The sequence below is a fragment of the Flavobacterium sp. N502540 genome (assembly GCF_025947365.1).
Lineage (GTDB): Bacteria > Bacteroidota > Bacteroidia > Flavobacteriales > Flavobacteriaceae > Flavobacterium.
In genome coordinates, this window is record NZ_CP110012.1 from 2,998,513 (window position 1) to 3,113,855 (window position 115,343).

Here is a 115,343-nt window from a genome sequence, read left to right on the forward strand (position 1 = left end):
CAAGTGGTGCAAACCCCTGATGCTGTAGCAGTAGTTTTTGAACACAGATCTCTGACTTACAGAGAACTCCATGAGCTTTCCAGCCAGTTGGCACATTATTTATTGACTCATTATGAGATAAAAACAGGAGACCTTATTGCTGTAAAATTAGAGCGCAGCGAGTGGATTTACACCTCCCTTTTGGCCGTATTGAAAACCGGCGGTGTTTATGTTCCTATAGATCCGGGTTATCCGGAGCAAAGAATTGCTTATATCGAGCAAGACAGTAAATGTAAAGTTGTTATTGACGAGAAGTTATTGGCGAATTTCATCTCCCGTCAGGACAATTATCCAACCACATTACCTGTTATTTCTTTGACTCCGGAGAACCTCATGTATGTCATTTATACCTCAGGTTCCACAGGACAGCCCAAAGGCGTAATGATCGAGCACAAAAGTTTGGTGAATTATATCCTAAACCAAAAAGAAGAATTCGGGTTTGATGCGTCCGATCGTATCGTACAATTCTCCAACAACGCTTTTGATGCGTCAATGGAACAGATCTTTTTAGCTTTTTTTAGCGGAGCCACCCTGATAGGCGCTTCCAAAGAACGTATTATTGATCCGACCGACTTTATAAACCTATTGAAAGAACATAGTGTAACCCACCTGCATGCCACCCCGGGTTATTTGTCACATTTAGAGCATCTTTCTGCCTGCAAGACCCTAAAAAGAATCGTTGCAGCAGGAGAAGTATGTCCAAAAAATCTGGCCGAAAAAATGATCAAAATAGCCGACTTCTACAACAAGTACGGCCCAACAGAAGCCACCATTAGCGCTGCCATGGGAAGAGTAGAGCAGAGCGATCTGCAAAGAAATCTCATTCCAATTGGTAAACCCTTAAAAGACAGCCAGATCTATATCCTGTCCGATAACCTGGAATTGCAGCCCATTGGTGTATTTGGAGAACTCTGTATCTCAGGAAACAGCCTGTCCAGAGGATACCTGAACAACCCCGAACTCACCGAAGAAAAATTCATCGCCCATCCCTTCATTGCAGGAGCCAGACTCTATAAAACAGGCGATCTGGGCCGATGGCTGTCCGATGGCAGCATCGAACTCACAGGTAGAAAAGACCAGCAGGTAAAAGTAAGAGGCCACCGAATAGAACTTGGTGAAATCGAACATGCCTTATTAACACAAGACAGTATTAGTCAGTGTGTTGTAACCGTACAAAACATAGAGACAGAACCCGCAATAGTAGCCTATGTGGTAGGAGAAAAAGAGCTTGACAAACAAGAACTTCGTGCCCAATTGAGCCAATATTTACCCGATTATATGCTTCCGGGTTACTATGTACAATTAGACGCCATTGCATTAACCTCCCACGGTAAAGTGGATCTAAAAGCACTGCCTAAAGTGGATGTAAACGACAAGATTCAGCAAGAATATACCGCTCCGGAGACCGTTTTAGAGAAACAACTCGCTGCAATCTGGGAAGAAATATTGGGCATAAATACCATTGGAACCACAGACAATTTCTTCGAATTGGGCGGACACAGCCTGAAAGTAATTTTAGTAGCCAATAAAATCAACCGACAATTAGGCTATCAGATCAGCGTAAAAGACGTCTTTTTGAACCCAACCATCTCAGGAATCATCAGCAAACTTGAAGAAGGAACCTTCACGGCCATACCCAAAGCAGAGCAGCAGGAAAGCTACGTTTTAAGCTCCTCTCAGCACCGATTATGGATCCTGAGCCAGTTTGAAGGCGGGAGTCAGGCCTACAACATCCCCGGTTCGTTTGAAGTAGACGGGAATTTAAACACAGCTCAATTAGCAGAAGCTTTCAACCTTCTTATAGCCAGACATGAAACCCTAAGAACCTATTTCAAAAGAGACGATCAGGGAGAAGTGCGTCAATTTGTAATCGATGCCAAAGACATTGACTTCAAAGTAGATTATGAAGACTTCAGCACAATCGAAAATCAAGAAGAAGCCCTGGAACACAGCGTTGCCCAAAGTTATGGATGTCAATTTGATTTAGAGAAAGCCCCTTTGGTAAACCTGAAACTCATCAGACAATCAGAAAACAAACACCTGTTACTTTTCAACATGCACCATATTATCAGTGATGGCTGGTCCATGGGGATTTTAAGCCAGGAACTCATCACCATTTACGATCATCTCATACAAAACAAAAACATCAGTCTTCCGGAGCTAAGCATACAATATAAAGACTATGCCACCTGGATGAGAAGTGAAGAACAAATCACCAAACTAAAAAAATCAGAAGCATACTGGCTGGACACCTTTAGCGGTAATCTGCCCGTATTAGAACTTCCGACAGAGAAAATACGACCAAGAATAAAAACGTATGCAGGAGATTCCATCACCCATAACTTTACCAAAGATGCAAGTGCTACCCTGAAAACATTCTCAGAGCAACACAACAGCAGTCTTTTCATGACCCTGATGGCAGCAATCAACGGATTACTCTCGAGATACACCAACACCAGAGACCTTATTTTAGGGACACCAATTGCTGGAAGAGAACACAGTGATCTGGAAAATCAAATAGGACTTTATCTCAATACCCTGGCCATTCGAACCCGTTTTGAAGAAAACACCAGTTTTGAAGAACTATTAACCATACAAAAAGAAACCCTGCTCGATGCCTATTCCCATCAGGAATATCCGCTGGACAATCTGGTAGAACAACTAGGTTTAGGTAGAGATACAAGCCGATCAGCACTTTTTGATGTACTGGTAGTGTTGCAAAATCAACAGGATTTATTTGACTCAAATGCAGAACAAATAGAAAGTTTAACCTTAAAACCTTATAAAGCCAATCCGAGAAAAGTAAGTCAATTCGATTTAAGTTTCGTCTTCTCAGAACAACAAGGAGAGCTGAACCTTCACATCGAATACAATACTGATATTTATGAATCAGAATTTGTAGCGCGACTAGCAAATCATTTAGAAAACTTTTTAACCAAAGCCATCCAGAATCCGGAGCAAAAAGTAGCTACACTCAACTATCTGAGCGAAGCCGAGACCACACAATTGTTACAGGATTTTAACGACACAGCAGTAGCGTATCCTAAGGACAATACAATGGTTGACTTATTTGTCAATCAGGCGAAGAAAACCCCGGAACAGATCGCTTTAGTAACCGATACAAAAAGTTTTACCTATCAAGAACTCGATGAGATTTCTAACGAGCTTTCACACTACCTGTTAAGTAATTATAACTTAACTGTAGAAGATTTAGTAGGAGTAAAACTCGGTCGCAGCGAGTGGCTGCCTATTGCTTTATTGGCGGTTTTAAAATCAGGATGTGCTTACGTTCCGATCGATCCCAACTATCCGACACAGCGTATCGAATACATCGAGCAAGACAGTAAATGTAAAGTTACCATAGACGATAACTTTATAACAACTTTCAAACAAGCAGAATCCATATCAAAATCATTGCCGCAGATCACTTTCAGTTCGCAGCATCTGGGCTACATCATTTACACCTCAGGATCTACAGGAAAACCAAAAGGCGTTATGATCACCCATCAGAATGCTGTGGCCATGTTGTGCTGGTCGCAAAGAGAATTTAGCGATACCGATTTTGATATTTTATACGCGGTAACCTCACACTGTTTTGATCTGTCCGTTTACGAATTTTTCTATCCTTTAAGTATCGGAAAACAAATACGTTTACTAGCCAACGGATTATCGATAGGAGATTATATTCAGAACGACAAAAACGTACTGATCAATACCGTTCCATCGGTAATTCATACCCTGATTGAGAAAGGAACTACCTTTGAGAATGCTGTTGGAATCAACCTTGCCGGAGAAGCCTTTCCGGTAAGTATCGCCAACCATTTTACAGACTCCGGCATTGCCATTAGAAATCTGTACGGTCCTTCAGAAGACACCACTTACAGCAGTTATTACAGAGTAGAAGGAACTTATGAAAATTCCGTACCTATTGGAAAAGCACTGGACAACACTCAGTTTTATGTACTCTCAGAAGAATTAGCCTTGCAGCCTGTAGGTGTAATTGGAGAAATCTGTATCTCAGGTGATGGTTTGTCCAGAGGGTATTTGTACCAACCGGAACTCACAGCAGAAAAGTTTATTACTAACCCTTTTAGCAAGAACACAAAGCTCTACAAAACAGGCGATTTGGGCAAATGGTTACCCGACGGTACCATCGCTTACATTGGTAGAAAAGACAGTCAGGTTAAAATCAGAGGGCATCGTATCGAGCTCGGAGAAATCGAGCAGGTACTACAATCTCAGGAAGATATCGATCAGTGTGTGGTTATCACAGCAACTGTAAACGGAGATCCGGTCATTGTCAGTTATCTGGTGAGTACTGCAACCATAGACAAACAACAGCTTCGTCAATCACTATCGAGAGAATTACCAGAGTATATGCTGCCAAGTTATTATGTGTTCCTGGATAAATTTCCACTAACACCCAACGGCAAGATCGACAAAAAAGCATTGCCATCGGTAAGTACAGAGGATGTTATCCAGCAGGAATATGTGGCTCCAACCAACGAAATCGAAGAAAAACTGGTAGCCATATGGCAGGAAATTCTAAAACGAGAGAAAATAGGAATCACCAATAATTTCTTTGAATTAGGAGGAAACAGTTTAAAAGCTACTGTTTTAATCAACAGAATAAACCGGGCTTTTGATACGAGATTCTCTATTCAGGATTTATATGAAACTCAGGATGTTATTGGAATTTCTAAAAAGCTAAAATTTGTTCTTTTTCAAAATGAATTAGCCGTAGAAACAGCTGATGATTTGGATGAGATACTAATCTAAAATTGGACTGAGAGTTTCATTTTAATTTTGAACACCACTATCACTTACAGTTATGTTGCATTGTGAAATGTGAAATGTGAAATGTGAAATGTGAAATGAATCCGCTTACAGCATAAAATAAATAATTTGATACCACCACTTTACTAATACAATTGTGTCGCTCTTCTAAAAATTGCAGACGCACTCAAAGTTTACTTAAAAAAAATATCATGATAGAGAATTTAATAAATACACTAGAATCTTTAAATATAAGACTTCGGGTAGAAAATGGGGATTTGAAAATTAATGCTCCGAAAGGAACTTTAACACCCGAAATTATTGAAGACATTAAAGCGCATAAAAGTAGATTGCTTAGCCTGTTGTCATCGTCGGAATCAATTCCTAAAGCCGAGGCCAAAGATTTTTATACACTTACGTCTTCACAATATCGTTTGTGGACTTTGAGTCAGTTTGAGAGCGGTAATTCGGCCTATAACTTATTTGCTGCATTTGAATTTAAAGGAGTTTTAGAATTTGAGAAATTAGCCGAAGCCTTTCAAATTTTAGTGGAAAGACATGAGAGCTTGCGTACCGTTTTTAAAGAAGACGAACAGGGTGATTTGGGGCAGTATATTGTTCCGGCAGCCCAATACAGCGGGACTTTACAGTTTAGAGATTTAAGTAATGCCACAGCTGAAGTCCTGAGCAATCATGCTAATACACTTCAAAGACATGCTTTTGACTTAGAAAAAGGACCTCTTTTTATAGGAGAGATCGTAAAGACAACTGCAGATCATCATATTCTAATGCTTAACATGCATCATATTATTGGCGATGGCTGGTCAATGGGAGTATTGAGTAGAGAATTTATAACAATTTATAATGAATTGGTGATAGGAAATGAGATCGTATTACCGGACTTGCCTATTCAGTACAAAGATTATTCAGAATGGCAAAATAGTCCATCCAGACAAGCAGTGCTGGAAAAATCCAAAGCTTTATGGTTAGAGACATTCTCGGGAGATTTGCCGGTTTTAGAACTGCCTTCCAATAAAGTAAGACCTAAACTTAAGACCTATAACGGTTCAGGGATAAAACATTCTTTCTCAAAAAAGAGCAACACTGCCCTTAACACCTATGCACAGCAGAATGGGGTAACTCCTTTTATGGTTTTAATGGCCGGAATAAACGGATTACTTTCCAGATATACCAACAGCAGCGACCTTATTTTAGGGACTCCTGTGGCCGGAAGAGAACACAGTGATCTGGAAAATCAGGTTGGATTGTATTTAAACACACTGGCGATTCGAACCACATTTGAAAAAACAGTAAGTTTTCAGGACCTGCTTCAAACACAAAAAGAAACCTTATTAAAAGCCTATTCGCATCAGGACTATCCTTTAGACAGTTTGGTAGAAGCGCTTGATCTTAAAAGAGACACAAGCCGATCGGTTTTGTTTGATGTTTTAGTGGTTTTTCAAAATCAACAGGAATTATTAGCATCTGAAAGCCTAAGAATAAGCGGCGTAGAAATAACACCGTATAAAAATCTGAAAAAGTCATTTAGTAAATTTGATTTAACCTTTGCTTTTGCAGAATTTCAGGGAGAGCTGACTTTAGACATCGAATACAATACCGATATTTATGAATCAGAATTTGTAGCGCGTTTGGCTTCCCACTTAGAAACCTTTTTAACAGAAGCGATTCAAAATCCGGAGCAAAAAGTAGCTACACTCAACTATCTTAGCGAAGCCGAGACCACACAATTGTTACAGGATTTTAACGACACAGCAGTAGCGTATCCTAAGGATGATACCATGGTTGACTTATTTGTGGCCCAGGCGAAGAAAACCCCGGAACAGATTGCTTTAGTAACCGATACAAAAAGCTTTACCTACCAAGAACTCGATGAAATCTCTAATGAATTATCACACTACCTGTTAAGCAATTACAACTTAGCCGTAGAAGATTTGGTAGGCGTAAAACTCGGTCGTAGCGAGTGGCTGCCTATTGCCTTATTGGCGGTTTTAAAATCAGGATGTGCTTATGTTCCGATCGATCCCAACTATCCGGCGCAAAGAATTGAATACATCGAACAAGACAGTAAATGTAAAATCACCATAGACGACAGTTTTTTAGAAACCTTTAAAGAAGCAGAATCCATATCAAAATTCCTTCCAGAGGTATCTTTTAATTCGGATAATCTGGCTTACATCATCTACACCTCAGGATCCACAGGAAAACCAAAAGGAGTCATGATCACCCATCAGAATGCCGTGGCCATGTTATGCTGGTCGCAAAGAGAATTTAGCGATACTGATTTTGATATTTTATACGCCGTAACCTCACACTGTTTTGATCTGTCCGTTTACGAATTTTTCTATCCTTTAAGTATTGGAAAACAAATACGTTTACTGGCCAATGGATTATCGATAGGAGATTATATCCAGAGCGACAAAAACGTACTGATCAATACTGTTCCTTCCGTAATTCATACCCTGATCGAAAAAGGAACCACCTTTGAGAATGCCGTTGGAATCAACCTTGCAGGAGAGGCCTTTCCGGTGAGCATTGCCAACCATTTTACCAACTCTGGCATCGCCATTAGAAATCTGTATGGACCATCAGAAGACACCACTTACAGCAGTTACTACAGAGTAGAAGGAACTTATGAAAACGCAGTGCCTATTGGAAAAGCACTGGACAACACTCAGTTTTATGTACTCTCAGAAGAATTGGCCTTGCAGCCTGTAGGTGTAATTGGAGAAATTTGTATCTCAGGTGATGGTTTATCCAGAGGGTATTTGTACCAACCGGAACTAACCGCAGAAAAGTTTATTACTAACCCTTTTAACGAGAACACAAAGCTCTACAAAACAGGCGATCTGGGCAAATGGCTGCCTGACGGTACCATCGCTTACATAGGCCGAAAAGACAGTCAGGTTAAAATCAGAGGACATCGTATCGAGCTCGGAGAAATTGAGCAGGTACTACAATCTCAGGAAGATATTGATCAGTGTGTAGTAGTTACTGCAACTGTAAATGGAGATCCTGTCATTGTCAGTTATCTGGTGAGTATTGCAACTATTGACAAACAACAGCTTCGTCAATCACTATCGAGAGAATTACCGGAATATATGCTGCCAAGTTATTATGTGTTCCTGGATAAATTCCCTCTAACACCCAACGGTAAGATCGATAAAAAAGCATTGCCATCGGTAAGCACAGAGGATGTTATCCAACAGGAATATGTGGCTCCAACCAATGAAATTGAAGAAAAACTGGTAGCCATATGGCAAGACATTCTAAAACTGGAGAAAATTGGTATTACGGATAATTTCTTTGAATTAGGAGGAAACAGTTTAAAAGCTACTGTTTTAATCAACAGAATCAACAAGGCTTTTGATACGAGATTTTCTATTGAGGATTTGTATGAAACTCAGAATGTTATTGGAGTTTCGGAAAAACTGAAATTTATTGTGTTTCAGAATGAATTGGCCGGAGAGTCGGTTGATGATTTGGATGAAATTATGATATAAAGTTATCTCAATTCAGCCGATAGTATTTTTTGATGCTAACTAGTGAAATGAGAATATAATGATTCTGAAAAACAGAGATGCTTTTTAATTTATTTAAAAAATGATATCGTGATAAAAAATTTACTACATACGTTACAATCCTTGAATATCAGACTTCGGGTAGAAAATGGGGATTTGAAAATTAATGCTCCGAAGGGGACTTTAACTACCGAAATTATTGAAGAGATTAAAGCACATAAAAACGAACTGACCAAATTACTTTCCTCTTCAGAATCAATTCCCAAAGCGGCAATAAAAGAATCTTATGCGCTTACTTCGTCTCAGCACCGTTTGTGGACTTTAAGTCAGTTTGAGACGGGTAATTCAGCCTATAATCTATTTAATGCTTTTGAGTTTAAAGGAGTGTTGGAATTTGAAAAGTTAGCCGAAGCCTTTCAAATTTTAGTGAAGAGACATGAGAGCTTGCGTACCATTTTTAAAGAAGATGATCAGGGTAATTTGGGACAGTATATTGTTCCGGTGGCTCAATACAGTGGAGCTTTACAGTTTACAGATTTAAGTAATGCCACAGCTGAAGTCCTGAGCAATCATGCTAATACACTTCAAAGGCATGCTTTTGACTTAGAAAAAGGACCTCTTTTTATAGGAGAGATCGTAAAGACAACTGCAGATCATCATATTCTAATGCTCAATATGCATCACATTATTGGCGATGGCTGGTCGATGGGGATATTGAGTAAAGAATTTATAACGATTTATAATGAATTGGTTGTAGGGAATGAGATCCTATTATCGGACTTGCCTATTCAGTATAAAGATTATTCAGAATGGCAAAACAGTCCGTCCAGGCTAGCCATGTTGGAAAAATCTAAAGCGGTATGGCTAGAGACATTCTCGGGAGATTTGCCGGTTTTGGAACTGCCTTCCGATAAAACAAGACCGAAGCTTAAAACCTATAACGGTTCGGGACTGAAGCATTCTTTTTCAAAAGAAATTACCACTCAGTTTAACACTCATGCACAGCAAAAAGGGGTAACACTTTTTATGCTTTTAATGGCCGGTATAAACGGAGTACTGTCCAGATATACGAACAACAGAGACATCATTTTGGGAACACCGATAGCGGGAAGAAAACACAGTGATCTGGAAAATCAGGTTGGGTTGTATTTAAATACGCTGGCTATTCGAACCGCTTTTGAGGAAAAAACAAGTTTTGAAGAATTACTGAAGATACAAAAAGAAACCTTATTAAAAGCCTATTCTCATGAGGATTATCCTTTTGATAGTCTGGTAGAAGCGCTTGATCTTAAAAGAGATTTAAGCCGTTCGGTTTTGTTTGATGTTTTAGTGGTATTTCAAAATCAACGGGAAATATTAGCGTCTGAAAACCTAACCATAAACGGTGTTGAAATAACATCCTACAAGCAGTTGAAAAGACCCTTCAGTAAATTTGATTTAACCTTTGCTTTCGCAGAGTATCAAGGAGAACTAAGCTTACATATCGAATACAACACTGATATTTACGAACCGGAATTTGTAGCACGATTGGCGGCTCATTTAGATACTTTTTTAACGAAAGCCATCCAATATCCGGAGCAAAAAGTAGCTACACTCAACTACCTGAGCGAAGCCGAGACCACACAATTGTTACAGGATTTTAACGACACAGCAGTAGCGTATCCTAAGGACAATACAATGGTTGACTTATTTGTAGCCCAGGCGAAGAAAACCCCGGAACAGATCGCTTTAGTAACCGATACAAAAAGTTTTACCTACCAAGAACTCGATGAAATCTCTAATGAATTATCACACTACCTGTTAAGTAATTACAACTTAGCCGTAGAAGATTTAGTAGGAGTAAAACTCGGTCGCAGCGAGTGGCTGCCTATTGCTTTATTGGCGGTTTTAAAATCAGGATGTGCTTACGTTCCGATCGATCCCAACTATCCGACACAGCGTATCGAATACATCGAGCAAGACAGTAAATGTAAAGTTACCATAGACGATAACTTTATAACAACTTTCAAACAAGCAGAATCCATATCAAAATCATTGCCGCAGATCACTTTTAGTTCGCAGCATCTGGGCTACATCATTTACACCTCAGGATCCACAGGGAAACCAAAAGGTGTTATGATCACCCATCAGAACGCTGTGGCCATGTTATGCTGGTCACAAAGAGAATTTAGCGATACTAATTTTGATATTTTATACGCCGTAACCTCACACTGTTTTGATCTGTCCGTTTACGAATTTTTCTATCCTTTAAGTATCGGAAAACAAATACGTTTACTGGCCAATGGATTATCGATAGGAGATTATATTCAGAGCGACAAAAACGTACTGATCAATACCGTGCCTTCTGTAATTCATACCCTGATAGAGAAAGGAACCACCTTTGAGAATGCCGTTGGAATCAACCTTGCCGGAGAGGCATTCCCGGTGAGTATTGCCAACCATTTTACCAACTCCGGCATCGCTATTCGAAATCTGTACGGTCCTTCAGAAGACACCACTTACAGCAGTTATTACCGAGTAGAAGGAACTTATGAAAATTCCGTGCCTATTGGAAAAGCCTTAGACAATACCCAGTTTTATGTGCTCTCAGAAGAATTGGCCTTGCAGCCTGTAGGTGTAATTGGAGAAATCTGTATCTCAGGTGATGGCTTGTCCAGAGGGTATTTGTACCAACCGGAACTAACCGCCGAAAAGTTTATCGTCAATCCATACAAAGAAGACAGCAAACTCTACAAAACAGGCGATTTGGGCAAATGGTTACCTGATGGCACCATCGCTTACATTGGTAGAAAAGACAGTCAGGTTAAAATCAGAGGACATCGTATCGAGCTCGGAGAAATCGAGCAGGTACTACAATCTCAGGAAGATATCGATCAGTGTGTGGTCATCACAGCAACTGTAAACGGAGATCCGGTCATTGTCAGTTATCTGGTGAGTACCGCAACTATTGACAAACAACAGCTTCGTCAATCACTATCGAGAGAATTACCAGAGTATATGCTGCCAAGTTATTATGTGTTCCTGGATAAATTTCCACTAACACCCAACGGCAAGATCGACAAAAAAGCATTGCCATCGGTAAGTACAGAGGATGTTATCCAACAAGAATATGTGGCTCCAGCCAATGAAATAGAAGAAAAGCTCGTTGCCATCTGGGAGGAAGTTTTACAAAAAACGAAAATAGGAGTAAGTGATATCTTTTTTGCGCTTGGTGGACACAGTCTGAAAGCCACTCAGGTAATTTCTAAGATTCAGAAAGAATTTAATATTAAAATTGAACTTAAGGAATTGTACAAAGAGCCAACAATCACCAATTTGGCCGGTTACATAGAATCCATACAAATTTTAAACAAACAACAGTTGATTCCTTCTGTTGTTGGGGAAGAATTGGTTTTTTAGAGCTATAGTTCATCTAAAAAAAAAGAGTATAAAAAAACAGTTACAGGAGTATTCTTGTAACTGTTTTTTTGTTTTACAGATATTGTAATTTGCTGTATTTCAGTTGTTTTTTGACTGAAGTGATTTATTTGTTTTTTCTGTTTTGCGTCTAGTGTGTTGATTTACAGTTTGTAATGGTTTTTAAGGTGGTTAAATCAGTGATACTGGGGGTTCAAACGGTAAAAACTACCCTTTAGGTTAAAAGGGTACTGGTTGTTTCTGTTTAATTTTGAATAAAAAAATAATACTATGGATGATCGTTATTCAAAGAATAAACTTTATCTAAGCGATGAAGAGCAAGAGATTATAAAAGATTTTCCAATTTTGCTGGCAGGAAGCGGTATTGGAAGCGTAATTGCGGAATGTGCGCTGCGTTTTGGTTTTGAAAAAATCACTATTGTAGATGGGGATCAGGTAGAGCGGTCTAATTTGAGCAGACAGAACTATACAGAAGATGATATCGATTCTAACAAAGTAGATGCTTTGGCAAGACGATTGAAATCAATCAATAAAAATGCAGAAATCAATTGTATTGATTTTTTCCTGACTGTCGAAAACATAGGGGATCATATTAAAGGTCACAAAGCGGCAATTAATACGCTGGACTTTTCTTCTCCGGTACCGCTGATATTCGATACCGCTTGTCAAAAGTTAGACATTCCGGTGCTGCATCCTTATAATATTGGATGGGGAAGTCTGGTAACTGTTATTGCCAGAGATGGCCTTCTTTTAAATGCGCTGGCAAATGGAGAAGAAGAATTCAATGAATCGACTATGATGGATTACGCTTCAAGTTATTTGAGATTTTGGGGAAATCCGCAAAAATGGATGGACAGTATTATTGAAAAATACAAAATCGAAAAGGGCTGTCAGTCACCGCCACAAATGGCCATTGCATCTTGGTCGGTAGCAGCTCTGTGTACTCATTTGCTTTTTAATATTGCGACCGGTAAAAAGTTCAAAAAATTCCCTGAGTTTTATTTATCCGCAATCATAGATGAAGATTTATAGAATCCCTTTTTGGGCTTTTAGCAATGATAATTTACTGTGTAGGACATAGATTTTATGGAGTGTTAGATGTGAAATATAAAATGTGAAACGTCTTAATTTTATCCGGAGAATCTATGTTTCTATGTGTTTAAGACATAGCCACAATTATAAGGATTTCAAAAATTTGCACAATCTGCCAAATCTGAGTGAAAAATATTCAACACATAGAAACATAGATTTTAAGAGATGTGAAAAGAGTAAAGAGTGTCTCATAGAAACACATTCCTCTATTATAACGCTCTGCGTTTTATTAAAAGTGAAACGCCTTATTTTAGGCTGTAAAAGACCATGTTCCTATGTGTTTAAACCATAGCCACAGAAAAAATCCAACAGAAAAAATCTGCGTGAAAATATTCCACGCATTGAAACATAGTTTTTATAAGGGAGAAAAGAATATTAAATCAGTTTATTACTGGTGGCATAAGCAATGGCCTCAGCAATATTTCCCACCCCCAGTTTGGTGAACAATTTTCTCTTGTGAAACTTAATGGTATCCGCAGATACAAACATACTATCAGCCATGTTGGCAATGGTAAAACCCCTGATAGAATACTGCAAAACTTCCTTCTCACGGCTGGTTAGTTCTATCTTTTTCAGCACCTTCCAGAAACTCCCCTCAAGATCATAACTGTAGATCTTATTTTCTCCTTTTTTATAAATTTTAATATTCCCCGACTGCAATTCAGAAGAAAGCGAGATAATGCAAATCGATTTCCAGATTTTACCGTCATTGGTCAGGAAAACAGGAGTCAGTTTTTGATTCACCAAAAAAGTCTTTCCATTGGGATTTTTCAATCGGAAATCATAAGAGATGGTATGATTCAGGCGTTCTTCTACAGGAATGTTTTGATAAAAATCAAAACCTATAGTATTGATTTTTAGTAATAAATCCAGATCTTCTTTGACCACATACTTAAAATAAAAGGCATATCCGAGTTCCTGAACCTCTGCCGGAGTGTGATCACATAAGAATAATGGATTTTCGGACACATACTCAAACCCCTTTTTTTCGTAATCAATAATATAAATACTGCTGTAAGTTGTTCTGGCAAATGCTTTGACCAGTTCTAAATAATTTCCAAGTCTGCCTTTTTCATCTTCAGAGATCTTCTGAACGGTGTTGTTTGTGGAAAAAAAGTCGTTTTCAATTACCATATTTAAGATTTTTTTAACAGGATGTGAATATAGGAAAATTGGAGATATAATCTTAAAATTTTTAATACTTAACTTATAAAATTTTAATATAGAGTAGAGCAGATATATTTTTTTTAATGTCTTTTTTTTTCTTCTAAAGTTCATTTTTAAAAACTACACTTAAGGGTAGTTTTTAATTAAAATACTGTAAACTAGTATTTTGTGTAATATGAAGCGTAAATTGTGGTGATAGTTTTGGAGAAAACAAACACTATGAAACTCGCCAAAAACAACCACACCGAAATTAGTCAGAATGACATCTTCCGTATGTCAAAATTTGTAGTCACAGAAAACTTCAATCACCACTCTAATGAAGTTTTTCCGGGCCACTATCAAAAAGATATTGATGCCGTTTACAAAGAAGAAATGAACTTCCTTGAAAACTCCAAAATATTCGCATTCAAAAACGAATTGGGAGACTTTACCGGTACCATCAGAGTTCTAAAATGGGATTTTATTACTCCACTTCCTATTCAAAAAATGTTTGGGATCAACCCTTTTTTATGTGCAGAAGGAGATGCCATCAATGAAATCTGGCACATTGGACGTTTTGCCATTAAAAAAGGTGTTCGTGATGTTAACCTGCTAAAAAAACTATTGGTTTGTGCCATTGCACCGGTTTGCAAACACAAAGACAATATGGCCTTTGCCGAAATCGATGCCAAACTGCTTCGCGTACTAACCCTAATGGGCATCAAAGCAAAAATTGTGGGCAAATCAATCGAATACCTGGGATCAGAAACGATACCTGTATCGATGTCTTATAATGGTCTTATTACTTTTTACAACGAGAACAAACATTTAGTTACACCGGAAGATTTTGAGCTTTCTTCTGTAAAGGATAAACTACCCAATAAGGTAGTATTTAACGCTAACCAATTGAACTACACTTTGGTGTAGTAGCATTTGAAAACCTATATTGTAAATTTACTTCAGTAAAAATAAGTAGTTGGATTAGCAACTTTCAGATTTTTACAACACACTCAAAAGGAATCAAAATTTACCTTGAGAGTTCCAACAAAAACATCATTACCAAAATTACTTTAGAGTAAAAAAGGTAAAGCTATTAAACCAAAAAACGTATCTAAAAAAAATAACCATGTGACTGGTAATAGCGCAGCTATGTCCGGTGACGAAAAAAACCAAATAATATGGATCGAAAACAAGGTTGGCATGTCCTTTATGTAAAGTACAGACATGAGAGTAAAGTCTACAAAGAATTAATGGAAAAAAAATTAGAAGCTTTTTTGCCTATGGCCACCAGCATTAGACAATGGAGTGACCGAACCAAGAAAATTGAAATTCCGTTATTTCCCAGTTATGTTTTTGTAAACATTAAAAACAACAAAGACTTTCATGATGCTTTAAATGTAGAGAGCGGTTGTTCCTACTTGTCTTTCGGCAAAGAATACGGCAAAGTTTCCGAAGAAGAAATTGCTTATATCAAACTCTTTACCCAGGGAAAAGAGATCACCGATGTTCAAGTCGAATCGGCACTGCCAAAAATAGGCGATAAACTTAAAATCGAGCATGGTGAACTATCAGGTTTGGAATGTGAAGTTTTCAGAGTCGACAATCAGCACAGAATCAGCGTACGATTAAGTTCATTGCGTCAGAATATATCAGCCATAATACCTTTGTCGTATTTATCCAATCCGGAAGAAAACGTATTTGCAAAGGCATAGTTTTTAGATTTTCTTTTCAGTTAGATTATCGCCTCCTACATAATGGAGCGAATCATTAAAGTGATTTTTGTACTTGTTATAAAGTGTAAAAGATCTCTTATCTCAATCCTTTTTTACCACATCAAAATTTAGTTTTTACTACCTGGTAAATCATCACAACACATTGTCTTTTAGAACAATGTGTTTGGTGTTGTACATAGGTTATTTTAAATATATCAGTTACTAATTCAAAAATAAAGCATTTAGAAAACACTATTACGATGAAAGATATCAAATCAATAATTACCGGCTTATCCCATAAAGAAGTACAAATTTTTCTTGATGATTCAGAAGAAAATTTAAGAGTAACAGGAAATACAGCAGCTCTTACTGCGGAGGATAAAAATGATATTTCAACCAATAAAGATCGTCTTATCGCCTTACTTAAAAGCAGTAAAAACAATGCAAAATTTAATTTTGAGTCAATTTCTGCAGTTTCTGAATCTGAAAGTTACGAAGTATCGGCCGGACAGCGCCGTCTTTGGACTTTAAGCCAGTTTGAAGGAGGGTCTGAGGTGTACAATATGCCTATGCGTACCATTTTAAAAGGTAATTATGATATCGGATACTTTCAAAAAGCGATAATCGCTACTATAGAGCGTCACGAGATCTTACGTACTACTTTCAAAATGGATGAAAACGGTGATGTGAGACAGTACGTGCAGCCAACAACAGACGTAAACTTCGGGTTGTCTTATGTTGATTTCAGAAATGTTGCAGATAAAGATGCCAGTGTATCCGGTTATATCAAAGAAGATTCATTCGTTCCGTTTGATTTAGAAAAAGGGCCATTATTTCGTCTAAGTTTATTACAGACTGAAGAGGATACTTATGTTTTTTATTACAACATGCACCACATTATAGGTGATGGCTGGTCAATGAATGTATTATCAAAAGATGTATTTGCATTTTATGAGTCTTTTGTAAAAGGGAATGCTCCTGATCTTGCACCTCTTGCCATTCAATATAAAGATTATGCAAACTGGCAGGCAGTACAGATCAATTCAGCGGTTTCTACTAAGGATAAAGCTTATTGGATGGAAAGTCTTTCAGGAGAGTTACCAATCCTGGATCTTCCTTCAGAAAAACGACGTCCTTCTGTGAAAACACATAAAGGAAGAAGTTTAAGAGCTTATATTTCTAAGGAAACAACAGCGATGCTTCAGCATTTTACAAAAGAGAACAATGGCAGTACTTTTATTAGTTTACTAACCACGATCAATGTTCTGTTTCATAAATATACCTCAGATACAGATATTATTATAGGTAGCCCGGTAGCAGGACGTGACCATGCAGATTTAGCCAATCAGATTGGTTTTTATGTAAATACTCTTGCCTTGCGCAATACTGTAGGGGCCGAGGAGAATTTTACTTCAATTTACAAGCGAATTAAAGAGCAGACACTTGAGGCGTTTAACCATCAAATGTATCCTTTTGACAGTTTAGTAGAAAACTTAAACATCAAAAGAGATGCAGGAAGAAGCAGTGTGTTTGATGTTTTGTTAGTACTTCAGAATACAGCGGTAAATGAGGAGACGATTGAAATACCAACATCAAAAACCGATGCAATTCTTGATTTGGGAGAAACAGTTTCAAAGTTTGATGTAGAGCTTAATTTCACAGAAGCCGGAGAGCACCTGGTTTTAGATGTTGCTTATAATACCGAGGTGTACGAACATCAAATGATCGAAGGATTAATACGACACTATAAACAAATCCTGGAAGAAGTATTATTTCAACCGGAAACTCCTATTGGAAAACTAACTTACATCAGTCAGGAAGAAGAAAAAGAATTAGTACAGGATTTTAATGCTACGGCAACGAATTATCCGGTTGATATTACGCTTATAGACCTCATTGAAGAACAAGTTGTTAATAATCCGCAAGGAGTTGCTTTGGCTTTTGAAGGAGAAGAAATGACCTATGCAGCTTTAAATGAAAAAGCCAATCAGGTGGCTCATTATTTACGCAGTATCAATGTTACAACAGAATCTATAGTAGGATTGTGTATGGAGCGTTCTTTCGAAATGGTTATTGGAATGTTGGGTATTATGAAATCCGGAGGAGCTTATGCACCTATTGATCCTCATTACCCGATTGAAAGAATAGAGTACATTGTAAAAGACACTAAGGCAGAAGTTGTATTGGCAAATAACAACAGTATCAACAAAGTTAATTTTCTGGAAGGTACTACGATACTTAATCTTGATCAACAGGATTCCGTACTTGTCAATCAGTCCGGAACTAATCCTGCTGTAGTAATACCTGTTACAAATGCGGCTTATGTAATTTACACTTCAGGATCTACAGGAAATCCTAAAGGAGTTGTGAACGAACAAAAAGGTTTGGTGAACCGTCTGTTATGGGCGAAGGAGTACTATAATTTAACGGCTAACGATGTATTGATACAAAAAACTACTTTCTGTTTTGATGTATCGGTTTGGGAATTCTTTCTTCCATTATTGGCAGGGTGTAAATTAGTAATTCCAAAACCGGAAGGACATAAAGACAGCGATTATTTAAGAGAATTGATCTCAGCACACGGGGTAACAATGATTCACTTTGTACCTTCTATGTTAAGTGCATTTTTATTGGACATTGATGTTTCTAAATGCAGCAGTCTGAAAAATGTGGTATGTAGTGGGGAGGCTTTAAAAATAAGCCAGGTAGAAGATTTTCAAAAAGTATTGCCAAATGTTGTTTTGAGCAATTTATACGGACCTACAGAGGCTTCGATCGATGTGACAAGCTGGATTGTTCCTTTTAATGCGGTAGATTTAAAACGTGTTACGATAGGAGTTCCCGTGGCAAACACTCAGATTTATATTCTGGATAGCGAAATGAACATACAGCCTAAAGGTGTTACAGGAGAACTGTACATAGGTGGTGTTCAGGTAGCCAGAGAGTACATCAATCTTCCTGAACTTAATGCTTACCGATTTGTGCAAAATCCTTTTGGGGAAGGAAAATTATACAGAACGGGTGATAATGCAAAGTGGCTTCAGGATGGTACTATAGAATACTTGGGAAGAGAAGACAGCCAGGTAAAAATCAGAGGGTACAGAATTGAATTGGGAGAATTGGATACCGTTATCAACAGCTGTCCGTTTGTACATCAGGGAGTTGTTATCGCCAAAGAAGATGCTTACGGAGTAAATGAATTGGTAGCCTATGTAGTTTTTAAAGAAAATAAAACAAAAGAAGATCTTATTGCTTATCTAAAAGAACATATTCCGGGGTATATGATTCCGGGAATAATGGTACAACTGGATGAAATTCCATTGACATCAAATGGTAAAGTAAACAGAAAAGCATTACCGGATCCAACATTCAGCAGGGAATATGAATATGTAGCGCCAGGAACAAAAACAGAAGAGGAATTGGTTGCCATTTGGCAGAATCTGCTAAATGTAGAGCAAGTTGGTATTACCGATAATTTCTTTGAACTGGGAGGACATTCCTTATTAGCAGTACGTTTAATATCGGCAATAAAGAAAGTAATGAACGTTGGCGTTACCATTACAAACGTATTTGGTAATCCGACGATCTCAGATCTGGCTTCTTTTATAGAAAAACAAGATACTGCCTCAACATTTTCTTTGGTAAGTAAACAAGACTTACCCGCAGATATTCCATTGTCTTATGCTCAGGAACGTTTATGGTTTATAGATAAATTAAAAGGCAGTGAACATTATCATATGCCTACGGTATTAACACTAAAAGGAACTCTTAATACTGATTATCTTTCACAAGCTTTAAAAACAATTGTAGAACGTCATGAGGCACTCCGTACTATATTTATAGAAAAAGAAGGTGTTGCTTATCAGGTGGTACAATCCTCAGACCGTTGGGAGTTGAATGTTGTTTCGGGAGTCGCAGATTATAAAGAATTTACAGCCGAAGAGATAAACAATCCATTTGATTTATCTAAAGATTATATGTTACGTGCTACGATTATCAAGGTATCAGATGCAGAACATATTTTAGTATTGGTACGCCATCATATTGCAACAGACGGATGGTCTGAATCTATAATCGTTAAAGAATTCAAAGAATTATACGCTTCCTATGCAACAGGAAAAGAAGCTAATTTACCAGTGCTAAATTTTCAATATACGGATTATTCCGTTTGGCAGCGTACTGAGTTGTCTGAAGAGGTATTAGCAGAAAAATTAGAGTATTGGGAATCTAAATTAACAGGAGTAGCACCTTCTGCACTTCCAACAGATTATGCAAGACCAGCTGTTCAAAGCAGTCGCGGGAACCATATCAATTTAAAGTTAGACAGTGATCAAAGTGAGGCTTTACGAGCTTATGCGAAAGAGCAGGGTGTAACCTTATTCATGCTATTGTCGAGTGTTTACAAAGTATTATTATACCGTTACAGTGGTCAGTCTGATATTTGTATCGGAACCACCGTTGCCAATCGTCCGCAGCAGGAATTAGAATCGATGATTGGATTCTTTGTCAATGCTTTAGCCCTTCGTACTGATTTATCCGGTAATCCAACATTTAATGAAGTTCTGAAATCGGTAAAACAAACCACTTTAGAAGCGTACAATCATATCGCAGTTCCGTTTGAAAAAGTAGTCGATCGTGTAGAGAAAGCCAGAGACAAAAGCAGAAGTTCTTTATTCCAGGTATTGTTTGTTTTAAACAACAACCCTGAGGCAAAAGTTGCTGAATTTAGTGATATTACCATCGAACCAATGGCAATGAATTATAATATTGCCAAATACGATCTGACCATTTTTGCAGAAGACAGCACGGAAGGAATCTCTTTTTCATTCAACTATTGTACAGATCTTTTCAGTGCTGCAACTGTATCAGGTTTAAGATCACATTATGAGAATTTATTGACTGCTATCTTAGAAAACGGTACCTCATCAATAGGAAATCTGGCCATGCTTAGCGCCGAAGAAGAACAGGCACTTTTAGTAGAGTATAACACACCTGAGTATGCATTATCAGGAAAAGGAACTGTATTATCTCACTTTGAAGCGCAGGTAGCCCAAACTCCGGATGCAATTGCATTTGTTTATAATGATAGCCGTATGACGTACAAGGAGCTGGATGAAGCTGCTACCAAATTGGCGTATTACTATCAACAAACGTATGATTTAAAACAGGGTGATTTGATCGCCATGATGATGGATACTTCAAACTGGTCTTTACTGGCGATGGTATCTATTTTAAAATCAGGAGCAGGTTATGTTCCAATTGATCTTTCGTTACCAAAAGAGCGTCAGTTGTACATGGTACAGGAAGCTAATGTGAAGTGTTTGCTTATTGAATCTTCGAGCTTATTTGATGTAATTGATTTTTCAGTTCCAATATTCTCTATCGATATTCAGTATGCCGATATCCAGGCACTTCCGCAGGAGGTTACCTTCTCAACATTGGCAACAGAAGATACTACAGCTTATGTGGTGTACACTTCAGGAACCACAGGTCAGCCAAAAGGAGTTCAGGTAAGTCACAAGAATTTGGTAGATTATTACGAAGGTTTAGAAGCTAAGATTTCGATCAGTGCCAACAAAAGTTTCGGCTTAATGTCTTCACTTTCTGCCGATTTAGGAAATACTGTGTTGTATGGTTCTTTATTAAGCGGAGGATGTTTGCACTTATTCAATAAAGATACTTTAATGGATGGGGTTAAATTACAAGCGTATTTTAACGCCAACCCAATTGATTGTATCAAAATAGTACCAAGTCACTGGCAGGCGTTGAGCATAAATAACAAGTTATTATTGCCGGCACGTACTTTAATATTTGGAGGAGACGTACTTCAGGTGTCTTATGTAAAAGAGATCGCAGCACAAGATTCAAATGTGATGATTGTAAACCATTACGGCCCTACCGAGAGCACGATTGGAAAATTATTGCACCAGGTAGATCCTGCTTTTGATTACGTTACCATTCCGGTTGGTAAGTTATTCTCAGACAGTGAAGCTTATATTGTAAGCAGCGATATGTCGTTATGTCCAATTGGAGTCTCAGGAGAATTATTATTGGGAGGTAAAGGAATCTCGAAAGGTTATCTGAATCGTGAAGACTTAACTCAGGAGAAATTTATTGCCAACCCATTCGCAACAGCTAAGAGCACAGTTTTATACCGAACGGGAGACTTAGTTCGCAGAAATTCATTAGGCGAGATTGAATTTTTAGGCCGTGTAGACGATCAGGTGAAGATTCGTGGATATCGTGTAGAGTTAAAAGAAATCAGTCGTGTAATTCAGGGGTATTCCGGAATTGTACAGAATGAGGTTTTATTCAAAGAAGATGCTACAGGAGTTAAGCGTTTAGTAAGTTATTTGGTTGTTGAAGAAGGGTATGCAGAATCTGATTTGAAATCGTATCTTTCAGGAGTTGTTCCGGATTATATGGTTCCTCAGGTGTATGTTGTACTGGATCAGATGCCGCTTACTTCAAACGGAAAGATCGACAGAAAAGCATTGCCGGAGCCTACAGTTACAGAAGGACGTGTATATGTTGCAGCTGAAACTGAAACCGAAAAAGGTCTGGTTGCGATCTGGCAGGATTTATTGAATGTAGAACAGATAGGAGTTACGGATGATTTCTTTGAATTGGGAGGACATTCTTTGCTTGCCGTTCGTTTACTATCAGCGATTAAAACAACACTTAATGTTGCCATCAATATTACCGATATATTCGATCATACTAATATTGCTGCTTTGGCTTCTTTTATCGAAAGTCAGGACAATACGCTTGCACTTCCGTTGGTTGTCAAACAAGACTTGCCTGCAGACATTCCATTGTCTTATGCTCAGGAACGTTTATGGTTTATTGATAAATTAAAAGGAAGTGAGAATTATCACGTACCGGTATTATTAAACTTAAAAGGAGCTCTGAATACAGACTATCTATCACAAGCTTTAAAAACAATTGTAGAGCGTCATGAGGCATTGCGTACTATTTATTTAGAAAAAGAAGGAATAGCGTATCAAAAAGTTCAGCCTTCAGAGCATTGGAATCTTACTGTTCTTACTTCTGTAGCCGATCAGAAAGCTTTTATCAAAGACGAAATAAGCCGTTCTTTTGATCTGTCTAAAGATTATATGTTACGTGCTACAATTATCAGGGTATCAGAGGAAGAGCATATTTTATTATTGGTTCGTCATCATATCGCAACAGACGGATGGTCGACATCACTTATCGTTAATGAATTTAAAACATTATATGCTTCCTATGCAGAAGGAAAAGAGGCGGTATTACCAGCTCTTAGTTTCCAATACACCGACTATTCAGTCTGGCAGCGTTCTGAGGTTTCCGGAGATTATCTGGCGGAGAAATTAGAGTACTGGGAGTCTAAATTAACAGGAGTAGCACCTTCTGCACTTCCAACAGATTATGCAAGACCAGCTGTTCAAAGCAGTATAGGAGACTACATAAACTTTAAATTAGATCGCGATCGCAGTGAGGCTTTACGTGCTTATGCCAAAGAAGAGGGCGTAACTTTATTCATGTTATTGCTGAGTGTTTACAAAGTAGCGCTGTACCGTTACAGCGGTCAGTCTGATATCTGTGTTGGAACTACGGTAGCCAATCGTCCGCAGCAGGAATTAGAATCGATGATTGGATTTTTTGTCAACACTTTGGCACTACGTACTGATTTATCCGGTAATCCAACATTTAATGAAGTGCTGAAATCGGTAAAACAAACCACTTTAGAAGCGTACAATCATATCGCAGTTCCGTTTGAAAAAGTAGTCGATCGTGTAGAGAAAGCCAGAGACAAAAGCAGAAGTTCTTTATTCCAGGTATTGTTTGTTTTAAACAACAACCCAGAGGCTAAAATTGCTGAATTTAGTAATATAACGATTGAGTCTGTGCCAATGGATTACGACATTTCGAAGTTCGATCTGACCATTTTTGCAGAAGACAGTCCGGAAGGAATCTCTTTCTCATTCAACTATTGCAGCGCACTTTTCAATTCGTCTACGATTACAGGATTCCGATCTCATTACGAGAATTTGCTGGACACTATTTTAGCAGACGATACTTCATCAATAGGAAATCTGGCCATGCTTAGCGCCGAAGAAGAGCAGGCACTTTTAGTAGATTATAACACACCTGAGTATACATTATCAGGAAAAGGAACTGTATTATCTCACTTTGAAGCGCAGGTAGCCCAAACTCCGGATGCAATTGCATTTGTTTATAATGATAGCCGTATGACGTACAGGGAGCTGGATGAAGCTGCTACCAAATTGGCGTATTACTATCAACAAACGTATGATTTAAAACAGGGTGATTTGATTGCCATGATGATGGATACTTCAAACTGGTCTTTATTGGCTATGGTATCTATTTTAAAATCAGGAGCAGGTTATGTTCCGATTGATCTTTCATTACCAAAAGAGCGTCAGTTGTACATGGTACAGGAAGCCAATGTGAAGTGTTTGCTGATTGAATCTTCGAGCTTATTTGATGTAATTGATTTTTCAGTTCCAATATTTTCTATCGATATTCAGTATGCCGATATCCAGGCACTTCCGCAGGAGGTTACTTTCTCAACATTGGCAACAGAAGATACGACTGCTTATGTTGTGTACACATCAGGAACCACAGGTCAGCCAAAAGGAGTTCAGGTAAGTCACAAGAATTTGGTAGACTATTACGAAGGATTAGAAGCTAAGATTTCGATCAGTGCCAATAAAAGCTTCGGATTAATGTCTTCACTTTCTGCCGATTTAGGAAATACTGTATTGTACGGTTCTTTATTAAGCGGAGGATGTTTGCACTTATTCAATAAAGATACTTTAATGGATGGGGTTAAATTACAAGCGTATTTTAATGCTAACCCAATTGATTGTATCAAAATAGTACCAAGTCACTGGCAGGCTTTACGCATCGATACTGATTTGTTATTGCCGGCACGTACTTTAATATTTGGAGGAGACGTACTTCAGGTGTCTTATGTAAAAGAGATCGCAGCACAAGATTCAAATGTGATGATTGTAAACCATTACGGTCCTACCGAGAGTACGATTGGAAAATTGCTTCACAAAGTAGATCCTGCTTTTGATTATGTAACCATTCCGGTTGGGAAGTTATTCTCAGACAGTGAAGCTTATATCGTAAGCAGTGATATGTCGTTATGTCCAATTGGAGTTTCAGGAGAATTATTATTGGGAGGTAAAGGAATTTCGAAAGGTTATCTGAATCGTGAAGACTTAACTCAGGAGAAATTTATTGCCAACCCATTTGCAGCAGGTAAAAGCGCTGTTTTATACAGAACGGGAGACTTAGTTCGTAGAAATTCATTAGGCGAGATTGAATTTTTAGGCCGTGTAGACGATCAGGTGAAGATTCGTGGATACCGTGTAGAGTTAAAAGAAATCAGTCGTGTGATACAAGGGTATCCTGGTGTTGTACAGAATGAGGTTTCTTTTAGAGAAGACGCTACAGGAGTTAAGCGATTGGTAAGTTATCTGGTTGTTGAAGAAGGGTATGCAGAGGCTGATTTGAAATCGTATCTTTCAGGAGTTGTTCCGGATTATATGGTTCCTCAGGTCTATGTTGTACTGGATCAGATGCCGCTTACTTCAAACGGAAAAATCGACAGAAAAGCATTGCCGGAGCCTACAGCTGCAACGGGACGTACTTATGTCGCACCAACCACAAAAGCAGAAGAGGATTTGGTTACTATTTGGCAAAATCTGCTTAATGTTGACGAAATAGGAGTAACAGATAATTTCTTTGAACTCGGAGGTGATTCTATCATTGTCATTCAGGTAGTAAGCCGTGCCAAGAAAAAAGGCTATCAGGTTCAGGTTCAGGATTTATTTGACTATCAAACGATCGCAGAACTGGCGGTTGCTGCAGAACGAAATAGCAAGGAGTTTAGTACCGCCGAGCAGGGAATTTTAGAAGGAGAAGTACCTCTATCTCCAATTCAACAATGGTTTTTTGAAAGAAATGAAGCTGTATTGTCACATTTCAATCAGGCGGTTTTATTGAGCATCGATAAAAAGATCCCGAAAGAAAAACTCGAAAAAACAGTTGAATTAATAGCCAAACGCCATGATTCACTTCGATCAAAATACCAAAAAGAGACTGTTCAGGGACAGGAAGAATGGAAACAGTTTTACGGAGAATCGGTTAATTTCTATCGAACAGAAACGATCGATGACGAAAAGAATGTTGCAGAAGCGGTGACGGCAATTTGTACAAAATACCAACAATCATTGGATATTGAAAAAGGAGATTTAGCGCGTTTTGTTCTTATCGAAATGCCGGACGCTGTACCCTACAACCGATTTTTCATGGTATCGCATCACTTAGCGGTAGACGGAGTTTCCTGGAGGTTTATCATCGATGATCTGGAAACACTGCTGACAGAAGAAACAACAGACGAAAAGCTGTATCTGGAAAATAAAAACAATTCGTTCAGAGACTGGATCAATAAGTTGAAAAACTTTGCAGAGACCGAAGAAATAGAATCTCAGTTAGAGTACTGGCAGCAAATTAATAGCGACTATACGCCGCTTCCAACCGATTTTTCGGCCAATAAACCTACCAGACAAACGAAGAAAACTCAGATCGGAATTCTAAATCAGGAATATACCAAACACCTGTTGAAAGATGCCAATTCAGCTTATAATACAGAAATTAACGATTTGATGTTAAGCGCACTTCAAATGACTTTTGAAGATGTTCTGGGAACAAAACGACTGGCATTAGGATTTGAAGGCCACGGAAGAGAAAATGTACTGAAAGACATTGATGTTAGCGGTACTACAGGATGGTTTACCAATAAATATCCGGTGATCCTGTCAAAAGAAAATGCCGAAACGGAAGGCGATATTGTTAAATCGGTAAAAGAAGCATTGCGCAGGATTCCAACCAAAGGAATGGGGTACGGTTGTTTACGTTATTTGCACTCGTCTGAAGAAATACGCCATTCGTTAAAAGATTGCGGATGGGATGTTGTCTTTAATTATTTGGGACAGATCGATAATGTGCTGAATCAAAGTGCTGTATTTTCATCAGCTCCGGAATACGGAGGAGATCATATTAGTCCAACTTCTATACTCGAGGAAAAATTTATTGTAAAAGCAATTATTGTGGCCAATGAACTTAGAATTTCCTGGGATTACTCCGAAGCACAATACCAATCAGAAACCGTTCAAAATCTGGCAGATAAGTATATAGAATATTTAACCCAGCTTATCGAACACTGTATTAGTAAAGAAGACAGAGAACTAACCCCTTCTGATTTTGGATTAAGCGATTCATTAGATTTTAAAGAGTTTGATGCCTTGTTTGAATCTGAAGTTGCCGAAGAATCTCAGGATGAAAGTGTACTAAGATTCTAAACTCATAACGAACCCTAATAACTATCACTATTTAATACCATAACATATGAAATTACCTGTATCCTATCACCAGCAAAGGATGTGGTTCATCGACCATTTCGAAAGAGATTATCTCTACGAAGGAGGACCAGTTTACCATAATATACCATTGAGTTTTACAATAGAAAAAGAGGTAAGTACTGAAGAAATTTATCGTGCCTTTACACAATTGATCAACCGTCATGATGTTTTAAGAACCAAAATCGTAAGAGAAGGCGATCAGATTTTTCAAGTCATTACAACTCCTGAAGAAACCGAAATAAAAAAGCTGCTTAAAGAACAGCTTAATCTGAAAGAAAATCAGGAAGAATTACGCAAAATATCTTTTGATTTTGAAAATGGAGTATTGGTAAAAGCCTATTTCGAACGTTTGGAGGATCAGATCAGGATACTATTTGTACTTCATCATGTAGTGGCAGACCGTTTTAGTCTTAAGATTCTCAAAGAAGATTTTTTAAGTTTCGTTTCGCATCCCGACGATTCATTAGGATTTACCATGCAATACAAAGATTTTTCAGAATGGGAACAAGCTGTTGATCCTTACGAAACAGAGACGTTGGTTGCTTTTTGGAGAAAACAGTTAACCGATAATCAGGTGCTGTATCTTCCTACCGATTCAGAACGCGTACCGGTTCATATTTATCAAACTGCAACACGTGCTTTTTCTTTTAGTAAAGACAGTCTGCAATCCTTCGCAGCCGTTAATGGCACTAGTCCGCAAATGGTGACTTTGGCCGCCTATAAGATGGCTTTGGCTCAGTTTTCAGGGCTTTCGGATATCGTGATAGGTACCTTGATGAACATGCGCAACCATCTTACAGAATCAACCGTAGGACCCATAGAAAATCTGGTAGTGTTGCGATCTGTACTGGACAGAAATGGAACACTTGAAGATGCCTGTACAGTGGTTGCCAATACCTGGCAGACAGCATACAACAATAAAGAAATTCCATTTGACAAGCTGGTTGTAGAAATCAATCCCAAAAAGGATATGAGCAGGACAGCGCTGTTTGATGTTTTGTATTTGTACGACAGGTACGATGCCGTTACCGAAAAAGAAGGAGAACCGTCTGAGTATAAAAATCAGGGACTCGGAAAATACGACCTTAATCTTTTAGTACAGGAAAGAGAAAACAGTTTTGACTTTATACTCACTTACAATGACCTTTATTTTAAAGCTGAAACCATCACTTCCTTTTTAGAAAGTATCGAAAGTATCCTTACAACGGCTACGGAATACGAGGATACCTTAAGAGGAATTGCTGTATTCTGATTACCATTCGATAACGCACCGTATTATTTCATATTAACAGTAAAGAGTGACTACGCTACAAGAAAACATTTTTAAAATCATGGAAAAATTCATAAAAAAATTAAAAGACCTTGGATTTCAGCTTAAAATTAACGGGCAGGATTTAGTTTTATTAGGAAAAGAAGGAAAACTTACACCTTCTGATATTAAGATTATCACCGAACGTCAGGACATAACTTCGTTTATTAAAGAAAACAAAGCCGACCTTGTTGCTTATTTAAAGAAAGAAGATTTTAAACTGGACCGAAAAAACATTTCTTCTATGTACGGATTAAGCCCTGTTCAGGAAGGGATTTTATTTCACAGTACCTATTTGTACAGTACCGGAGCAAAAGAAAACACCACTTATCATACCCAGTTTGACGTTACTTTTTCGTCTAAACTGGATGTAGTTCGCTTTAAAAAAGCCTGGCAGCATGTCATTAACAATCATACCATCCTGAGAACCGGTTTTATTTATGATAAAGTAAATATTCCGATTCAGTTTGTAAACAAAGAAGTAGAAGTTCCGTTGCGATTGGTTGATTTAACGGGCAGTACCGATCAGGAAAAAGACATAACATTTAAAAAACTAAAAGACGAAGACCGATTTGAAGATTTTAGTTTTACAAATCCGCCTTTAATGCGTATCACGCTGGCTAAGTTTGGAGAGAGTACTTATAAAATGATCTGGACGAAACATCACGTATTATGGGACGGATGGTCCGGGCAAGTGATCATTCAGGAAGTGATACGTGCATACACCAACCTAATGCACGGTGTAGAACCTGAGGCACAGGAAGAAGACCGATACGAAGATTTTATCAATTATATTAAAGCGATAGACGCCTTTGAAGAAAAAGAATTCTGGCAGACTTATATGCAGGATTTTAACGAACCTTCATTACTGCCTTTCTGTAAAGCATTACACGAACGTAACAAAGGAAAAGGAAAATACGAGCGTATTACCATTGATTTTGATGCCGAATTAACGCAAAAAATAAATGATTTTTCTAAAGCACAGCATGTTACACCTAATACTTTAACACAGGCTGTCTGGGCCATTTTATTGTCAAAATACACTGGCTTTAAAGATATTGTGTACGGTGTTACCGTTTCCGGACGTCCGGCAGAACTCAATTACGACAGCAAAGTAGGATTGTATATCAATACCATTCCGTTAAGAGCAAAAATAGATCAGAATCAAACGATTACTGATTTCCTGGCCATGCTTCAGAAAACGTCTGTAACGGCAAGGAATTTTCAACATACCTCTCTTAATAAAATTCAGCAATGGAACGAAATAAAAGGAGATTGTTTTGATACTTTATTATCGTTTACCAACTATCCGTCGAAAAGCAATGACAGCAAGCAGAAACCGGTTTTAGAAATAGAGAGTGTAAATGTAAAAGAAAACAATAACTATTTGCTTTCGATTCAGCCTATGCTGAAAGACAGACTGGTGATCGATTTTACCTTCAACAGTTCGATAATGGAAGCTGCTTTTGTTCAGATGATTACCGAACATTTCAGAACAGCCTTGTGTCAAATGGCCGAAGAGCAGTTTACTACAATAGGAGATTTCAATATGCTGGGTGCAGCAGAAATCGAAGTGCTTACTAAAGCTTACAACGCCTCTGAAGTAAATTATCCGGCAGATCAGAATATGGTGGAGATTTTTGAAGAAAAAGCGGCAAAAACTCCGGATGCCGTTGCCTTGACTATAGAGGGTAAACACATGACCTATAAAGTATTGAACGAAAAAGCAAATCAGCTTTCCAGATACTTACAAGAGCAGGGTGTAGGTCCGGAAGTCATGGTAGGAATGTGTATCAACCGTTCTTTTGAGATGATCATCGGAATACTTGGAATCTTAAAAGCGGGCGGGGCGTATGTGCCTATTGATCCTGAATACCCGACGGAGCGTATCAGTTTTATACTAAATGACAGTAAGTCAAATATTGTATTGGTAAGCACAAAAAGCAGTGAAACCGTAAAACTGGATATCCCTGTTCAGCTGGTAAATTTAGATCACGCAGCTGCATTTCTTTCCGCTTATGAAACGACCAATTTAGAGTTGGATTTACCTTTAGACAACCTGGCTTATGTAATCTATACTTCAGGAACTACCGGAGTGCCTAAAGGGGTAATGATTGAACATGGCAACGTGGTGCGACTTTTCTTTACGGAAAAACCTTTGTTTGATTTTGATGAAAAAGACGTATGGTGCCTGTTCCATTCTTATAGTTTTGACTTTTCGGTTTGGGAAATATTTGGTGCCTTGTTATACGGAGGCAGACTGGTGATAGTTCCTGAACTGGTTGCAAAAGATACAGAAGCATTTGCAGATCTTTTAGCAGAGCAGGAAGTAACCGTATTGAATCAGACCCCTTCTGCATTCAATGCTTTACAGGAGCAGGTAATCGACAAAAAACATCCTTTGAAAGTACGCTACGTAATATTTGGAGGTGAGGCACTTACACCGGGAGTTCTTAAACCATGGGCGGCTCAATATCCGGATTGTGCTCTGATCAACATGTACGGTATTACCGAAACAACGGTTCACGTAACCTTTAAAGAGATCGGGATACGTGAAATTAATCTTAATGTAAGCGATATCGGAAGACCTATCCCAACAATGAGCTGCTATATTCTGGATGAAAATATGGAATTAGTACCCATGGGAGTTGCCGGAGAATTGTTTGTTTCAGGAGCCGGAGTTTCAAGAGGGTATTTAAATCGTCCTGAACTTTCAAAAGAACGATTCATGACCAATCCGTTCAATCCGGGAGAACGTCTCTATAAAACCGGAGACGTTGCCAAACGACTTTCAAGTGGAGATATAGAATATTTGGGAAGAAACGATAAACAAATCAAAATCAGAGGATTCAGAATTGAACTTGGCGAAGTAGAAGCAGCTTTAAACATCTGCCCGTATGCGAATCATGCCGCAGTTATTGTACATGAAGATCAGTTTTATTCGAAAGAATTAGTCGCTTATGTAGTACTTAAAGACCATTATACACTTGATGATTTTAAAGGATATCTTTTAGAAAGTCTTCCTAAATATATGGTGCCAACTTTGTGCATCCCTCTGGATGAAATGCCACTTACTTCTAATGGAAAAGTAAATAAAAAAGCTTTGCCAAAACTGGCATCACAAGGAACAGATGCAAGTGGTTATGTTGCTCCGCGCAATACTAATGAAGAGCAGTTGGTAACCATCTGGAAAGAAATTTTAGACAGAGAACGTATAGGAGTTACCGATAATTTCTTCGAGTTTGGAGGACACAGTTTAAAACTGACAAGACTTATTACCCGATACCATAAAGAGTACAGAATCAAGTTAGAACTTAGAGATTTATTTGTCAACAAAACAATCGAGGAACATTGTCCACTATTATTTGGTGCTTCAGCTGAAAGCAATGAAATCGAAAAAATTAGCCCTGTTGCGAAACAAGCGAATTATCCGCTTTCAAGCGGTCAGTATCGCATGTGGGTGTTGAGTCAGTCGGGAGAAAATAATACTTCCTATAATATGCCTGCGCAGCTTACTTTGGAAGGATATGATATTCCGCTTTTAAAGAAAGCCATTGATGCTGTTATCGAGCGTCACGAAACATTGCGTACCGTATTTAAAGAAGGAGAAAATACTGAGGTCAGACAATGGATCATTACTCCTTCAGAAATTGACTTTACCATTCAGGAACAGGATTTCAGAGGAGAGGCAAATATTGAAAATGCTGTAGCAGATTATATACTGCAGGATACTTTACAGCCTTTTAATCTTGCAGAAGGACCTTTGTTAAGAATTGCATTACTGCAGGTATCAGATCAGAAATATGTTTTTTATTATAACATGCATCACATTATCGGAGACGGAGTTTCCATAAACATCTTAAAGAGAGACGTACTGGCATTTTACAATGCATTCAAAAATAACACGGAGCCTTCGCTTCCGGTTCTGTCTATCCAGTACAAAGATTTTGCGGTATGGCAAAAGCAGCAATTGGAAAACAATGCTTTTGATCCCCACAAAAAATACTGGCTGCAAACGCTTTCCGGAGACAGAGGAGTATTAGATTTTCCTAGTCAGAAAGCAAGACCAAAAGTGATGACCAATAATGGACAAACGTTAAGAACATTTCTTTCTGATACCGTTACCAGAAAATTTGAAACTTACTGTAAAACAAAAGGAGGAACCTTATTTACAGGAGTAGTAGCGGTTTGGAACATATTGTTTTACAGATATACCAATCAGAAAGATATTAGCATAGGGTCACCGGTTATGGGCAGAGATCATGTAGATCTTGAAAATCAAATCGGACTTTACTTTAACAATATTGTGATCCGCAATCAAATCAATCCGGAGGACAATTTTGACCAGATATTTGATCAGGTAAAAGAAGCCATGTTTGAGAATATGAAACATCAAATGTATCCGTTCGATAACTTGCTGGACGATTTAACCATAAAAGGAGATACCAGCCGTAATCCTTTGTATGATATTATGATATCCTATCACAATACGGGAGCAGCAGAAAATAATAAAGATTTACTGCTTACACAGGAAGAGACGGATCAGATTGTGGTTCAGGATCAAAAAGGATCAAAACTGGACATGCTTATTAATGTTAAAGAAATAGGAAATCACCTGTACTATAACATTAATTACAACACCGATTTGTACAATCAAAGTTTTATCGAAATCCTGATGAACGACTTTAAGTATTTATTGTCACAGCTTTTAGAAAACAAAGCAGAAAGGATTGATGATATTGATTTCCAAAAAGAAACCAAGCAAATCCTAAGAAGCCTTAATGCCAATAAATTTAAGCTGGTAAAAAAGTAACCCCTTCAGATTATCATATCCGCAAGGATAAAAATTCTTTTTCAAATTAGAGTACAGAGCAGCAAATCAGGTTGGATCATTTTTGGTCGAACCTGATTTGTAAAGCTCTGAATCTTAATAACTAAATATTTTGATTACAAACACTACAGTCAAAAGCTGTATTCTAAAAAATAAGATTATGATCAATAGTATACAAAAATTAAAAGGGATTAAAGCACAAAAAGTAACCGATATTGCACAGGTTGACTATTCGGTATGGCCGGGTCATGCAGGATTTCCATTGGTGGTTAAACCATCGGCAGTCGGAATGCAGTTAAACGACTGGGTGGCTCAAAACAGAGCCGAATTTCAGGAGAAAGTAAATACTTACGGTGCCCTACTTTTTAGAGGATTTCACATTAACACCGTTGAAAAATTTGAGAACTTCAGCAAATTATATGCTGATACTCCTCTTGAATATAATTTAAGATCATCACCTCGCTATTCCGTTGGAAAGAACGTGTACCATACGACAACTTATCCTAAAGAATATTCGATCGAAATGCACAGCGAAAGCTCGTATGCTCCTGTTCATCCAAGTAATATTGTATTCTGTTGTATCGATCCAGCCGACAAACAAGGCGAAACTCCGATAGCCGATAACAAAAAAGTACTAGAGTATTTAAGTGAAAAAACAAGAACTAAGTTTTTGGAAAAAGGAGTGAAATATGTGAGAAACCTCAACGAAGCTTATGGTTTGTCCTGGAAAGAAGTTTTTCAGACCGAAGACCAAAAAGAAGTAGAGAAAACCTGCAACGAACAAGGCATTTCATTTGAATGGAAAAGCGATACCAACTTAGTTTTAACATGGACTAAAAAAGCAATTTGGGAACACCCGGCTACAGGAGATTCAGTTTGGTTCAATCACGCTTACTTTTTTAACAAATATGCATTGGAAGCCTCCTTTTTTGATCTGGTAAATTCAGAAGACCAGCTTCCAAATAATACCTTCTACGGAGACGGAACCGAAATCTCGAAAGAAGAAATCGAAGAAATCAGAGAAGCGTATCAAAAAGCTACCGTTTTATTTCCGTGGGAAAAAGGAGATGTACTGTTCTTAGACAACATGTTGATGTCACACGGAAGAAGCCCTTATGAAGGCAGCAGACAAATTATAGCCTCCTTATTTTAATTTCTAAACATACCTAATCCAAAAACAAAGTACTGTTCGCGTTCTGCCGGAACAGTTTGAATACCTAATTAATCAGATACTAAAATCATGGAAAAAGAAACAATAAATAACGTTGAAGGATATCAGCTTTCAATAAATCAAATGAACTTATGGAGTGTAGCTGAAAAAAACATACAAGACTATTTTAATCAGGTAGTTATTGATCTGAAAAGTGAGGTGACTCTAGAAAAGTTAAAACGCGGATTAGCACTCGTAATAAGTAAAAATGAAACCTTATTGTTTAAAATGAACGAGGCGCCAAATGTTGGTTTCCCGGTTCAGGCAGTATCTGAAATAAAACAAACAGAAATAGTAGAAAGAACGGTTCAGTCATTGGATCAGGTTACTATTACGACGACTGTTCAGGAAAGTTTAGGATACGGGTACGACCCTTTAAAAGATAGTGCGATACGTTTTTGTCTGCTGAAAGATTCACAAGGAAATCAGGTATTGGCAGTGCGTTTGTTTTCACTTTGGGCAGACAGTTACAGTACCGCCTTTTTATGCAGCGAACTATCCAAAGCCATCATCGACGAAACCTCGTATGAAAAAGAAGAGAGAGAAGTTGTAGAATATCAGGATTTTTCGGCCTGGCAGCAACAGTTGTTTAGTGATCCGGAAGAAGAAGGAGTTAATTTTTGGAAAAACTATCCGACAGATTTAACCAAAGACATTGTACCGTTTAAGAATCGCAATAATCAGACGTTCAGTCCTCAAAGAAAATCCATCTGCATTATTGACGGAGATGCTTATACCGAACTAAAAGCTAAAATGGCTCAGGAGGATAGTTCTGCCGAACATTTGTTATTATCTCAGTTCGCGGCTTATCTGTCAAAATTTGACGAGGACTCCTTTACAATCGGATATCTTCCGTTTAAAAGATATTATAACGAACTTGAAAATACATTTGGTTTAGTAGCAAAAACACTTCCGGTTGGCCTGAACGAATTTGCATCACTATCAGAAAAAGAAGCCATTGCATTTATCAAAAAATCAGTTGCAGAAATCGGAATGTGGTCTGATTATTTTTATGTAAACAGAATTCATGATAAGGAAGCCACTGCAGCCACAATCTTCAACTATGTGTTTGAGTATGCAGAGCTGAATGACAACTATTCTTCAGATATTTTAAAAATAAGAGACCTGTTTAGTGTAACGGATGTTTTTGAAGTAAAGGTTAGCGCTGTAGATTATGGCGACAGCTTAACCATAGATTTGTATTACGATACCGCTTTTTACTCCGATGCCGCAGCAGCTTTAATGGCTTCTCAGCTTAAGGGAGTTTTTACCAATCAGAATGATGTTTTAGCAGGTCAGGCCATTATAGAGGCATCGAATGATACTGCTAAAGAATATGCATCATTTGATTCTATTTTGGCAATCTTTAACGAGCAGGCAGTAGTACAAGGAAATAACACGGCTCTGTCTTATGATGATGTTACTATTTCTTATAAAGAGTTAGACGAAAAATCAAATCAATTCGCTCAATATTTAATTCAGAATTGTGGCATTCAAAAAGCAGACCCTGTTGCGGTTTTACTGGATCGTTCGCCTTATTTTATGATTAGTGTTTTAGGAATTCTTAAAGCCGGAGCCTACTATATTCCAATGGACACCGCTTATCCTAAAGACCGAATTCAATTTGTTTTGGAAGATGCAGCCTGTAAGCTTCTCATCAGTACACCGGCTGTAATTGGGACAGAAATTTATGCTGATTTAACCGTTCTTGATCCGTCTAAAGAAGAAATATTTCAAACACAGGTCAATACGTCACTATTTAATAAAGCCAATCCGGAAGATATTGCCTATTGCATCTACACTTCAGGGTCTACCGGAAATCCAAAAGGTTGTCTAATCACTCATGCCAATCTTTTAAACTATATACAATGGTCGAATGACTATTATTTTACGGATGCGGAAACAGGAAACTGGGGATTGATTACTTCTATTTCGTTTGATCTTACCATAACTTCCCTTTTTACAAGTTTAACCAGAGGGAAACAATTGTGGATCGGATCGGATGAAAAGTCAATTAACGAATTGCTTATAGAAAGTTTTACCAACCCAAATATTGATACCTTAAAATTAACGCCTTCGCACCTTTCGTTACTGAAAGAGCTGCGTATAGATAAAACCAAGGTTAAAATCATTATTTGCGGCGGTGAACAATTAACTCAGAATCAATTGCAGAATGTGTGGGACATCGACAAAAACATCCGCATATTTAATGAATACGGACCAACTGAAACGACTGTAGGCTGTATCGTAAAAGAAATGACAAGCGATCAGGCTGAGGTACGCATTGGGAAACCTATTGCCAATACCACCATAGCGATTGTAGATCAGCAGGGTAATCCTTGCGATATTGGAATGTACGGTGAAATTATAATTTCGGGTGCAGGAGTTGCAAAAGGATATCTAAACCGTCCGGAACTTAATGCAGAACGTTTTATCGCAACAGAAAAGGGTTCATTATCTTATAAAACAGGAGACATTGCCAGATGGATGGATAATGGAGAGATCATTTACAAACAACGAAGAGACGATCAGGTCAAAGTAAGAGGTTATCGAATAGAATTAAGTGAAATCGAACAACAGTTGCTGCAGCATCCCGGGATCCAGCAGGCAGTTGTATTAGTAGACAGTAAAAAGGAGAACGAAAAAGAGATTATTGCTTTTATTGTTTGTTCTCAAAAAGAAGAATCAAAAGAGATCAAAAGATATCTGGAGCGCAAATTACCAGTGTATATGGTACCCTCTGTGATTATAGAAACAGACGCCATTCCGTTAACTGTAAATGGAAAAGTAGACAAAAAATATTTACTGACATTAAATAAAGGCCGATCATCAAGTGTAGCGTATGTGGCTCCGGTAAATGAACTTGAAACACAAATTACAGCCATTTGGCAGGAAGTACTTCAATTAGATACGGTAGGAACTGAAGATGACTTTTTTGAACTGGGAGGCCACAGTCTTAAAGCGACACAACTGATCAACCAATATCATAAAGTTTTTGAAGTAAAACTGGGATTAAAAGAAGTATTCTCAAGTACGACCATCAAGGCACATGCTAATTTGATTGGAAACTCGGAAGTAAAAAAGCATCTCTCCATACAAAAAGTTCAGGATGCCGAAGATTATCCGGTTTCAGCAGGACAACGCAGATTATGGGTGTTGAGTCAGTTTACAGGAAGTGCCGGAGTATACAACATGCCTTTTCACCTAGCTTTAAAAGGAGCGTATGACGTAAAATGTTTTTCAAAAGCAATAGAAGCTACTATAAGCAGACACGAAGCTTTGCGAACCGTATTTAAAATCAATAATGAGGGAGAGGTAAGACAGCTAGTCAAAACGACAAAGGAACTGGGGTTCAGTGTAAATTATATGGATTACACGACCGATCTGCATCAGGACACAAACGTAGCCCAGTATATAAAAGAAGATACTTATGCAGCATTTGACCTGACCAACGGACCGTTGGTAAGAGCCAGTATATTACAGCTTTCAGATGATGATTATATATTTTACTATAACATACATCATATTGTTTGCGACGGCTGGTCAATGAATGTTCTGGCAAAAGATGTCCTGGCACTATACAAACAGCTTCTGGAAGAGAAAGAACCGGAATTACCGGCACTAAAAATCCAGTACAGAGATTATGCCGTCTGGCAGCAGGAACAATTGCAGCAGGAGCAAAACAATGCTCATAAAGAATATTGGTTAAAAACACTGACTGGAGAACTTCCTACTTTAGATCTGCCATATCAAAAAGCAAGACCAACCGTTAAGACTTATGCGGGGAATAGCCTAAGAACTTATATTACACCGGAAGTTACAAACGGACTTAAAAAGTACGGACAAAACCAGGGAGGGAGTTTATTTATAGGATTGCTGGCCGCCTGGAATGTCCTGTTTCACAAATATACCGCTGAAAAGGATATCATTATCGGAACGCCTGTTGCAGGTAGAGAACATGCCGATTTAAGTGATCAGATAGGTTTTTATATCAATACACTTCCGTTGCGAAATGCAGTAGATCCGGAGCAGAGTTTTGATTCTTTTTATCAAACAGTAAAAGAAAATACCCTCTCGTCTTATGAACATCAGATGTATCCTTTCGATAATTTGGCAGACGACCTAGATCTCCGAAACGATACCAGCAGAAGTGCCGTGTTTGACGTGATGCTTATGTTACAAAACATGAGAGAGGTTGCTGAAAACAAAAACCTGGATCAGACAGCTTTTTATACGATAGAAGATAAGGGATATAAAGTATCTAAGTTTGATATGGACATTGCGTTTCAGGAACAGGGAGATTATCTCGCTTTTAACATCACTTACAATACCGACCTGTATTCGCAGGAAGCGGTATCACGTATCATAAACCATTACAAACAATTGCTGGAAGTACTGGTACAAGATCCAAAGCAGCAGATAAAAAACATAGATTACCTATCGAAAGAAGAACAACAAGAGCTTATCGTTGATTTTAATACCAATGCAGTATCCTATCCGACTGATAAAACCTTAATCGATTTGTTTACACTTCAGGCTGCCAAAACTCCGGGAAATACAGCATTATCATTTAAAAATCAAAAGTATACTTATCAGGAACTGGACCATCTTTCGAACCGTTTGGCGAATTGTTTAAGACAGGATCACCATATTGTAAAAGGAGATTTTATAGGAGTACAGTTAGAAAGAGATGCATCTGTAATTATTTCGATTTTAGGAATTATGAAAGCAGGAGCTGTTTATATTCCGATAGACACAGCACATCCGGAATCCCGAAAAGCATACATCTATGACGATACTAACATAAAGTTACTCCTTGCAGATAAGTCTCATATAACGATCAGCGATGATTTTAAAGGGACCTTGCTTGATATGGTTACCGATTTTGAACCGAATAATTATAGTGAAGATTTAGAAGATGTAAAACTTACAACGGATGATTTAGCCTATATCATTTATACTTCGGGTTCTACCGGAAATCCTAAAGGAGTAATGATTGAGCATAAAGGGATTGTAAACACTATTCTCGCTCAAATCGAACTTTTCGATATTACAAATAATGATAACGGATTGCAGTTTGCTTCATTCTCATTTGATGCTTCAATATCCGAAATATTCACAGCACTTTTATCAGGAGCGTGTTTATGTGTAATCGACAGAGAACACCGTGAGGATCCAAAAATGCTGGAAAAATATATTATCGAGAACAAAATCGCTGTAGCTACCATACCGCCTTCTTATTTGAGTCTGATGGATGTAAATTCTTTAAGAAGATTAAAAACTTTAATCACAGCAGGTGAAGCTCCTGTTTATAGTAAGGTAAAAGAATATTTGGAGTTAGGGAATTATTATAACGCTTATGGTCCCACAGAAACCAGTATTTGTTCTGCGATGTACGGCTTGCTTAAAGGAGATGATTTGCTATTAGGAAATATACCAATAGGAAAACCTATAGCCAATACCCAAACCTTTATTCTGGACAAGGATCACAAAATAGTACCTGTTGGAGTTATTGGAGAAATATGCATAGGAGGAGCCGGATTGGCCAAAGGTTATTTAAACAGACCGGAACTTACAGCAGAGAAATTTATTGAACATCCGTATGCAGAGAACGAACGTCTGTACAAAACAGGAGATTTAGGAAAATGGCTGCCGGACGGTAATATCGAATTTCTGGGAAGAAAAGATGACCAGGTTAAAATTTCGGGATATCGAATTGAACTCGGAGAAGTAGAGCAGGCTTTACTGGCTCACAATCAAATTGACGAAGCTGTTGTAATGGTAGAGATCAATCAATTTAATATCAAAAGTTTAATTGCCTATATAGTAGTATCCGATGATACATTGTCGTTAGAACAGCTAAGATCATTCCTTAAAAACTTAATTCCGCATTATAGCATTCCTTCAGAGTTTATAGCCTTAGAACAATTGCCGATTACTATAAACGGAAAGATCGATAAAAAAGAATTGGGGAATACACCGGGAACTAAAATAGCCAGCGAAAAACAATACGTAGCACCCGAAACCGAAAAGGAGAGACTGATCATACAAATCATAGCCGAAGTATTAGGAAAAGACGCCAGCATGGTAAGCGTACAGGATAACTTCTTTGATCTGGGAGCAAATTCTATAAAAATGGTCAAAATGCTCAATGAAATTAACCGACAGTTAGGGACTGATATTAAAGTGGTATCACTGTTTGAAAATCCGAATATAGAAGAGTTTGTTCAGTATTTAGATACAATCGATTCTCAGGAAAAAAACAATCTGGAAGAGCCGGAAGATATATCAGAGGCTTTTGATGAATTTATAAGCTTAATGTAATACAGTACAATTTAATTACTATGGAAAATAAAACTAGAAAAAAGGATATTGCTATTGTTGGAGTTTCAGGCAAATATCCTAAATCAGATACCATTAATGAGTTTTGGGAGCATTTAAAAAATGGCGAAGAATTAGTCCATTTTTATACCGATGATGAATTAAGAGCTGTTGGAGTAAGCGAAAAAGACCTGGCAAACCCAAGTTTAATAAAAGCACAAGCGTCTCTGGATGATCCTAATAGTTTTGATTATTCTTTTTTTGGATACACCAAACAGGAAGCGATCTCTATGGATCCTCAAATACGCATGATGCACGAACAGGTTTGGCTGGGATTGGAAGATGCAGGTTACAATCCGAGGACTTACAAAGATAAAATAGGCTTGTACTTATCGGCATCTGATAATATGAACTGGAGAGCCTATACGATGATTGCCAACAATGACAATGTCAACTCATTTTTCCTGAATCAGATCTCTAACAAAAACTTTATCAGTACATTGATCTCTTACAATCTGAACCTGAGAGGACCAAGTTATTATGTAGATACAGCCTGTTCAAGTTCGTTGGTAGCGGTACATCAGGCTTGTCGTTCTTTGCTCATGCGAGAATGTTCGATAGCAATAGCGGGAGGGATACGAATCTATTCAAAACCATACCGAGGACATTCCTACCAGGAAGGAATGACCAATTCTAAAGACGGTCACTGTAAAGCCTTTGATGAAGATTCATCCGGAATTGTATCCGGAGAAGGCGCAGGAGTAGTCATTTTAAAAAGATTAGAAGATGCCATAGCCGATAACGATCAAATCTACGCCGTAATTCGATCTTCAGTAGTAAATAATGATGGAAACAGAAAAGTAGGTTACACTGCTCCAAGTATAAACGGACAATATGAGTGTATCAAACAAGCCCATCAAATGGCAGAAGTAACACCGGAGTCGATAACCTATATCGAGGCGCATGGTACAGGAACAAAGTTAGGAGATCCTATTGAAGTAGAAGCACTAAATAAATCGTTTGGCTACAACGCCAATCATCACTGTGCTTTAGGATCGGTTAAAACCAATATTGGACATCTCGATGCTGCAGCGGGAATTACAGGTTTTTTGAAGGCCACATTGTCGTTAAAAAATAAAATGATTCCGCCGTCCCTGCATTTTAAAAATCCCAATCCCGAAATTAATTTTAAATCAGGGCCTTTTAAAGTACAAACCGAGTTAGCAGCCTGGCATTCGGTTAACAACCAGCCTTTAAGAGCAGGAGTAAGCAGCTTTGGTATCGGAGGAAATAATGCCCATGTCATTTTAGAAGAAGCTCCGAAGAAAGCAGAAACGATAGCGGATAATTCGTATCAACTGCTGCGTTTTTCGGCACAATCGCTGGGATCTTTAAATGCCTATCAGGAAAAACTAATCTCGTTTCTGGAAAACAAGGAGAACGATAGTTTTCGGGATATGGCCTATACCCTTCAAACCGGTAGAAACCAATTTAAGTACAACCGTTTTTTAGTAAGCAATTCTAAAGAAAATGCTTTAGAAATTTTAAAAGATCCTTTAAGCACAGCACTCTATTCGGCAAAACTGGATCAAAAGCGTAAAATAGTTTTTATGTGTACCGGTTCAGGAGCACAGTATCTTAATATGGGAAAAGACCTTTATGAAAATGAGCCCTATTTTAAACAGCTTATGGATGAAGGTTTTTCAATTATTAAAGAACTGACTGGGGTCGACGTTCAAAAGGTTTTGTACAAAGAAGATACAGCCACAGGAGGTTTTGATGTTAATAAAAACGAATTTACGCAACCTATAGTATTTGTTTTTGAATATGCTTTGGCCAAACAATTAATGCGTTGGGGAATTCAGCCTGATAAATTGATAGGACATAGTACGGGCGAATTTGTTGCCGCCTGTTTAAGTGGTGTTTTTTCTTTTGAAACAGGATTGAAGCTGGTTGCAAAACGTGCTTTATTGATGAATAAATCGTCTAAAGGCAGCATGTTGAGTGTATCGCTTTCGGAAGAAAAAATAAAAAAATACTTAAACAGCCAGATCGCTTTGGCGGTGGTTAACTCTCCGGAATCTTGTGTTTTATCGGGCACCGAAGATGCAATAGAGACCCTTATAGAAATATTTGAAGCCGAAGAAATTTTATGTTCTAAATTAAAGATCTCCTTAGGAGGACATTCCTTTTTAATGGATCCGGTATTGGAGGAATTTAGACAGGAACTGAAAAATGTAGAATTTTCGAGGCTTAAAATTCCATTTGTATCCAACTTAACAGGAGCATTAATAACTCCCGAAGAAGCCATGTCTTCTCAATATTGGATCGATCATTTGAGAAGCACAGTACGATTTTCGGACGGTTTAACCACCTTGTTAAAAGAGCCTAATACCATTTTTATCGAAGTAGGTCCGGGAAACACATTAACAACCCTTTTCCAACAGCAAAAACACGATCCGACTTCTAACAATACGGTCGTAAATCTGATTAGACATCCGAAACAGGAAATCAACGACCAGGAACATCTTCTGAAAAAAATAGGAGAATTATGGACCAACGGCATCGATATCGATTGGGAAGCTTATTACGGGGAACAAAAGCCATATAAAGTAGCAATGCCGGGTTATGCTTTCAACAAAACAAAGCTTCCTGTAAAAGTAAACCCGTTTGAGTTTATTAATTTCTCAGGAGCTGAAACGTCGACTGCGGCAACAATTCCTTTTGCACTGGAACATTTTGACGACAATGAAGCATTTCAGGAAGATCAGGATGAGAATGCAGTTTCTTTTATCAATTATGTTGAACCAACCAACGAAACAGAAAGAAAACTGGTCGAAATGTGGAAAACATTTTTCAGTAAAGAGGAGATAGGAATTCTGCATGACTTCTTTGCTTTAGGAGGCAATTCTTTAAAAGGAGTTACCATGCTCAAACTGATTCAGAAAGTATTTGATATAGACATAAAAATTAAAGATTTCTATCAAAAATCTACCATCAAAGAACTGGCTGCAGAGATCGATATGGGATTAAAATTCACAACGCTTCAGGAAGAAAATACCTATAAATCGGTAATGACAATCTAAAAGACACCTGATTTTTTCTTTTGTATGAACCAGACAAAAGAAGAGAACCACACAATTTATTATTTGTAAACAAAACATCATGTAAAACCAAAAACGAAATGAAATGGTCAATTTATTAAATGAGATATATGAAAATAATATTACAATATCATTAGATGGTACGGATCTTAAACTTGGTTTTAAGAATGACGTTATAGATGAGGTGCTTATTAAAAAGATAAAAGAAAACAAACAGGAAATTGTCTCGTATCTTACCAAATATTCGTCAGTAAATAAACACAACAGTATTCCTAAAGCAGAGCAACAAAACAGTTACGAAGTATCGTCCAGTCAGCTTAGATTGTTATCTTCTGTACTTATAGATACGGATGAAAAAGGATTCAATTATGCGGTTCCAAATTCGGTTTACCTCAAACAGGACATTAACGTTGTAAATTTTAAACGCGCAGTTTACAGCACCATTGAGCGACACGAATCATTGCGTACCGTATTCAGAATTAATGAAGAAGGGCAAATCAGACAGCATATTTTAGAAAAGGAAGAGATCGATTTTTCAATTGAGTTTTTTGACTTTAGAAATTTAGATAAAGGAAAAGAAGATGTAAGGGCTTTTGTCAAAGAAGACGTTAATGAGCCATTTGATATGGAGAATGGTCCTTTGATCAGAGTATATTTGTTTCAACTGGCCGAAAGTGAATTTGTTTTTTACTGTAATATACATCACGTAATAAGCGATTCGTGGTCTCTGGAAGTATTATTTAAAGATATCTTTGCGTTCTATACCTCTTTTGAACTGGGACTTCCGCACGAACTTCCGGAACTGAATATTCAGTACAAAGACTATGCGGTTTGGCAAAATGAACAGCTTGCCAGTGGTTTCTTTAAAAATCAGGAAGCTTATTTTAAAGACACATTTTCAGGAGAATTGCCCATCATTAACTTTACAAATAATAAAAGCAGACCGGCCATTAAAGCAGTCAACGGTTTTGCACTTAAAAGTTACCTTTCGAAACAAACAACAGCAGAATTTAAAAAGCTGTGTTCAGATAAAAAAGGAAGTATATTTATGGGATTGCTTGCAGTATGGAATGTACTGGTTTATAAATATACCAATAGCAGGGATATTATTATTGGCACAGCAGTCGGCGGACGCGATCATGCCGATTTAAAAGGACAGATAGGATGTTACATCAACTCCTTACCACTGCGCAATCAGATCGATCCTGAACAGACATTCAGTGCATTTTTTGATACAGTAAAAGAAAATACATTATCGGCCCTAGATTGTCAGTTCTATCCTTTTGATCATCTATTGAAGCTTATCAATTACAACAAAAACATGTCAAGATCGCCTCTGTTTGATGTGATGATCTTGTTGCAGAACGCAATTGATAACAGCCCGCAGTTTAATGTAGATGATAGTCAGATTGACACCATAAAACAGCTGGGAGCAACTTCTGTACTGACCGATTTAGATATCAATTTTACGGAAGAAGGGGATTATTTATGTTGCCATCTGGTGTACGATACAGACGTTTTTGAAGCTGAGTTTGTAACAGGTTTAATGACACACTTTAAGCAATTACTGGAAAAAATTGTTTTGCAGCCTAATATTCCTGTTCAGGAAATTGATTATCTGTCTGCCGAAGAAAGAAAAGAGCTGGTATTGGATTTTAATGATATAACACTAGCTTATGCTAAAGAAGAAACCCTATTATCATTATTTGAAAAACAAGTAAAACGAACTCCCGATGGAGTGGCTCTTTTGACCAATGAAAATAAGTTTACCTATGCAGCCTTAGATAAAGCTTCCGATGATTTGGCACGTTACATTCACAAGCATTATCAAATAAAAAAAGGAAAACTTATAGGAATACAGTTAGATCGGAATGAATGGAACATCATTGCTATACTTGCGATCTTAAAACAGGGATGCGCTTATGTTCCGATCGCTCCTGAAATGCCCAACCAGGTAAAGGAGCACATCATTGCCGATACGCAGTTGGAATTACTGATCACGACAGCATCTTACAGGTTTGATCTGGAGTTTTACACCGGAGCCGCAATAGAAGTAGATTTAGGTTTTGATGTAAGTGACTGCGATTCGATAGCAATTGAGATAACTCCTTCTGATTTGGCCTATGTAATTTACACTTCCGGATCAACAGGACTTCCTAAAGGAGTCATGATAGAACACGGTCAGATCGTAAATACCATCCTCTCGCAAATTGATTATTTTAATCTGGATGAGCATAAAAGAGGATTGCAGTTTGCCCCTTTCTCTTTCGATGCATCGGTATGGGAAACATTTATGATTCTATTGTCAGGAGGAAGTCTTCACATGGCAAATGAAGAACAGCGAAAAGATGCCAACACGCTGGCCAGTTTCATAAAAGAAAATAAAATTAATATTGCGACATTACCACCTTCTTATATCGCATTGGTTGATATTGATGATCTAAAAACATTAGAAATACTCATTACGGCAGGAGAGGCTCCCGATTATGAAATCATAAAGCCATACTTTAAATACGGAACATATTACAATGCTTATGGTCCAACAGAAGCCAGTGTTTGCGGAACCGTTTTTAAAATGCCGGAAAGCAATACAGAGGCCTATCGCAATATTCCAATTGGAAAACCAATTTCGAATGCTAAAATACATATTCTGGATCACTACAACAATTTGGTTCCGGTAGGAGTAGTAGGAGAAATATGCATAGGAGGAACAGGAGTTGCCAGAGGATATTTAAACCGCGAAGAATTAACGAAAAGCAAGTTTATTAAAAACCCGTTTGCGGAGAAAGGGAATCTGTACAGAACAGGAGATTTAGGCAAGTGGACGAAAGAGGGGAATATTATTTATGAAGGGCGAAATGATGAGCAAGTAAAAATAAGAGGCTATCGCATCGAACTTTCGGCCATAGAACAGCAGCTGCTTACCAATGAACATATACTGGAAGCTGTTGTTGGCGCAGAAGAAGGGTATGGGGGCGCAAAGGAACTTGTTGCTTATATTGTGGCATCAGAAACCATTAATTCCGGAAACATAAGATCTTTCCTTTCCAAAATTCTTCCCGAATATATGCTGCCTCAAAAGTATGTACAGCTGGAACAAATGCCACTGACAATTAACGGAAAGATCGATAAAAAGGCCTTGCCGGCAATGCATACAAATGTAATGTTCGATGATAATCATACGTTTGTGGCCGCCACAACTTTTGAAGAAAAACTATTGGTAAGTATTTGGGAAGAAGTGCTAAAGAAAGAAGGTATCGGAATTAAGGATAATTTCTTTACCGTTGGGGGAGATTCAATTAAATCAATTCAGATTGTCTCAAAACTCAAACAGCACGGATTTGCACTTAAAGCGGGAGATATCATCGCCAATCCTAAATTAGAAGATCTTGTACCTCTGTTACAAAAAAATGATCAGATTCTCGATCAGTCAGAAGTGACGGGAGAAGTAGTTTTAGCCCCTATTCAGGAATTCTTTTTCAGTAAAGTGAGAAGTAAAATCTTTAATGCGCCGGAGTACTATAATCACACCGTTTTACTTCAGACAGAAGATCAGGTAGATCCTCAGGTTTTAAAAGCATGTATCGATCAGCTGGTACAACACCATGATGTACTGAGAATGAAATTTCCGGTAGAAAATAATATCAGAAAACAATACAATAAAAGCAGTAAGGAAGAAAGTTATACGATACATTTTTATGATCTAAGGGAAGATGATGATTATTTAACAACCATTAGAAATACCGGAATAGCACTTCAGTCTTCTTTTGATCTGGCTACAGGGCCTTTAGTAAGAATAGGTCATTTTAGATTAAAAGACGGTGATCGTATCGCTTTTATTATTCATCACTTAGTAGTAGATGGAGTTTCCTGGAGGATTTTATTACAGGATTTTGCCGATTTGTATGCGAATATTAAAGAAGGAAACCAATATAAGCTTCCTTACAAAACCAGTTCGTATCAAACGTGGGCAAAAGAGTTGAAAGCACATGCTCAAGAGCTAAAAACAACCGAAGAACTTTCTTATTGGCAGGAAATATGTATGCAGCGTGGTACACCTTTATATACATTGAGCGAAAATGAAGCCTATAAGTTAAATTGCGATACCACTACAGCTATGGTTCTGGATAAGGAAGCGACAACGCTTTTACAAACCTCAGCCCATGCCTTGCTGAACACACAAATCGATGATATAATCTTAACCTGTCTTGGACTGGCGATTAAAGATACCTTGCATAAAGACAGCGTGACCATACAGATGGAAGGTCATGGAAGAGAAGAAATCATCGATACTGTAGACATAAGCCGAACCGTTGGATACTTCACATCGTTTTATCCATTTGTATTAAATGTATCAAAAAATGATGCATTGGAAAATTTAGTTAAAGTAAAAGAAGACTTGTTGAAAATTCCGAACAAAGGTATAGGATACAGTGTTTTACATTTTCTAAATGACGACGTTGACCTTAGTACTACCTTTGATCTTGAGTACAATTATCTGGGTGATTTTGGATATGATGTTTCATCTGAAAATGATTCTGTATTCAGATACGGACGCGAAAGCATGGGAGGAAATTCAAGTGCAGCTAATTATAATAATCTTGGGTTTAGCGTTGTAGGGATGATTTCATTGGGAGAACTCAAAATGAACATTGGATATTCTTCTTTGTTATTTGAAAAAGAAACAATGGATGAGTTATCAGGCGCATTTAAAAACCATTTGGTCACACTTGTAAATCATTTAACGCTGCTAAGCGAAAGTCAGGCGCATCAAAATGAGGATGTCACAATGAATACGGCGGCGGATTTTCAGGTAACACCAAATCAGGAATTTATACTGGGAAAGACAATGTCTCAGGGAATAATCGGTCCTGCAGTCGGGCGCAAATTTGACTCAAAAGAGGATTTCGTAAAAGAGTTTAAATCGTTCTTGGAGTTGTTTCCAATTTTGAGAACTCAATTTTACAAAAAAGGCGAACTGATAAAACAGCGTATGTTACCTTCTTCAGAAGTTCCGCTTGTAGTTCACTATGAAACAGAAATAAATCAGGGTCAGATTACCGCTTTATTGTCGGAACCTTTTGATGTGATGGGAGGGGCATTAGTGAAAGTACTTCTGATACAGAATGTGGATAACCCGTCAGATCAGAATTCTTATATCTTTTTAAGTATACATCATGCACTTACAGACACTTTTACCAATACGATTTTGCTAAAAAACCTGAAGGCGTATTTCAATAATCAGCCTTTAGAAGTAAATCATACTTTATATTACGAATTTGCAGTTTGGCAAAAAGCATATTTGCACTCACCGGAAGCAAATGAATATAGGAAATACTGGCTGGAAACGTTAAAGGATGCCGTAAGAAAAGATCAGACAGGGGAAAGCTCGAACGGATTGAGAGACTGTGTACAACAAACAGCCTGGATAACAGGAGAAGCCTTTAAAGATTTTTCAAAAATAGTAAGCAAGACCGGCTTAACTTTCTCTGCTTTCTTTACAGCATTGCATCAACTAACTCTGAACAAGTATACAGATAAAGCTTTGCAGCTGATTTTGGTACAGGCAAGAGAATTAGGAACCAATGATATTGAAAGCCATAAAGTACTGGGTGTAGTAAATAATTTTCTGCCTTTACCAATTTTGAAACCTTCAGAAACCACAAAAGGCAGTTATGTAAAAGAAGTGTACAGTCGCTATCTGGAAGCTCTTACGCATCAGCAGATTCCATATGAGGTAATCTGCGAAGATGCACAACGAATCTATGAAGTTTCAGTAAAAAGTGAAGTAGGAGGTCTGTTAAACTTTATTATCAGTGAAAACGAAAAGCAATTCGATACCACTGTAACAGAAAATAAAACGACCTATTCGACAAATGATTTTACTCAGGGCATAGATTTAATTTGCAACAGCTATCCAAATGCAGTTGAAGTCAGTATGTCTTGTTCGTTAGAGAAATACAATCATTTATTTTCTAAAAACTTCGACTTTAAAACTTATTTGTTTGAGATTTCGCAAGAGCTGGCTCCGGAAAATCTGGAAAAACTTAAGTAATCCAAACCATACTTTCAGCCAAAACAATAACAGAGGACTGATACCCTAATTTTTTACGGGAATATATAGCATACGGGGTCAATAGGATATCGTATGTCAAATGCCTTATGCGTTTTATTCAATTCTCTAATAACAACAAAAAGTAATATTTAAATCAATAAAATTCAGAAAAAATGGAAATACAAAATGGTGACTTAGTATACATTAAAAGAAATTTAGCTATCGAACCTTTAGTAGACAACTGGTATGCATGGCCTCATTTAATATCACCGGCTACGGCGGCAATGAACATTAAAGACAGACATTTGAAAATTATGACTTCCTATGTTCAGAACCCGATGATTCATGCCGCGGCAGTTAAAACCCCTAAAATGTTAGGCGGACCTTTTATCGATTATGATGGAAAAAGAGTAGATGAAATCAAAGGACTTATTGATAATACTAATGAACAGTGTGCGAATCTTTTAAAATTTAGAGAGGATATATTTGCGCTTAACGATACCCTTAAAAAAGAGGCCAAAGGATATGCTCTTACTGAATTATACAACAAAGTACCGGAGAGTTTACAAGGACTTGTAGAGCTGGTTTACGATATCAATAACAATCCGTCTTTCCGTTTTTTCGAATCGTTATTGTATGAAACAGAATTTTACAAGGAATCGCTTCAGAGTTTCAACCTGTTTTTAGTACACGATGATGATTCGAGATCCTTTGTACTGAGTACACCAAAATTACCGGGCGATGACATCTTGCGTGTAAACTTACCTTTTAAAAGCGAAAAAATTGACCAGTTGTTTGAAATGGAAGACCATCCAAAAACGTTCAGGGAAATTGCAGAAATATTTGAAATTCAGCCGGAAGATATTCCTTTGTTTAAATCATTTTTTACCAAAGAAAAATCTAAAAAATACGAACGTTATGCCGGAGACGGCGTTCTTACAAGATATTTCGGACATGCTTGTATCCTTACGGAAACCAAAAGCACAACAATCCTTGCCGATCCTTTAGTAAGTTATGGTTACGAGTCGGATATATCACGTTACTCTTATGACGATTTGCCTGAATCTATCGATTATGTATTGGTAACACACAACCATCAGGATCACATTCTTTTTGAAACTTTATTACGTTTAAGACGCAAAATCAAAAACATCATAGTTCCCAAAAGCAACGGAGGTTTCCTTCAGGATCCAAACCTGAAATTAATGTTTGAAAGAATCGGATTCAAAAACATTATAGAGCTGGGAGAGATGGAAACCATTCATTTTGAGGATTGTTCTATTACAGGATTGCCATTTGTCGGAGAGCATTGCGATCTGGATGTAAGAAGTAAATTGTGCCATCACGTTGCTTACAAAGACGGATTAAAAGTATTGTTTGCTGCAGATTCCTGTAACGTATCGCCAAAATTATACGAGCGCATTCATAAAGTAATGGGAGATATTAACATCATCTTCTTGGGAATGGAATGCGAGGGAGCACCTTTAACCTGGCTGTACGGCCCATTAATGCCGGAAAATTTAGCAAGAGATAAAGATGAATCCCGAAGATTAGCGGGTTGTAATTTCGAACAGGCCAAAGCACTTGTAGATGTTTTTAAACCTAGCGAAGTCTTTGTATATGCAATGGGAATGGAGCCTTGGCTTAAATACATCAGCTCAATCAAATACACCGATGAGTCTATTCCAATTGTAGAGTCAAACAAACTGTTAGAATATTGTTTGGCCAATAATATAGAGCCTGAAAGACTTTATGGAGAGAAAATTGTCGAATACAAAAATGATCTTGTCCTGAGCTAAAAATCAGGGAAGCTTAATAAAAGCTCTAATATCAACAAACCAAATAATAATTTAATATCATGATAAAATCAATATTCCTATATGCATTAGTATTGTTATGTATGTCTTCTGTATCTGCCCAATCTTTGACTCAAGTATCAGGAACACTAACAGGTGATGATCCCAACGAAAAACTGGCCTATGCCTCAGTTATCTTAAAACAGGATGCATCGGCGGCGGCGATAGAAACGGTAATTACCAATGATAAAGGAGAATTTAAAATTGAAGGGATCAAAACAGGAAAGTACACCGTCGAATTTCAATTTTTAAGTTTCGAAAGTACTACAGTAGCACTAAATGTAGACGGTTCTAAATCCAATATTAATCTTGGAACGATTAAGATGAAATCGAATGTAACCTCACTCAATGAAGTTGTTGTTACAGCCGAAACTTCTCAACTGGCATTAAAACTCGATAAAAAAGTATTTGATGTAGGTAAAGATCTGATTTCAAAAGGAGGTTCCGCAACACAAGTACTGGATAATGTACCCTCGGTTAGAGTAGACCCTTCCGGTAGCGTAAGCTTAAGAGGCAATAGTAATGTACTTATTCTGATTAACGGAAGAAAATCGGGACTAACGTCGATTCAGGGATTAGAACAAATTCCGGCCGAAACGATAAAATCGATCGAGTTAATTACCAATCCTTCATCACGTTATGATGCAGCAGGCTCGGCCGGAATCATAAATATTGTTCTGAAAAAGAATAATAAACAAGACCTGAGCGGTAGCATGACTTTGTCAACAGGGATACCAGCTGATCATCGAGTATTAGGAAGTATCAACTATAAAAAAGGAAAATTTAATTTGTTTTCTAATTTTGGAGTTCGCTATTCCGATTACGTAGGACTTAACACCAGAGATCAGGTGACTACAGCAGACGGAAAGAATCTTTTCTTAAGCCAGCGCGAAGATCAGGACAGACATGATGATGGTGGATTGGTCTATTTGGGACTTGATTATGCTATAAATGACAACAATTCGATTACAGGAGCATTTTACCGAAATCAGACCAAAGATAAAGATACCAATACTTTTAACTATTATCTTTCAGGAGACGGAGTTGGTAATTCACACATTCAAACCATCGCTGATTCGCAGGAAAAAAGAAGTTACAATCAGTTGGAATTTAACTATACCAAAACTTTTAAAAAGCCCGGTAAGAAATTCACCATAGATGCTCAATATGATTTTTGGAATAGTACAAAAGACTTTAACATTGAAAGAAGAACGATTACCCCTAATAACGGAGACCGATCTCTCATCAATACAAAATCCAACAGAGGAAATGATGATATTGTAATCCAATCTGATTTTGTAACCCCTTTAAGCGAAACCGCAAATCTTGAAGCAGGAGTAAAAGTAGAACACCGATTAATTACTACAGACTTTGCCGCTGATGAAGAGGTTAACGGAACTTTAGAGCCAATAGATGGTTTTAATAATGGATTAGACTACAAAGAACAAATTCTGGGGGCCTATGTGCAGTATGGAAATAAGATAAACAAATTCAGTTATCAGTTAGGCTTAAGAACAGAGTATACCAGTATCGAAATTAAAGATCAAAACACAAGAAATATTCTTATAGACAGTACCTATACAAGACTATTTCCATCTGTAAATTTAAGCTATGCCCTTTCTGAAAAAACAACAGCTCAGTTAAATTACAGCCAGCGTATCAACAGGCCTAATTTATTTCAGTTAAATCCTTTTCCGGAACTTCAGGACTTTAACTCCCGTATTTTTGGAAACATCAGACTTGTACCTTCTATAACAGATGGTATCGAATTAGGTCTTTTAAGCAAAACAAAAAAATGGGTACTTAATCCATCCTTGTATTACTCCAAAACCAGAAATAACTTTCAATACTTTACCTCTCAAAATGAGGACAGTGTTTTTGAAACCGTTTTAATCAATCTTGATGAAGAATCGCGATTTGGAGTAGAGCTTTCAGCACAGTATGCTCCGGCAAAATGGCTGTCTTTAAATGCCGTAATTAATGCCTATAGTTTTGATCAGAAAGGAAGTATGGGAACAACGAATCTGGATTATTCTAATGAGACCTGGACTGCAACTTTATTAAGCCAGGTTAAGTTTCCTAAAAACTTTACATTTCAAAGTAAATTCGAATATCAGGCACCTGTAAGTGATGCTCAGACAAGAACCAAGTCATTTTACTATATGAATATGGCTTTAGGAAAGTCGCTGTTTAAAAATAATGGAACATTAACACTGGGAGTAAGTAATATTTTTAATACCCGAAAAACAAGAGAAACAACCATTGGAAGTGATTTTGTTGTAAACCAGATGACCAATTTTAATGCAGCGAGATGGAACCTTAATTTCAACTATAGATTTAATAAAGCTAAAAATAGAAAAGAACATAAAAGTAACAGAGAATAACACGCTACATCTTAAAAAAACAAACTATGTATTCAAATCAAAAAATACAGATATTTTTACTGCATTTTGCAGGAGGAAGTTGCTACTCTTTTGATTTCCTAAAGAACTATATTCAGAATAGTTTTGAATATCATGCCTTAGAACTTCCGGGCAGAGGAAAAAGAAATCTCGAAAGACATCTTCATAAAAAGACAGATGCCGTAGATGATTATGTGGCTCAAATTAAAAGATTGAGAAATAGTAACCAACCCTATATTATCTATGGTCATAGTATGGGGGCAACCTTAGGATTATCGGTGACAAAAAAAATGGAAGAACAGCTGGATTCGCCCCATATATTAATTGTTTCAGGTAATCCGGGACCCGGTGCTTCCTACAATGATAAAGTGAGACATACTCTAATCGATTCTGAATTTAAAGAAGAACTGAGATCCCTTGGGGGAGTTCCGGAGGAAATACTCGAAGATGAAGATCTCTACAATTATTTCAGTCCTATCATGAGAGCCGATTTTGAAATTTTAGAAAAAAACAAACTTTCTGAAGTAGGCCTTGTAATTAACACTCCAATTTTTGCCGTGATGGGAGATCAGGAAGAAACAGTCAAAGACATTCAGAACTGGGAATTATATACCAGTGCAAAATTTGACTATCAGGTACTGCCCGGAAATCATTTCTTTATTCACAATCAGGTAAAAACACTGGCAAAAATTATTAGTGAATGTGCCGCTTATTCAGCAGTGTGTACCTAACAGTAACAAGGTAAAAACGATATGATCAGTGTGTATTTGTAGTTTTCAGAAGAGAATATACACGTATTGTTCTGTTTTCGCGAAAGCAAAATCATCCCACCGGAAACTAAATCAGTAAAATAGAAACTCCTGCGTAGTGGGGCCGGGGACTATTTACAATTTTATTAAAAAACAGCTATGAAAAACAACATATCAGAAATTAGCGACTTTAAACTCATACCTTTAAAACCCTTGATAGGATACTCTTTACTGGCTATAGTTTCAGGATTGTCGGGATTTGCATTTATCACCATAATTAATAAAATTATAAGCACCTCTATCACTTCGACTGAACCGGTATCCATGCAAAATTATCTGTATCTTTTTGCAGGAACAATTGCTGTCTTTTTTGTTTCGCGCAGATGGCTGGCAGAAGGAATTATTCGATTGTCTCAGAAAATATACTGGGACATTAGAAAAGATGTAATCAAATTGATTCTTAAAGCACCATACAGAAAGCTTCAGGAATACAAGGAAGAAGTATACACGACATTGACGACAGACGTAAATCATATTTCAAACGCCTCCTTAATGATTATTACTTTTTTCTCTTCGATTATTCTTATACTGGCCTGTTTAGGATATATGGCTTTTTTATCCCTAAAACTATTCGCTGTTAGTCTTGCCGTCATAACCGTAGGAGTATGCATATATGCGGTAAGGGCCAAAACCAGTAACGGACAAATAAAAGAAGTGCGGGAATTAGAAAAAGTTTTTGTAGGAATTTTCAACAGCATCCTGAACGGAGCAAAAGAAATTAACATCAACAGCGATAAAGGAACTCAGATTTACGACCAGAAAGTAATAAAAATTGCCACAAACGGAGAAGACAAATATGTTACGGCACTTTTAAAATACCTCAATAGTGAAATTATAAGTCAGTTATTATTTTATAGTCTCATTACATTTATTCTGGTATATGCAGGATCAGTTTTTCATACCCCTACAGTAATTAAAATAAACTTCATTTTTGTTTTACTCTACCTTATGGGCCCTATTGTAAGTGTAATGTCAATTATTCCGGTAATGAACAGAGCGTTAGTATCCCTTAAAAAAATGGAAAAACTAAAAAAAGAACTTACAGAACTTGAAAAATTGAAAGAAGTTGATAACAAAGAAGAATACAAAGATTTTTCAAATTTAAAAATACGAAACTATGCCTTTTCTTTCGGAGAAAATCAATTCTCAGTCGGACCAATTAACTTTGACATTAAAAGAAACGAGATCGTTTTTGTTTACGGAGGTAACGGAGAAGGAAAAACAACTTTTATTAATACCGTTTTAAATCTCTACGATTTAGATAATGGAGAAGCTTATATCGATGGAGAATTAGTTCCGTTAAAAGAGCTGGAAAAAATAAAAAACCTTTTTGCACCGGTTTTTAGTGATTTTTATTTATTTGATGAATTCTACGGAATAACCAATGTCGATTATGATAAAATAAATAAATATTTGAAATTGTTTGAGTTAGAAGGGAAGGTACACATAAAAGACGGTTATTTTTCAACTACCCATTTGTCTACAGGACAGCGCAAACGAATCGCTTTAATCAATACACTTTTAGAAGACCGACCTATAATTGTGCTTGACGAGTGGGCCGCAGATCAGGATCCGCATTTCAGACATAAATTTTATACCGAAATTATTGCCACACTGGTTCGCGATGAAGATAAAACAATTATTGCCATCACCCATGATGACAAATATTACAATACCGCAGATACCTTACTTAAAATGGAGTACGGTAAATTAGAAAAAACAAACATTTCCGAGCTCGTCGAAATCTTTTAAAACAGCTTAAAAATACCCTGATACAATCTCTTAATGGCTCCGCACAGCTCTCTTTTTACTCCCGGGTAAAAAGAGCGGGGCTTTATATGCTCTGCCAAATAGAGAAATTAGGACATAAACTCAATAACTGTAAAAAATCTATTGTTTAAAGATATAATCTCAATAAAAATGAAAAGAAACAAAACAATTAAAGTAGTATTTTTTGTGTTACTATCCCTGAGCTGGATATTTATCACAACCTTTAATTTGGGGCCATTTGGCTCCCTGGGAAAATTAACAACCTATAAAACAGGTTTGTTGTCTGTGCCTTTACAAAGTGACGGAATACAGAAGATACAAAGTGATCAAAAATTAGACATCTATGTAGACAATGTTGGAATTCCACATATTTATGGAGCTACAAAAACAGCAGCGGCTTACGGACTGGGGTACATGCATGCCAAAGACAGGTATTTTCAGATGGAGATGATCTCAAGAATTGTACAGGGAAGACTGTCAGAATTTTTATGGGCGGGAGCCCTAAAATCAGATAAATTCTGGAAGCCTTATGAGTTCGAGAGAAAATCAGAAGAAATACTGGCAAGCTATAAAAAAGAAAATCCGGAATTTTATGCTTACCTGCAGGCCTATTCCAACGGAGTAAACGCTTATCTTAACAACAACGAAAATACAGATCCTTTGTACAAAGCATTAGGAACAGCGCCAAGAAAATGGAAAACAGAATATTCGTTGTTATTCACCTGGTATATGAGTTATACCCTGACTTACTTTGATCACCACATCGAGCAGCAGGAAATTCTTGAAAAACTACCGGGACAGGAAATTACTTATTTTTATCCGCTACAGCCAAAAGGAATAAACACCATCTTACCTTCCGGTTTACTACCTTCAAATGTTAACCTGCCTAACCTAGGAGAGCATAATTTGGGAACAGCTTCTGTAGAAAACACTCCGGAAGAATCGTCATTATTTGATTTCGGAGCTAAATTAATGACAAACCATAAATTCTATCAGGGTGTAGGAAGTAACAACTGGGTCATAAACAATACCAGAACAAAGAACAAAAATAACATTTTGGCAAACGACCCGCACTTGTATTTAACCCTTCCTGAGGCTTTTTATGAAGCCCATATTGTAACAGGTAGTTTTAAAACATACGGTTTCACGATACCGGGTGTTCCGGTGATAGTAAGCGGTCATAATGATAAAATTTCGTGGGGAATTACTAATGGAGAATGGGATTTGGTGGACCGATACAAACTGCAGGTTAAGAATGACAGTCTTTATCTTTATGAAGGAAAATGGATTCCTTTTCAGATTAAAAACTATACCATTAAAGTTAAAGGAAAATCGGACCACATAGAAAAGTACAGAAGTACGGTACAAGGTAAAGTTATCAAAGAAGAAAATGGCCAGTATTATGCACAACACTGGTATGCTGCCGAAAAAAGCAACTCTGTAAAAGCAATGTATGAAGTCATGAAAAGTAAAAATTGGGACGGCTTCTCAACAGCTTTAAAAGACTACAGTTATCCTCCGCAAAACTTTGCTTACAGCGATGTTGACAATAATATTGGAATTGTATGCGCGGGCGAATTACCAGCAAGAAGCAGCGATTATATAGGTCAGGTATTAGACGGTAGTAAAAAATACACTCCGGTAAAAGCTTTAGATGCTTTTTGGTCGGCTTATAATCCGGATAAAGGATTTTTGTTTTCTGCAAACCAACAGCCTATCCAAAACAATGTTTACTTCGGAGCACACGGTTCTAAAGACGATTACAGAGCCAAACGTATTTACTCGGTGTTAGAAGAAAAGAAAGACTGGTCGGTTCGTGAAATTCAGAAAATGCAAAGTGATGTTGTTGATATTTCCCTTGCAGATTTTAAAACATTAATAAAGAACTATCCACAAAAGGAAAAATACAATAACATTGTAAAAGAACTGAAAAACTGGGACGGAAATATGAACGGTGACGGAAATCAGGGACTTGTTTTTGAAATGCTGCGAAAAGTTTCTATAAAAGAAGCGAAGCAATTTGCAAAGACCAGATTACAGGTAAAACAAGAGCCGTCATTACAGAACTTCTTAAAGTATTTAAATGATAAAAAATACACTCTTCCGGGAGGTGATGACAAGCAAAAAATTGTAGATGCTATTTTCAAGAGAACACTCGACACCCTAACACAAAGTTATGGCGATCAATGGAAAAAAGTGACCTACAAAAAGATATCTAAGTTTGATATCAACAACATGCTCTTCATTCCTGGACTGGGAGAAAAAATTGACAACATAGGAGGTAATGTCAATACCATTAATATCAATACAGAAAAGTTTCATCCGGTCTTCCGTGCAGTATATGAAGTGAAAGACGGAAACATACAGGCACATACAATTTTGGCCGGAGGTCAGAGCGGTTTGATAAATTCTACACACTACAAAGATCAAATCGAATCCTGGAGAAAAGGCGAATACAAAAAAAGCCAATTTGTTGCGAATCCTGCTAAACTGGAAAAAATTATAACCACTATAAAATTTAACTAATGAAAAATATACTGAATTACTTGCCTTATATAGTTGTATTACTAGCACAATTTTTAATAAACAACTATACTGTTATACTACTAATTACAATTTTAACCGGCTTTATTGCCGCTTTTAAAATGGAACATCAAAGAGTTTTTTTTAAGAGCTTTATAATCGGACTGGTAGTATTTACCATTATATTTCTTATCTACCAATCGCGTGTAGAATACGTAAAAGACCTCCTTGTAAATCTTGGGTTACCGAGTCTTTTCATATATGTGTTTTTCCCATTGTTTAGTGCTTTAAATACTGCAATTCTCTTCTTTATTGGTTATAAAACGGGTAGGCTGATTTTAGAAAGAAAACTGGTAAGAGCCAGTCAGGTATAGGTTTTCAAAGAAAGCTGTAGAATGTTGGTAGCCTGTTCGGATATAACCATGGGCGATCTTTTATTTATGATTACAATCCTAATAAACGCTGGTCGTTTCTTTCTAAAAGCGACGGCCAGATAAAGGATTGTGAACTTTCAGATCTCAAAGCCCAGTCTGTTACAGACAAAACCTGCCACTTATTCTTTAAAAATACTATTGATAACGTAAAACGCTAAAAAGATGAAAGATCGTAAACCGAAATGCAACTGCGCTAAAAGTGGCGTAATGTGCGCACTAAAATTAAGTTTAATCAAAAAGGGAGTGTCAGTATCTGACGCTGCTGAAAAAAATAAGGCAGTTTGTCCTTTAAAAGCAGTCGTATTCAGTAATGTTTCTTAAACAGCAAGAAGAACCTCTAAAAATATAATTCAAAGTAAATAAATCGGCCATGACCAATCTTTTGAGATTTATGAGGCTTGATTTAATCCGATCCGTAGATATTCCGTGAGAATATGAAACAGTTAAAAAATAATGGCATTGTTGCAAGTAAACACCGATGGCATTGTAAGCAGTACTGAGAGCAGTATTCAATTATATGAATGTATGATTGAAATTAAAAAAATATAAAATATTGGTAAAGTCTAATGCAAAATATACGGTGAGAAACTTCATTGTAAATTTTTATACACATTAATAGTATGATGCAAAATTCGACACATTACTTAGCCTTTAATGATTTTGAATCCATTCCTAAAATAGATTTAAAAGAAGATGAATATTACTTATTTCAGTATTCAAGTGATAGTAATCTTGATCAGGGTATTTTAAAATACTATCTGGAATTTTTACCTCAAAAGTTTAGACAGGAAGTACTTAAATACAGAAGATGGGATGACAGATACAACTGTTTGTTTGGAAAACTAATGATTTGTATGGGATCTCACCTACTGGGAAACAACACATTTGAATTCGATAAAATTGTGAAAGACATTTATGGGAAACCTTATATGTTAGACAGCAGTTTTAATTTTAATATTTCACATAGCGGCAATACAGTTGTATGTGTTTTTAGCAAACAGGAAATAGGAGTTGATATTGAAGAAATCAATGAAATAAATTATTCCTTATTCGAAAATGTATTTTCCTCTCAGGAATTTGCAGAAATCAATCGTGATGGATTGGATAAGTTTTATGAATTCTGGACCAGAAAAGAATCAGTAATCAAGGCAATAGGAAAAGGAATGTCTATTCCGCTTACGGAGATTGAAATCAATAAAGATTGTGTAAACTACGGTGAAGATACATGGTACACAAAGAGCTTTAAAATTGATAACAAGTTTTGTTCGATTACCACAAAGTACGATCAAATAAAATCCAGACAAACCCACATCCTTTTTTAGCAGCCTTTAAAGAGAATTGACCTTCTGCGTACTGATGATAGTCATCGCAGAAGGAATTTAAGGTTGCGCAGCTACTACAGGAAGAAAATAATTAAAAATAAAAATCGAACCTAATTATGGAAAAATTATTACTTGAACTTGAAAGAGAAGTACTCCTGAAAGAATTATATGAAATGGATGAATGTCCACCATTAGGACATACTCCTGCTTTAATGCATGCCTATGTCATCCGACCGGAAAATCATGGAACCCCTTATCAGGCGTTTCAGCAAGAAGTGGTTAAAACCCCTAAATTGGGATTTAATGAAGTTCTCGTTAAAGTGATGGCTGCCGGAGTAAATTACAATGGCCTTTGGGCCGGATTAGGGGAACCAGCTTCGCCAACGGCATTTCACGGCAAGGATTTCCATATTGCAGGAAGTGATGCATCCGGAATAGTATGGGAAATCGGAGAAGGACTAAAGAATAATCCGGAATTTAAATTTAAAGTTGGAGATGAAGTCATCGTACACTGCGGACAAACCTGTGGCATATGTCAGGAATGTAACGGAGGTAATCCGATGTTATGCGAATCTCAGAAGATATGGGGCTACGAAACCCCTTATGGTTCCTTTGCACAGTATACCAAAGTTCGTGCACAACAATTACTTCAAAAACCCCAACACTTAACCTGGGCAGAAGCAGGAGGATATATGCTGACTTACGCCACCGTTTGGAGAATGCTTTACGGATTTGCTCCAAACGATTTGAAACCCGGAACCAATGTACTGGTATGGGGTGGAAGTGGAGGTTTGGGAGCTTCCGCTATTCAGTTAATTAAATTGGCAGGAGCAAATGCGGTTGCCGTTACTTCAAGCGATGAACGCGGAGAAAAATGCCTCGAGCTTGGAGCTGTCGGTTATATTAATCGGAAAAAGTTCAATTGCTGGGGAGCTTTACCTGACATTGGTAATAAAGAAGAATACAAAGAATACTTAAAAGAAGTCAGGAAATTTGGAAGCGCCATTTGGGACATATTAGGAAAAAAAGTCAATCCAGATATTGTTATCGACCACATTGGCTCACAAACCCTTCCCGTAAGTACCTATGTTGTAAAATCAGGAGGTATGGTTGTTTTCTGCGGAGCTACATCAGGATTTAATATGTCTTTTGATGCCTCATTCGTCTGGATGCGACAAAAAAGAATACAAGGCTCTCATTTTGCATCCCTGTCTGAATTGTATCATGCGAATCAACTGATCTTGCAGAAAAAATTTCATCCTGTTATATCCGATGTGTTTACCTGGGACGAACTGCCTTTAGCACATCAAAAAATGCTTGATAATAGTGTTGAATATGGAAACATTGTCATTAATCTTGCTTCGTAATAAAACGGCACGAAGTTATTTTTATACCAAAACAAACATCTAAAACAAAATAAATCGAAACCTCCAAAATCGTATGATTCTGGAGGTTTTTTTATGCGCAGTAACGATTTTTTGGACGTGATCTGTTTTATTCGGAAGCGGTTACAGCAACAGTAATTGTTTAGAACAGAAAAGAGTTTTCAAGAACATTCAAAAGACATAATATGCAAAAAATAGTACCTCTTTTAAATTGTCGGTTTTTACTGCGATTGCATTTTTTCTTCACAAAAAAACTTTATCTTGGCAGAGAAAATAGAGTCTTTTTCTTCTGTAAATCCGGCTGATAACAGAGCCTGAAGGTATTTATTAGAATCAGAGATTATAAAACAATAAACCGTACCAAAAAACAGATAAGAATGTTATCATCACATGAATTGTTATTCTTTTTTAGTGCCTTAGGAGCTTTTAATGGTTTCCTGCTTTCCTTATATTTTGCGGTAAATGCCAAAAAGAAAATTTTTGCAAACTATTTTTTATCCTTACTGTTATTGGTATTAAGTATCAGAATTATAAAATCGGTTTTCTTTTATTTTAATCCTCACTTATCGAATACTTTTATTCAAATCGGACTTTCGGCCTGCATTCTTATTGGCCCTTTTTTATTTTTATATCTCAGATCCTACCGTCCCTATTCCAAATCAGTCTGGATTACACATACAATACCTTATTTGGTGATCATGGCAATTCTGGGAAGTTTTTATTCTTATGTAGAGCATCCTCAAATCTGGCGTATGTGGATTGTAAAAGCCATTTATCTTCAATGGCTGGTTTATATCAGTTTCTCTTTTAAATACATTCAGCCAATCCTTCAGAAAATCAAAGAGAAGGAGAGTTTAAAGAAGTTAGAAGTATGGTTCCTTAGCATCTATTTTGGAGTAGCTCTGGTTTGGGCAGCCTATACTTTCGCAGCATACACTTCTTATATCGTTGGATCATTATCCTTTACCTTTATTTTATACCTGATCATTTTACTTTTAATTTACGGAAATAGCCAGGAAACTACCTTCTTTCAGGAAAAAGAGAGATACAAAAACAAAAGCATTGATAAAGAGACATTAGATCTGATTGGTCAAAAATTTTCTGTTATAGTAGAAAAAGAACTTTTTTTAAATTCCAATTTCACTTTAGAAGAAGCCGCAAAAGAATTGAAAGTAACCAAACATATTTTATCACAATATGTAAATGAAGTAGTAGGTAAATCCTTCTCCAGTCTCATTAAAGAATACAGAATCGAGAAAGCAAAAGAGTTATTAGAAACCGAAAAAAACTATACCATTGAAAGTTTAGGTTATGATAGCGGTTTCAATTCTAAATCAACTTTTTTCACCGCCTTTAAGAAACAAACCGGATTAACCCCCACCGAATATCAAAAACTGCATTCCAAATGAGTTCTAATTTATAGATTGAGACTTCAGTTTTATAATCTAAACCCTGTAAACTAAGACGATACCGGACATTTGCATTCATTATTAATAACCTAAAAAATTAAAAATGAAAAAAGTGTTTTTGTTTATCGGATTAAGTCTGTTGTTTTTTAAATCAAATGCCCAAAGTCAAAATACTACTGATGACTGGAGTTTGATTCAAAAAACACTAAATCTCTACATAGATGGTCAGGCCACTGGCGACTCTGTTAAAGTAGGTCAGTCATTTCACAGTTCCTGGCAGCTGAAAGGCTTCAGAGAAAAAGAATTCATAGTTGTTCCCAAATCGAAGTATCTGGTAGGATATAAAAAACGTGATGTTAAACCGGATAATTGGTCAGGCCGCATCGTTTCTATTGATTTTACCAATAATGCTGCCAGCGCCAAAGTAGAGATCAGCACTGCAAAACTATTGTTTGTAGATTATTTCAATCTTCTGAAAACAGATCAGGGCTGGTTTATTGTAGATAAAATTTCAACCCGTACTCCTCACAAAATGGTTGAACCAGAAGTAAAACCAAAAGGATAATCCAGTGCTTTTGTTCAAACTAAAACCGATAATCTCCAGAAAAATGTTAAAAATAATCGTTTTATCATTAGTTTTTACGGGGCTGTATCCTCAAAGTATTCACGCGCAAAAAAATATACTATTTGTCACCTCAAATCAGGATTTTTATGGCAATACGAAAATAAGCACATCCAATCACTTTGAAGAAATAGTAATTCCTTACGACATATTCACAAAAGCAGGCTATAAGGTTGATTTTATAAGTCCGAAAGGTGGAGCAATTCCTATTGGATATATTAACACTTCGGACAGTATTCAAAAAAAATATTTATACGACAGTTGGTTTATGAGCAAATTGAAACATACCGGAAAACCTGAAGAAGTTACGGCTAATGATTATTCCGCAATATTCTATACGGGTGGAGGTGCCGCAATGTTTGGTGTAGCCGAAAACCAGACCATTCAGAAATTGGCAGGAGCAATCTATAAAAAAAATGGAATTATCTCCACGATTTGCCACGGAACAGCGGGAATTGCTTATTTGAAAGACGAGAACGGAGTTTCACTTTATGCGGGACGAAAAATCACCGGTTTTCCCGATGAATTTGAAAGTAAAGAGATGGCCTATTACAAAACATTTCCTTTCTCTATCAATAAAGCAATCATAGGTAATAAAGGAAACTTTGTTTATTCAGAAAAAGGAAGAGATGCTTTTTATATAACAGATGGCAGGTTTGTAACCGGGCAGGATCCTACTTCAGGTACCAAAGTGGCCAATGAAGTAGTAAGATTAATCAGGGAAAACGATAAGGAGACAGGAAAAAATATGGTAAAAAGCGACTTTGATCAAATCACCGATGTCCTTTTTGACTACATTGAAGGTACGGCAGAAGGACAGCCCGAAAGACTGCGAAAAGCCTTCCATCCCAATTTTAATTTGTACACAGTAACCAATGATACGCTGTGGACACGTTCCGGTAAACAATACATCGCTAACATAAAAACAGGGGAAAAATTAAACCGAATCGGACGCATTCTTGATATTGATATGGAGAAAGATGTCGCAATTGCGAAAGTAGAAATTAAAGTACCCAATTGGCGCACTTTTACAGATTACTTTCTAATTCTTAAATACGAAGGAAACTGGAGAATAGTACATAAAAGCTACAGTTGGAGAGCTATTCCTAAAAAAGAATAAACCATAAAAAACATCCGCTAACCGCAGTTTGATCAAATAAGGTAATCAAAAAAACAGGATTTTTTTCGATTAAATATATTGGGGTAAATTAAAAAGTTAAATATCCTGAAAACCGATATTTTGGCAAACTGCAACTAGTGGGAGTATTACGTATTAACAGAGATGAGGTCTCCGAAAATAGTTCAAAAACGAACTAAAAACAATCAGATCCTATGATAAATAGATTTTTATTGATCCTAATTTTAAGTTCATTTTGGGCAATAAATTTAGAGGCACAAGTTAAAAACAACAAAAAAATTGACGCATATATAGAAGAAATTAAAAAGCAGTACAAGATTCCGGGCTTGGCTTTGGCTGTAGTAAAGAATGGAGTACTGATTCACAAAAGAAATTACGGACTGGCAAATATCGAAATGAGGGTTCCGGTAACCGATAAAACGCTATTTCCCTTATTTTCGACCACAAAAGTAATGTCAGTTGTAGCAGTTTATCAATTAATCGAACAAAATAAGCTGTCATTGGAGAACACTATTTCAGATTTTGTAGAAGATTTACCCGAGAGCTGGAAGAAGGTGAAAATTAAAAATCTCCTAACACATTCATCGGGATTGCCCGACATCGTCGGATACACGGACAGTAAAGAAGAGGATGCAAAACAAAAAGTATATGACGATACCATAAAGTTCAGCCCGGGAAAACAATTTGATTACAACCAAACCAACTTTTGGCTTTTAAATCGCATAGTTCAAAAAGTAACCCGAAAAAAGTTAAGTGAATATATCCTAGAAACTCAGTTTCCTTTATCACAAAAAGAATCCGTCTTTGAAGGTAATAATTTAAAAGTCGTTGAAAATTTAACCTATGGCTATGTCAATACAGCAAATAGTAGACAGATTTTAAAAAGAAACTGGAACTTTCCGGAATATGAATACGGAGCTGCTGCCCTTAATTTAACGCTTGATGCATTTGTAGAATGGAATAGGAAACTGGACAGCAACGAATTTATCTCAGAGCAAACGAAAGTTCAATTGTTAAAACCCTTTGATTACGAAGTTAAAAGGGATTTTACTTATGGACTAGACTTCATAAAAGTTAAAGGAGAAGTATCGTATGGTTTTTCTGGTGGCGTGTCCACAGCTTTCAGGAAATTCCCCGACAAAAAACTAACTATAATTCTTCTGGCAAACGGGATGTTTATACCCACCGACAAATTAAATGGAATAAACGAAGTGGTAAACAATATTGCAAGTATTGCCTCTCCATAACTTTGATGTTTTTACCGTTTAGGGATTTGTTTTACTCAGGTTGAGATTTTTTTTGGAAAAGTAATTTAATCCTTCCATTTTGGATGGATGATCGTATCATTTTGAGAGGCATTGGTAAGTGGAGAAATATGCTTTTTATTTTAGTTGTTTGTTAGTCAGTGTTTTGCTTTTTTTAAAAGTGTTTTGGCATATCAATTGTTTTTAAAATGCAAATCGGAATACCGATACTAACAGGTGTAAAACAATATAAATTAGCGAAGCCATGAATGAAGATAAAATAAGAAAGAAAAAAATAAAGAAATTAGGCATATCAAATAAAGCGATTCGGCAAAAAGACAGAGTTATCAATTTAATGGTCTTTACTACGATTTTTTTTATTGCACTTTTAATGATTTCACAAATAGTGTAAGTGCCATTTAATTTGGAGATAAAAAAGTAAAATTTTCAGTAATTGAGAGTTTTACTTTTTTTGTTTTTAAATAGAACGCAGATCAAAAAGATCTTTATAGTTGTTGTCTCAAAATGATAAAAAACAGATCATTTTGAGACGTTTTTTTTGCGTTCAAAAAATACTCTTGCATTATAACATCTAAGATTTACAGGGGTTTGATACCAATTGGAAATTATAAAGAATTATTGGTATACAAGTTGGATGTAACGATTTGTATTTCTATCCTTTTTGAGGAATAAAAACAGTAACAAATAAGATCTATACTAAACGATTATGAGAACCTTAACCTATAAAATAGAACCTATTAAAAGACATTTTACGTTTTCAACCCTGGTAAAAAAACAACAAGCATCTTTACTCCTTAAAGAAGCGGTAGAAATTCCCGATTTTAGTATTGAAAAAGCCAGACCTGTGCATACTTTTTGGATAAAAGAAATTTGTGAAGTAACACTTGCATCAGCCATAGCTCGCGGAACCGGGATTTCCGGTCGTTCTCCCGAGTTTCTTGAAACCAAAATGAAAAAGGGAGAGGCAGTCATAGCCTTCACCTCAGACGGAAGGTGGGCGGGGTTTTCATTTATCTCCTCCTGGGAAAATGGAAAGTATGTTTCTAATTCCGGATTGATCGTCGCTCCTGAGTTCAGACACACCGGACTTGCTAAAAGAATTAAAACAAAAATTTTTGAACTCAGCCGCGAGAAATACCCCAATGCCCGTATATTCAGCCTGAGTACAGGCCTTGCTGTCATGAAAATGAACCATGAACTCGGTTTTGAACCGGTCACTTATTCAGAACTGACTACCGACGAAATGTTTTGGGAAAATTGTAAATCCTGCGTAAACTGCCCAATACTGATAAACAAGGACAAGAAAAATTGTTTATGTACAGCCATGCTTTACGATCCAAAGAAAAATGAAATGACGACAGATTAAATACAAAATTTAGAAGTCATGTAATAATCAATAAATTGTGATACAAGTAGTACAGATATTGCCTGCAGTTTTAACCGTGGGAGCACAAACAATTTTCAAGATGCATTTTTTTGGTAAAGCATTATAAAAGACAAAAAAAAACCCGAAGGCTATTTTTAATTTCTCAACGACAATAGTATAAATCGCTGATTTCTATGGAAATGTTAGATGGAATAATTAACCAGCAACACATCTGATACATTACCCATTGTAGTCAGGTAATCGGGAAAAAATGTCAAGACCTCCATCTCCCATAATTAGAAAATAATTTTCTGACTTTGAGAATCCTAAATATTTATTCCCCTCATAACTATTTTGTTGCAACTCTAAAAAATATTTTTTTCCATTCTTATAATTTAAGAGGCTAGGAACCTTGATATTCCAAGCAATATCAACAACTTCTATCTTCCATGTATTATCTTTAGTTAATAAATTTCCACCTCCACCTCTTAATCCAAAAATAAATACAGTTTCAGACTTACTTTGAACAAAAAAAGTCAAATTATCATCAGATATATTTTTTTTTAAATGAATTCTCATAATCATTAAATGTAATATTCTTTTTAAGAATATCATAAATAAAAACTCCATCTGTATTAATCAATAAAATATTATCATCTGAGAGCCATCCACTTGCTATTATTCCATTTAGGCGAATAGCTGTATAGTACTCCCATTCAGCTGCTTTCCCGGCTAAATTTTCGTCTGATAGTTCATTAAAAACATTGACTTCATATTTGTTTTTTAACTCTTGTAATCTCATATCTATGGGGTTATAATTTTACCACTGCCAGAAATTTGCCACTTCAGAAAACCGTTTATTTTATTGGAATGAACCCTATTCTATAAAACCCTCCCGTAACATGAGTATTTGAAGCAGATATACTTTTCAATCCTAATGATTGCGGATGTTTTAGTCTCAATATAATCTTGCACATTTTCGAAATTCTCTATGCGTCACAAATATGAGGCAAGGATTTTGTTCGATTTTATAAATGTTAAAAAGTGGTATAAAAAAGCAACCCTGTATACCGTTTGATTTGCAGGGTTTACCGTGAATTTTAGCCTTTTTTGTAAACTTTGAAAAGTCTCCTTTTAAGCCTTCAGCGGAGAAAGAGGCTCCGCCACCTGTATCGTAAGCACCAGCAAACACTGGGTGTCATGTTATGTCAAAAAGAGTTGGGCACTAATAGGGCACTCTTGAAATTCTTGGGTTTATTAACCTCTGTAAATGTAGGAAAAAAAATCGAGAAAATGGCGGAGAAATTTCAATAATTTGGGTCTGATGATTTGATTCTGGAGAATTGGAGCGCGCTTTAACATTTTTTATCATGTCTTGATAGTTTGTGAGCAAGTATAATAAAATTTACTTTAACTCTTTTTTTAATTCTGTCAAGACAATCTTTAAATTGTTTTTCAAGGATCCAAATTCACCTGAATAATCGCTTGAATTATTAATTTCATTTCTGTTTGATATTTTCTGCTTGACAGTATTAATGTTTTCTTGTGCTCCATAAGCATCATAACATAAATTTAAAAATTCTTGCGATTCAAAATTAAAAGAGAATAAATGCCCATATAATAATGGATAGCTAGATACGAAGTGAAGAAATCCATTATAGAAAATTTGATTTTCACTCATATTATCCATACATTTATCCATGAACAATTTGTTTGGGATTTTTGGAGAATTTGAATAATGCACCAATTCAATGAGTTCGTCTTTTATCTTTAAATTGTAATTTTGAATGTCTGGATAATAAATTGCAAGTGCATCATAAGCATCTATTCTTTTCAGCAATAGCCCCATGTTTTTGTTTTCTTCGCTCGAATTTTTCCCAATATAATAGGTTAGATATCCTAATACAACTAAACTAAGCAATGTTATGAGGGTGTTGACAGTGCCTCCTATGTAATCGGCAAAAGTTGCCCAATCATGAGCATCGCTTGAAATGGGTTTTTTCCAAAAATTGAACATGAAAATGCCGACAGGTAAAAATAAAATTACTAACAATATAATAGTGGTTGCAATTACGGCTTTTGATGGTTTATTTATTTTCATGATTTTAGATAAGAAATTAATTCTAATTATTAAATACGCATTTAAGTTAATACTAGATTTCGATAAAGTTATATAAAATTAAGAGTTTCAAATGTTAAGCCTGCTTCTCTTGAAAGATATTATTTGGTTGCATGATAAAACAAAGGGAATATTGCTGAAGAATGATTATGAAATTGTTTAAAATATATGTTTTATAGATCAAGTTTTTGGTGATTATTATATGTATTTGAATATAAAAATGTCTATAAATATTTAAATATATGCTTTTACATATAAATTGTATGTTTGGCTCTTAATTATAAGTATTATGGTACAATAAGTCAGATTTTAAGAATGAGACTCTGGAAAATAATATGATTTTTTAATGTGAACAGAAAACCAAAATCAATGTAAATATTTAATATTACTATGATAAAATTTTATAAATTGTAACGCAAGCAAATTCATTAGAATTATAATGAATATACTGATCAATACATTTATTTCTTTCAAAAATGAGAATTAATGCTCTTTGAAAAAGCAAAAAAACTGTTACAAGACTTTGAATTAGGCAAAAAAGATAAACAGCAGAAACAGCAAAATTCAATTAAATTCAAATAAAAACTGTAATATAAATTAATGAAAATATAAATTTATGGTAAACTGTTATTGCGAGTACTGCGGTACTAAGACTTCAAGCATCCAATCATTGACTGCGAACTCGTGTTTCCGTCACCCACTGGGGCCAGGTAAAGGAAAACACAAATTATACGAGGGAAGCGAAAAATCGCAATACAGCTGTAAATATTGCGGGACTTCTTCTTCGCAAATTACATCATTAACGGCAAATTCTTGCCATCGTCACCCAAATGGAAGTGGGAAAGGCAAACATGCGCCAGCTTTGTAACGAGTAATTTGAAATTAAATAGATACTAATATAAGGCTTTACAGAAATGTATAACAACTATTGTAAACAATAAAGAACTATGACAACAAGTGAATGGACAGAACGTGGTGATGATAAATACGATTTAAAAGACTACGTTGGTGCAATAGCAGACTACACAAAGGCAATTCAGGAAAAATCAACGAATGATACGGCTTACTTTAAAAGAGGATGGGCCAAATTTGAAATAAATGATTATGAAGGCGCATTAGCCGATTATACAAAAGCGGCCGACTTGTCTCCATTGGATTGGTCGTATCATTATCGCAGTGGAGTAGCAAAAAGTTATCTAAATGACCATGAAGGGGTTCTGTTGGATTTTGAACAAGCAATAAAATTAGACAAGGATATCGTATTAATTCCAGATTTTTTACAGCATAGAGGAGAATCCAAAGTCGAAACAGGTGATTATAGTGGTGCAATAGCTGATTTTACATTGGCTATAAAAGATAATCCCGAGGATGATCTTGCATTTTTTCTTAGAGGATGGGTGAAGTTAACTTTTTTGCAGGACTATTTAGGAGCAATAGCTGATTATACAAAAACGATAGAATTGGATTCGGAAAACCGCATGTTTTATTATGCCAGAGGGACTGCTAAGTATAACATACAAGATTATGAGGGGGCGATTAATGATTTTACTGCAGCAATTGATATAGATCCAGATTATTTGGAAGCATTAAATGATAGAGGCTATGCAAAAGCATTATTGCATGACTATGAAGGTGCAATTGATGATTGTACAAGAGCGATACTAATAAACGCGGAATTCCAACATGCTTATGAGAGCAGAGGGTTTGCAAAATTAGGTCTGAAAGATTATCTCGGAGCAATAGCAGATTTTACAAAAGCAATTGAGATCGATCCAGACTATGATTCAGCTTTTTATTTTAGAGGGGTATCGAAATATTTTTTGGAAGACCACAAAGAGGCATTGGTCGATTTGGCAAAAGCTGTTGAAATGAATCCAAACCATAAGGAAGCGTATGAACGCATGGCTTTGATTTATGCTGAATTTGGAAATATTAGCGAAGCTGTCACGAATTATAAAAAAGCATATTGCTTAACTATTGATTATTCAGAGCAAAAGAAAATAAGGCAAGAACTTGATAAGCTTATCCCGGATTATAATAATCAATTTGTTGATCTGCCTTACCAGCAAAGAAAGATAATTGCGGTAGATAATGAGTATACAACGTCTTCAACGAATGCATTTGTGGTGCTTGATAAATCTAATTTGCCATCGGCTGTAAACTTCCCTGTCGGGCACCCGATTGAACAGGAATTGTATATTGTACATCCTTTTACGAAAAACTCCTATATGCCCTATGCAGATTATGAGGACTCATTGTTTGTGGACAGGTATGACGAATTCAAATTCTTTATACAATGTCTTGGAGCAAAATCAATGACAGTAGAAGTGGTTAAGGGAAGCGAAAAGAGTTCTTCTATTATAAACAGGCGTTCTTCTGATAACAATGATTCAAGATCAGGGAGCGTTTCAGTAGGTTTTAAAGTTTATAGTGGAACAGTAAATGGAAATTCTAACAATTCTTCGACTTCAAATTATGACGGTAATAAAGGTGCGGCTGAAGATCTGCAAGCAACCCGTACAACAACACAGAGGTATAATCCAACGAAAAAACCATATTTACCCCACAATCTTATTTGGTTTAATAATGAACCTTCCTGGCAAAGATTATATGAACAGAGAATAACAGGAAGTTTACTTCAACATTCTGAAACATGGAGTCTAAAAAGCAATCATTCTATTTCTGAAAAAGAAGAGATAAGTCTGAAGTCTGCATTTAAAGATTTCCTTGGGGGAAGTATTGGTATCAATATGTTCAGCGTAAGCGGTGAAATGAGTTCGGAAAACACTAGAAGTATTGAAGAACTGGTAGAAAAAACATTCAATAAAAGTGAATCAATTGAATGGAGTATCAAAATAGAGTTTGAACCAGTCGAAAATCTTTTGGAAGAGAATATGGGATCAGTAAGTGAAACCAATAAAGCAGAAGTATCTTTGGTTTCAAATAAAGACGAGCAAGAATATATGGAGGAGGTGAAATTCATGCTTGAATATGATGGTGCTATTGAAGATAAAGGAAGAGCTATTCTGGAGAGATTAAGAACAAGAAAAGGAATTTCTAAAGAAAGATCTGCCGAGTTGGAAAGGAATCTGCTCTCTTATGGAGTCCTCTCAGAAAATGAAAAAGAATATTTCGAAGAGTTTAAGGCGATATTAAATGATGGAGAAATCACTGAAAAAGAGAGGCGAATTTTAAGTAGAATGGCAAATCGATTAGGCATTTCAGAGGAAAGGGTTGAGGAATTGGAAAAATTGATTTAAAAAAAATTTATAGACTTCTGATCTGCGAAGTTTAAGGTTTCGGCTCTGAAAGCCGAAACCTTTTTTTTGTTTTATATGATTAAGCATCTGGGATGTAGCCCATTTTGATATTCTCTAATCAAAGGTGATTATTAAAAAAAAATAATAGATAAAGACGCTAAATCGTTGTCGTCAGCGAAGGGATGCGATTTGTATCCATATCAGTATGCTCCGCCAAGTAGCACTGGATGATGACAAGGCTATCCCCAACGATAAGGACTGGATTTATGAGCATCCTCGAAATGCGCTTATTTTCAGCAAGACTTCCCTTGTATGGAACCAGCTCAAGAAGGTTTACAGCTCTTCGTTCAGGGAAATGGTGACGGGCCATTTTCCTGAAGAAAATGATATTCTGGAATCGCTGCTGTTTCTCTCAGAGCGGATACAAAGAATGGAATGGGGGATAAAAAAATAAAAGAAGCGCTTTGTTCTGCTCTAAGTATCATGAAGGCTACTTAAGTATAATATCGGCATCTTTTATTTCTCCGTTTGTTCCACTGGTAAAGGTCTGGGCTTTGATGTCATAATGATTACTAATTTCCAGCAGTCCTATTTTGCCTTTAGCATTCACATAATACGTCGTATTTGCTGCTAAATCCGTAAGAAGAATGATTCCTTTGCTGTTAGTTGACAGGTATTTGATGCTTCCGCCGCAATTTGGAAAGTTGGCAGTATAAAAATTCAGGTTGTTATAAAGGCAGACTTTTGCATTTGAAAGAAGATTACCCTTCTCGTCTTTTGCTTTCAGTCTAAGGCCTGTTGTTTCAGGTTTTAGTTCTGAATTTAGCTCAATTTTTGAATCCCTAACAATTTCAAAATTATTGGAATAGGAATAAGGAATGTATCCAAGCTCGTCTACTCTCAAAGAATCGGCATCCAGATCTGTTACAAGCGATGAGTTGAACTGAATGATAGTGTCGGTCTGCTTCACCATAATTTTATATTTGCCTATTGCAGGAGTCTTATAAGCGAAGATGCCTGAAGCCGTAGTTTTCCCTGTATAGATCGGGGTTGATGCATCATTGTAAAAGATGCTTATACTGGCTCCTTTTCGGACGTCTTCTTTCAAGCCTGTTGCGGCATTGAGATATTGGAGATTGATTGTCGATAATACATCTCCCACATACTCTGCTTCATTTTCCTTGTCGCAGCTCAAAAGAAGGACAAAACTGAAAATTGCAATACTAGTTAAAAGATAATTTTTCTTCATATTTTTTTCTGTTTTCATTTTGATTTGTTCGCCCAAGCAGCTGTATTTTAAAATTCTCATATTTTTCAATATCTTTTGGTTCTACCTGCATTGTCTTTTTATGGGTATTTGAAAAACTTTCTGTTAAATGGATATATTCCTTGGCTATTTTGCCGCGTTTGACCGCGCTGCTTTCATTGGAGAGTATTGTTTCGTAAATGTTTTTCAAACGCAGTTTCGCTTTTTGGATATGAGCTTTAGACTCGCTCAGCTCGATTTCTTTTTTCCAAACGGATGCCATTATCCAGCAGACGGGCAAAAGCAGATTTGAATCAGTGAAGGTTTCGTCTTTGAAATGTTTGCCGCATTCACGGATGAGCTGAGTCTTATTATAAGCGCTACCTGTTAAAAATTGACGCATATTTTTACTGTATATCTTGTAGCGAAGATTTTCGGTTTTCAATTGAGGTTCATTTACAGTCAGTTCTGTGAGATCTGAACTGTACCATGTATTTTTAGTTTTGAATTTCTTGATTGTGCATCGGATTTTATAAATGCCTGATTCCTCAAAAATGTAGCCTTTGGAATTGCAGTGCAGATTTAGCGAGACATACTTTTTTGATCCCGGATCCAGAAATGAATATCTGCTATTGAAACCGCAGCCTTTTTTAAAATCCAGTTCCAAGGATGCGCCGCTTGGGGCATACAGTTCGATGCAGAGGTTTCTTGAATACTGCCCCAGAGGCAGAGGAAGCTTTATTCTTTTTAGTGTGTTATTGGAAATTATGACGCTCAGGGCAATAATATCCCCTTTTAAAAAGTTCAGGTCCCCGGTGAAGCTGAAGCTATCAAATTGGATATTCAATTTATCGTTTATCCTTTTGGCTTTATAATCATCCGAAGTTGAATATTCCCTTAATCTGCCTCCAGGTTTTGCCAAGTTTGGATATCTGGTTACATAATCGATATTTCCCGAGTTAAAATCAAATCTAATATTCTGTGGCCATTTTGGATGTAAAGGAGATTCGATTAAAAGGTTAGTCTGGGACATCATAAAAAGATCACTCTCATGCACAAGGTTAAGGCAGTGTCCGATCTCATGCAGAATGGTTTTCCCCATCAAGGTCTGCACAGGTATTGCGTATTGGCCTGTAATTTTTATAATTTCTGATTCAAAGACAGCGCAGCCATTACGCGTGTTTGTTGCGACGGTATGATCATACATTTTTCCTAAAACCTGGTCGATATGCAAGGTTGCTATAGTCAGTAGGATATACGATTGGTTTTGCTGCACCGCTGCCTTTCTTATTGAAGAGCTCAGCTTTACTTGGCGCAGAAGATTTTGCAGATCGCTGTCATTTGTGGCATCCCTTAGTGAACCTGAATTTAATTGGCTCGGACTGATGTAGGTATAGGCGGTAATGCCTAATGGCAAAAGCCTGTCCGCCAATAGATTTTCGATCCAGCTATATTTTTCAGGATCGCCAATTCGATAATTCACTTCCACATGTAAGATCATCTTGTATCGGGTTATAGTTCAAACAATGATTTGTTGCTGCCGAATTTGAAGAGGTTGACAAAAAAAGCGCCATCGACCAAAATAGATATGCCGCTTCCTGCTACCCATTTATGTTCGATTTGGCTAGGCACATTTCCTGATCCGGTCAGAACTTCGGATCTCCCGACATGCAGTATATAGGCAACAGAAACACCGCTGAATATTTCCAGTCCGACACCTGGGTAGAAACTTTCGGTGATATCCTTCATGGAAAAGCCTGTATAAAGGAAAGGTGATACTTTTCCTTTCCAGACATTGATATCCCTGATGTCTGTTTTGCAGAAAAAGATCTGAACGCCAAAAGTGCCGTCTATTCCAGCCCGGTCTTCCGTTAGACTGAACGAATTGTCTGAATTTTTTGTGTAGTCCTTGATTTTTAGATTACTGAAGACCATTCCCGCCTTGAAGCGTACGTTATAGAGCTTGTTGACCCTGAAATTTCCTTTGAATACTTCTACAGGGGCATCTTTAGTTCCCGTGCTTAAGGTGTAATCAAGGCGTTGCGGCGCGTCAAAGACTGTATTGTAGTTTAAATTCTCAGTCTTATAGATTGGTGAAGCGCTTTTGGCAAACAGTACAGGCAGTTTGGGCTCAACTTTTAACGATTGCAAAAATTCGATTTTTTTTTCAAACAGCTGATAATTTTTCAGGAAAAGCAATAGCTCCGGATTTTGAGGTGCAGTTCCCTGGTCATTAAAAGAAAAGGTCGGTTCGATTTCTTCTGTTATTTGTCCATCATCGGACGTAATAGCAGTAGGAATTACCTGAATTTTGGTCGGATCCCCTTCTTTTTTGTTTTGGGTGAAAATTGAGACTTGGTCTTTTTCAGTTACTTCCTTTAAAGGATCAGTCATTAGGAGATAGTTTTCTGCAGCATCATGCGATATCATATAGTTATTCTGCTTCTCGCCGGTGATCTTTACTATTCCGCTGTACCAATAGGTGTCAGAGCTGTTGGTTGCAGGAATTGCTTTACTTTCTGCTTTCAGTCTTGCCTTTATGCCTGAAATGACTTCCAGATCCTTGTCCAAGCTGCCGCTCAAGGATGTCAGCTTAAAAGCCTCCTTTGCGACCATGGCGTCAAATGTCTCCACTAATGCTTTTTCCTTTTCGGTCACTTTTGCCGGTTCAGCATTGGAAGAGCCCGCAATTAGGGGCTGCGCCTGATAATCAAATGGATTTGTGGTTGGCAGCCCTTTAGTAAGCCACATCCAATCAAGAAACCAGGATTTGATATTTTCGGACCGCAATTCATTCAGCATATCTTCTGCCATTTGGTTAAGGTCTCCAAGAGATTTGTTGCTTGCTAGTATCCACTGGTTGTCTACTGGATTTGCGGTTGGATCCTTGAAGAATAGTGCTCCATGATCCGCTCTCACCTTCAGCCTGGCAAGATCAGCGATAAACTGCGGATTCATTTTGTCCTTTATAATTTTCAGGGCTTTTTTAAGCTCAGACTGCTGGTAGTTGATTTCTGGCCTTTTCAGCTGCTCCTGAATTTTCGCATTTATAGAATTCTTTTCTCTAAGCTCAAACTTTACAGTTTCGTAACCGTTTGCCATAGTTGTTTCAATGATATTGATTTTCAGGCTCTTGTTTAAACTATCTAATGAGGCTTTGAAATTCAGTGTTTCTGGTTTCAGCTCATGCCCGAGCTTGTCGTAGTATCTGATATCGAGGCTGAATGCCGGCAGAATCAAGTTTTTTAAGGGCGGGACTATAGTAGTGTCTTTTAATGATTTCAACATATCGTCCGTTTTGCAGGTCTGGTCATAATCTAAAAAAATAAGCCGCTCTTCTATGATTGCCTTGTCGCCATCCGAAAGGTAATCAAGTACGGACGTGATTTCCTTGCCCATTGCGCATCGCACCTTAAAGATCTGCGTATTATCCTCATCAATGATTTGATATGTCTTGCTATTCTGGATGTTTCCCATTGCAACAAGATAAACTTCAATGGCATCTTTGATTCTTTTTTGCAAATAGTCCTGTGAACAGTTTATCTTGAAGGCAAGCTTTTCATCATCTTTTACTATTTGCGGGGGAGGCGAAGTCAAAATCCCGCTTCCGGTGAATTCTATAGTATGGGTAGTGGTCTTGGTCTGGCCAAAAGCATTGTGGAAAAAAAATAATGGTAGGATAATCAATCTGAAAATTTTGGAGGTGACGTTAATCATATTGCAAGTGGTTACGTTAAAATTATTTTTAATTTATTAATGATTAAAATAAGGATTTACGCTAAAATGATGGTCATATATTGGAGCATGAATGAATATGGCATGTAGTATTTCTCCATAGAGGCTTTAGAGGCATGATTATATATTCCGATAATAATATGCTCTTTAAGGATTTCTTTTAAAATGATTTAAAGATATACGTTCCAGCACTATCAGCAATAGGTGGAAATACCTGTTTTTATTCTTGAAAATTCAATGTTGTTTTTTTTGTTGGAAATTTTTAATTGATTACCAGTATTTTGAGTTTGACTTTTGGCAAACTGCATTAGTATTTGCCGATGTGCCATTTTTAGCTTTTAATGCTTTATGAATATTAGCTTTTAGTGTCGTTTGTTCAGTTTTCTTTTTGTTGCCATAATTGTTAAAGTACTATAAAAGGCTGTCAGATATTTTGCAAATAATTATATTTGATACATTATATCTTCGCTGAATATTCAGCATTCAAATCTTTTTTATGGAAAAAGCAATACGACTAAAAGTGAAGAAAGATTTGGGTCCACGCGAGCAGGCCAATATCATTAAGCTGAAGGGAAGCCTGATTTCTAGAGGTTACACGGAGATTATCCATATCTCGGATCAGGATGAGGAATATCATATCAATACGTTTGAGACTTCTGGGGAGCGGCTCAATGAGGTGCATCAGTTTATTTCGGCATTCATAAGCAGGGAAAATCTCTCAGATACTCTTTTTATTAATTAGAAGCTCTATAAGAAGGAGGATAAATGTGGCTTGCATGGAGAGAAAACCACTCGATTTGTAATTTTTCACACCAATGGTTACTATAACTTACTTTTAAAATATTAGCCAGATAGATAATTAAATCGATTCTTTTCTGGAAATAGGATCCATGATCATATAGTTTATCTTTACTGGCAGCACCAATACTAAATTATGAATGATTTCAAATTAATTGCCATAATTCCCCTTAGCGGTTGCAACAGCGCTTTTTCCAAAAGCCTTACTCTGGGAACTCCATTTCAATTTTATCAGCATTACGATATTTTAACGGAAGCAAATGAAAAAATCACAAATGTAACTGCAATTGAAAAACTCCACAGCGTAAAGGATTTATATAAATTAAGCAATGGCATCAAGCTTAATATTTCTGCAGTTGCAGGTAAGAACGGTTCTGGAAAGAGCACCATTTTTGAACTGTTTTATTACGCTATATATCTGACTGCAACAAGACCATCAGAAGGAGAAGAGCCCCTTCTCAATAAAGCTTTTGGGTATCTGCAATATCAGAAAAATACTGCTGAACAGCACCGCAGATCACTCATTCATGCGGCCAAGCTTCCAGGGTTTGAAAAATTAGACGCAGAAAAAACAAAGAAAATTGATAATCTTGAAGTGTATATCTTCGAAATTATAAGGGAGAACGAACTAAAGATCAATGCGTCGCGTTTTTCTTCTCTCCCTCAAATTTACGAACATGTATCAGCGCAGCTTCAGAACAGAATCTCTGATTTGGACTTTGAGATTGAGCAGGAAAAAGCAAAGGAATCTCTTCTTGACGAGTCATTTAATGTTTCGGTGCTTTATGAAACAGGGGGAGAAATCAGGGAGCTGCTCTGCAGGGGAGGAGAGGTGGAACATTCCAGATTTGACCAGAAATTGGACGGGGCAAAATTTCCACTGGAGAATTTCAGTCTGAATGACTTTTTTTATACTATAAGCCTTAACTACTCGCACCACAGCCTGAATTCAAAAAACCTTGGGCATTGGATCAACAAGCTCTTTCATAAAAACGATGGCTACAGGACTCCTGTTGTGATCAATCCTATGCGCCATGAGGGGAATTTCAATATCAACGACGAGCTAAAGCTTTCCCGTGAGCGCCTACTTTCAAACTTGGCTTATAATTTGATCAATAGCGATGATAATCTGCTTCTTGACAGATACAAGGTTACCAGATTTATTTTTACGCCAAAGCTTGGCCCTGGATTAAAAGATATCGATCAGCTTACGTTAAGGGTTGCAAAGGAAAGAAGTGGCCTAAATCTTAGACAAGCCAAGGGAGCCTACTCTGATGTGGCGTTTGAATATCTTAATAAGAAAATTTCAAAAATTTCTGATAGCTATGGTTTTTTAAAAGATAATGGTGAGGAGGACTGGATTTTTGAAAGAAATATTTTTACCGACAAAAGCCATATAATGAGAAAGATTGACGGGACGCTTAATTATCTGAAGTTTGTCAATACCGATTCGCATAATAAAATCTGGGGCAATGGTAACGCATATGGGCCAATTTCAGTTGCCTCAGAGAAATTCAAGAGATACCTGCAGCTCTTTGGTAAAGAAGCTGAGCAGGCCAAGCCTGAGGACATCATCAAGTTTGCGCTTCCTGGTTTTTTTAATATTGACTTCGAATTTGTGGACACCAAAAACAAAAGTACTAAAATCAAACTCAGTGATATGAGCTCGGGAGAGCAGCAATCGATTTTCAATATAAACACGATCCTATACCACTTGTATAATATACAGTCGATACATCCTAAAGATAAAGATGTTAAGAAAAAAGGCGCTTCCTCGAAAAGGGCTGCCTATTCCAACGTAAACATCGTGCTGGATGAAGTGGAACTGTATTATCATCCTCAGATGCAGCGCGCTTTGGTCAAGAGCATGGTCAGCTCGCTTGAGAATCTAAAAGGGTCAAGTGGTATAAAATCTATAAATATCTGCATCCTGACCCACTCGCCTTTCATACTTTCGGACATACCTGCATGCAATGTACTTCTTTTGGAGCGCGGCAAAAAAGGAAATTCAGTGGTGAAGCCCAGCACAGGAGAAAGTTTCGCAGCCAACATAAACGATCTGCTTGCAGACAGCTTCTTTTTGGAGGATACCCTGATGGGGGATTTTGCATCACAGGAAATCACCTCCCTCATTGAAAGAATAGACAGCGGAAACTCTGCAGAGCAGGATGATTATTTCATCGAGATGATAGGTGACCCTTATCTAAAAACGAGTCTTAGAACCTTTAAAAAATCCCATGATAAAGATAGTAATTGATAAAGCTTCTGTTCGAGAAAAAGAATATACTACAGTAATGGTGGGCCCGCTGCAAAGAAGAATAGGCCATCTTAAATTGTCTCTCGAGCATCTGTTGGGGCACTCAAGGGATATAAAAAATAATGGAATAGAAAGCTACAAGCACACTACAAAGAGAATAATCCTTCTGATAGAGAAAAAAAAGAAGCACGGCAAAAAAGAAGCTTTTCATACGCCGCATTATATGGACACTATCGACAAATACCGCAATGGCAATAATAAATTAAAACAATTTAACCTCCAGGGACTGCTGGATTATCTGGATGATCTTGAGAAGTATGATTCAAAAGGGCTTAAAGAGATGCTTTTATGGCCTGCCAGCGACCTATACGACCAGAATAAATCTCTCACAAACAGGTTTAATGAATGTGAGATCACAATTCTGACTTATGCAATTTCCTATGATTATGGAGAGCTTGCAAACGTGGCAAAAAAATTTTTCAGGACCCATAATTTTGTCCATTCCTGCCCTTACTGCAATCTAGAGAACGCTAAATATGAGAAAGGAAATAGGGGAACTGCAAGAGGGCATGTGCTCGACCACTTTTTCTGCCAGGCAAAATTTCCAATGCTGGTGTTGTGTATGTACAATCTTGTGCCGTGCGGCACTGACTGCAATGGCACCGATAATAAGGGACAGATTCCTTTTACCAAAGAATTCCATCTGAATCCCTATGTGGCGGGGTTCAATGAAAAGATGTTTTTCAGCCCCGTAAAGAAAGGCAGGAAGGTCATTGGGATAGAAGTGCAGCACAATTCTGGTTGTGCTCCGGGGACAGTTCACTACAAGCAGATTTTTGGAGACTCTACTGATGCAACCGATGAAAGATTCAAAAAGGGCAATATGAATGTATTTGAATTGGAACGCAAATACGTTGATAAAATTTTCAAGGCGCAGAAGGTGCTCAATACAATAGACAAACGAGTAAACGGTCTTGGCGCAATCAAAAAGTTTTTGGATATGATCAAAGGCAGAGACGCAGGCAAAGATCATAAAAACTGGTACTTAGAAGAAATGGAGGCAAGTTTTGATCCGGAGGAATTCCGATTCCACGATATGTCAAAATTTATCAGAGACATTCATGACTCTTATATTCTCGAGAGCCGCCAAAGCAAGACAGATTTTATAAAGGCAATGATCAAGTATTGATATTTGAGTTTTTGCGAATCTCTGCCAAATGGCAGGAGCTCTATCAGCTTTGTTAATTGAGGAGGAAAAACAAGAAAACCCTAAATTGCAGTTTTAACAAATTACAGCCAAATGAGCCAGAAAAATAACGGTGCAGAAACAAAGGATATAATAATTGAAAATGCGGCGCAGCTTTGGACATTTCTAAAACAGAGCGGAGGCATCGACATAAAATATTACGACAAGGAAATCTTCAATTCAAAGGATACAGATCTTAATCTCTATTCTCTCTTGGGTATAGGAAGCAATCACGGAAGCATCGAGGAAAATCTTGCGGCAGGCGGGGTCGGTTTGGAAACTTTTCTCCAGGTCCTGCTTCAGGCATTCCATCCCTACAGCCTGATGATGGTGGAGATTTGCGCTTTTTTTGAGAAGTATGAGGCAAAGTATGCGAAGGAGAATATCAAGATCAAGTTTGATTTTGGCCAGCAGTCTGGTAATATCGGGTTTGATCTGCAAAATTTCCGAGAGAGGCTGAAGCAGTTCCAAATTATGGAGAGGCAGGTGACAGTTTATGAAATTACTATCAATCAGCTCAGCGGTCTGTATGCTATTTTTAAGCAGGAAGGCAGGCCTGCTATAGAAGATGCTTCGGCTAGAGGCTGGATCGAGGCATACCGTCCCGACGGCAGGGAGGCGTTTTTCAATAAGCCGGATATTGACGCTCCTGTCACCGGGCATGATGATCTGGACCATTATCTAGCCATCCTGATGGATATTTGGAGGTCTTTTGTGAATTCCTGCCGCAAATATGGAAAGACGCTTACAGAACTGAAAAACAGTTCCTTGAGCAACGGTGGTTTTGACCGCGACAGGAATGTTTTGGAGGATCAGGAGCTGCTGCGTCAGGTGGCTCTTGACCATTGGCCCGCATTTTTTCTGGAAAGGCTCTTCGGCACGATCCAGGAAATTCAGAAGATGCAGGAAATCCAGCGCAATATGAGATTCGTGGGACTTTGTGCTGAACTGAGGAAATTTATCTCGACTCTGAACAAGAACATTGCCACTATTGCAGAAGAAAAGCTGGTGGAAGAGCTTCTTAATATTTTGAGCCTTCCTCTCTGGAAGCATCGCTATGAACTGTATGCTACTTGGATTCTGGCCAGAATCGATAGGGCCTTTGATGGGTGTGAGGTTGAGCTGCACCATAAAGAGGGTATCCTTGCTCTAAGTTTCAAAGATACACACATCGCTACGATAAAAACCAGAGACGATGTGCTTGAGCTTTGGTCGGAAGTCAGAAGTCTGCTTGCAAATCCTAGCAGTGCGAAAAGAAAAGCAGCCATCCAGCCTGATTACAGGATCCTCCCCGCTGGAACACTTAGCTCACCTGAAAGGCATATTGCCGCTATTGAGGTGAAACAGCATAAATCCACAAGCAGAAGGAATTTTATGGAGGCGTTGAACGATTATGCGGCCGCGTTGCCAAATGCGCTTGTCGTTTTGGTGAATTACGGTCCAGTGAGCAAAAATATGCCGTTAGCATTTCCCGAACGAAGCATTTATATGGGCCAGATCATGCCCGACGGCGATAACGCCTATAAGCTGACAGAACAGCTTTCAGCCTTGATAGCAAAACCCAATCAGGGCAAAGGTGCTGCGAAAGATAATCTGGATTCAAGAGAACAGGCCCTGTTTTATGCACAGGAAATAGAAGCAGTATATGTTGATGTCTCGGGATCCCTCAATACCCCTCAATACAAGATGTTTTTGGAGGCCATGCTGTACAGGCTGGTTGGTCCAGTCGGGGTAAAAAAGATAGCGGCTGTGGATACTGAACTGAGAAAAGAATGGGAAAACCCAGATCTCGGTTCATTAGCGGAGCTTACAGCAATGCAGTTCAAGGGTGATACTGATTTTAAGGAGCTTTTGCCTGATGAGAGCAAAAAGACGTTGGTCATAACAGATCCGCAGGGCTATACCCGCTGCGTAAAAAAGGCGCTCACTGCAGGATGCTGTCTGATTTATGATAAGGGCAAGACTAAATTTTTAAAAATAGAATAGTATGCAGCATCAATGGCCGGGTCTTTTGATCATCCGCAAAGCCGGGTTGCGCTTTGGCTTTGAAATGCATTTGCTGAAAGCTGGATCTCGAAGATGAATTTTCAGCGGAGCTTTTTGAAAAGCGCCATCAAATAATTATAAAGCTCGCTGTCAACCTCTTCAATGGAGCCTATGGCATCTGAATCGAAAAACTTATACATTCCTCCTCCGGCTCCGCCATGTTCGAACTCTTCGTAAAGGCCTATGGACTTCAGCTTTTCAGATACATTGTGCTTCTGGGTTTGGTGATCCTGGCCCGGATTCCAGAAATCAATCTGCGCATTTCCGCCTGATAGCAGCTGCACATCAATTTTGTAAAGAATATCATTGTCATAATATCTCTCGAAGAGCTGATGGTTTGGGCGGTATCGGTATATTTTTTTAAAGGGGGCGTAGTCTCCGTTTATTTTTTCAAGCAGAAGATCCGTGCGGTACTCGTCTAATCCTGCAACCAGTGCGGCTACAGCTTTTGCTTTTTGATAACCGCTGTCTGTGCTTATGATCTTATAAAAATCTTCTTTGATCTCTCTGTCCATGCCTTGCTGGGATAAATGTTTAATTAGTTTTAAATATTGGAAAATAAATGAGCGCGAGTGCTCGTCTTTGGATATTTCGTAGCATTTTTGAAGCCATCCCCGGCATAAATCGTCATTGTTTTTAAAGGCTGTGAGGTTCAAAATTTTTGCGTTGAGCTCCAGGTTGTCTGTCCATGGAGCATTCTTGTTGCCATGCAGGGTAAGATATATGATGCTATCAACCTGGAAACCGCAGCTCTGGGCATAATTGTAATAATTTTCAAGCTGGTTTTCCATATCTCCTGCATTGTTTATTTTATTTTCAATTATGATTGTTTTTTTTGAGGTGCTGTCGGTGATCCAGATATCAATTTTTCCTTTTTCTCTTGTGACCTGGCAGAGCCCGTAGTGGCTTTTGTCTATCTGGGCGCCCAAAAAAATCAGATAATCTAGAAATAGGTCTAAAAAGGCATTGTGGTGCCCATGACGTTCCTGAGGATCCAGCAGGAGCTTGATCACGTCGCTGTGAAAATTTTCAAGATAGGCATTGTAGGAGGAAATGGTAAAGAGATTAAACCGGTTGAGCTCCATCTGCTGTTGCACATCGCCGATTCTTTTCTCTATGCCGTCAAATTCCTTTAATGCCAGAAACGAAGCAATATCCATATTGTTTTTTTTATAATTTATAATAGACTCTGCCGTTGAGGTACGTGTCTCGGTGGTCCTTTGAGATGAGAATTGCGGCAGTGCGCGAATCCCATTTTTTGACCTCGGGAACATTATGCCTGAAATCTTTCAAGGATTGGACATTATTGTAGAATCCGTTTATTATGCCATCGAGATATTGGCAGCATAGCTCGGGATAGAGCACAGCCTGCTCTTCGGCAAACCGTACGACGACCCAGCCATTCTTGGTAAAAAACGCATTACGGGCGCGGTCGTCAAGATGAATGGGACTTTTGCTGTCAGAATCATAAGGCTCGTCAATCTCTATGTCGATCCTTAAATTGATATAGGGGTCGATATAGGCAAAATCGGTAACATAGGGCCTTGATACTGCGCTGTAATAAGGTTTGTAGCCGGTGTCTTCAATGGAGACGCTTTCCATAATTTTTGAGCCGAAAGACCGGTACAGGAAACTTTTGAAATAATCATGCGCTTTTCCCTTTTTGTAGTCCCTTGCGGGAGAATGCAGGGCAGCCCTGCTAAGTATGATGCCATTTTCAATGTTTCTTTTATACTCCTGGTAGTTTTGGGCATCAACCTTCAAAATTTCCATCTCGTCATTGTACTGCTGAAGCAGTTTTGGGTAGGCGGAAGCTGCTTTGTCATACTGACTTAATTCATTGTCGTATTTCTTTTTTTCCGAGCTGGAAAACAGCAAATAAATCAAAATTGAGGGAAGGATAAAAAGCATTCCCATGTAGACATGCTTTGCATAAACCATTAAGGATCCAATGCAGATCACAGGCAGCACCATTTTTATCAGTTCAAACGTTGAAGGCTTTTGGGGAGCTATCGGTCTTGAGGGTTTCATCGGATGCGGGAAGATCTTGTCGATATTACGTAAAAAATCGTGCGGCAGATACAGCTGGGGATAGTTCATTGATCTGATATATAATTTTAACTGTAAGGGTTTTGGGTTTTATAGAAAGTTTTTTCGAAAGTAAGAATTTTATTGGATATCTGCAGCAGAAATTATATTGCGCATTAAAGTATGTTTCATAAAAAAAGAAGGCTATAAATGCCTGCGGGATTTACTGCATGGAAATGTTTTCTGGCAGTACTGCAGCCCGCCGGCCGCAGGCAGGCGGGCTTTTTATCATTTTGGGACGCATCTTTAAAATGCAAAAAACCGGCAGGAAGCCGGTTTCATGCAAGTTCAGGTCTTTGACTGTTTTTTTTCACCCGCGCCTTTATCTGATTGAGATTCCTGCTTACAAGATCCATAATCCGTTTGTGATGTTCGGAAGAATTGTTTTTCATGCCTCTGCACTGGATTATCTCCAAAGTTTTGAGCGAAACTTCAATAGTTTCAACCGAATGCCCGTCCACCTTTGCAGAAAGGATAAGCGAGTTTTTTTTCTTATGGTATTCATTGGTAAAAAGGCAATGATGCAGGGTATCGCCCTCGTCCATGAAATCCTGCACATTTTCAATCACTGAAATAGCCAGATTTTTGTCTTTGAAACACAATCCAAAAAAAGCTTTTTTCTCCTCCATGTATAATTTCTGGGCCTGCAGGGTCTCAGAACGCATCTGCAGGAGGTGTTCTCTCTTTTGGATTGCTCTTTTTCGGATGATCAGCCTGTGGTGGGCTTCCCACAGATTTTCGGGGCAGACGTACAGCGGACAGCTCAGGTCTTTTTTGAACCATCTCAGCAGGGCTATGTAATCCTCCCAAATAGGATAATCATTGATTAAATAGTTTTTTTTAAGGCAGACTTTCAATGCCTGCCAGTTCTGTTTTATATGCTGTTCTGAAGAGTGCAGATAATAGTGGAGCAGAGAAGACTGCGAGGTTTTCAAAAGCGTTTCTGCAATGGGATCCCTCAGCAGGGCTGGAAAAAGGATCTGCGGTGCGATATTGTAGAATGCCTCTTTAAATCCGTTTCTTTTAAGAGCGTCTGCCACTTTCATTTTTGGGTAGATTCCGAAAGGCGCAATGCGGAATTTTGGAGAGTTCTGGAAATTTTTTGGACGCATTTCCAGTTCTGAGTAATATTTCCATGCGTCATAGGCCTGCGAAAACACGTTGCAGCTCAGCGACATGGTTCTCACTTCCCCTTTCGGATTTATCCAGTGCTGCATCACTTCCTTGTGCCAGTAGACGGGCAGACGTTTTTTTTTTCATTTTTTTATGCGAGCAGATGATTCGCACGATCTGATAGGAGCTTTTGGTGTCCAAAACCGCAGAGTACTCAATTTTCCTGAAGTCAGGCTGATTGCGCCCGAACATTTTAAGTGCTCCCCTGCAGGCTTTGCATTTGGTGAATTTGTCGCAAGAAGGGTCTTTTGGGTCTGGTTTCCAAGATTGGGCGCAGTCCAGGCAGTGGAACCTGCCTTTTGAGAGCACGCCCCATTTAAGGAATATATTTTTTTCCGCCCATGCCTGCATCTGCGGGGTCAAGGGTGCGAGAGACTGGCTTAGTTCGGCAATCTCTTTTTCGATTATAGTCTTAGGTGTCATAAGTCAAAAAGTGTCAGGGCGGTCTGTGCCGTTTTTGGGATTTCCTTAAGTGCTGGGACAGCAAGGCGAGTTTCTTGGGAGGGAATTTTCTCTGCAGCATTTTCTGCCACAGGGGAAGGAACGGAGAACAAATCGGCCTGCTTGGGCTGATCTGTCACGACTCTGCATTTTATTTCTGGCGGTGTGCCGATAGTATCATCCGTATAATATTTTACTGTCATGTCAAAAATCTCGCTGTCGTCAAAAGCGCAGAGGCCTGTTTTTTTGACTTCTGCAATAATGTATGTAAGGCAGCTTTCGAGATTTTTTGAGGGTTTCTCCAGCATGGGAGAGAATAGGGCATCCGATAGGGCTTTCTCTTTAAGGAAAACCTCTATTCTTGTTTTGAATTTTTCTGAACCGTTCATAACTCAGGGATTTTAGGCTGATGCGTTATCTTTCGAAAGTGTTTGTGTAAATGTCAAAGCAGTATTCCTCAAAGCATAGCCAGCACATAAAGGTATAGTGGGGCAGGCGGTGGCAGTTTTTTACAACCACTCCTACAGAGTCCTCGATTTCTTTGCGGATGTTTTCCAGATCGTCAAGATGCTCGATATAGAATTTTCTGCAGTCAGCGTGATAGATGAACTCGCTGATCATTCCGCTCATGCATCCGCCTCTCTGCAGGTCTTCCAGAAAGGATTTCAGTTGTTCTTTTTTCTTCCCTTGATAGGAATCCAGATCAGAGAGAATGATTTTATTGAATACCCTGATTACAGGGTATTCGGCGTATAAAGATTTTTCAAAGGCTTTCATAACTCGTTTTTTTTAGGCTTATACATTTGCAATTGTTCTTAAAAAGGAAGATCGTCGGGTTCTTTCCCAGATGGCTGCTCTAGGACAGCGCCAGTGGCATTTGTTGATTTTTGGGCATCACCGACAAAAGCGATTATCTTGATATTGCTGGTGTGAAAGGTCAGACTTCCATGTGCCTGGGAATCGTTTCCGATATACACGTTGAGCCCGATGCGCCCGAAAAGCTCGACGGCTGTGCCTTTCTTGAGATACTGCGCCACTCCTGTCGAAAGCCAATAGGAGCATTCGATGTAGGTTACAATTCTTACACGCGCGGTGCTGTTTTTGGTTCTGTAGCTGTCGTTGACGGCAATTGAGAAATTGACCACCTGTCTTTCTTTTCCCGCTTTTGCCACTACGGCATCTTTTGTGAGTCTTCCAATGATTTCCATGATTCCAAAATTTTAAGGGTTGCTGTTATCCGATTATCTTTCCCTTTCCCAAAATTATTTTCAAAAGAAAAAACGGGAAAAAAGAAAGCAAGAATCAAGTGGGCCGCTAAAGGATGCGGAGTGCTATAAGTCCCGAAGGGCGGGAGCGAGGCTGAGCCGTTATGCGTATGCAGCATCCGGGGCACACTATCTTGGCTGCCCTTTTAACCGTTTCGCATGGAAACAGCCTATGTGTGTCCCCTCTGCTGTGACTTTGAAAGGAAAATGAAAATGAACGAAGAGCTAGAAGGCAAAAGATGGAAGGAAAGTTTATTTCTGCATTGCCTTAAAGAAACGTAAAAGACAAGGAATGTAAGGAATGTAAAGAACAGACAGGGGCAAATAAGCGTCTGAAGATAGGGGGCAAATTGGGAAGAAGCATCAGCAGGACTAAAGACTGCTTAAAATTCGAAGAATGATTGTATGATCCATGCATTATTTTCTATAGGAAAGAACAAGACTCTTTGCAGAACATAAATCGACGGAATTGAATAAAAGGAAAAAGGAGGGACTTGAGCGCGGAACTGTGGATGCAGATCTTATTTTGTGGGGCATAAAGATAGGATTGACCCAATCTTGTAGAGAAAGTCAATCCTAATTGAAGGAACTGTTTTAAGCAGCAGTTGTTTAAGGGGCGAGCCCACCGCTCTCTTCGATATATTTTATCTTTTCCTGTTTTGGTTTGATGGAGACAAATTCAATATAATTATCAGCGGACATGTAAATTTTGGTGTTTTCCTGTATTTCGGTGTTCTGATAATCGAAAGCCGCGTGGCCCGAATCCAGTGCAATAAGCTTGTCAATGATTCTGGACACCCAGTAATCGATGTTTTCCTCCAATATATCTATCTTCAGGTAGAATTCTTCCTGAAAAATGAATGAAGCAGCCTTGAATTTATTGGAATAGGAAACCGCAGAAGGAAATCTCCCGCCAAGCTCTATGTCCGTTATTTTGACAATGAGCTGAGGGGCGTGGCTCTGATGCGGAAAATCTCCTGATGCGGATGATGACACATTCGCATCCACTTTTTTCTTCATCATTTTAGATTTTGAAAAATCATAAAGCAGCGCGGATGAATGTCCTGTTATTTCAAGAAGCCTGTAGAAGGCAAGGAATTCCTTCACGGACTCAAGACCGTGGTCTTGATGAGATGCCACGAATCTAATAAAATCGGACTTGCTTCCAAAAATTTCCGTAGCAAAGCTTGAAATCTTGAAAACCGTATACAAAGCTGATTCCAGATCTGTCATCAGCATGCATAAAAATTCTATATTTTTCCCCTGCCAGAAATCTTTAAACGTTTCGTTGGCCTCTTCCCGGGCAATATCCTTAACTTGGTTATAAGCATGATATATGTTGTTTATATTGTTGTCATATGTAGCGGGTATGGTATAAGAGGCCATATAATTTTTATAGATCTTTGCAGCAATGGAGGCAAACTGCGGCTGATCAAAATGCCACAATTCTTCAATGTGTCTGTTTCTCCATATAGCCTCTACCAGGTTCAGGAGCATTTCGGGCTTGAGGGATTTGTTGGTGAATATTGCTTCATTTATCCAGTCTTTGTATTGCTGCTTATCCTCTGAAAGTTTGTGAAGTTCTTCGGTAAATTTATTGATCAGCCTGAAGATTTCGTTATCATATCTGCCCTTCAAGGCACTGTTTTCATATAACAGGACTGAATACTCAATGGTTCTTTTAAGTTTTTCGGGATCTTTGGACGCAAAGTATTTCAGGCGGTCTAGCAGCTGCGGCGTCTTTCCATCTTTTTCGATCTGTCCAAGCTCAGGCTTCAGGAGCTCATAGCCGATTGCGTGCAACTTTTCAAATTCTGCCTGTTTGAAGTAATTGGAAAAAATGCGCTGCTGTGCGAGCATTTGGAAATTATTAATATATCTTATGGAATCCTGGGATTCAATATGGTTTTCTTCCCCAAATAAAAAGGCGAGAGTTTTGATGAGCAGTTTTTTGTCGCTTCTGTTTATTTTGAGTCCAAGCTTGTTGTTTTTCTTTCTGCCGCCTAGAATCTTCTGGTATATTATATATTTTTTCAGTTCTTTTATATTAGCGATCTCTTCCGTAAAAAGAGTGTCAGAAATCTGGGCATTAATTTGCTCAGGGGTGAGGTTTTCTGCGGCCGGCTCATTTTTGATCAGTCTGTAGACACCTTCTTGTGATTTGTCAATTTCCAAATAGTCACCCATATTGTCATTGAGCTGCTTTAAGACACTAGGGAATTTGAGTTTCATAAAAGTGAAGTTTATGAAGTCCTTGAGATTGAGGTATGCGAAGTCTTCCTTGTAAAGGGAAAGGTCATACCTGATCTGATTTACAGCTCTTTTGGCATCCCTGAAGTTTTTCACATAATGTTCGAACAGGATAAGTGGGCTCGAAAGGGCCTCATCAAGAAGCTGCGTAAAATTATCTGGTGAAGGACTCAGTGGATTGGCTTTGAGAAGCTCTTCAATAAAATAATTTTTTAAGACTGTATTATCAATTTCAGGCAGGTATACCTCAAGCTGAAAAAATTTGTCTACAAACCTTGTGTCCAAGATGTTTCCCTTTTCTCTTAGCCTTTTGACTACGTATTCCTTGTCCATTGCAACGATGAAAAAAGTGTTTCTAAAGTTTGCGGTATTTCGAATGAGTTTGAGAGTTTGCAGGATTTCAGTCGGGCTCAGGCGGTCGAGATCATCCACGAAGATTATTATTTTTTTGTCGATTCTGCCGAGAGTTTCATCTATATCGCTGTAAAGAGTACTAGCTGATAGCTTAGAGAAATTGGCAACCTGGTTTTCCAGAAAACTGGTTATGCTTTTATTCTGATACAGGTCCGTGAGTTTTTGTGAATAGTCAAGAAGCTGGCTGGAAAGCCTTCCGCTGTAGGGTGCAATCTCATTACTCAGTGTAGTAAAGAATTCATTGATGATGTCGTTTTCATTGTGATTTAGATACGGCAGGAACTGAATCGAGATTATTTCTCCGCCTTTATGGGGATCGCTTGACTCAATGCTGCTTTTTATCATCTGCATGACGCTGGATTTTCCGTTTCCCCAAGGACCGACAAGGCCTATGGTTATTGATTTTGGATGCTGTTCATTAAGCAGTATCTCGGTAAGCCTGCCAACAGTTGAAGCATGGTCGAGCCTGTCCTCTTCTTGTTTTGAAAGAGGATCATCTCCTACAAGGAAATTCACAGAAGACTGCTTTTTTTTGGTAGCCAGCAAGGCGTTTAATATGCAGGAAAGATAAAAGGCAGTAATCAGCGCAATGGGCAGGTCCAAATATTTTACATCGTAAAATCCATTCTCAAAAAAAACATGAAGGTTCCAGTCAAGCCCGCTGTAATCTAGGCGGTAGCACCAAAGCACAATATAAGAGATGGCGATAAAAAAATGTTCTGTCTTGGATGGAAGATACTTCGGCTTTATAAGACTAGAATAAAGAATAGTGCACAGGGAGGTGAAAGCTAGGAATACCAGCAGTTTCAAATTCCACTCGTTGTATTTGGGATCGCTCATCAAAAATTTCGTGATCGCTGCATTGAGAGGTTTTTGGAAATAGACGAAGCAGAAAATGACAAATACTGCCAAGGTAAATGTCTTAAAGAATTGGTGTAATTTTTTCGGCATAGAGGGTCGTGGTTTATGGCAGGCATTGCTGTGTAAATATACAATTACTTTTTCAGAAGCAATTTTTTTCAGCTTTAATGCGAAAGCCTGCCTATCAGAAGCCTATTTTAGGGCGTAGCGTGCCGGTTTCATGTTGCTGTAGGTAAGATCGTCGTAGGCTAATGATGAAATCCTCGCGGAGCTGGGTATATACAGTTAAATGTTAGACGGCAGGGAAATCATCAGAAGGAGCTTCCGCAATTCTATGTTCAAAGGAGGTTTCAACGGCATATCCTTCAGCGGGATCATATCCGTCTTTTTGCTGACTTGCATTCTTTTTTAAAATAAGAAGATAAAGGTCTCTTAGGCTCACTATGTCTCACAGCGCTATATATGGCAGTCGTTGTTGATGCCAAATAGCGACTCTTCACAAAAATAATTATTTGTGTCAAGTATCTTTGTACAATCAATTCATTCTATTTTTTTTGTAATTTATTGTTCTGTCAATGGGGTTTTGTTTCTTTGTAATTAATAGGCCGGAAGCTTATTTTTAAATTAAAAGATAGTTGATTTTTGATGACAAATGGGCGAGGGAGAATCACTGAGGAGGCATTCGGATTCTGAATTACTAATCTCAGTAAAATAGGTTTTAATCTGCAGGCAGCTGTGTTCGACTGCTTCATTGATTATGATAGGATTTTCGGGATTATTGATACCACGGCTAAAGCCGTAGCTGTAGAAATCATAGGAGAGCTTCGGGCTGAGAAGCTTTTACATGGAAATCTTTGCTGAGGCTATCTGCCATTCAAGAAGGTTTATGACATCGTTGAAGCAGGTGAAGGTATATTCGGTATATTTCCACTGATCAAATGTTTATATTTTTATGGTAATGAAAAGCAATCTGTTAAATGTCTTGCGTATCAAAAAAAAATAATATTATTAAAAAAGTCAAAGCAAAAAAATGCTGAGGCCGCTTTGTTGTCTTAACTCAATTGTTTTTTTGTAGGAAAAAAGTGTTAACATTAATGCTTTTGTCATTTTTAAAAACCTTAAGGGATTGAGCATAACTTATTAATAACTTTTCCTCATTGGGTAACATCCTCCATTTGAAATTTATTATATTGCACTACTTAATAAAATCAAATGCATATTTTAAAATTTTCGGGGCACGATACCTTTTACTGCAGGCAGCAATGGTTATTGAAAGGAGTTGAACTTATTGGTAATGAGTGTGTTGGTGGGTTTGGTGATCTTGAGGAAGCGATTCTGAATCTTGGTGTCGGAAAAAATATGGTTCAGGCAATACAATATTGGCTGAGAGCTTTTGCTCTTGTAGACGATGAAAAAAGATTGTCAACAATAGCCAATTTAATTTTTTCCGAACAAAATGGTTATGACAGATACTTGGAAGACGAGGGGACATTGTGGCTTCTGCAATATCTGATATGTAAAACTAGGACAGCGAGCATTTTTAATTTAATTTTCTCGGATTATGCCAAAGAGCGAATCAGCAATGAATTCGATGAAAAACAGATATTGAATTTTATCAAGATAAAAATTGCAGAAACAACGAATAGAGAAACAAGTGATAATACTTTGAGCTCTGATTTTAAGGTTTTTATACAGAGCTATTTCTCAGGAGTTAGAGTTGCAAAGACTTTGGAAGACGATTTCAATTCTCCTTTGATTGAATTAAATCTTATTTCGTCGATCAATAGGGAAAATGGTGTCGTGACTTATAAATTGAACAAAGAAAACCGCATTGATTTTCCTTTAGAAATTTTCGGCTTTTGCCTGTTGGAGCAATATGGTAATAAAGGATCCGTTCAGTTTAAGGAGATCAGAGAAACTTTAGGCTCTTATTTTGTCTTGACCAATGAGGGGCTTGAAATCATACTTGAAAAATTATGTTCGAAATATATTGAATTTGTTTTTAATGATGATGCGGGTATCAGACAGATACAATTGAAGGGAGATGACGATAATTTTAAAATGGAATTACTAGAAAACTACTACCATGGGGTTTAATATATCAACAAACATATTAAGAGATCAATCTAAAGATCTGAACTATGTAGTAACTCCAAATGCTACAAAGATCTTCGAAAGAATTTTTAGCGCTGAAGGCAGTTCGAATAAATCCTTTACTGTAATAGGCAATTATGGTACAGGAAAATCTACTTTCTTGTGGGCATTGGAGAAAAATCTTTTAAAAGAAAAGTTTTTCTTTACTACTAAGCTTAATGAGAAATATCAGTCTTATAAGTTTTTAAAAATAATAGGAGACGCTACAAGTTTAACTTATGCATTTCAGAAGGTTTTAGGGCTAAGCACTGAGGCAACTTCACGAGATATTATCGAAGAACTGGAAAGCAGGAGAACTGCTGCTGCCAGAAAGAAAAGTGGCTATGTTATTTTAATTGATGAGTTTGGGAAGTTCCTGGAGTACATCAGTAAAAACAAATTAAGTAACGATTTATATTTGTTGCAATTGGTTTCTGAGTGGGCAAATGATGCAGATAAAAATGCCTATTTCATAATTACCCTGCATCAGAATTTTATTTTCTATTCATCGACATTAGATTCAATCGATAGACAGGAATGGGAAAAGATAAAAGGCAGATTTGTTGAGTTGCTGTTTAATGAGCCAGTTGAGCAGTTATTGTTTTTTGCCAGCAAGCAGCTTGAAAAAATAGTTCTTCCCAAAGAATTGAAAATAGAGTTTAAGAAACTCAATGCAGATATAATCGAATCTAATCTGGTTAATTTCAGCCAAAATACCAACTCTTCACTGTCTGAGAAGCTGTTTCCACTAGACTGGCTGTCTGCAAATATTTTAGTCCAGGCATTGCAACGCTATGGACAGAACGAGAGATCATTATTTACATTTTTAAATGAATTTGACAAAGCGAAAAAGAATAATGTAAATTCATATTTTAGTGTGAATTCGGTGTATGATTACCTGATACAAACTTTGTCTAGCGATATACAAAACTATAATAACCCTCACAGACCGCAGTGGCTTTCTTCGATGAGAGCTTTGGAAAGAGCGGAGCTTAATTTTTCAGAGGATTATCCGGTTGCTTCCCAGATTATCAAAACTATCTGCTTGGTTAATGTTTTTGGTAAGGCAGGAGGGAAATTCAATAAAGAGTTGGCGATAAAGTATATAAAAGCCACAACTGTTTTTGAAACTGATATTATTGAAAAATCTGTCGATACATTAGAAAAGGCAGGCATCATAAGATTCTATAAGCACAGCAACAAACTTAATTTTCTAGAAGGCACTGACATTGATATTGAACAGGAATTGACCAATGTCACAAAAGAAATTGAAGCTGATTTTTCAATTGCCGATGAGCTGGCAAAATTGATTACTTTTCCGGTAGAAAATGTAAAAAGACACTCATTCGAGACAGGCACGCCAAGGTATTTTGAATATAGAATCCTTAATGATTTGAAAGATATTAAATACGCAGAGGGTTCTATTGACGGCTACGTAAATTTAGTCTTTAATGCAAAAATAAAAGACAAGGAACTTAAAAGTGCGTCGAAGAGCGCTGAGGGCAATCTCTTTGTTATTTATAAAAACTCGACTGATATCTACAATGAAATATTCACAATCAATAAGTACAAACTACTGCTGAATAAATTTGGGTCAGATGTGAATGCTATTAAGCTGTTAAACGAAGAGCTGCAATATCATGTCAATAAGCTGAATTGGTTTGTTTTACAGAATCTGTATTCCAATACTAAAGAAAACCTATGGTTTTATCTTGGACAGCCAAAGATTGTTGAATCTAAAAAGCATCTGAATAGTTTGTTGTCTGAAATATGTGATAGAGAATTTAACAGAACTCCAAAAATAAAAAATGAATTGTTTAATAGGGAGAACTTAAGTCCTCAAATAAATACTGCCCGCAAATTTTTAATGCGCAAGGTATTGGAATTTGAGAATGATCATCTATTGGGATTTGAAGCTTCTAAATTTCCACCTGAAAAATCAATTTATCTTAGTCTGCTCAAACATACGGGTATACATAGATTAGATACTAATGGAATTTATAGCTATCAAGCACCGAAAATAGAATCATTTTTGCCTTTATGGGAGGAATGCGTTGATTTTTTAAGTTCTGCCAAATCTTCAAAAAGAAATCTATTTGAATTATATGAAGTTCTTAAAAGCAAGCCATTCAAATTAAAAAAGGGATTTGTTGAATTTTGGATTCCATTATTTTTGATTATTAAAAAAGAGGACTTTGCCTTGTTTCATGAAGCCAACGGTTTTGTACCTTATATTTCAGAAGATGTCTTAGATTTGATTCATAAATCACCTCAGAATTATTCAATCAAGAGTTATGACGTTTCTGGTTTGAACATGAATTTGTTGGAGGGCTATAAGGAGTTGGTAAATGTAGGCGAGGAAGAAAAAGGTATGAAAAGCACATTTCTTTCTATTTTTGGAAATTTTCTTCGTTTTTACAGAAGCCTGAATGATTACTCTTCCAATACTAAAAAATTATCAGATAAGGCTGTCAAGCTTCGTGAAGCAATCAAGAATGCAAAAGATCCTGAAGATGCCTTGTTTAATCAGTTTCCAGCAGCTTTGGGTTTTCACAGCCTTTCAATAAAAAACGATGAGGAGGTACTAAAAAATTACACACTGCACATTCAGGATGCAATCCGGGAATTGAGAAGCTGCTTTGATGATCTGATAGACAGGATTGAAAATATGATATTGGAGTCTACCGACAGCAAGGGGAATGATTTTGCTGAATACAAGAAGATCATTACGTCCAAATTACAGAGCATAAATCCGAACTTTTTGAGTGCAGAGCAGTCTGTTTTTTTTAAAAGAATATTCTCGCCATTGGATGACAGGGTTTCCTGGCTGAAATCAATTGCGGATGCAGCACTTGGAAAGTCGATAGATAAGATGATTGATGAAGAGGAGCTGCTGATGCTTAATAATATAAAATCATTCATAACAGGATTGATCAAATCTGCTGAAATACACGAATTCAACAAAGTCAGTAATGATAAACTTGTTGCTTTCGAATTTGTATCAGAAAGGGGAGACTTGATAAAAAATAAAATAGTTTTAGATTCAAAAGTCAACGGCGTCTATTCGGGGGTAAAGAAGGAATTGAAGGAAAAATTGACTACATTGGATATGGAGAAGAGAAAGCAGCTGCTATTTGAATTATTAACGCAAGAGTTGAGCTTTAAGGAATAATTATGGGTAAAATCAAACACGTTTTAGGGATATCAGGAGGAAAGGATAGTGCGGCCTTGGCTATCTACATGAGCCAGAAACATCCAGATATAGATGTAGAATACTATACTTGCGATACCGGAAAGGAATTGACAGAAACGTATGATCTGATATCGAAGCTTAATTCAGTATTAGGTAAGAATATTAGGCTTTATAAGTCAATAGACGAGGCCAATTCGCCAGAAAAGAATCCGTTTGACCATTTTTTGGCGATGTATGGAGGATATCTACCTTCTGCTACCGCGAGATGGTGTACTGGCAAGATGAAGCTTGAGCCATTCGAGAATGAGATAGCCGATACTCCGACTATTTCATATGTAGGAATTCGCGGTGACGAAAATCGTGAAGGCTACATATCAAAACGTGAAAACATACAATCGATATTTCCATTCAGAAAAAATATTTGGAGTGAGGATGTCATTAAGAAGTTTTTGAATAATAGTAATTTGGATTTTATTGGCGCTAATTACTCAAAATTAAATCCAGTCAATCTTGCCCTGATCTTAAACTATGTTTCGCAGCCTATTTCAATGCGATTTACGCAAAAGCAGAAATTAAATGCTTTATTAGATGCAGACGCTAAATTATTTAATAAAGTAGTATTTGAATGGCTTAAAACAACTGATTACCCAGTGGGAAAATTAGAATCGTTTTCACTTATAGATAATGATGAGAATCTGGGTATTGATGATATTTTTAGGATATTGGAAGAAAGTGGTGTAGGAATACCGGCATATTATAAGCCAATTGACTATTCGGTTGAAATTGATGGAGAAATAAAACAGGGTACATACTCCCGCAGCCGTTCTGGCTGTTTTTTCTGTTTTTATCAGCAGAAAATAGAATGGGTATGGCTTTTAGAACAACATCCTAACTTGTATGAAGCAGCAATTACGTATGAGAAAGAAGGATATACATGGATGGAAGAGCCGCTTGTTGAATTGAAGAAACCTGAAAGAGTCAATGCTATAAAAAGAGAGCATTACATCAGAATGAATCGTAATAAATTGAATACTAAAACGGCTACAAGTTGGCAAGATGAAATATTGCAGTCTGAAGGAGAAGGATGTGCTAGTTGTTTTATTTAAATGTAGATTATGGAGGATGCATTAAAGTCGGTTAAAGAGTTTATTTGGGATGTAGTAGGTTATCTTATTCCTGGATTTTTATTGATTATAGTTCTTAATTTGATATTGCTGCCTAAAATTGCAGTTGATGATAAATTTTTGTTTGATTGGAAAGTTATTCAGAATTATATGGTAGTTGTAGTTTCTTATGTTTTAGGTTATGTTATTTATAGTTTGACAATTTTTAAAATTAAAACTCAAGATTTTGTAATTGATATGATACGTAATTTTTCTAGCTACATTAATAATACAAGATTTAATTATTTAACTTCAAATAGATTGTCAAAATATTTTGTAGATAAGATTATTATTGGTAAGCATAGTGAAACATGGAAAGACAAAGCAATTAATTCTTCGAGTTTTAAAGCTGCAAAAGATTTTTTGAAAGCTAATAATGTGTCATATGTTGACAATATGCAATTTAATGAAATTAGAAACATTTTAATGTCAAGAAATCCAGACATGGATCAAAAAGTTTACACATTTATGTTTCGATCATCTTTATTTGATCATATTTCTACAATTGCAATTATTGTATGTTTATTAGTTTCTTTACAATTGTTAGTATCTGATTATAAGTTTATAAAAACGGATTTAATATTTAAGGTATTTTACTGTCTCTTAGTTATGTTTATACCTCTATTGGGAAATAGTAAAAGAATGTTTTATTCTATTGCGCAAAGACTTCCTATCTCAAATTTAAAATAAAAAATGAAAACAAGAATTTATTTAGCCGGGGGATTTAAAGGTGGCTGGCATAATCAAGTAACTCAAGAACTAGGGGATAATTTTATTTTCTTTAACCCTCAAAAACATGATTTGAATGATGTTGATAAATACACATCATGGGACTTATACCATGTTGAAAAATGTGACATACTTTTGGGGTATATGTCAAAAAGCAATCCTTCAGGTTATGGATTAGCTTTGGAGATTGGATATGCAAAAGCTATGAATAAATTAATAATTCTAGTTGATGAACGGTCTAAATTTGATAGTGAGTTTAAAAGATATTTTTCTATTTGTCAAGAATCATCTAACGTTTCGTTTGATTCATTAGCAGATGCTATAGGTTATATAAAAAGTTTTGTCATTTAATTTTTGGCCGTATGTATTAAAATTTAATAATATGTTATTTTGCTTTGTAAAAAATTACTTCGCTTCTATTTCCTGGAATATACCAATCGTAATCTTCATCAAAATAGCAAATCCAAGTGTATAAAGTGTTGACTAATTGCTGTTCCTTTATTTCCCAGTTTCTTGGCGTAGGCACCGTAGTTGTATTTTCTCTAATCCACTGTACAGCTTTGCCATAGTTTAAGGATTTTGAATTTTGCCTTTTTATATGATTTTTCAAAGCCATAACAAATGGGTGCGAATTGAATTTGATATTCAACTCTGATTGGAAGATGGAGTATTCCTGGACTATGTCAATTTCATATAAAGCTATATCGTGCGCAGCACAATTTAGCTCTAAGTTATTATATTCATCAGGCTTTGTGGCAATATCATATAAATCGTCTGGGGATAAACTCATGGGCAGTTCTGATAATAAAAAGCTATTTGATTCTGTAATTTTTACACTAAAGTCGGGATAAATTGTTTTTATGACGACTGTTTCATCTACTAATTTTTTCAGCTGTTTGTAATATTCATCATTTATCAGAATACTCGATTTCAAAATATTATTTAAGTAGATTTTGTCTTGAAAAGAAATATTGTCAACAAGACCATTCAGCTCATAATTAAAATTCGAACTTTCTCCAATTCCTTTATTAGTATAATTAGCGGAACCGAACAATAATTTTGAATCAAAATTCCATGCAGCTTTTAAGTGTATTCTTGTATTGCGGAACAATTGAATATTATTTTCTTTACAATATATGTATAAGTCTATATCCGAAACTTTTTTAATCAAATCTTCTATTTCCCATCTAACAACAACCTGTTTGATGTTTTTTTTAGCATTCAGGTGTTTGACAATTTCAGTTTTTATGTACGCTGAAAAAAGGACTACTGTTTCTTCATTTAGGAAGAAATCAGCAGTCTGTGAGAATAAATTTATACCACTTTTATATATCATTTATTTTTTTTTAATCGTCAAAGCGCATAAATTCTGCAGCCATTTTTCCCCAATCCATTCTAGCATCTTTAACACTTTCTTTCAATTTACCATCAGGTTGTTCATCTTCGTATCTTGCCCAAGCCATTAATAATAGTTTCAGACCATTTTTTGCCAAGTGCAATCGTTTAATAAGATCTTCTATATTTGATTCGGTACTAATATCATCATTCAAAATTTCAACAAATTGTTGATATGCTGGATGATTAGTGTTTAATTTTATAATTATTTTGCCTCCAACTGGACTCACTGAGAAGAATGCTCTTGATTCTAGATTAGCGTTTACAAACTGATACAGCACGCTTGAATTAAAAATCTCATTAGCATATTCATTAGCTTCAGGAACATCATCTCCTGTTAATTCAGACAAAATTTCTTCTAATTTTTCATCTGCGCTTTTGCCTTCAGCCTTAGTTTCACTTTCTCCTGTATATCCCTCTTCTTTCCTTTGTTCTGTTACTTCTGTTGCATGCTTTTCTGCTTCATTTTCCTCAGTGTTATGTCTATTCTTTTTGTCGGCTTTTTCTAGTCTTGCCGCTTGGGCAACTAAAATACTTCTAAGAATTTTGATTTGATTCTTTATATCCACAGCAATCTCAATTAAATGAACTTTTGGGTCATTATCATCAATTAGCTCTTGCTTGAATTCTGATATAGTTTGTCCTCTCTCTTTTATTAAATTTTCAATATCTAAACTCCCTAATTCTTTAAAATTATTAGCATATTGTTTATTGTTTGTAACTCCAAAAACGTCATCTAATGCTGGCGGAAAATCAATTTCGACCCCCCACCATCTTTCCCTAGAATCATATCGATTAGTCCAGCTAGTATCTAACTCTAGCTCTCTACCTGCTCTTATTACTGAAACACCAACATTTTCGCGGGCATGGCTACCATGTTTGTTTGAGCCAGCATTTATTCCTCTTCTAGTTTGTTCTGTTGCAATAGAGTATCTAACAAAAACAGTATGTTTTTCGCCTTCTAAATTTATGACATATGATTTTTGATATCCATCTTCGCCCCCATGTTTAATAAACATTGGATCGTTTAGATTTAATTCTTTTAATGCTTGAGAGACACTTGTGTTTTGCATTAAATACATTGGGTCATTTGATAAAAAAGCTTTATTTATCTCAGGCTTTGTCAAATTATTTTCGTTAAGAACAATTGCATTAATGGTGCATTTTCCGGAATTAATAAATTTCCTGTACATTCTGCCTACAATAAACTCGGAGTGATCAATTATAGTTTTTCCAGTTCTCCAAAGACATCTGTCTAATTGAGACCATACCACTAAGGTACCTGAACTTGAAAATTCACCACTTATTTTAGACCATTTTACGGGAACATAAGTCTCTATTGGTTCAGGGACTTCTACTAAAGAGCCATTAATAATTTCGTTAACATCAAGATATGAATAGTATGCCTTTTTGCTGTCTTCTTGCCAGGTCCAAACATCAACTCTCAAAGCTTGAGAAATTGAAGATGAAGGTAGTCCCATACCAAATTTCCCAATACTTGTTTGTGAATTTTTATCTAAGTTTGTGCCATTACCGAATTGAAGTGCTTTTCTAAGCGTATCTTGATCCATTCCGTTCCCGTTGTCAAGCACGGCAATTTCATGAATCCTTGAAACATTTCTAGAGCCAACTAATAAATCTTTTTCAAGACAAATTAAATCCACTTTATTTCCTCCAAATTGTATCGAATTATCTATTAATTCTGCAATGGCATATGCAGTATTTTTATAGCCATTATCGCGCATTGATTTGACTACTAAATTTACAGGTACTATAGAGTTACTCATTTGTTTTTATTTCTATATTTCAATAATTAATTAATTTCGTTCCAAACATCGTCCCAATTTGTAAAAGCATCTGCAACATTCCCAAATCCTGGTAAATCTTGATCTATTACGGTAACAATTTCTGCTTCTTTATTTCCTCCCGATTCTTCACCTCTAATTGCTCTTCCAACCATTTGGCTGTATAGTACTAAAGAATCGGTTGGTCTTGCGATAACAGCGCAACTTGTCTCCGGCGCATCAAACCCCGTTGTCAATATTCCATAATTACAAAGTATCAGTGATTCAGGATTATCTTTTCTTGAAACTTTAAAATTGTCAATTATTTTAACCCTATCATTCGGGTTTGTATCCGATGTAACCACACTTGATTTTAAATCTATTGCAGTCAATAAGCTATTCAATACAATCGCATGAGATTTAGTAATAGCAAAAACAATAATTCTTTGGTGAGATTTTACCAATAGTTTTATTTTACTAATTATAGCCAAATTTCTCAATCGGTCTGTAGAAATCTTCTCTAGAACCTCATTTGATAATACGTAGTTATCTTTAAGATGCTTTAAGTCTATATCAGATAGCTGAATTCCTGAGTTATGTAAAAGTGTTGTATTTTTTGTTTGGGCTATATATTTGTTGGCAACCAAGTAATCTACAGGATTTTCATATCCGTCGATTATAAGCTTAGCTTTTTGTCTAAAGAAAAAATCAGCTAATTTTATATCTTCATCGGGATCATTCCAAGTTCTTCCAGGTGTTGCAGATAATCCAATTAAAGATGCCTTATTCACTATTAATAATGAATCTATTAATAGTGAGTATGTTGGTGCTATAGCCTGATGAGCTTCATCCATTATTACTAACGAGCAATTATTTGAAAATTCACTCATTTTAGCAACATCTTTAAGAAGAGCATTGTATGTTTTATCTAATCCAGCAACTATGAAACAGCCTTTTAATTTTGATAGATCTATCGTAGATTTTCCCCAATATTTTACAACTTTAATTTTTCTATTTCCTAAATGATTCCAAGCTTTAACAAACTCATTATATGCTTGATCTAATAGTTCAACTGTGTTAGCAAACCAAACAACATTTGTACTATCGTTTTCTATAAAATGGTTGCATATATAATTGATAGACGTTCTAGTTTTTCCTGAACCAGTCGGCATATGCAATAAAACTCTATTTTTTTCAGTTGATAGAACTTTTTTTATTTTTTTTAAAACTTCTCTTTGGTAAGGATATAAAGGATAGCTAGGCAAAATGTTTTCTTCTTGTATCCATTGAACAACAATGTCTTCAGATAAAATTTCCCCAAAAAAATCAAGCAGTATTGCCAAGTTTTCGGCCTTATAGTCAACACTTTTTATTCGATTCCAATAATCATTTTTGATGTTTAAATTAAGATTCTGCTGAAGTATTTCAATTTCTTCTTTTCTTAAAGCATCTATTATAAAATTTCTGGAGGTGCTATTTGTCAACAATTCTTCATTTGAAAAGGTGTTTGATAAAATTTTATTTAAACCTTCGGCGTATAAATAATTGGCTCCTAAAAGGCTTAAAGTTCCGATGACTTCTTTTCCTAATATATCCTGATATGCTTCAATATCTAGTCTTGATATTACCTTCTCTAGTTGTATTTCCATTAAAAACTGATTCTGATTATTTTATTTGGCTCTTCAAAAATTTCTTTATAGACGTGTGAAACTTCAATTAGTGCCGAATTGCAGGCAGATCCGTTTGAAGCAATAAATTTTTCCTTGTTTAAGAGAAGGAATTTTTCAGCTTCTTCATTATTCAATTTGATGCAGGAAATATGCGGAGCACGTCTTGAATCTTTAAAACAAACAGAGCCTGTTTTTTGTTCCTCGACAGAGTCTTCAAAGGCTTTTCTTTCTAAAAGTATTTTACTGTTTTTTTCAGAAAGTTCATCAGCAGCTAATTCGCATGCTTTTCCCAAACCAACAATCAGGGGAGTATTGTAGGTTCCGGCTCTGAGTCCATTTTCCTGTCCGCCGCCATGAAGTAATGGGATCAGATCTATATCTTTCTTTTTATAAAGGACGCCAATGCCTTTAGGTCCGTTCAGCTTGTGGCCGCTGAAGCAAAGCATATCGATATTATCTTTGATTACATCAACGGGAATTTTTCCAACTGCCTGTGTAGCATCACAAAAAAACACAATATTACTTTGCTTTGCAATCTTTCCAATCTGCTGAATAGGCTGTATTACTCCTGTTTCGTTATTGACATACATTATTGAGATCAGTGCTGTATCAGGCCTTATTGCATTGCGCAGATTTTCAAGAGATATAAGTCCATCTTTATCGACGTCTAAGTAAGTTACGTCAATCCCTCGTTCTTCTAAATATTCACAAGTAGCTAAAACTGCCTTATGTTCGGTCTTGACTGTTATTATATGGCTTCCTTTTTCGAAGTTGGCTTCCATATATCCCTTGAGCGCTAAGTTTATTGATTCTGTTGCTCCTGAAGTAAACGTAATTTCGGAGCTTGAAGCATTTATAATTGCAGCTGTCTGCTGACGGGCAGCTTCTATGGCTGTTTTTGCCATTTTTCCAAATGAATGGCTGCTAGATGCATTCCCATATATTTCATCAAAGTATGGGAGCATAACTTCAAGAACTCTCCTGTCTACTTGAGTAGTCGAAGCATTATCTAGGTAGACGGTGTAATTTTTATGCATTTCGTTTTTTTGATTGCCCTAAATTACTAATTATATTTTGAACTTTCAGCAGGTAATTTTACGTTATTAATGAGTATAGTTACGTTTATTTGCAGTTCTGCGGCTGTATATTATGTCTTATCAAACTTTTACCGAAAATCTCTTCATGTTTAGAATTATCATTTAGAACTTCAATTATAATAGGTATTGCTTTTTCTGCAAAAACCACTTTATGAGCATTTTTAATTTTATCAAAATTTTCAAGCCATATGTATTCTCTAAATTTTTCAGTGGTTGGATCAGAGGGAGGATTTTCGACTTTAAAGTTTTCTTCTGTAACCCAATTAAGATATTTTAAAAGCACTTTAAGCTGGACACTTGAAATTTTGTATTCTGATTTTTTTAGAACTTCAGCGAGCAGGGTAGAAAGCGATATATGCTCTCTTACGGAAGCTGTTCTTACTTCTCCTACAATTCTGTAAAGAGGCTTGCCCTCATTATCTGAAATTCTTCCAATTTCTCCTGCGGAAATAGCCTGTAGGATAACATTGAAAATGCCTTGGTTCGATTTGTCAATTTCTATCTCGCTGCTTGACAAAGTATTGTCTTGTCCATTGTATCCATATATTTTATTAAACTTCGGATTTATAATTAGAATTTCCCTGGGGTTGATTTCAAACATTTCCGGCAACAATTTAGACCATATTTCCATAAATTCCTTATTTTTTTCATTAGCCTTCATCTGCAGAAAACGGTTGAAGTCTTGAGTTGATGAATTTGCTGTCTCATTTTTGCTTGAAACCCTGTAAATGATATCTCCTTTGCTGATTTTGTAATCTGTGAAATTATTTATCGGAATTAAAATTTGATTCTGCTTTTCTATCAGTATGTAGAAAAATTTTCTTGTCCCGAGCTGGAATGACTGCAGGTCAATGCTTACGCCAATTTTGGCAATTTTTTCAAATTTTTGCGTTATTAAATTAAGGTCTACTTTATTTAATAAATCAATATTCTTTTCGTTCAGTCCTACCTCGTCATATGCACCTTTTTGCTTGTCCTCTTTGATGCCTAAAATAATAATGCCGCCTTCACTGTTGCTAAACGAAAGAATATCTTTAGCAAAATTTCTTGCAAAGATTTCCGTAGGATCCGACAAGCCATAAAAATTCAGCTCTTCCTTGTAATCAAAATGATCATTTTCCTTTGGGAAAATACCGTGATCTTTTATACAGGTAATTGTTTGAGCAATTATTTCCTTAAGTTCTTTTAATGTCATAAATGTCAGATAAGAGATTTACTGAGTTCTTTATTTTAATAATGCAATTTGATTAGTAGAAAAACTGAACTACGTCCAAATGTAAAAGAAATTATAAGATAAATCATAATAATGTTAATTATTGTTTCATCGATTATAAAAAGTAGGTAGTTTTACTCGTTCTTGAAACTTAATAAAGTAAAAGTAATTTAAGGTTTTGCGGATACGATTACAAGCTGCATTTTTTATTCTGTTTTGAATTGAAAATAGTTTGTTTTTTTAGTTTATAGAGGATTATTGCTATCTTAGCTTTTCTAAAAGAATTGTAGAAAAGCAGGAATCTGCTGCAGACGATTATTTCTTCTTTTTGATAACCAAATGAGACAGAGCAGGGTCATGGATAAGACGTTCCATTTCTGAATTGACTATTTCGGATATATCTTCCTTTATCTGCAGATAATTGCGTTCAATCATGGTATTGTTTATAATGCGTACAGGGCTGATTCCCTGATATGAGTTTTCTTCTTTTTTAAGTTGCTCGTGATTATTGATTATTTCCGAATGAAATGTTTTGAGCTCAATTTTACAGTTTGGATTATCGGCTGTAATGCCGACAAATTCACCAGAGCTCAAACAGGAAATCTTAGAAGCAGGTACGGCAGCTTCCAGCTGTTTTGATCTGCTAATTGAGGTATCCGAGCTGTTTATGGAAATGCTCTCACGGTCCTGCATTATTTTTCCAAAGCGTTCGGAGAGTTGTTTTGCAGTATCGCCGTTCACCTGTCCGCTGATGATATTTCCCGTGATATTGAGTATGACGTCCGCCTGCTCACGTCCGTAATCTTTGCGCAGCTGGCTGAAGTCCTGAATTCCCAAACAGGTGCTTACTTTGTTGCTTCTGGCTGTCGCTATCAGGCTGTCCATATTATTGAGATAGATGGTTGGAAACTCATCAAATATGAGACTGCTTTTAATTCTGTCTTTCTGGTTCACCTGCTTGATGAGCCTGCTTACATAAAGCGAGAGAACAGCACCATAGGTTTGAATTTTTAGCGGGTTGTTTCCCATGCAGACTATCTTTGGGGCAGCAGGATTATTAATGTCAAGAGTGAAGTCATTCCCTGAAAGCACATAGTAAAGCTGCGCACTGGAAAGCCTTGCCATAGATATCTTGGCAGAGGCTATCTGCCCCTCCAGCTGCTCCATAACATTTTGAAGATAGGCACGGCTAAAAATTGACTTTAAGAAATCCGAGAGCAATGGAAACTTTAAAATAAATCATTATCATCAAAATTACGGATATGATTTGGAAGCAAGTTTAGCAAAGCACTCTATAAAAGAACTTGAAACGCCCCAATACAAAGAAGATCTTTTAAATTCACTGAAAAAAGGTAATCTTCAGTCAGTAACTTTTGTTGTTAAAGGAGTTGAAAGTAAACAGTATATTGAGGCAAACCCGCAATTTAAAACGGTTAATGTTTACGACAATAATTTACAAAGGATTAATCATCGTGAGAGCAATGAGGAGAAACAAAAAGAAACTCAAGGTAAATCTGCTAGTAAGGACTCTAGCCAGACAAAGGAATCTGTTTCAGATGAGGTAGCTGAAGTAGAAAAAAAAGATCTCAAAGAAAAGACAAAGCTAAATCTTTATAGTTAGATGGAAACTTTAAAACCTTTATCAGATTTCTTTTTAGCAATTGAGAAAGATTTCCGCATAAGCACAACACATATCGCGCTTTATGCAGCTTTACTTCAATATAGAGTTGAGAAAAGTTTTCTTAATCCTATACAGGTCTATAGACATGAGATAGCTCCTTTGGCAAAAATTTTATCAGCTTACACCTATCATAAATGTATTCAGGAGTTGAGTAATTATGGTTATATAAAATACGAACGATCGTTTAAGAAAACACAAGGGAGTAAGATTTTTTTTTTGATTAGTGAAATAAAAAAATAAGGTACTATGAAAAAAAAACTTAATACTGATATTTTACTTTTTTTTGAGACAAGACTTGAGAAGTTGGAGAATTTTATGTTAATTAAGAAGATCGAAAATAAAGCAGACGAAAGTGTAAATGCAGATTTAGAAAAGTGCAAAAGTGCGCTTAACAAGTTTGAAACAGCCAGTCTTTTTTACATTTTTATGGATGAAGGGCTGCTGTATTTTGAGCGTGCTGATAAAAGGAGAAACAGAAGCATTTTTCAAAGTTTTATCTGTTCGCATTTCACTTATGCTGGTGATGAAGGCTGCCAGGCAAAAATTACTTCAATAAATAAGCAATTTTCAGAATGCACTGGATTTACTTATCGCGAGAAACAGATTAGGTTTTTAGAAAGACTGATAGTGATTCTTGCAGAAAGAAAAAACAGGCTGGCGGGATGGTAAGTTTTTGTAAAATATTATTAAAGTTGAACAATAATAGAAGAGCAATGAATAGTAAAGAAAAGAAACTTTCTTTTATGTTGAAAGTGAAAGATCTGATAGAGCCTGTAGTAGCAAGACTGGAAACGATTGATTCGAAAATCAGCCAGGGAAAAGTTTTGAGGCCTGAATATTATAGAAATGAGGATTTAAAAAAGATGTTTGGACTATCCAATAACACCATTATCAAATACAGGCAGACTGGAATTTTGCCCTATACTAAGCTGGGAGATATTTTTTTGTATAATAGTGGCAAGATTGATAAAATATTGAGAAGCAATGAATCATAATTCAGCATTTAAGTTACTCAGACTTTAAAAAAAGAGCCTAAATGGAGTAGGCGACTGAGAGAGGAACCATTTTCCAAGCAGAGTTTTACATACCATTCCAAATAAAAAAGCCTTTAAACACTAGTGTTTAAAGGCTTTTTGTTTTTAAAGTTTCCTTTGAAACTTCATTTGGCGGAGGAAGAGGGATTCGAACCCCCGGACCTGTTACAGTCAACAGTTTTCAAGACTGCCGCATTCGACCGCTCTGCCATTCCTCCAGTAAGACGCAATCATTTTCTCATTGCGGCTGCAAAGGTAAGATGTTTTTTTGATTTAGAAAAATTTTTGGGCACTATTTGTAAAGAAAATAATCTCACCTCAAGTTTTGAGAGATTTGAACGGTAATATTTTGGATAAAGATGGATATTAAAGCAACGGATAACAACGGCAGATTTAAAAATAAAGATTATAATCAAAATCAAAATTGGTACACAGACTATATTATTATCGTAATTATATGAAATGTAATCTATCAAACTCCTCAATTGTTTTATAACCCAGATGTGAATGTCGTCTTTTCTTGTTATACCAATTTTCAATGTATTCGTATACTTTCACTTTCATTTGATTACGCGGTAAGAGTTTATTTCCATTAATTAACTCAGCTTTAAAAGAATTGAAAAAACTTTCAGAAACGGCATTATCATAATGACTTTGTCTCCGACTCATACTACGCCGAACACATTTATAGGAGTCTAATGTACTGGTGAAAATTTTATTGGCATATTGAACACCTCTATCAGAATGGAAAATTAAGTCTTTAGCAATTTTCCTGTTTTTAATCGCCATTTCCCAAGCAGGCAAGGTAGTTCGTTTAGTGCTCAATCGATCGCCTAAACTCCATCCAATGATTTTCCTGTCAAATAAATCCATAACAATGGTAAGGTCTAGAAAGCCGTTCGTTGTTTGTATGTGTGTAATATCGGAAACCCAAGCTTTAGAAGGTTCATTAACTCTAAATTCTCTATTTAATACATTTGGAGACACATAATGATTATGAGTTGAATCAGTTGTGATCTTATATTTTCTTTTGACTTTTCTTCGAAGTCCCAGCATTTTCATATATAGTGATACTCGCGAACTATGTATTTTAATGCCTCTCTTTTCAAGTTCTTTAGTAATTTTTATGCAACCATAAGTATGTTTAAATTCATAAAATATAGCTGTAATTTCTTCTTTTAATAAATTTACTCGAATTTTCGTATTTGTAGGTTCATGTTTTTTTCTCCAGTAATATGTACTTCTCGACACTTCTAACACGGTACATATTTTAAAAATTGAGAATTTAGATTTATTGTTTTCAATGAATTGTTTAATCATTGCTTTTCCTTGAGTAACGTATTTACTTCCACTTTTTAAAATTTCCAGTGTATGTTGTGATTCTTTGAGCTTTTTTTCAAGGTTAGTAATTAAGGCTTGTTCGGGAGTTAATTTTAAGTAACCACCTCCACAAAAACTTCCTTTTCCAAATTTTTCAAAATCTTTCCGCCATCTATTTAAACAACTTCGAGTTATCCCCAGCTCTTTTTCAACATTTTCAATTTGACCCTTTCCTCTGTCATAACTTAATTTAACTGCATATTCTTTGAAAGTTCGCTCGTATTTTTTCATGTTCTGAAGTTTAATTATCTGTAAAAAAGAATATTTTCTTTTTTAATGGGGATTTTCAATATATTCAAATATTTTTTCTTCCATTTGTTTTTTAGTCAGAAGTATATTTAAAGCGGCTAGTTCAGATTTAAGGGAAGTAAAAAAACTTATAGGGATCACATTATCTAAATGATTCCTTGTTCGGCTCATGCTTTGTCTGATTTCTTTACAAGATTTTAATTTATCGGTAAACAACTTATTAGCGTATTGAGGAGATCGATCAGAGTGAAATATTAACCCCTTCTTTATTTTTCGATTATGAACCGCTATTTCCCAAGAGGGCATAGAAGTTTCTTTTATTGTCAGTCCATCACTCAGACTCCATCCAATAATTTTTTTGTCAAATAAATCCATAATAATTGTTAGAAACAAAAAACCGTTCATTGTTTCTACGTTGGTTATTCCCGAAACCCAAATTTGAGAAGGTTCTTCAGCTATAAATTGTCGATTGAGAACATTGGGAAAAACACAAGGATTATAAAATTTACTCGATGTCGCTTTATCTCTTCTTCTAACCTTGCTAGTAAGACCTAGTTTTTTCATGTAGAGAGTAACTCGAGAACGTGATAATTTAAAACCCCGACTTTGTAACTCTGCTGAAATCTTTACATTGCCATATATACCTTTATATTCATGAAATATAGAAGTTATTTCTTCTTGCAATAAAATTGTTTGGCGTTGCCTTGGAGATATTATTTGATTTTTCCATCTATGATACGTATTCTCCCTTATACCTAAAACTTTGCACATTCTCCAAAGCGGATATGTGTCTAAATTGTTTTCAATAAAATGAAAAATCATAGGTTTCCCTTCAGAAATACATTTACTTGCGTTCTTAAAAATTTCAATTTCAATTTCTGTATCCTTAAGCTTTTGCTTAAGTGTTCTTTTAAGTTCGGAAAATCTTTTTTCTTCAGCGGTTCTAAAACGCCCCCTTCCACAAAAACTTTCTTCTTCATATTTTTGGAACTCATTTTTCCATCTATAGATGTTTGTAGCAGCGATGCCAAATTCTTTTGCAACTTTAGAAAAATTTGTTTCGAGCGCTAGTTTTACAATATTTATTTTAAAATTACGGTTATAAATTTTATTCTTCTCCATTTCCTAAAGTTTAGGTTCTATTACGTGAATTTAAGAAATAATGAGGTAGATATATAAAATAATAAAAGATAATGATGCACTTGATATGTCATTATCTTTTATTAAACAACTTCCTAGCTGTATTGAAAATTTATATTTGGTACACAGGGTATATTAATATCATATTTAATATAGTTTTGCCAATTAGATACTTAGCCTGTTACTAGCCAATCACCATTGGTCAAAAAATAACCTCCGCTATATTGGTTTTGGTTTTAGGGAATTCTCCACCTAGGGAAGTAGTGTCAATATCTTTTACCGCAAGCCTGATCTCATGCTCTTCCTGAGAGTATGAAGTATGAGCAACAAGTAAAAGCAGAAGAGTTTTAAGTACTTCGTGTTTTTGAAATTATGAACAGGTTTGTTTATTAAAAATAAGTTGAATTTATTTCTAGCATACGCTATTTTTCATAAAGTTTTCTGTTTGATTATTCACCAAATTTGATAATCTGTGGCTAAATTTTGTAATCTGAAGGTGGGCTGTTGAGACCCGTTGGAAAGTTCTTTAACTTGGTTTGAAACATAACTTTGAATTTCACTTAACATAATGCTTCCATTTTTGTCTAAATCGGCTTCTTTTGAAAGGAGACCATTAATTAAACAGTATGTGAACAACCCATTTTTCCATTTATCACTTTCCAATGCATATTCCAGACCACCTGCAGAAGATATAATAGTGGTTCCATTACCCCTTCGTAAATCAGAAAACAGTTCCTCATTTAAAGTTTTAAGTTGATTTATAGTTTCCTTTTTTACATTTATCGGTTTAGCACCTCTTTTCTCAATTGTCTGGTCAATAGCTATTTCTGTTTCTGTACGTTCAGTCTCTTCAACATCTACTTCGCCGCTATGGCAGGCATCTATAAACATTATTTTTTTAAGAGGTTTTATTTTATCAAGTAAGCTTTCAATGCTTTCGTAGCTAATTCCTTTTTTAATTGGATTATGAAAATCAATGTTATGAGAAGCAATATAGTAGTTAAATTCCTTATCTAAGATTCCATGAGAGGCAATGTAAATTATTACAATGTCATTTATTTTGGCATTTTTTAGAAATTCTACAAGTTTCAATACTTTTTCCTGAGTTACTTCAGTATTAAGTAAGGTTTTAGTATAAACATTAGTATATAAATTAGATTGAGCAAATAAAATTTTAATGTCTGAGGCATCTTTTGCAGCATATTTTAAGTTGTATGCAGAGTTATCAAATTCGCTGACTCCTATAGTAACTAAGTATAAATTTGGATTAGCATTAGTTTGCTTGGAGTTAATATACACTGTTTCTTTCAGACTTTCTAAACCAATCTCATTTAAAACACTTATTTGTATTTTATTATCCCCATCAGCAAGATCAAGCTGGATTAACTTATTTAATTTTTTTGTTTTTAATTTTGATACATCCATTCCATTTTTTCCATAAACAGGGGTATTATTAATCCATATAAGAATGCTTTTTAAACGATATTTCGAATCTTTTATCTGAAGGTTTAGACCAATCTCTTTTGAACTTATGATAGGTTCGATTTTTTCCAATTTTTCAATCTTCAAAGTTGGTAAATCCAAAGAATTGGATGATTGATTTTCTTTATATCCAATTTTATTTAATCGTTTTAGGTATAGATTCTTAAAAAATTGAACCGTGGTCAGGTCGGCATATCCTAATCTTTGCATTACAATATCAGGTCTGTTAAATTTGAGATCAAATTGTTCTGGCCTAAAAATTTTGTCACTATTGGAAAACCATAAGAAGTCAAAAATTTCCCTTGTGGCCATGTAATAATTGTCATCAAAAAAGATAATAAAATTATTATCTTTTAAGAATATAAAGTTAAAATTCACTTTAGATGGATCCTCGTAAGAACCTCTTAGTGCTATTTGATTCTCATTCCATGAGACATTGTATAAATCCGTCGATTTTTTTTTCCAATCATAATAATATGTAATATCAGACAGAGTATAGTTAAAAGGT

Annotated in this window: 69 protein-coding genes and 1 tRNA gene (2 of these 70 only partly in view); 44 read left to right on the forward strand and 26 right to left on the reverse strand. The window is 36.7% G+C overall.

Features of this window, described 5'->3' with window-relative positions:
• The 4 genes from OLM58_RS12775 to OLM58_RS12790 form a co-directional block, all read left to right on the forward strand.
• On the forward strand, positions 1-4,818 hold the 3' portion of the coding sequence (locus tag OLM58_RS12775; RefSeq protein WP_264529197.1) for a non-ribosomal peptide synthetase. It extends 1,608 nt beyond the left edge of the window; the window shows 4,818 of its 6,426 coding nt (coding positions 1,609-6,426); its start codon lies off the left edge, out of view; it ends in the stop codon at positions 4,816-4,818.
• A gap of 209 nt (positions 4,819-5,027) precedes the next feature.
• Positions 5,028-8,336 (forward strand): amino acid adenylation domain-containing protein, encoded by a 3,309-nt coding sequence (locus tag OLM58_RS12780; protein WP_264529198.1) that lies wholly within the window; start codon positions 5,028-5,030, stop codon positions 8,334-8,336.
• 108 nt (positions 8,337-8,444) lie between these two features.
• Entirely contained in the window at positions 8,445-11,753 is a 3,309-nt protein-coding gene (locus OLM58_RS12785) for an amino acid adenylation domain-containing protein (protein WP_264529199.1), read from the forward strand.
• A gap of 288 nt (positions 11,754-12,041) precedes the next feature.
• Positions 12,042-12,803 (forward strand): ThiF family adenylyltransferase, encoded by a 762-nt coding sequence (locus tag OLM58_RS12790; protein ID WP_017498831.1) that lies wholly within the window; start codon positions 12,042-12,044, stop codon positions 12,801-12,803.
• A gap of 435 nt (positions 12,804-13,238) precedes the next feature.
• Here OLM58_RS12790 and OLM58_RS12795 read toward each other — a convergent pair whose 3' ends face one another.
• Complete coding sequence (locus OLM58_RS12795) at positions 13,239-13,997, reverse strand: response regulator transcription factor (protein WP_264529200.1); 759 nt, start codon at positions 13,995-13,997, stop codon at positions 13,239-13,241.
• A gap of 252 nt (positions 13,998-14,249) precedes the next feature.
• On the opposite strand from OLM58_RS12795, the gene OLM58_RS12800 reads away from it, so the two are divergent.
• The 24 genes from OLM58_RS12800 (at position 14,250) to OLM58_RS12915 (ending at position 68,293) form a co-directional block, all read left to right on the forward strand.
• The gene (locus OLM58_RS12800; RefSeq protein WP_264529201.1) at positions 14,250-14,936 is read left to right on the forward strand and encodes a hypothetical protein; all 687 of its coding nucleotides are present in this window, start codon (positions 14,250-14,252) and stop codon (positions 14,934-14,936) included.
• A 251-nt stretch (positions 14,937-15,187) separates the two neighbouring features.
• Positions 15,188-15,721: a UpxY family transcription antiterminator gene (locus tag OLM58_RS12805; protein WP_264529195.1), complete on the forward strand. Its 534-nt coding sequence runs from the start codon at positions 15,188-15,190 to the stop codon at positions 15,719-15,721.
• A gap of 260 nt (positions 15,722-15,981) precedes the next feature.
• The gene (locus tag OLM58_RS12810) at positions 15,982-27,102 is read left to right on the forward strand and encodes a non-ribosomal peptide synthetase (RefSeq protein WP_264529202.1); all 11,121 of its coding nucleotides are present in this window, start codon (positions 15,982-15,984) and stop codon (positions 27,100-27,102) included.
• 46 nt (positions 27,103-27,148) lie between these two features.
• Positions 27,149-28,414: a condensation domain-containing protein gene (locus OLM58_RS12815; RefSeq protein WP_264529203.1), complete on the forward strand. Its 1,266-nt coding sequence runs from the start codon at positions 27,149-27,151 to the stop codon at positions 28,412-28,414.
• 79 nt (positions 28,415-28,493) lie between these two features.
• Complete coding sequence (locus OLM58_RS12820) at positions 28,494-33,284, forward strand: non-ribosomal peptide synthetase (protein ID WP_264529204.1); 4,791 nt, start codon at positions 28,494-28,496, stop codon at positions 33,282-33,284.
• Between the two features lie 178 nt (positions 33,285-33,462).
• Positions 33,463-34,455, forward strand: coding sequence for a TauD/TfdA family dioxygenase (locus OLM58_RS12825; protein ID WP_264529205.1), 993 nt, complete (start codon positions 33,463-33,465; stop codon positions 34,453-34,455).
• A gap of 87 nt (positions 34,456-34,542) precedes the next feature.
• A complete protein-coding gene (locus OLM58_RS12830; RefSeq protein ID WP_264529206.1) occupies positions 34,543-40,836 on the forward strand; it encodes a non-ribosomal peptide synthetase in 6,294 nt (2,097 codons plus the stop codon).
• A gap of 20 nt (positions 40,837-40,856) precedes the next feature.
• Positions 40,857-43,919, forward strand: coding sequence for a type I polyketide synthase (locus OLM58_RS12835; protein ID WP_264529207.1), 3,063 nt, complete (start codon positions 40,857-40,859; stop codon positions 43,917-43,919).
• A gap of 103 nt (positions 43,920-44,022) precedes the next feature.
• Positions 44,023-49,992 (forward strand): non-ribosomal peptide synthetase, encoded by a 5,970-nt coding sequence (locus OLM58_RS12840; protein WP_264529208.1) that lies wholly within the window; start codon positions 44,023-44,025, stop codon positions 49,990-49,992.
• A gap of 173 nt (positions 49,993-50,165) precedes the next feature.
• Positions 50,166-51,791 carry an MBL fold metallo-hydrolase gene (locus OLM58_RS12845; RefSeq protein ID WP_264529209.1) on the forward strand — a complete coding sequence of 542 codons (1,626 nt, stop codon included), beginning with the start codon at positions 50,166-50,168 and terminating at the stop codon, positions 51,789-51,791.
• A 59-nt stretch (positions 51,792-51,850) separates the two neighbouring features.
• Positions 51,851-54,232, forward strand: a complete 2,382-nt coding sequence (locus OLM58_RS12850) for a TonB-dependent receptor domain-containing protein (protein WP_264529210.1) — start codon at positions 51,851-51,853, stop codon at positions 54,230-54,232.
• Positions 54,233-54,258: 26 nt separating this feature from the next.
• On the forward strand, positions 54,259-54,981 hold the full coding sequence (locus tag OLM58_RS12855) for a thioesterase II family protein (protein WP_264529211.1): 723 nt from the start codon (positions 54,259-54,261) through the stop codon (positions 54,979-54,981).
• A 177-nt stretch (positions 54,982-55,158) separates the two neighbouring features.
• Positions 55,159-56,811 carry a cyclic peptide export ABC transporter gene (locus OLM58_RS12860; RefSeq protein ID WP_264529212.1) on the forward strand — a complete coding sequence of 551 codons (1,653 nt, stop codon included), beginning with the start codon at positions 55,159-55,161 and terminating at the stop codon, positions 56,809-56,811.
• A 168-nt stretch (positions 56,812-56,979) separates the two neighbouring features.
• Positions 56,980-59,355, forward strand: a complete 2,376-nt coding sequence (locus OLM58_RS12865) for a penicillin acylase family protein (RefSeq protein WP_264529213.1) — start codon at positions 56,980-56,982, stop codon at positions 59,353-59,355.
• The gene (locus OLM58_RS12870; protein WP_264529214.1) at positions 59,355-59,726 is read left to right on the forward strand and encodes a hypothetical protein; all 372 of its coding nucleotides are present in this window, start codon (positions 59,355-59,357) and stop codon (positions 59,724-59,726) included. Before OLM58_RS12865 ends, OLM58_RS12870 begins: the two co-directional genes overlap by 1 nt.
• Before the next feature lie 222 nt (positions 59,727-59,948).
• On the forward strand, positions 59,949-60,107 hold the full coding sequence (locus tag OLM58_RS12875; protein ID WP_264529215.1) for a hypothetical protein: 159 nt from the start codon (positions 59,949-59,951) through the stop codon (positions 60,105-60,107).
• Positions 60,108-60,406: 299 nt separating this feature from the next.
• Positions 60,407-61,108: a 4'-phosphopantetheinyl transferase family protein gene (locus tag OLM58_RS12880; protein ID WP_264529216.1), complete on the forward strand. Its 702-nt coding sequence runs from the start codon at positions 60,407-60,409 to the stop codon at positions 61,106-61,108.
• Positions 61,109-61,224: 116 nt separating this feature from the next.
• Positions 61,225-62,475 (forward strand): crotonyl-CoA carboxylase/reductase, encoded by a 1,251-nt coding sequence (gene ccrA / locus OLM58_RS12885; RefSeq protein WP_264529217.1) that lies wholly within the window; start codon positions 61,225-61,227, stop codon positions 62,473-62,475.
• Positions 62,476-62,870: 395 nt separating this feature from the next.
• Positions 62,871-63,902 carry a helix-turn-helix domain-containing protein gene (locus tag OLM58_RS12890; RefSeq protein ID WP_264529218.1) on the forward strand — a complete coding sequence of 344 codons (1,032 nt, stop codon included), beginning with the start codon at positions 62,871-62,873 and terminating at the stop codon, positions 63,900-63,902.
• A 103-nt stretch (positions 63,903-64,005) separates the two neighbouring features.
• Positions 64,006-64,467 (forward strand): nuclear transport factor 2 family protein, encoded by a 462-nt coding sequence (locus tag OLM58_RS12895; protein ID WP_264529219.1) that lies wholly within the window; start codon positions 64,006-64,008, stop codon positions 64,465-64,467.
• Positions 64,468-64,510: 43 nt separating this feature from the next.
• Positions 64,511-65,644 carry a nuclear transport factor 2 family protein gene (locus tag OLM58_RS12900; protein ID WP_264529220.1) on the forward strand — a complete coding sequence of 378 codons (1,134 nt, stop codon included), beginning with the start codon at positions 64,511-64,513 and terminating at the stop codon, positions 65,642-65,644.
• Positions 65,645-65,856: 212 nt separating this feature from the next.
• Entirely contained in the window at positions 65,857-66,909 is a 1,053-nt protein-coding gene (locus OLM58_RS12905) for a serine hydrolase domain-containing protein (RefSeq protein ID WP_264529221.1), read from the forward strand.
• 262 nt (positions 66,910-67,171) lie between these two features.
• Positions 67,172-67,318 (forward strand): hypothetical protein, encoded by a 147-nt coding sequence (locus tag OLM58_RS12910; protein WP_165769240.1) that lies wholly within the window; start codon positions 67,172-67,174, stop codon positions 67,316-67,318.
• A gap of 315 nt (positions 67,319-67,633) precedes the next feature.
• Positions 67,634-68,293, forward strand: coding sequence for a GNAT family N-acetyltransferase (locus OLM58_RS12915; protein ID WP_264529222.1), 660 nt, complete (start codon positions 67,634-67,636; stop codon positions 68,291-68,293).
• Positions 68,294-68,533: 240 nt separating this feature from the next.
• Here OLM58_RS12915 and OLM58_RS12920 read toward each other — a convergent pair whose 3' ends face one another.
• The 3 genes from OLM58_RS12920 to OLM58_RS12930 form a co-directional block, all read right to left on the reverse strand.
• A complete protein-coding gene (locus tag OLM58_RS12920) occupies positions 68,534-68,872 on the reverse strand; it encodes a hypothetical protein (protein WP_264529223.1) in 339 nt (112 codons plus the stop codon).
• Positions 68,841-69,095: a hypothetical protein gene (locus tag OLM58_RS12925; protein ID WP_264529224.1), complete on the reverse strand. Its 255-nt coding sequence runs from the start codon at positions 69,093-69,095 to the stop codon at positions 68,841-68,843. Before OLM58_RS12925 ends, OLM58_RS12920 begins: the two co-directional genes overlap by 32 nt.
• A 603-nt stretch (positions 69,096-69,698) precedes the next feature.
• Positions 69,699-70,394, reverse strand: coding sequence for a hypothetical protein (locus tag OLM58_RS12930; RefSeq protein ID WP_264529225.1), 696 nt, complete (start codon positions 70,392-70,394; stop codon positions 69,699-69,701).
• A 634-nt stretch (positions 70,395-71,028) separates the two neighbouring features.
• Here OLM58_RS12930 and OLM58_RS12935 point away from each other — a divergent pair.
• The 3 genes from OLM58_RS12935 to OLM58_RS12945 all read left to right on the forward strand — a co-directional run bounded on the left by OLM58_RS12935 (position 71,029) and on the right by OLM58_RS12945 (position 74,126).
• Positions 71,029-71,280 (forward strand): hypothetical protein, encoded by a 252-nt coding sequence (locus OLM58_RS12935; protein WP_264529226.1) that lies wholly within the window; start codon positions 71,029-71,031, stop codon positions 71,278-71,280.
• Positions 71,281-71,359: 79 nt separating this feature from the next.
• Positions 71,360-73,672 carry a tetratricopeptide repeat protein gene (locus tag OLM58_RS12940; RefSeq protein WP_264529227.1) on the forward strand — a complete coding sequence of 771 codons (2,313 nt, stop codon included), beginning with the start codon at positions 71,360-71,362 and terminating at the stop codon, positions 73,670-73,672.
• A 205-nt stretch (positions 73,673-73,877) separates the two neighbouring features.
• The gene (locus OLM58_RS12945) at positions 73,878-74,126 is read left to right on the forward strand and encodes a hypothetical protein (protein ID WP_264529228.1); all 249 of its coding nucleotides are present in this window, start codon (positions 73,878-73,880) and stop codon (positions 74,124-74,126) included.
• Between the two features lie 36 nt (positions 74,127-74,162).
• On the opposite strand, the gene OLM58_RS12950 is transcribed toward OLM58_RS12945, so the two are convergent.
• The 3 genes from OLM58_RS12950 to OLM58_RS12960 are packed head-to-tail and all read right to left on the reverse strand — an operon-like array spanning position 74,163 to position 78,605.
• Complete coding sequence (locus OLM58_RS12950) at positions 74,163-74,921, reverse strand: hypothetical protein (RefSeq protein WP_264529229.1); 759 nt, start codon at positions 74,919-74,921, stop codon at positions 74,163-74,165.
• Positions 74,896-76,419, reverse strand: a complete 1,524-nt coding sequence (locus OLM58_RS12955) for a hypothetical protein (RefSeq protein WP_264529230.1) — start codon at positions 76,417-76,419, stop codon at positions 74,896-74,898. Before OLM58_RS12955 ends, OLM58_RS12950 begins: the two co-directional genes overlap by 26 nt.
• 11 nt (positions 76,420-76,430) lie before the next feature.
• Positions 76,431-78,605, reverse strand: coding sequence for a hypothetical protein (locus OLM58_RS12960; RefSeq protein ID WP_264529231.1), 2,175 nt, complete (start codon positions 78,603-78,605; stop codon positions 76,431-76,433).
• Between the two features lie 544 nt (positions 78,606-79,149).
• On the opposite strand from OLM58_RS12960, the gene OLM58_RS12965 reads away from it, so the two are divergent.
• The 4 genes from OLM58_RS12965 (at position 79,150) to OLM58_RS12980 (ending at position 84,940) form a co-directional block, all read left to right on the forward strand.
• Entirely contained in the window at positions 79,150-79,395 is a 246-nt protein-coding gene (locus OLM58_RS12965; protein ID WP_264529232.1) for a hypothetical protein, read from the forward strand.
• A gap of 192 nt (positions 79,396-79,587) precedes the next feature.
• Complete coding sequence (locus OLM58_RS12970; RefSeq protein ID WP_264529233.1) at positions 79,588-81,708, forward strand: ATP-binding protein; 2,121 nt, start codon at positions 79,588-79,590, stop codon at positions 81,706-81,708.
• Complete coding sequence (locus OLM58_RS12975) at positions 81,689-82,897, forward strand: hypothetical protein (RefSeq protein ID WP_264529234.1); 1,209 nt, start codon at positions 81,689-81,691, stop codon at positions 82,895-82,897. The genes OLM58_RS12970 and OLM58_RS12975 overlap by 20 nt, the downstream gene beginning before the upstream one ends.
• 111 nt (positions 82,898-83,008) lie before the next feature.
• Entirely contained in the window at positions 83,009-84,940 is a 1,932-nt protein-coding gene (locus OLM58_RS12980) for a hypothetical protein (RefSeq protein WP_264529235.1), read from the forward strand.
• Between the two features lie 101 nt (positions 84,941-85,041).
• On the opposite strand, the gene OLM58_RS12985 is transcribed toward OLM58_RS12980, so the two are convergent.
• From OLM58_RS12985 to OLM58_RS13025, 9 genes are all read right to left on the reverse strand, one after another.
• Entirely contained in the window at positions 85,042-86,160 is a 1,119-nt protein-coding gene (locus OLM58_RS12985; protein ID WP_264529236.1) for a PD-(D/E)XK nuclease family protein, read from the reverse strand.
• Between the two features lie 10 nt (positions 86,161-86,170).
• Positions 86,171-87,100, reverse strand: coding sequence for a hypothetical protein (locus tag OLM58_RS12990; protein ID WP_264529237.1), 930 nt, complete (start codon positions 87,098-87,100; stop codon positions 86,171-86,173).
• 266 nt (positions 87,101-87,366) lie between these two features.
• A complete protein-coding gene (locus OLM58_RS12995) occupies positions 87,367-88,134 on the reverse strand; it encodes a PcfJ domain-containing protein (protein ID WP_264529238.1) in 768 nt (255 codons plus the stop codon).
• 94 nt (positions 88,135-88,228) lie between these two features.
• On the reverse strand, positions 88,229-88,684 hold the full coding sequence (locus tag OLM58_RS13000) for a hypothetical protein (protein ID WP_264529239.1): 456 nt from the start codon (positions 88,682-88,684) through the stop codon (positions 88,229-88,231).
• A complete protein-coding gene (locus OLM58_RS13005; protein WP_264529240.1) occupies positions 88,681-89,091 on the reverse strand; it encodes a PcfK-like family protein in 411 nt (136 codons plus the stop codon). The genes OLM58_RS13000 and OLM58_RS13005 overlap by 4 nt, the downstream gene beginning before the upstream one ends.
• A 25-nt stretch (positions 89,092-89,116) precedes the next feature.
• Positions 89,117-89,479 carry a hypothetical protein gene (locus tag OLM58_RS13010; protein ID WP_264529241.1) on the reverse strand — a complete coding sequence of 121 codons (363 nt, stop codon included), beginning with the start codon at positions 89,477-89,479 and terminating at the stop codon, positions 89,117-89,119.
• 38 nt (positions 89,480-89,517) lie between these two features.
• Positions 89,518-89,910, reverse strand: coding sequence for a single-stranded DNA-binding protein (locus tag OLM58_RS13015; protein WP_264529242.1), 393 nt, complete (start codon positions 89,908-89,910; stop codon positions 89,518-89,520).
• A gap of 666 nt (positions 89,911-90,576) precedes the next feature.
• The gene (locus OLM58_RS13020; protein ID WP_264529243.1) at positions 90,577-93,582 is read right to left on the reverse strand and encodes a KAP family NTPase; all 3,006 of its coding nucleotides are present in this window, start codon (positions 93,580-93,582) and stop codon (positions 90,577-90,579) included.
• A 202-nt stretch (positions 93,583-93,784) separates the two neighbouring features.
• Positions 93,785-93,934, reverse strand: a complete 150-nt coding sequence (locus OLM58_RS13025; protein WP_264529244.1) for a hypothetical protein — start codon at positions 93,932-93,934, stop codon at positions 93,785-93,787.
• Between the two features lie 770 nt (positions 93,935-94,704).
• Between OLM58_RS13025 and OLM58_RS13030 the strand changes: the two genes are divergently transcribed.
• The 5 genes from OLM58_RS13030 to OLM58_RS13050 are packed head-to-tail and all read left to right on the forward strand — an operon-like array spanning position 94,705 to position 101,061.
• Positions 94,705-95,589, forward strand: a complete 885-nt coding sequence (locus OLM58_RS13030) for a DUF4007 family protein (RefSeq protein ID WP_264529245.1) — start codon at positions 94,705-94,707, stop codon at positions 95,587-95,589.
• On the forward strand, positions 95,579-98,797 hold the full coding sequence (locus OLM58_RS13035) for a hypothetical protein (protein WP_264529246.1): 3,219 nt from the start codon (positions 95,579-95,581) through the stop codon (positions 98,795-98,797). The genes OLM58_RS13030 and OLM58_RS13035 overlap by 11 nt, the downstream gene beginning before the upstream one ends.
• 2 nt (positions 98,798-98,799) lie before the next feature.
• The gene (locus tag OLM58_RS13040; protein WP_264529247.1) at positions 98,800-99,924 is read left to right on the forward strand and encodes a phosphoadenosine phosphosulfate reductase family protein; all 1,125 of its coding nucleotides are present in this window, start codon (positions 98,800-98,802) and stop codon (positions 99,922-99,924) included.
• Between the two features lie 9 nt (positions 99,925-99,933).
• Entirely contained in the window at positions 99,934-100,671 is a 738-nt protein-coding gene (locus tag OLM58_RS13045) for a hypothetical protein (RefSeq protein ID WP_264529248.1), read from the forward strand.
• 3 nt (positions 100,672-100,674) lie between these two features.
• Positions 100,675-101,061 (forward strand): nucleoside 2-deoxyribosyltransferase domain-containing protein, encoded by a 387-nt coding sequence (locus tag OLM58_RS13050; protein ID WP_131424689.1) that lies wholly within the window; start codon positions 100,675-100,677, stop codon positions 101,059-101,061.
• A 34-nt stretch (positions 101,062-101,095) separates the two neighbouring features.
• On the opposite strand, the gene OLM58_RS13055 is transcribed toward OLM58_RS13050, so the two are convergent.
• The 6 genes from OLM58_RS13055 to OLM58_RS13080 form a co-directional block, all read right to left on the reverse strand.
• Positions 101,096-102,046, reverse strand: a complete 951-nt coding sequence (locus tag OLM58_RS13055) for a hypothetical protein (protein ID WP_264529249.1) — start codon at positions 102,044-102,046, stop codon at positions 101,096-101,098.
• Between the two features lie 10 nt (positions 102,047-102,056).
• Complete coding sequence (locus OLM58_RS13060) at positions 102,057-103,892, reverse strand: ATP-binding protein (protein ID WP_264529250.1); 1,836 nt, start codon at positions 103,890-103,892, stop codon at positions 102,057-102,059.
• Positions 103,893-103,918: 26 nt separating this feature from the next.
• Positions 103,919-105,538 (reverse strand): DEAD/DEAH box helicase, encoded by a 1,620-nt coding sequence (locus OLM58_RS13065; RefSeq protein ID WP_264529251.1) that lies wholly within the window; start codon positions 105,536-105,538, stop codon positions 103,919-103,921.
• Positions 105,538-106,596 carry a cysteine desulfurase family protein gene (locus OLM58_RS13070; protein WP_264529252.1) on the reverse strand — a complete coding sequence of 353 codons (1,059 nt, stop codon included), beginning with the start codon at positions 106,594-106,596 and terminating at the stop codon, positions 105,538-105,540. Before OLM58_RS13070 ends, OLM58_RS13065 begins: the two co-directional genes overlap by 1 nt.
• Before the next feature lie 85 nt (positions 106,597-106,681).
• Positions 106,682-107,851 carry an ATP-binding protein gene (locus OLM58_RS13075; protein ID WP_264529253.1) on the reverse strand — a complete coding sequence of 390 codons (1,170 nt, stop codon included), beginning with the start codon at positions 107,849-107,851 and terminating at the stop codon, positions 106,682-106,684.
• A 333-nt stretch (positions 107,852-108,184) separates the two neighbouring features.
• On the reverse strand, positions 108,185-108,994 hold the full coding sequence (locus OLM58_RS13080; RefSeq protein ID WP_264529254.1) for a TraG/TraD/VirD4 family protein: 810 nt from the start codon (positions 108,992-108,994) through the stop codon (positions 108,185-108,187).
• A 142-nt stretch (positions 108,995-109,136) separates the two neighbouring features.
• Here OLM58_RS13080 and OLM58_RS13085 point away from each other — a divergent pair, with 142 nt between their 5' ends.
• The 4 genes from OLM58_RS13085 to OLM58_RS13100 are packed head-to-tail and all read left to right on the forward strand — an operon-like array spanning position 109,137 to position 110,545.
• Positions 109,137-109,490: a hypothetical protein gene (locus OLM58_RS13085; protein WP_264529255.1), complete on the forward strand. Its 354-nt coding sequence runs from the start codon at positions 109,137-109,139 to the stop codon at positions 109,488-109,490.
• Positions 109,491-109,790 carry a hypothetical protein gene (locus OLM58_RS13090; protein WP_264529256.1) on the forward strand — a complete coding sequence of 100 codons (300 nt, stop codon included), beginning with the start codon at positions 109,491-109,493 and terminating at the stop codon, positions 109,788-109,790. It begins immediately after the preceding gene.
• A gap of 6 nt (positions 109,791-109,796) precedes the next feature.
• A complete protein-coding gene (locus OLM58_RS13095) occupies positions 109,797-110,219 on the forward strand; it encodes a hypothetical protein (RefSeq protein WP_264529257.1) in 423 nt (140 codons plus the stop codon).
• A gap of 44 nt (positions 110,220-110,263) precedes the next feature.
• On the forward strand, positions 110,264-110,545 hold the full coding sequence (locus OLM58_RS13100) for a helix-turn-helix domain-containing protein (protein WP_264529258.1): 282 nt from the start codon (positions 110,264-110,266) through the stop codon (positions 110,543-110,545).
• 169 nt (positions 110,546-110,714) lie between these two features.
• On the opposite strand, the gene OLM58_RS13105 is transcribed toward OLM58_RS13100, so the two are convergent.
• The 4 genes from OLM58_RS13105 to OLM58_RS13120 form a co-directional block, all read right to left on the reverse strand.
• Positions 110,715-110,802 (reverse strand) — tRNA-Ser (locus OLM58_RS13105).
• 235 nt (positions 110,803-111,037) lie between these two features.
• Positions 111,038-112,195, reverse strand: a complete 1,158-nt coding sequence (locus tag OLM58_RS13110; RefSeq protein WP_413614480.1) for an IS3 family transposase — start codon at positions 112,193-112,195, stop codon at positions 111,038-111,040.
• Positions 112,196-112,237: 42 nt separating this feature from the next.
• Complete coding sequence (locus OLM58_RS13115; RefSeq protein WP_264529259.1) at positions 112,238-113,335, reverse strand: IS3 family transposase; 1,098 nt, start codon at positions 113,333-113,335, stop codon at positions 112,238-112,240.
• 471 nt (positions 113,336-113,806) lie between these two features.
• A protein-coding gene (locus OLM58_RS13120; RefSeq protein ID WP_264529260.1) for a caspase family protein crosses the window boundary here: on the reverse strand, positions 113,807-115,343 show its 3' portion. The gene runs 2,468 nt beyond the window's last position; 1,537 of the gene's 4,005 nt are visible here — the last part of the coding sequence; its start codon lies off the right edge, out of view; the stop codon is at positions 113,807-113,809.

What these genes read in the sequence shown, in the direction of transcription:
- OLM58_RS12780 (WP_264529198.1), top strand. Translation starts at nt 5,028, where the DNA reads ATGATAGAGAATTTAATAAATACACTAGAATCTTTAAATATAAGACTT.
- OLM58_RS12790 (WP_017498831.1), top strand. Translation starts at nt 12,042, where the DNA reads ATGGATGATCGTTATTCAAAGAATAAACTTTATCTAAGCGATGAAGAG.
- OLM58_RS12795 (WP_264529200.1), bottom strand. Translation starts at nt 13,997, where the DNA reads ATGGTAATTGAAAACGACTTTTTTTCCACAAACAACACCGTTCAGAAG.
- OLM58_RS12800 (WP_264529201.1), top strand. Translation starts at nt 14,250, where the DNA reads ATGAAACTCGCCAAAAACAACCACACCGAAATTAGTCAGAATGACATC.
- OLM58_RS12805 (WP_264529195.1), top strand. Translation starts at nt 15,188, where the DNA reads ATGGATCGAAAACAAGGTTGGCATGTCCTTTATGTAAAGTACAGACAT.
- OLM58_RS12810 (WP_264529202.1), top strand. Translation starts at nt 15,982, where the DNA reads ATGAAAGATATCAAATCAATAATTACCGGCTTATCCCATAAAGAAGTA.
- OLM58_RS12815 (WP_264529203.1), top strand. Translation starts at nt 27,149, where the DNA reads ATGAAATTACCTGTATCCTATCACCAGCAAAGGATGTGGTTCATCGAC.
- OLM58_RS12820 (WP_264529204.1), top strand. Translation starts at nt 28,494, where the DNA reads ATGGAAAAATTCATAAAAAAATTAAAAGACCTTGGATTTCAGCTTAAA.
- OLM58_RS12825 (WP_264529205.1), top strand. Translation starts at nt 33,463, where the DNA reads ATGATCAATAGTATACAAAAATTAAAAGGGATTAAAGCACAAAAAGTA.
- OLM58_RS12830 (WP_264529206.1), top strand. Translation starts at nt 34,543, where the DNA reads ATGGAAAAAGAAACAATAAATAACGTTGAAGGATATCAGCTTTCAATA.
- OLM58_RS12835 (WP_264529207.1), top strand. Translation starts at nt 40,857, where the DNA reads ATGGAAAATAAAACTAGAAAAAAGGATATTGCTATTGTTGGAGTTTCA.
- OLM58_RS12840 (WP_264529208.1), top strand. Translation starts at nt 44,023, where the DNA reads ATGGTCAATTTATTAAATGAGATATATGAAAATAATATTACAATATCA.
- OLM58_RS12845 (WP_264529209.1), top strand. Translation starts at nt 50,166, where the DNA reads ATGGAAATACAAAATGGTGACTTAGTATACATTAAAAGAAATTTAGCT.
- OLM58_RS12850 (WP_264529210.1), top strand. Translation starts at nt 51,851, where the DNA reads ATGATAAAATCAATATTCCTATATGCATTAGTATTGTTATGTATGTCT.
- OLM58_RS12855 (WP_264529211.1), top strand. Translation starts at nt 54,259, where the DNA reads ATGTATTCAAATCAAAAAATACAGATATTTTTACTGCATTTTGCAGGA.
- OLM58_RS12860 (WP_264529212.1), top strand. Translation starts at nt 55,159, where the DNA reads ATGAAAAACAACATATCAGAAATTAGCGACTTTAAACTCATACCTTTA.
- OLM58_RS12865 (WP_264529213.1), top strand. Translation starts at nt 56,980, where the DNA reads ATGAAAAGAAACAAAACAATTAAAGTAGTATTTTTTGTGTTACTATCC.
- OLM58_RS12870 (WP_264529214.1), top strand. Translation starts at nt 59,355, where the DNA reads ATGAAAAATATACTGAATTACTTGCCTTATATAGTTGTATTACTAGCA.
- OLM58_RS12875 (WP_264529215.1), top strand. Translation starts at nt 59,949, where the DNA reads ATGAAAGATCGTAAACCGAAATGCAACTGCGCTAAAAGTGGCGTAATG.
- OLM58_RS12880 (WP_264529216.1), top strand. Translation starts at nt 60,407, where the DNA reads ATGATGCAAAATTCGACACATTACTTAGCCTTTAATGATTTTGAATCC.
- ccrA (WP_264529217.1), top strand. Translation starts at nt 61,225, where the DNA reads ATGGAAAAATTATTACTTGAACTTGAAAGAGAAGTACTCCTGAAAGAA.
- OLM58_RS12890 (WP_264529218.1), top strand. Translation starts at nt 62,871, where the DNA reads ATGTTATCATCACATGAATTGTTATTCTTTTTTAGTGCCTTAGGAGCT.
- OLM58_RS12895 (WP_264529219.1), top strand. Translation starts at nt 64,006, where the DNA reads ATGAAAAAAGTGTTTTTGTTTATCGGATTAAGTCTGTTGTTTTTTAAA.
- OLM58_RS12900 (WP_264529220.1), top strand. Translation starts at nt 64,511, where the DNA reads ATGTTAAAAATAATCGTTTTATCATTAGTTTTTACGGGGCTGTATCCT.
- OLM58_RS12905 (WP_264529221.1), top strand. Translation starts at nt 65,857, where the DNA reads ATGATAAATAGATTTTTATTGATCCTAATTTTAAGTTCATTTTGGGCA.
- OLM58_RS12910 (WP_165769240.1), top strand. Translation starts at nt 67,172, where the DNA reads ATGAATGAAGATAAAATAAGAAAGAAAAAAATAAAGAAATTAGGCATA.
- OLM58_RS12915 (WP_264529222.1), top strand. Translation starts at nt 67,634, where the DNA reads ATGAGAACCTTAACCTATAAAATAGAACCTATTAAAAGACATTTTACG.
- OLM58_RS12920 (WP_264529223.1), bottom strand. Translation starts at nt 68,872, where the DNA reads ATGAGAATTCATTTAAAAAAAAATATATCTGATGATAATTTGACTTTT.
- OLM58_RS12925 (WP_264529224.1), bottom strand. Translation starts at nt 69,095, where the DNA reads ATGAGATTACAAGAGTTAAAAAACAAATATGAAGTCAATGTTTTTAAT.
- OLM58_RS12930 (WP_264529225.1), bottom strand. Translation starts at nt 70,394, where the DNA reads ATGAAAATAAATAAACCATCAAAAGCCGTAATTGCAACCACTATTATA.
- OLM58_RS12935 (WP_264529226.1), top strand. Translation starts at nt 71,029, where the DNA reads ATGGTAAACTGTTATTGCGAGTACTGCGGTACTAAGACTTCAAGCATC.
- OLM58_RS12940 (WP_264529227.1), top strand. Translation starts at nt 71,360, where the DNA reads ATGACAACAAGTGAATGGACAGAACGTGGTGATGATAAATACGATTTA.
- OLM58_RS12945 (WP_264529228.1), top strand. Translation starts at nt 73,878, where the DNA reads ATGCTCCGCCAAGTAGCACTGGATGATGACAAGGCTATCCCCAACGAT.
- OLM58_RS12950 (WP_264529229.1), bottom strand. Translation starts at nt 74,921, where the DNA reads ATGAAGAAAAATTATCTTTTAACTAGTATTGCAATTTTCAGTTTTGTC.
- OLM58_RS12955 (WP_264529230.1), bottom strand. Translation starts at nt 76,419, where the DNA reads ATGATCTTACATGTGGAAGTGAATTATCGAATTGGCGATCCTGAAAAA.
- OLM58_RS12965 (WP_264529232.1), top strand. Translation starts at nt 79,150, where the DNA reads ATGGAAAAAGCAATACGACTAAAAGTGAAGAAAGATTTGGGTCCACGC.
- OLM58_RS12970 (WP_264529233.1), top strand. Translation starts at nt 79,588, where the DNA reads ATGAATGATTTCAAATTAATTGCCATAATTCCCCTTAGCGGTTGCAAC.
- OLM58_RS12975 (WP_264529234.1), top strand. Translation starts at nt 81,689, where the DNA reads ATGATAAAGATAGTAATTGATAAAGCTTCTGTTCGAGAAAAAGAATAT.
- OLM58_RS12980 (WP_264529235.1), top strand. Translation starts at nt 83,009, where the DNA reads ATGAGCCAGAAAAATAACGGTGCAGAAACAAAGGATATAATAATTGAA.
- OLM58_RS12985 (WP_264529236.1), bottom strand. Translation starts at nt 86,160, where the DNA reads ATGGATATTGCTTCGTTTCTGGCATTAAAGGAATTTGACGGCATAGAG.
- OLM58_RS12990 (WP_264529237.1), bottom strand. Translation starts at nt 87,100, where the DNA reads ATGAACTATCCCCAGCTGTATCTGCCGCACGATTTTTTACGTAATATC.
- OLM58_RS12995 (WP_264529238.1), bottom strand. Translation starts at nt 88,134, where the DNA reads ATGAAAGTGGCAGACGCTCTTAAAAGAAACGGATTTAAAGAGGCATTC.
- OLM58_RS13000 (WP_264529239.1), bottom strand. Translation starts at nt 88,684, where the DNA reads ATGACACCTAAGACTATAATCGAAAAAGAGATTGCCGAACTAAGCCAG.
- OLM58_RS13005 (WP_264529240.1), bottom strand. Translation starts at nt 89,091, where the DNA reads ATGAACGGTTCAGAAAAATTCAAAACAAGAATAGAGGTTTTCCTTAAA.
- OLM58_RS13010 (WP_264529241.1), bottom strand. Translation starts at nt 89,479, where the DNA reads ATGAAAGCCTTTGAAAAATCTTTATACGCCGAATACCCTGTAATCAGG.
- OLM58_RS13015 (WP_264529242.1), bottom strand. Translation starts at nt 89,910, where the DNA reads ATGGAAATCATTGGAAGACTCACAAAAGATGCCGTAGTGGCAAAAGCG.
- OLM58_RS13020 (WP_264529243.1), bottom strand. Translation starts at nt 93,582, where the DNA reads ATGCCGAAAAAATTACACCAATTCTTTAAGACATTTACCTTGGCAGTA.
- OLM58_RS13030 (WP_264529245.1), top strand. Translation starts at nt 94,705, where the DNA reads ATGCATATTTTAAAATTTTCGGGGCACGATACCTTTTACTGCAGGCAG.
- OLM58_RS13035 (WP_264529246.1), top strand. Translation starts at nt 95,579, where the DNA reads ATGGGGTTTAATATATCAACAAACATATTAAGAGATCAATCTAAAGAT.
- OLM58_RS13040 (WP_264529247.1), top strand. Translation starts at nt 98,800, where the DNA reads ATGGGTAAAATCAAACACGTTTTAGGGATATCAGGAGGAAAGGATAGT.
- OLM58_RS13045 (WP_264529248.1), top strand. Translation starts at nt 99,934, where the DNA reads ATGGAGGATGCATTAAAGTCGGTTAAAGAGTTTATTTGGGATGTAGTA.
- OLM58_RS13050 (WP_131424689.1), top strand. Translation starts at nt 100,675, where the DNA reads ATGAAAACAAGAATTTATTTAGCCGGGGGATTTAAAGGTGGCTGGCAT.
- OLM58_RS13055 (WP_264529249.1), bottom strand. Translation starts at nt 102,046, where the DNA reads ATGATATATAAAAGTGGTATAAATTTATTCTCACAGACTGCTGATTTC.
- OLM58_RS13060 (WP_264529250.1), bottom strand. Translation starts at nt 103,892, where the DNA reads ATGAGTAACTCTATAGTACCTGTAAATTTAGTAGTCAAATCAATGCGC.
- OLM58_RS13065 (WP_264529251.1), bottom strand. Translation starts at nt 105,538, where the DNA reads ATGGAAATACAACTAGAGAAGGTAATATCAAGACTAGATATTGAAGCA.
- OLM58_RS13070 (WP_264529252.1), bottom strand. Translation starts at nt 106,596, where the DNA reads ATGCATAAAAATTACACCGTCTACCTAGATAATGCTTCGACTACTCAA.
- OLM58_RS13075 (WP_264529253.1), bottom strand. Translation starts at nt 107,851, where the DNA reads ATGACATTAAAAGAACTTAAGGAAATAATTGCTCAAACAATTACCTGT.
- OLM58_RS13080 (WP_264529254.1), bottom strand. Translation starts at nt 108,994, where the DNA reads ATGGCAAGGCTTTCCAGTGCGCAGCTTTACTATGTGCTTTCAGGGAAT.
- OLM58_RS13090 (WP_264529256.1), top strand. Translation starts at nt 109,491, where the DNA reads ATGGAAACTTTAAAACCTTTATCAGATTTCTTTTTAGCAATTGAGAAA.
- OLM58_RS13095 (WP_264529257.1), top strand. Translation starts at nt 109,797, where the DNA reads ATGAAAAAAAAACTTAATACTGATATTTTACTTTTTTTTGAGACAAGA.
- OLM58_RS13100 (WP_264529258.1), top strand. Translation starts at nt 110,264, where the DNA reads ATGAATAGTAAAGAAAAGAAACTTTCTTTTATGTTGAAAGTGAAAGAT.
- OLM58_RS13110 (WP_413614480.1), bottom strand. Translation starts at nt 112,195, where the DNA reads ATGAAAAAATACGAGCGAACTTTCAAAGAATATGCAGTTAAATTAAGT.
- OLM58_RS13115 (WP_264529259.1), bottom strand. Translation starts at nt 113,335, where the DNA reads ATGGAGAAGAATAAAATTTATAACCGTAATTTTAAAATAAATATTGTA.